Raw genomic sequence first — 111,301 nt, forward strand, 5'->3', positions numbered from 1 at the left:
CCGACGAACGCCGGTTCGAGGGCGGACTCGAGCGAGATCGTGCCATCGGATGTTCGGGAAGCGAGCGCCCTCGAGAGAGGGATGTCGTACGCGTCGGGAACCGTACCGAGTGGCAGTTCGCAACGGTCGTCGTCGGTGACTACAACGACCCGTTCGGCCTCGAGTTGAGCATACCTATCGTCAGCCTGCTCGCGGCCCGCAGCGGTCAGCCGGTAGCTCGTTCCGTCGGCCGCGTCGCCGCCGTCTTCGGTCCCGTCGACAGCAGCGTCGGAGGGGGCGGGTGTGTCGGCAGTATCGCCTGACGGGGCGGTCGCTTCGGCGCCGACGTCAGTACACTCGACGTCGTCCGCCTCGAAGCTCCGACTCGTTACGAGGCCGTCCGACTCGAGTGCCGACAGCGTCGAGGCGAGACGGAGTCGGTCAGCGAGCGTGTTCTCGAGACCCATCGCGGCCGCAATCGTTCGAATCGAGGCCTCGAAGACGGAGCCGCCGTTCGCCTCTCGTTCGCGGAGAGAGAGTAAAATGGGCGTCTCGAGGTCACACTCATCCATTGCGTACTGGTAACTGCTCCATCATATAAGACCTGTTGGCAGAACTGGTCGATCGAGATCGTCGTCCGAAGCTCGCCGTCTTGACGGTGGCGAGCAGCGCCGTTACAGCGGTAGCGAGGGGAAATCCCACCGTTTAGCCGTGGAAGGATGTCTGCATCCGAAACTGGCGACGATTCAACCAGTGCAATCAACTTGCCGAGCCTCGAGGGGAGAGGTATGGACGTCGTCGATCTGACCCGCGACCTCGTCTCGATTCCGAGCCACGAGGACGAGACGGCTGCGGGCGACTACATCGAGGAGTGGCTCCGAGCCGAAACCGACGCCGACGTGCGGCGGGACGAGGTGGGCAACGTGATCGCCAGAGTGGGAACCGACGAAGAAGCACATGCCGATGGGGAAACGTTGGCGCTCGTCGGCCACCACGACGTTGTCGCGCCCGCGGCGTCACAGGTGGACGAGGACGGCGCGTACGTCCTCGAGCGACGAGACGACCGACTGTACGGTCGCGGTACGGCGGACATGAAAGGCGCCGTCGCGGCGGCGATGCTCGCGTTTCGCGACGCCGAACTCGCGCTCTCGAACATCGACGGCGTCGGCGGCGACGATTCGGGCGCGGACGCCCTCGTTTTCGCGAGTTTCGTCGGCGAGGAGGTCGGCGGTGTCGGCGCGCGCCACGCCATCGAGCGGGGGTTCGCACCCGACTACGCCATTGTCGGCGAGGGATCGACGAACTACTCTAAGCCGGGCGTCACCGATGTCGTCGTCGCCCACAAGGGTCGCCGCGGGAGCACGATTACCGCCAGCGGGACGGCCGCCCACGCCAGCGAAGTCGAAGCGGGCGAGAACGCCATCTATCGGGCGACCGACGCCGTCGATATCGTTCGCGACCTCGAGGCACCGTCCGTCGATGTCGCGGGCGAAACCCTCGAGGGAAGCCTCGTCGTCACCGAAATCGACGGCGGGACGGCAATGAACGTGATCCCCGAGCGCTGCGCCCTGACGATCGACGAGCGGACGGTGCCGGGCGAACGGGCGGCTCTCGAGCGCGTCGAGTCGGTCGAGGGCGTCGAGTGGACGGTCGATCAGGACCTGCCGCCGATGCGGTGTGACGACGAAGCGTTCGCCGAGTCGGTGCTCGAGGCCGCCGACGCCGCCCAATCGGGATCCCCGGAACTGGTGACGAAACCCCACGCGACCGACGCGGGGTGGCTCGCCGAGGCCGGGACGGAGTGCGTGATCTACGGCGCGTCCGAGCCCGGTGAGGCCCACACGAAAGCCGAGAGCGTCTCGATCGAAGTGCTCGAGCGGTGTCGAGAGACCTATCGAGCGGTCGCCGAACGCTGGCTGCGATAGGCGACGAACGCAGTCACGCCTGCGGAAACAGCCGTCGGTGTCCGAAAACAGAGCAGACGGGTCCGACTCGCTACGAACGAGTGCGGGTCGAGAGCGCTGCGACGGCGAGCAATACGACGGCAGTGACGAGAGCACCGAATCCGGGAGTCCCGTCAGTCGTGTCGTCGTCGCTCGGCTCCTCGGGCGTCTCGCCGACGGAATCGGCTTCGACGGTCACGGTTCCGACCTCGAGGTCGTCGACGTGGACGGCGAACTCGCCGGACTCCTCGAACGTCTGCGTGAAGGTCACGACGCGTTCGGTTCCCGGGTCGACCGAGACGGATTTCGTCTCGACGACCGCGCCGTCGATCTCCAGGGCGAGATCGGTCTCGCCGGCCGCGCCGCCGTCGTTTCGCACCGTCGTCTCGACCGTTACCGTCTCTCCGACCGATAGGTCCGATGGTGACACGGACATCTCGACCACGTCGAGGTCGGGCTGGTCCCCGGCGAGGGCGAACGCGGAGAAGTGGGGCACCTCGGCGCTGTAGGTGACTTCCCACGTACCACCGGGGAAGAGTGCCTCGGGATCGTCGACACCGGCTTCCTCCCACGTGTCACCAGGGAAGAGGTCCTCGGCTGTTTCGGCTTCCTCCCACGTGTCACCAGGGAAGAGTTCCTCGGCTGTTTCGGCCTCTTCGATCGTCTCCTCTGGGAAGAGTGCGTCCGGATCGTCTACGCCTGCTTTCGCCCAGTGATCGCCTGGGAAGAGGTCCTCGGCTGTTTCCGCTTCTTCCCAGTGATCACCCGGGAAGAGATCCTCGGCCGTCTCGGTTTCCGCCCAGTGATCGCCTGGGAAGAGGTCTTCGGCCGTCTCGGCTTCCTCCCACATGTCACCAGGGAAGAGAACCTCGGGATCGTCGACACCGGCTTCTTCCCAGTGATCACCCGGGAAGAGATCCTCTGGTGAATCGGCTTCCTCCCACATATCACCAGGGAAGAGTTCCTCGGCCGTCTCGGCCGCTTCGATCGTCTCCTCCGGGAAGAGTGCGTCCGGATCGTCGACACCGGCTTCCTCCCACATGTCATCGGGGAAGAGGTCTTCGGCCGTCTCGGCTTCCGTCCAGTGATCGCCAGGGAACTGCGCAGTCGTCTCGCGATCGACCCACTCCCCGTCGACGTAGTGGTACAACGTCACGTCCTCGGGCTCGAGCCCACGCTCTTCCAGTTCGTCGGTCGTGACGACGAATTCGAACGTCGCGTTTTCGATTGCCTCGCGCTCGAGGCTGGCGTTGATTTCGAAGTAGCGCAACTCCGCAGCGGCGTTCGGTAGCTCGTCGACGTCCGCCGGACGGTCGTCGCTGCGTTCGATCGTCACGTCGAAGTCAGCGTCCGAGCGGGGCGTTACGTTCAACTGCCTGAGGACGGTATCGTTGTCCTCGATTTCGTCGGCGACGGGAAGTGACACCGATTCGTTCGCCACCGCGTTCGTAACCGTCGCTGCCACGCTCTCGTTTATCTGTTCGAACAGTACGGTCGTCTCCGGTTCCTCGGGGGCTGGGTCGGGCGACGGTGACGGGGAAGGAGACGGCGACGGTGACGGCGACGAGGTCGACTCCGGCTCCAGTTCGACGTCTACGTTCGTCCACTCGTCGGGGACGATCTCGATGTCCTCGACGCGCTCAGTTTCGTAGCCGTCGGCAGCCACTTCCACGTCGTACATGCCGGGCTGTTTGTCTGTCTCGTAGATGCCGTCCCCGTCCGCGATGGAGGGTTCGCCGTCAATCGAATCGCCAGCGGGTACGACCCAGACCAACGCACCAGGGATGGGTTCATTCCTTACGCCGGTGACGGGCACTCGAAGCGTCCCGTCCTCGACCGTGACTTCCACCGTGCCTGCCGCGACGCCGTCGACGCGCACGTCGAATTCCCCTGCGTCGTCGAAGGTGTGCGTGAACGTGACCTCTCTCGTCGAGTTGGCGTCGACCGAGACCGTTTCGGTGGCCTCGACGTCGCCCTCGATCTCGAGTTCCGCCGTGTACTCACCGGTTGCGTCGCCCGTGTTCTCGATCTGGGCTGTGATCGTTACCTGGTCGCCCTCGTCGACATTTGTTTCGCTCAACGAGAGGTCGACGATCGAAATGTCTGGCTGTGTTTCCGGGTCGTCGGAAATTGCGACATCGTGGTGGCCAAGCGTTCCGAGTAACACGCGCGAATCTACGCTGGATCCCTCTGACCCCGTTTCCAGCGCGTAGACGTGGTCGTCGCGGCTCCCGAAGTACACCGTCCCGTCAACCACCGTCGGTCCGGTCGTTTGAATGCCAAATTCATCGTCGGTCTCGAAGGTCCAGTGTTTGGCACCGGTGTGGGCATCGAGCGCATACAGTCGGGCGTCGCTGCTACCGATGTAGACCGTGTCGTCAGCCACTGTTGGGGAAGAGAGTACGTTATCGAACGTGGCGCGTGACCACACGTACTCGCCAGTGGAAGCATTGAGCGCATAGACGTTGTTGTTGTGGCTCCCGAAGTACAGCGTGTCGTTCGCCACAGTCGGGGAGGGCGAGATATGGTTGTCGCCGACTGAGTGGCTCCACACGTACGCACCCGACTGCGCATCCAGCGCATACATGTGTCCATCCCAGCTCCCGGCGTAGACCGTCTCATTGTACACAGTCGGCGAAGAGCGTACCTCGTCGTCGGTCTCGAAGGCCCACTCCTCGTTGCCCGACGTTGCATCGAGAGCGTACAGGTGACCGTCTTGACTTCCCACGTACACCGTGCCATTGACCACCGTCGGCGAGGACCGCACTGTGTCGCCGGTCTCGAAGACCCACTCTTTCTCACCCGTCTCCGCGTCCACCGCGTAGATGTTTTCGTCCCAGCTGCTGACGTACACCGTTCCGTCGTACAGGAAAGGCGAGTTGACCGTATGGTCAACCTCGAACGACCATTCCTCTGTGCCCGACTCTGCATCGACCGCGTACAGATGGTCGTCGCTGCTTCCGATGTACACCGTGCCGCTGTCTACGAACGGCGACGAGGAGATGCCGCCGCCGGTCTCGAAGGCCCATACCTCGTCGCCCGTCGCCACATCGATTGCGTACAAGTGGCCGTCCCCGCCCCCGCTGCCGACGTACACCGTGCCGTCGACTATCGTCGGCGCGGAGTTCACGGTACCTCCGGCATCGAACGCCCATTTGACCGGTGGTTCATCGGGTTCCGTCGTACTGTACAGCCTGTATGATGCGAATGCGTCGGCACCGACGGTTTCGAGTGCGACGGCGTCATGACCACCGTCGACTGCGGGTGACTCCCCAGTCGCAGTTCCGCCGCTGACGACAGCCAGCGATGCCACTAGGAATACCGCCCCCAGTCCGACGACGGCGACCGCGAGCGTTCGAGTCCACGTCGGTGGGCCCGTGTCACTGGGGTTGGAACGCATCTCACCTCACCTCCGGAAACGTCCCGAGTTGCGCAAACAACCCAAACGCGTCCCAGACGTCGGTCGATTCCACGAGTCGGCCGTTCGTCACTCGAGAGACGACCACGCCGTCGACTTCGATCGAGCGACCGGTCGGCGCGATGCCGAAGATATCGCCCTCGTGGGTCCCGCTCGCGGTGTACACGACGATCGCCGTGTCGTCGTCGACGTACGTCTCGCGAACAGTTTTCGTCATGTCGGGCGTTCCTTCACGGACCGTCTCGACCCACTCCCGAAACGCCGCCGGTCCCTCGAGCGAGTCCGGAAGCAGTACATCGGAGTGGACGTAGTCGTCGGTCACCAGCTCGTCGATCAGTGCCAGATCACCCGCGCTCCAGACCGCCCGAACCAACAGATGGACTGGATCCACGGTCGATTGTAATTCGTCTTCGACAGACATTATGAATAGCAGATGATTCACGCCACGAGCATAACCATAATCTGTATGAGATTACTGTAACCTCGAGTGCTATACTCGAGTACAGTTCAGCCAATGAGAGGTACCCAACGGCGTCGGCAGCGACGCCCGATTTGTCGGTGCCCGAGCGCCGAACGTCCTGTCGACAGCGATTTCACGGTCTGACTCCCCGGACACTGATCACTCGTAGCGTGTCCGCGCCCGAGCCGTTCCAGTGTGATTTCGGACGATCTGTGTCCAGTCTCGATTCCGAATCTCCGTCTCGAGAACCCTCACCGCCTCGCCGTCGTTGCCGCACGGCAAACGCTGAAACGCCGATATTCTGTAGCTATCGTCCCTCTCGAGCAGCAGCCGCTGTTCATGTAAATCCACATACTGTATATTATTACAGACCTATCGGGAAAACACTAATATCATATGTCGTATGATACTGGTGGCATGGTATTACACTTCGGCAAGGCAACGAGCGTATTCCTGAAGACGCTGCCGTGGGTCGCAGTGCGGTTCGCGGTCGGTGTGGCCTTTGCACTGCTCGCGGTGATCTGGTTCGGACTGGTCCTCTGGATCCTGTTCGGATCGATCGGCGTCTCCGGACTGATTGGAGTCGCGTTGCTCCTCCTGGCGACCGTGGTGTTCGGCGGCCTCGTCACGCTACTGCGTCGGTACGTCCTCTACCTGGTCACCGCTGGACACATCGCCGTCATCGCACACGTCGTCGACACGGGGGAGGTGCCGGACGACCAGCTCCAGTTCGGCAAACAGCAGGTCGCCGATCGGTTCGTCGAAGCCAGCGCGTTGTTCGCCGTCGATCAGGTCGTCAAGACGGTGATCAAGCAGTTCAACAAGGCCGTCGCCTCGATTGGACGGATGGCGGATTTCGTCCCAGCGTTGCGACAGCTGATGGGAATTGCAACACAGGCGATCGGACTCGCGGCGTCGTACATCGATCAGGCGATCCTGGCACACATGTTCCTGCACGAAGAGAAAGGAACCTGGACGGCCGCACGCGACGGCGTCGTCCTCTACGGAAAGACCTGGAAACCCGTCCTCGGCTCGACGCTATTGATCGTGATCGGAATGCAGGGTCTGGCGCTCGCCTTTGTCGGCGTCCTGGCCGTCGTTTCGGGAGCACTCGGCGGATTCGGGACGATCGTCGAGGCCGCCGTCTGGCTCGTCGTCGGTGGCGTCGTGGCCGTCGGCTATTTCGGCGTCGTCTCACCGTGGATCAAGACGGTCGTGATCACGACGTACCTCGTCGAGGCCGAAGACAAAGTGCCGGACAGCGAGACGATGGACTACATCGCCGACCGCTCGAGCGAGTTCTCCGACCTGGTCAAAAAAGCCGAGGACGAACCCGAACCACCCCGGTCGGACGCGCCTGCCGAAGAACCGACTGCAGGCACGCCGAGTTGAGGCGGCGTCCGCTGGAAACTCCGGAGAGCGTCCTGAAAGAACGTTCGAGACGTACTAACTCCGCTGGCAGTCCATATCCGGCGGGGCGATCGGATCGGTCTCCCCCCAGGAGTGCAGGTCGGCGACGCCGCTTTCACCCCACTCGTCTCGCACCCGGTACCCCGTTTGGGTGCTGACGTACATCGTATTCATCTCGTCGACCTCGATCACGTACGCTTCTTCGCCGTCGATCGTCGTCACGTCCGTAACCGGGATCTCGTCCAGCGGCGTTCCACGGACTGGCTCCGACGCGACGTACATGCCGTCTACGTCCTCGTGGTCGCCACGGTCCTCGGCGAAACACTGGCCGCCGTGGACGATGTAGATCGTATCGCCCACGGCGTATCGTTCGATGCCGCTTACGTCCTCCTCGAGATAGAAGTCGTCGCCGTACACGACCTGTCTACCGGAAACCGGCGCGTCGGCGTCGACTTCGAACTCCGCGACGAACCCGTTGACATCGTCTTCGGATACGACGTCGGCTGCCATTAGACCCTCTACGGACGTGTCGCCGTTTTCACTCGCTGGTCCGGACGGATCGTCCTGTTCGTCACCGCTGAGACAGCCGGCAACTGTCGTGACCGCACCTGTCCCTATCAGCGCTAATACGCGACGTCGATGGCTACTATCGGACATCGGCATCAGTTCGTCGGCCAGCGCCGTAAGCATAATCTGTATGATGTTACTGTAAGCCCGGTTATACTCGACTACAATAGCTCGTACTCGGCTGTAACGAATGCACGACGAAGACGTCGCTCACGGATGATTCGATTCGATACGGATACTCCGACCGAGAAAGACCGGTTTCGGCCCGCGGTTAGTCCCGGACGTACGACGTTTCTTCGACCGCTTCGACGACCGAAAGCGTCTCGTCGAGCGTCAATCGAAGCCGATCGTTCTCGCAGGGGACGGTAAGACGGATACGAAGTGGGTCTGTCTCGAGGATCTCCTCCTCGACGGATTGTGCGTGCCGGAACGTCTCCCAGGACGCGAACAGGTGTTCGATCCCGTGGTCGTAGTAGAACGCCGCCACGGCGGGGTGGGCGAGGATCGCGATTGATAGCGGGCCGCGAGCCACTGATTTGCACTGATGGCAGACTTCCCCCACTTCGATCAGATGTTGTCGGTGACAGTCTGGACACCCACTCTGATCGCGGGGGTCGTGATTCTCACAGATGTCCAGTGACTGATCGACCGCACTCGAGCAGTCAGGGCAGATGCCGCTGATGAACGACTGGACCCGGTTGAGGTTGAACGCGAGCGTCGCGTGAAACGCTTCGTCAGGCGTTCGACCCGATAGCCCCGTCGGCGGAAGCGGAAACGTGAACAGGACGCCCGCTTCGCCCGTCGCGTTCTGCCAGATGCCCCGACACTCACTACACGAGACGATCAGGTGGTGGTTCTCGTAGTGGGCTACGACGGGAGCGTCACACCGGGGACAGTCGGCGTCGAGTTCCGTGGCGTCGAGATGTGGGCGTTCGCGGACCGTCCCGGCAACGACCGCGCGGGCGATCTCGAAGCCGGCTTCGGTGAGTTCGTAGCCGGCGTCCGTCCGCCGAACGAAGTGGTCGGTGAGCTGCTCGAGATGGTAGTTGAAGTTCCCGGTGTCGCCGTACCCGACCCTGTCATATAGCTCCGAAAACGTGACTGCGGTATCCGAGTCGTACAGATCCGAGAATTTGACCAGATTGGCCGGGTCGTCCGGTTCGTACAGTTCCCACAGTGTCTGGATAATCTCGAAGCGCGTTTCGTTGGCCAGGATGGCGAAGGCCTCGTCCGGCGACAGATCCCCCGATTCGTCACGGCTCTCGGGTGTCATAATACTGAATGCTCACGCTGTATTGAAAGCGTTGCGTTCCCTGCATCGCCGAAGATCGCTGTTCACTGGTCGCCGACTCGAGCGGTTCTCTCTTGGACCGTTACGTCCCAGGGACGCCGACGGCCTCGAAGCCGGTGATTCCGACGGCAGCGAGCGCGTACAGCACGATCAGGACGGTCACCCAGGCGAGCAGGCCGATCATCGCCGCGGCCGTCCAGTCGCCGGGGTACCGGAAGTTGATTACCGCGATGTACGCGAGCAGGGCTAGCAACGGTCCGAGCAGTGGGATCCACCCCACAAAGAAGCCGACGACGGCCCATATCACCGCCCCGATTAGCGCGGTGACGATCGCGTGGTCGTAGTCGCCGGCGCCGACGATGACGCGTGCGCCGACGTAGATACCCAGTGCTCCGATCAACAGGCTGGCGAGGAAGACGATTGCTGATGCGACTACCATATCATTGTGATACACGTCAGATAGCCCGAATAGCTCACTGCTTGCGAGTTCTACACCGCTATCACGGGTTCGAGATTTCCGCCGGAGACGGCTTGCAGGTGCCACGACCCGGGTCATCAGACCGTCTCCGTAGCTGAGAGGTCCTCGAGTGTGGTCTCGTCGCCGGCACATCTCGGCTGCTGACTCGGCCGAACGGCCGGCGGCGATGGAACCACCGGAACCACGACGTTGATACGACACCCGTACGTACGAGGCCCCAATGGCGACCGATCAGGCTCAGAGCGAGGCGGCTACGAGCGACACCTACGAGGAGTTCGAGCAGCGCGTGCGGCGAATTTCGAACGTATCGAACGCGGCCGGCATTCTGCAGTGGGACCAGGAGGTCGTGATGCCCGAAGAGGGGACCCCAGCCCGAGCACAGCAGCTTTCGGCGCTCTCCTCAGTGGGACACGAACTCCTGACCGACGACGAAACGGGCGAGTTGCTCGCGGAACTCGAGTCCGCAGAGCTCACGGACGAGCAGGCAGCCGTCGTCCGCGAGGTCCGCCGGCGCTACGACCGCGAGACCAGCGTCCCCCAGGAACTCGTCGAGGAGATTTCGGAGACGACGGCAAACGCCCACCCGAAGTGGAAGGAGGCCAAAGAGAACGACGACTTCGAGGCGTTCGCGCCCACGCTCGAGAAACTGGTCGAACTCAAACGGGAGTACGCGAACCACATCGATCCCGACGCCGACCCCTACGAAGTGCTCTTCTCGGATTACGAGCCGTACCTCGACCTCGAAACGGCCGAACACGTGCTCGAGCAGCTGCGCGACGAACTCGTCCCGCTGATCGACGCGATCGACGACAGCGACACGGAGATCGAGACCGACGCCTTCGCGGGCACGTTCGAGGACGACGATCAGGAAGCCCTTGCGCGGGACGTCCTCGACTCACTTGGCTACGACTGGGGTCGCGGCCGGCTGGACACGGCACCGCATCCGTTCTCCTCGGGCACGCAGTTCGACGCCCGCGTGACGACTCGGTTCGAGGAGGACGACCTGCTCGGCTCGATCACGTCGACGATCCACGAGTTCGGCCACGCGAACTACACTCTCGGGCTGCCCGACGAGGGCTACGGCACGCCACTGGGCGAGTCGCGGGACCTCTCCGTCCACGAGTCTCAGTCGCGGCTCTGGGAGAACCACGTCGGGCGCTCGCGCCCCTTCTGGGAGCACTTCCTCCCGATCGCTCGCGAGCGCTTCCCGGGCCTCGAGGACGTCTCCCCCGAAGCGGCCTACGAGGCCGCCAATCAGGTCCACGACGACAACCTCATCCGGGTCGAAGCGGACGAGCTCACCTACCACCTCCACATCGTCATCCGGTTCGAAATCGAACGCGACCTGATCTCGGGCGACCTCGCCGTCGAAGACGTGCCCGAGGTCTGGAACGACAAGTACGAGGAGTACCTCGGCGTCCGTCCCGAGACCGACGCGGAGGGCTGTCTGCAGGACATCCACTGGTCCCACGGCTCCTTCGGCTACTTCTCGACGTACTCGCTCGGGTCGGTGCTCGCGGCGCAGCTCTACGACGCCGCCGAGGGCGAATTAGGAGATCTCGACGACGACATCCGCGCCGGCGAGTTCGGCGAACTCAACGGCTGGCTCCGCGAGAACGTCCACCAACACGGCAAGCAGTTCACCACGCCCGAGTTGATCGAGCGCGCGACCGGCGAGGAGTACACGGCCGAGTACTTCCTCGAGTACGTGAAATCGAAATACGGCGAGCTGTACGACCTCGAGGAGTACTGAAAACCGCCGTGGTCGGGCATTGAGGAGTGGAACGAGTGATTTTGATCCATCGTTTCTGACGGCGGCCGAGTGAGCGTGTTTCTCGTCGATGGCTACGGCTATCTGACTGCCTTCGCTCGATTCGGCGTCCGAGAATGGCCTGAAGAGTTCGTACACTACTGCAATATACAACGACCGCATCGGTCACTTGCTGGACAGACGCCAGCGGAGGTGCTAAACTAGACTATGCCGCAGTCCACTACTCATCATGAAAATAATATATAAATCTGAGGGATCTACTCGTTACGCATTTCCTGGATTATCTGTCCGACTGTAGTATCGCGTTTAATCGTCAGCGATCCGGACTCGTTAAGAATTCTCAGTGGTTCCTCACCTAATAGCGCCTCTTGTTGTTCAGTTGTTATTTCGTCTTCAGTAATTCTAAGCAGTCCCTCATCGTGAAGGGACTGAGTATTCAATGAATCCGGATCCTGACAATCCGTCGGAGCATCTACAGTAAAGTTGGCGGTCGCAACCGCTGAGCTGCTCCCAATATCAGTTGCCTGCGCACTAGCATCGATATCAGCACTGTCTCCAACTCGCGTAGTCACGTCCATTCTTGCGAATACGCAACTATCTTCTGCACCTTCTCCAGGATCGCCAACATTGTTGATCCAATTCCACATTAAATTGTAATAATGGTCATTTTCATCAGCTGTCCGTTCTGTGATATATGTGAAGGCCATAGACGCAGCGATAGCACTAACTGGATTTGCAAACGCCAAAGTCGTTCCAACTCCAACCGCACCATCAACAGCAGTCTCAACGAGATCTTCATCAACGTCACTCGACTCTTCTTCGAAGGACTCGTATGCACCTATTGCCTCATTGTGATTCTGTTGAGTAGTCTCAACTATATCACCACTGACATCAAGCACTAATTCGTTTGAGGCAAGCGAGTTTTGCGTAAGATACTCATCACCATCGTCAACAAACGTATTTCCTGTTGCTCCGAAGTGAATTCGGTGAATATAATCACAGTAGCCCCCCTCATCATGCCAAGAGTTGTATAGCGAGGCATGAACGGTTGATTCCAGAGTGTATTCTCCATCAAACACATCCTGAGTGACTGAACTAGAATCAGAGTCCAAGGTGGAGGATCCACCACCACCACCGCAACATGGCATATAGTTGCCCTCTGTCTCCAAATCACCACTCGCTGTTCCGACGACACTGAAGAGGCCAAGACTCGCAGTCCCAATACTTGCTAACACGTTACGTCGATCGGCAGTTCTTTTTCTTCGAGCCACAAATTCAATATAACTTCTATATACTTAAGACCTTATCATTTATAACAAATATAAAAATGGGAGTTTGTAAATCTCACTCAATTATTTTTCTATAAAAATTAACGTGTGAGGATAAATGACAAGTGTTAGAACACGATCAGATTAAACACTCAATTGGAAAGTAGTTCACAGGGTGTTTCAGGATAGTTTTCGCAGTCTCGTTGATCAAAATAGATGTTCTCAGATTCGACCTGAATTGCAATCCATCGACATGAATCGGAATTGTCCTCGACAACATCGACATGATCCCACTCGTCATCACTCGCAACTCTCGCAGCGATGGAATACTGACCGTGAGCATCAGTGTCCCACTCACAGTCAATAATCTCGGTGGAAACGGTACCCGAAGCAGAAGCAACTGAAGCAGTTGTGTTATACACCGTTTCGCTATCATCTTCGATTTTAATTTCGACAGTTATACTCTCCTCGCGAAAATTTTCCACTCGAACACCACCAAGTTGTACATCACCCTCCGAAGAACTACATCCTCCGAGTAAGGCAGTAGTGGATAAGACTAATATTCCTCTTCGTTTCATACTCGTATTCCTTGCTTCTAGTTAATAAGTCATTCCATGATTCATCTATAGAAATAGAACAAATCGATATTTATCAGCAATTAGTGGGGACCGGGTTCCGCAAACCGCGTTTTTTAGGATTCGGTGGCCGTCTCTTCCGCATATGATCGATACGTCACTCGAGGGCAACACCGCCATCGTCACGGGCGCGAGCGCGGGCATCGGCGCGGCGACCTGTCGCGCGTTCGCGGCCGAGGGAGCGAACGTGGTCCTCGCGGCCCGCAGCGAGGACGAATTGACCGAACTCGCCGACGAACTCGAAACCGAACACGACGTCGAGACGCTGGTCGTCCCGACGAACGTCCGCGAGGAGGACGCGGTCGACCACCTGATCGAGGAGACCGTCGACGCATTCGGCGAGATCGACGTGCTGGTGAACAACGCGGGGCTCTCGCGGGGGAGCGACGTCGAATCGATGAGCACCGACGACTACGAGACGATGCAGGAGACAAACGTCGACGGCCTCTTCTACGCGACGCGAGCCGCGATTCCCCACGTTCGCGAGACGGACGGCCACCTCGTCTTCGTCGGGAGTTTCGCGGGGCAGTACCCCCGATCGTTCAACCCCGTCTACGCCGCCACGAAGTGGTGGACCCGCGGCTTCGCCAAGAGCGTCGCCGCGCAGGTCGGCGACGACGAGGTCGGCGTCTCGATCGTCAACCCTGCCGAGGTCCGCTCGGAGTTCGAGGCGGCCGACGGGACGACGTTCGAAGAGCACTTCGACAAGGGCGAGGCCAGCGAACCCGCGGAGGTCGCCGAGGCGATCCTCTTCGCCGCGAGTCGGGAGGGCTCGAGCGTCAGCGAGATCGATGTCAATCGCCGAGACAAGTTCGCCGACGGCTTCTGACGCGGCCGCCGCTTGGAACCGCGAGCGCGCTTAAAACGCGGCCGGCGCGTGCCGGCTGCAGACTGACCCGTAATCGCTGCCATAACTCGCGTATGCGTGTTTCCATCCCGGGCGTTCCCGGCGTCTACTACGACACCGATTCGGGCTCGTCGGCGATCGGCGTGGCCATGTCGGCCGCCGGCCGAAAGGTGCCGAAACCGAAGGGGTACGTCATCCAGCTGTTGCCCTACCTCTGGTCGTTCGACGTCGACCTGTACGAAGTGCCCACCGATCATCCGATTCAGTATCTCCATCCCGAAGGAGCCCAGAGCCTCGGCGAACTCTCGCCCGAGCGCGGCGTGCGAGAGGCGGGAACCGAACTCGAGTCGGTCCTGCGGTTCGCCTGGTCGGTCAACCAGGAGATCGAATCGACGACCAACCAGTTGATCGGCCGCCGCGAGGACCACGACGGTATCGTCATCGAAATTCAAGACGGAAGCGTCGGCGTCGACGGCGAGGAACTCCGCACGGACGAGTTCGATATCGAGGAGAAAGCGATTGGCGAGACCGAGATCGACATCGAGGAGGGATCGATGGACGAGACGGACGCCGATTCGGACGACGAATCGATCGGCCTCGATCATTCGACCAACGACATCGATACCGACGGTACCGACGCTGACGATTTCGAGTCGGACGAGCCGTAATCGACGCCGGTAGCTGCGTCGCTCACTGGAGAGCGCTCCCGCTCACCGCGAGAGAACCGCAAAAACGGGCGTCTCGAGTTCGGGCTTGCTTACGCGCCCGCGGATTCGAGGGCGTCTTCGATGTCGTCGCGCTGTGTGACGCCGACGAAGCGCTCGACGATCTCGTCGTCGTTTTCGATAATGAGCGTCGGCAGGGAGCGTACCTGGTACTCGTTGGCGATATCCTGTTGCTCGTCCACGTTTACTTTTTCGACTTCGAATCGGCCCTCCCAGTCGTCCTCGAGCTCCTCGAGGATTGGATCCTGGGTCTTGCAGGGGCCACACCAGTCTGCGTAGAAGTCCTTCAGTGTGACAGTCATCGGTTCATCGCTAGTTCCAACGCGTCGCGCATAAGGGTTTCCCACCGGTTGTGAATTGCCGCAATCGGAGGCACCGATCGCAGGTGCGTGCTGTAGCCGATCGGTGCAGAATTCGCGGGACAGGGGTACGATGGTTGAACATTTTATCGTCTCACTGACACGACGGGTGATAACGAAACAGCGTTAGCCGAAAAGGCGGGTGCGTTCGAGGGCCCGTGTCGAACTCGGTGTCGCCGCGGTTCATCAAGTCACTCGACGAGCGCGCTCTGTGGCTTCCGCCGAGAGCGCGACGTACCGCGGCGCTGTTTCGGCCGTACCGTCTCGAGGACGTGTTAATAAGATAGTTAGCACTTTCTACGAATGGTCGCTTATAATATGTGTGTGTGAATAATTTCGATTCGATTTCCCCGAAGAATCGGGACGGTCTGGATAAATCGATCCAGACCGATACAGCCACTCAGGAAAAGCGTCCCCGGCTGAATGAGAAAAATGGAACCATCTCGGTATCGATCGGTGAAATGATTGGCTTTGTGGAGGCAAAATCGATATTTAAAAGTCATTCACCACATAAGTCCGAATACTGGAGTATAATATGCGAGAAAATGCAGAGCTATTAGACGTTTGTCTCACCAAATTCGCCAATACTCGGTCGAACGAGGTTCGGTAGTTGATACCGAATGCTCACATTCTATATCATATATGGAAATAGGTATGTTGTCGGTCGAATGCGTCACCACAGGGCTACCGATGCCGTGTACGCGGACCGGCGGAGGCTCTCCGTCCGTCTGTGATCGAGGCCGCGTTCACAACGTGTGCTGCCGTTCGAACGCGTTGGCACTCGAGAGCACCGTCGCGTCGGCGAAGCGCTCGCCGATCAGCATGAGCCCGACCGGGAGATCGTTCGCCCGTCCCGCGGGCACCGAAATCGCCGGATGGCCGGTCACGTCGAACGGCGACGTGTTATGGAGCATGTTAAGCGCCCGGTCGATCGCCTCGAGTCGCGAGATCGACTCGTCGACTTCGTGGGCGGTCTGGGGCGTCGTGGGCATCGCGAGGACGTCGACATCCGAGAGCGCCTCGTCGTAGGCGTCGGTCAACTGTCGGCCCAGGTTCTTCGCCTTCGCGTAGTACTGGCCGCGGTACTCCTCGGAGAGGTACTGCCCGAGCACGAGCGTGAGTTTCAGCGTCGTCAGGTAGTCGTCGGCGTGGGCTCGCCGCGCCCGTCCGAACGCGTTCGCCAGTTGGGTGTCGTAGAACCCCTTCCCGTAGTGACCGATACACTCGGCGTCGACCGTCGCGGCCGTCTCCTCCGTCGCGATGGCGTTCCAGATGGTAAGTCCGTCGACGTGCATCGGGACGGACACCTCCGTCACCGTCGCACCGGCGTCTTCGAACTCGGTGAGGGCGTCGCGTACGGCGTCGTCGGCCGCCGGTTCGCTGACCGCGTGGCCGAATCCCTCCTCGACGACGCCGACGGTCACGTCGGACGGGTCCTCGGAGAGTGCCCCCGTGTAGTCGTCGGTCGGAACGGCACCCTGTCGGGGATCGAGATCGTCCTCGCCGGCGATCACGTCCAGTACGCGTGCACAGTCCTCGACGGTCGAACACATCGGCCCGGCGTGATCGAACGAGCGACCGAGACCCGCGATTCCGGTGTAGGGAACCAGTCCGTGGGTGGACTTGTGGCCGACGATCCCGCTCCAGGCGGCGGGGATGCGAATCGAGCCGCCCTGATCGCCGCCGATGGCGACGTCGACGTCGCCGTTACCCACGGCCGCGGCCGATCCCGACGAGGAACCGCCGGCGATATAATCGGAATCGACGGGGTTCAACACCGGCCCGGTCGCGGAGAGTTCGCCGCTCCCCGAGAACGCCATGTCTTCCATGTTTAGCTTCCCGGTGATGTCCGCGCCGGCCTCGAGCAGTCGGCTGACGATCGTCGCGTCGGTCGACGGCACGTAGCCCTCGAAGAGCTTCGACCCCAGTGTCATCTCGACGCCGGCCACGTTGATATTGTCCTTGAGACCGACGTCGTAGTCCTCGAGCGGGCCATTCTCGGCTCCCTTTACCTCACATTTGGTGACGAACGCGTTGAGGGGGTCCTCATCGCGCCCCGGTTTGTAGCCGGGATCGCGATCGGTGTACTCGACTCGAGGGCGAGGATCCGGAAGCTCGTCCAGTCGTTCGTAGCCGGCCAGCGTCTCGGTGATTGCGGCCTCGAACTCCTCGACTTCCTCGTCGGAGAGGTCGATATGGTGGTAGGCGGCGTACGCTCGAATCTCGTCCGGTGTCGGCGGTTGTACGTTCGGTGGTGACTCGGACATTCTACTGTGATGGTCGATAACAAGGAACAAAAAGATTCACCGGGACGCCATCTCGAGCGAAAGCGAGACGAACCGACCACAACCGCTCAGATCCACCGACTACTCCCGCTCAGATTCGGCCGTGGTGTCTGAGATACCCCTCCGTGAGCAGCTTCGCGAAGAAGGACTCGACCACCGGATCGTACGGCGGCGAGAGGGCGAGCAGTTCCTCGGCGACGGCTCGTTTCGTCTCCTCGAGTGAGTCCGCGGCCTCGTGCAACTCGAGGATCCGCTCGTCGTAGCGATGTAGTTCGGTTCTCGCCGTCTCGAACGCCTCTTCAGGGTCGTTCGGCCAGACGCCGAAGTGCGGGAAGATGATTCGGTCCGGTTCGAGGGTCTCGAGTCGATCGATCGTCTCCGCGATCACGTCGACGTCGAAGTTGGGGAGCGTTGCCGGCGGCAACCACTGGTCGGCCCGCCCGAAGTAGATCCCGAGACACTCGGCGGCGAACAGGAGATCACGTTCGGGGTTCCAGACCGCGAGGTGGTCCGGCGAGTGTCCGGGGGCGTGGATCAACTCGAGGCTGTTCGCGCCGATATTGACCGTCGTCCCCTCGTCCGGAACGCCGACGACGTTCTCCGCGGGAACGGGTCCCTGTTCGCCCATCGAGTCGAAGTGGCTGCCCATCGCTTGCCTGCTGCTCTCGATCAGTCCCGCGGGATTTTCGAGGTGTGTCGCGGTCGATTCGTGGATGTAGACGTCGCAATCGGGCGCGGCGTCGACGAGCGCGCTCGCGGCGCCGGTGTGATCGACGTGGACGTGCGAAAGCACGACGTTCGACAGGTCGGCCGGCGAGACGCCACACGCCTCGAGTCCGTCCAGGAGTTCGTCGGCGGTGGCGGCCACGCCCGCGTCGACCAGCGTCGGCTCGTCGTCGTCGAAGCAGTAGACGGAAGCGACGTCCGAATCGAACAGCTCCACGTCGATTCCGTACACTCCCTCGGTAACGCTGAACACGGTCATACGATAGCTGTTCGGCCGAGTTGCAAATCCGTTTCGGGTGGCCCTCGGAACCTCGTCCGCCCGCGCTCAGAAGTCGATTTCCGCCTGTCCGGTCTTGCACACGAAAAACTTCAGGTCGCCCCGGAAGACGTTGGTCCCCTCCTGCGTCGTCATCACCGTCTCGAAGACGACCAGTCCCACGTCGTTGCGGCTCTCGAGCGCTCTCGCCTCCGTGACCTCGATCTCGACCGAAACGGTATCACCGATGTAGGCGGGGTTCGGCAGTTCCATGGAGTCCATGCCGAGGAACGCGTAGGCGGTTCGCTCGAGAATGCCGATGCTCATGAGCATCCCGAGCGCGTAGTTGAACGTCATCGCGCCGTGGGCAATCCGCTCGCCGAAGTCGCGTTCCTCGGCGAACTCGGCGTTCGTGTGGAGTTCGTTCCAGTCGCCGGTTAGCGCCGCCTGCATCGTCACGTCGGTCTCGGTGATCGTTCGGCCGGGACTCCGGAACGTCTGGCCCTCCTCGAACGCTTCGAAGTGGTGTGGCTCGTAGCTGTAGGCCATACCGGCACCTCTTCGACGACCCACAAATACCTTGTCGCGACCGGTCACGCGCCGAAGACGAAACACACGAGACGTGACGAGACAAATCGCGTGCTTGCGACTGGAATGTACCGAAGCGATGCCCTCGAGAGCGGAGCGAACGGAGCCGGCGTGTTCGCGAAGAGGAACAGCTATAGGCCGATCGAATGAACACGTCTAGCATGGAGTTTCGATTCACCGACGAGCAGCGACAGATCGTCGAGATGGTCGCGGAGTTCGTCGACGACGAGGTCGTCCCGATCGCCGACGAGATCGACCACGAGGACGAGTTCCCCCACGAACTCGTCGACGAACTCGCCGAACTCGGACTGATGGGGATGCCGTTCCCCGAAGAGTACGGCGGTGCCGGACTGGACTATCACGCCTATCCGGCGGCTCTCGAGGAGATTTCGCGGGGATCGGGCGGTCTCGGAACGATCGTCGCCGCCCACATTTCGTTGGCGGGGAACATGCTCTACGAGTTCGGCGACGAATCCCAGAAGGAGGAGTATCTCACGCCGGTCGCCGAGGGGACGGATATCGGCGCGTTCGCGCTCTCTGAAGCCGGGGCCGGTAGCGACGTGCCGGCGATGGACACGGTCGCCGAACGCGACTCTGCCGAGGGAACCTCGGCTGATCCCCGAGAAGCGACGAGCGCTTCTCGGGACGGCGACGGCTACCGAATCAACGGCGGCAAACTCTGGATCTCGAACGGCTCGGTCGCGGATACGGTCACGGTGTTCGCAAAGACCGATCGAGACGCGGGGAGCAAGGGAATCTCCTCGTTCATCGTCCGTCCCGAGGCGGACGACGGCTTCATCGTCGAAGGGACGGAGGAGAAACTCGGCGATAAGGGCTGTCCGACAGCCGAACTCCGATTCGACGACCTCTGGATCCCTGAAGACCGACTGCTCGGCGAGGAAGGCGAAGGGTTCGTCCAGGCCCTGAAGACGCTCAACGGCGGACGCATCACCATCGCCGCCCGCTCGATCGGGATCGCACAGGCGGCCTTAGACGAGGCCACGAAGTACAGCCAGGATCGAGAGCAGTTCGACCAGCCAATCTCGGACTTCCAGGCGATCCAGCACAAACTGGCCGACATGGACACGAAGACACGCGCCGCACGACTGCTCATGCACGACGCCGCCGACAAGAAGATCCGCGGCGAGAACTTCGTCAAGGAGGCCGCACAGGCGAAGCTGTACGCCAGCGAAATCTCGCGCGAGGTCGCAAACGAAGGTATCCAGATCCACGGCGGGTACGGCTACACCAAGGACTTCCCCGCCGAGCGGTTCTACCGCGACGCGAAACTCAACGAAATCTACGAGGGCACGAGCGAAGTGCTGCGGAATACGATCGCTGCGCAGTTGCTAGACTGACGACAGCCGGCAGTCCCCGTTTTTCTTCGATCGGTCGGCAGATCGAGCGATACCGCCGGATGATGATCCGACAGGGCGAGTGCTACGCGTCTTCCGTCTCGAGTTCGTCGAGGCAGTCCTCGACGGGGTCGAGTAACTCGCCGGCGATCGAGTAGGGATCGGTCTCGCCTGCACGAACCGATTCGGCCAGGTCGTCGATCCCGCCGCGCTCGGCGAGTCGGTCTTCGAGCAGAGCGTGGACGTCCTCGCGCAGCAGCGTGCGGATCTCTTCGGCGTACCGCCCGCGGACCTGCTCGGCGTGTTCGCCGGAGTCGACGAGGTAGGTGCGATGGCTTGTGAACTCGTCGATGAGGTCGTCGACGCCTTCGCTCTTCGTGGCGACGGTTTCGACGATGGGTGTCGTCCAGCCTGCGACTTCCGTTTCGTCCTCAACTTCACCGTCCCAGTCGTCGTGGGCGTCGATGACCTCCTGGCTGTGGTGGCCGCCATCGCCGCCACCACCGATCCCACTGCCGCCGTCGCCGAGTTGGATCATGTCCCGGAGTTCCTGGACCGTTCTATCCGAACCGGGCCTATCGGCCTTGTTGACCACGAAAACGTCCGCGATCTCGAGAATGCCGGCTTTCAAGGTCTGGATATCGTCGCCCGATCCCGGCGGGACGAGGACGGCGACGGTGTCGGCAGTCCGAACGATATCGATCTCGTTCTGGCCGGCACCGACGGTCTCGATGATGACCTTGTCCTTGCCGAAGGCGTCCATCGCTTTAACGGCGTCTGCCGTGGCCGTCGAAAGCCCGCCGAGCGTGCCGCGGGCGCTCATCGAGCGGACGAAGACGTCCATATCGCCGACGGTGGAAGCCATCCGGATGCGGTCTCCGAGGACTGCGCCGCCGGTGAAAGGCGAGGAGGGATCGATCGCGATGACGCCGACGGTTTCGCCGCGGTCGCGATAGGTCTCCGCGAGTTTGTCGACTAAGGTCGATTTCCCCGCGCCGGGACTGCCTGTGATGCCGATCACGTCTGCTTCGCCGGTGTGAGCGTACAGCTCCGAAACTAATTCTCGATAGCCCGGCGACCGGTTCTCGATCTTCGAAATCACTCGAGCCAGCGCGCGGTGTTCGCCCGCGAGCAGCGACTCGAGCAGTTCCTCGTCGGAACTCATCGCTGGGGGACGTTCTCACGGACGAACTCGATCGTCTCCTCGATCGACGTTCCGGGGCCGAAGATCGCCGCCACGCCATCGTCTCTGAGCGGCTGGCGGTCCTCCTCGGGAATCACGCCGCCGACGAGGACGAGGGTGTCCTCCTTCGCGCCGTACTCCTCGAGGCCGTCCATGATCTTCGGGACGAGCGTGTCGTGAGCCCCGGAGAGAATGGAGATACCGAGGACGTCGACGTCCTCCTGGACGGCCGCCTGGACGATTTCCTCTGGCCCTTTGTGCAGTCCGGAGTAGATGACTTCGAAGCCGGCGTCGCGGAAGGCCCGCGCGATGACGTGGGCCCCGCGGTCGTGACCGTCGAGTCCGACTTTCGCAACCATACACCGGATACTTTGCTGATCGCTGCCAGCACTCATACCGCTGTGTTTCACGTATTCCCGTATGGTTCTATCGGAACGCTGGATGACACACAGTCTCCTTTCAGCAGTGAAACCCGAGTTGGAGCGTTCCCGGGGAGGGTCTCCCGAACCGGAGAAAAGGATTAATCTGTCTAGCGTGGTTGGTATTGTATGGCAATCCGTGAAGCAACCGTCGACGACATCGAGGCGATTCAGGACGTAGCACAGCAGTCGTGGACGCAGGACTATCCGAAGATCCTGAGCCGAGAGTCGCTCCAGGAGGGGCTCGACGACTGGTACTCCGAGGAGCGAGTCAGGGATTCCATCGTCTGGGCGCGCGCGCTCATGCTGGTCGTCGAGCGAGACGACGAGATCGTCGGCTTCGCCCACGGGGTCTGGGACAACGAGACCGAAGTCGGGAACATCCTCCGCGTCTACGTCGCCCCGGACGCCCGCGGTGAGGGAATCGGCGGCCGGCTACTCGAGGAGACGTGTCGCTCGCTCTTCGAACAGGGCGTCGAGCAGGTCAACGCGATGGTACTCGACGCGAACGAACTCGGCAAGGGCTTCTACGACGCGTTCGGCTTCGAGCAGGACGAAGTCGAGGACGTGTCGATCGGCGAAGACTCCTATCAGGAGTGTACGTACGTTCTCGAGCGCGACTCGTACGCCGAAGAGATCGGCGGTCTGGCGTAGTCAGTTCGAGGTCGAAGGGCGTTCGCGCCGGTATCGATCCCGATCAGACCGGCGAGAGCTCCTCCTGGTAGGCGCCGTGGTGGTCCTCGAACACCTGCATGATCTCTCCCATCGAGACGTACGCTTTCACCGCGTCGACGATGTAGGGCATGACGTTCTCCTCGTTGTCGATGGCGTCCGACAGCGCCGACAGCGTCGCATCGACCTCCTCGTCGTCGCGTTCGTCTTTGACGCGCTCGAGTCGGTTCAACTGGCGCTCCCGAGTCGTTTCGTCAATTTTGAGAATGTCCGGCGAGGTGTCCTCCTCGATGGTGAACTTGTTGACGCCGACGACGACCTCCTCGCCGCGTTCGACGCGCTGTTGGTACTCGTAGCTCGCCTCGCCGATCTCGCGGTGGAAGTAGCCCTGCTGGATGCCGTCGAGCACGCCGTCCCGGACCGAGCCGTCGCCGATCTCCCTGATCTCCTCGATGTAACCCATGATCTCGGCTTCCATCTCGTTCGTGAGCTTCTCGATGGCGTAACTGCCGCCCATCGGATCGACGATGTCGGCCGCGCCCGACTCCTCGGCGATGATCTGCTGGGTGCGCAGGGCGACGCGGACGGCCTTCTCGCTTGGCAGCGCCAGCGCCTCGTCGAAGCTGTTCGTGTGCAGCGACTGCGTACCGCCGAGGACGCCGGCGAGCGCCTGAATGGTGACGCGGGCAATGTTGTTGAGCGGCTGTTGGGCGGTTAGCGACTGTCCCGCGGTCTGCGTGTGGAACTTCAGTCGCTTCGACTCGGGCCGTTCCGCGTCGTACCACTCCTCCATTACGTTCGCGTAGATGCGACGCGACGCGCGGAACTTCGCGATCTCCTCGAAGATCGAGTTGTGGGAGTTGAAGAAAAAGGAGAGCAGCGGCGCGAACTCGTCGACCTCGAGCCCGCGGTCGAGACAGTCCTCGACGTAGGCGAAGCCGTCGGCGAGCGTGAACGCGGCCTCCTGTGCGGCCGTCGACCCGGCCTCGCGGATGTGATAGCCCGAGATGGAGACGGGGTGGAACTTCGGCGTCTCGTCGACGGCGAACTCGATGGTGTCGGTAACGATCTTCAGCGAGGGTCCCGGCGGGATCACCCACTCCTTCTGAGCGATGAACTCCTTGAGCATGTCGTTCTGGAGGGTCCCGCGGACCTTGTCGCGGGGGACACCCTGCTGGTCGGCCAGCGCGATGTACATCGCGTAGATGACCGCCGCGGAGGGGTTGATCGTAAACGATGTCGAGACCTGGTCGATGTCGATCCCGTCGAAGAGGATCTCCATATCGGCGAGCGTGTCGACGGCGACGCCCTCCTTCCCGACTTCGCCCTCGCTCATCGGGTGGTCGGAGTCGATCCCCATCAGCGACGGCATGTCGAACGCCGTCGAGAGCCCGGTCTGGCCCTCGTCGATGAGGTAGTGGAACCGCTCGTTGGTCTCCTCGGCGGTCCCGAAGCCGGCGAACTGGCGCATCGTCCACGCCCGACCGCGGTACATCGTCGGGTACGGCCCGCGCGTGTACGGCGGCTCGCCGGGGAAGCCGAGATCCTCCTCGAAATCCAAATCGGCGATATCCTCCGGCGTGTAGAGGCGATCAACTTCGTGGTTCGAGACCGTCCCGAAGCGATCCTTTCGTTCGCCGTGGGCCTCGAGTGTGGGCTCGAGTGTTTCGTCTTCCCACTGCTCCTGTTGCTCGCGGATGTCCTCGAGCTCGGTGTGGTCGAACATTGGTATGGATAACAGTGCCAGGATTCTAAAGTCTTGTTATCGGGACGCTGGGGAATCGTCGAGACGGCGATATCGACGCCGTCACACCGCTTCCCCGACGAACCCTGCAGTCGCCCAAATCGTTAAGTGCTGCTGAGTCGATTGTCAGATATGCACACGATTTTGCTCCCGATAGACGAGAGTGAGACGCGATCGCAGCGGGCGGCCAGAACCGTTATCGATCTTCCCGGCGGCCCCGAGGAGAAGGCGGTCGTCCTCCTCAACGTCTCCGAGGAGACGAAACAGCCCTGGTTACAGGAGTTCGAGAGCCAGCGAGCGGAGGGACGAGACGATCCCGAGTTGCCGGCCAGTACCGAGGCGGCGCGTACACTCCTCGCGGAGGCCGGCATCGACGTCGACACGCGCCTAGAGCGGGGCGACATCACCGAGAACATTCTGGCAGTCGCCGAGGAGATCGACGCGGACAGCATCGTCATGAGCGGACGGAAGAAGAGCGCGACCGGGAAGGTGCTTTTTGGCAGCGTCACGCAGTCGGTGTTGCTCAGCGCCGATCGGCCCGTCACCGTGTTGATGAGCGACGATTGAGCGCGTCGAAACTGTTTCTGCAGGCGAGTGCGGCTCGAGACCGCGTTGGTGGCACACCTTGACTCGAACAGCGAACGTCGGTGTAGCCGGGGTTGTCGCTGAACTCGAAGTCAACCTCGACCGCGAGAGCCGGCTGCAAAAAGCGACGGCGACCGGCGCGTCAGTCCGCTTTTCGGTACTCGGCCCAGCTGAACACCGCGAGCGTGATCCACCCGATCGCGATGATCGCGGTCAACCGATTGTCGTTGTGGAGCGCGAGCGCCGCGGTACCGATACCGATGAGCAACCACACCACAGTCCCGGATTTGGATCCAAAGAGTTGCATAGTCTAGAGATGTGGATTACCAGGGCTGAATGCCCCACCAGAGGATCGGGAGCATCAACACGGCGAGCACGACGAGCGGCACCGCACTCGTAAAGCGGTCGACGTTGTCGTCCGGATAGCCGTGCATCTCGTTGATCAGGTCGCGGTTCGATTCCGGATCGACGTTCAGCGAGTCGATCCGTTCGGCCACGAGGGAGACGATGACGAACGTCAGGATCGACAGCGGGAACGCGATCATGATCGCGTCGATCCCCAGATCGGCGGTTAGTCCCTCCGCACCCGCTCCGAGCCCGCCGATCGCGTGCGGCGAGAGCGCGACGACGGTAACGAAGCCGACGACGCTCGAGGCGATTGCCCCGTAGCGGTTTACGCGTGCGGACCAGACGCCGAGGACGATCACCGGCGTGATTGCGGCCGCGCTGACGGCGAACGCCCAGAGGATACTGACGACGAGGAACGCGGGCGGGTTCAGCGCGATGAGCGCGATGATCAGTCCGGCCGCGATGACGGACGCGTAGCCGGCCTGGGTCTTGCGATCTTCCGTGATGTCGAGCTCGAAGGCCTCGATGACGTCGTTCGCGACGGCGGCACTGATCGCGAGCATGTGACCGCTGACGGTCGAGAGCCCGCCGGCGATCGCCCCCGCGACGACGTAGCCGGTGATCGAGTTGCCGCTGAACGCGAAGTTGAGGTAGAAGATCATCTTGTCGAAGTCGGCCTCGGCGACCTCGAACCCTTCCTGCCCGAGCCACATGACGCCGGCGAACGCGACGGAGTAGATCGTCGCGAACATCAGACCCGTCACGGCGACGAACCAGAAGACGGTCTTGCGGCCGGCTTCGACGTCACGGCTCGTGAAGATGCGCTGTGCCAGGTGGGGCATCCCGATCGGCCCCAGCGCCATCGCCAGGAACATGGCGAAGTACCAACGGGTGTCGAACGTCATGTCGAAGAAGCCCGGATTGGTCGCCTCCATCTCCGGAACGAGGTCACCGTAGCCAAGCGGCGGGAAGAACCAGCCGCTCGAGCCGAGCTGGTGGAGGACGATCATCATCGGGAAGAACGCCGCCGTGAGCATGATCCAGAACTGCAGGGCGGAGTTGTAGGAGACGCCCCACATCCCGGCGATGACGACGTACCCCGTCACGAGCGCCGCGATGACGAACAGCGAGAGGGTGTAGTCCCAGCCGAACAGGATCTCGGCGATCTGTGCGAGCCCGATGAACTGCCCCAGCGCGTACATCAGCATGACGAACACGATGAGCAGCGCCATCACGACGGACATCGTGTTGCCGTACCGATCCTTACAGAACGTCGCCGGCGTGTACGAGCCGAGTCGGCGAAGCGTCTGTCCGTACAGAATGACGATCAGCGGGATCGACAGCAGGAAGTTGGTCCAGACGGCCAGAAACGGGATCTGGACCTGCACCATCAGGGCGACGACGCCCATGAACGTCGCCAGACTCTCCCACGTCGCGGAGATCGCGGAGCCGTTGACGAACGGCCCGATGGTCCGGCCGGCGACCATGTAGTCGTCCGTCCCCTTGATCTTGTTTTTCATGTAGTAGCTGATCCCGTAGTAGGCGACGAACGTGAGTCCAATAATGATCAGCGGGATCAGCAGGTCGGTGAACGTCTCCTGGAACGGATACTCTCCCATCTCCTGGAGCGGGAGCGGCCTAATCATCGGCATCACCCGGCTCCGCACCGACTTCGTCGGCTCCGCCTACGTCGCCCACTGACGCGTTCAACTGCTCCTTTTCGTCCATGATCGAGGTGGTAACGTACTGGTAGTACCCCCAGTACAGGACGAACATCGCTGCTGGTCCACCGGCCACCATCCAGAAGTAGTGGAACGGAAATCCCAGTATTCTGAAGTCCGGCGTCCCGAACATGGTGAACCAGATCCCCGAGTGTATCACACCAATGAGTGCCAACGCAGCAATCAGTGATGCGAGTGCTTCCTTGGTATGTGTCTGCATACACTACTGCCCGTCATAATGCAGGTATTAAATTGTTACGCATAGGCAGACCTAATATCCATAATATATCAACAACATCGAATCCGTTCTACCAGCGTACACAACTCCGGATACTATTCGAGCGCAAAGACACTCCGGTATCTCGAGATACTATCGCTGAACAGCGTCGGATCGCAACACAACTGGCGGCCACAACGCGTCCGCCACGTTACCGTGTGAGGTCGTCCACGAGGTCGAAGAACGTCTCGACGATCAGATCCGGTTCCGTAGCCGAGGGATCCCACGGTCCGTTGTCGCGATTGATCCACACGCCTTGCATCCCCGCGTGCATCGCTCCCCGAACGTCGAAGGTCGGTCCGGCGACGTGCGCCATCGACTCGATCGGCGTTCCGGTTCGGGCCGCAGCGTGCCGGTAAATATCGGCATCGGGTTTGAACGTCCGAATCTCGTGTGCGCTGATTGTATCGGCGATTACGTCCTCGATATCCGCCGACTCGACCATCGACTCGAGCATCTCGGGGTTGCCGTTCGACAGCACAGACACGTCGTAGCCGGCGTCGGTGAGCGCCTCGAGACCACCGCGAACGTCCTCGAACGGATCGAGATCGTGGTACGTCGAGAGGATCTCGTCGATCGTCTCGGACGGCAGGTCGACACCGTGGCTCTCGAGTGCAAACCGAAGGGCGTCGCGATTCATCTCGTAGAACGGCTGATACTCGTCGACGAAGTTGCCGACCATCGTGTACATGATCGAGCGACTACGCCAGAGATTCGATATCGGTCGAATTTCGTCGACGTGTGCCTCGAGGGTCGCCTCGACGGAGTGAGGATCGACGAGCGTCCCGTACGAATCGACGGTGATCGTGTCGACGGCGGTCGGATCGAACGACATACGCTATCGGTTAGACACCACGGCAGATATACGGTGGGGTATGTTGTCACGCACCGTCCTCGCGATCGAATGCTCCTCGATTGAACGGATCTCTCAGTCGTACGCGCGTCTCCCGATCGCGTCGACCGTCGCCGCGTACACCGGCAGCGCCGGGATCACGGTCTCGATCGGTCCTCGATTGAAGTCGCGGAACAGCGTTTGTAGCTCCGATATCGCCTCCTCGTCGATTCCCCGTCCGGCGAGCGAGTTCGGCCCCAGTTCGGGGACGTACGCCGCCTCGTCGACGAACTCGGAGACCATCGTTCGAGCGTCGTCGACGGCCGTCGAGAACGCGTCGGCCTGCAGAACCGGCTCGACGTCGTTCCACATCGGGGCCAGATAGCCGGGCCACTGCGCGAGCGTCCGGTAGATGCTCGGTAGTCCGTCCTCGAGGCCGTGAAACGACTGGATAGCCGAAACTTCGCCGTCCAGTTCGGCCGGCGTTTCGTCGAAGGCGATCATCGTCGGTGGTCGTCCCCGGTCGGCGTCGAGCCATGGCGGAAGGGGCGACGTCGCCTCGCGAGTGGGGTCTGGGTCCGTCCCGATCGGGTCGTCGTGGAGCGCCCGATCGACGAGTTCGAAGAGGACGGCGAGTCGGGGGGCGACGATATCGTAGGTCGCGAGCTGGCCCCGGAGTTCGCCGTACTCGGCCGGCGCGATATCGAGTTGCCCGCAGCGATAGGTCGGTACCGTGGTTTCCTCCTCGAGCGGGGAGAGCACGGTGTCCCGGTAGGCGACGGAGAAACGGCCGAACCGAGCGGTTTCGAACACCGGCTTCACCTGGCCCCAGACGTACCGGCAGAACTCGGGGTAGTTCGCGACGGTCGTTCGAAAGATCCAGTTGACGATCGGTGCCCTGAACGTTCGTTTGATATCGTCGTAGAGCCCTCGCTTCCAGCCCGTCGCTTCGATCTCGTACAGCTGTTTGCTCGTGTCCATACCGGAGCAGCGATCGCGTGCTGTGTTAAATGTTCCCGTTGACCATGCGAAGAGCGATGAGCGCTGTCGAGGGCCCACTGAACGAGTTCGATGTCCACCTACTGATCGCCGGTGCGTCGGAGAGATCGGCGGCAAGAACGGCAGAAACAGGAAAACATTAAAGCGGACATGGTATGATTGGTCGAGTATGGGTGTGGATTACGATACCATAGTCGAGTCGTTCGAATGGGACATTCCCGAGTCATACACGATTACGTCGACCGTCGCCGACCACGCATCGTCGCTCGGCGATCGGGTCGCTATCAAGTTTTTAGACGAGGACGGCCACCGCGAGGAGCGGACGTACGCCGATCTCCGAGACGAGATGTATCGGTTCGCGAACGGCCTCGAGGAACTCGGCGTCAGCGAGGGCGACCGCGTGATGCACCTGCTGCCGCGGCATCCGGACGTGTTCGCCATCCAACTGGGCGCGCTTGCGACCGGCTCGCTGCTGGTCCCCTGTTCGTCGATGCTGCGAGCGAAGGACATCGAGTTCCGCGCGAACGACTGTACGGCCACGACGATCGTCGTCCACGAGTCGCTTATCGACATGGTCGAGCCGGTGCTCGAGGACACGCCGCTCGAGCGCGTGATCGTCCTCGACGGCGACGACGCCGACCTCGACGACGATCGGTGGTCGACCGTCCAGTCGGTCGCCGACGGCCAGTCGACCGAGTACGACGGCCCGGAGCTCTCTTCGGAGGATCCGATGTCGATCAACTACACCAGCGGGACGACCGGGCAGCCGAAACCGGTGCTGCACAAACACCGCTGGCAGTACTGCTTCAACCAGGTCAACGCCCCCTACTGGTGGGGCGTCGACGAGGATACCGACCTCGAGGACGAACTGCTGTGGGCGACGACCGGCACCGGGTGGGCGAAGTGGTTCTGGAGCCCCGTCGGCGTCGGCTTGACGACCGGCGCGACCCAGCTCATCTACGACGGCGATTTCGAACCCAAGACCTTCCTCGAAATTCTCCAGGATGAGGGCGTCACGAAACTCTGTGCGGTCCCCACCCAGTACCGGATGCTCGCGAACGCCGACCTCGAGTCCTACGATGTCCAGTTGAACGACACGCTCTCGGCCGGCGAACCGCTCAACCGCGAGCCGATCGAGCGCATCCAGGACGCCTGGGGCGTGACCCCGCGGGACGGCTACGGCCAGACTGAAACCGTCGCCCTCGTGACGAACTACCCCGGAATCGACGTCAAGGAGGGGAGTATGGGGAAACCGACTCCTGGCGTCGGCGCGACGATCATCGAGATGGACGAGGAGAAGGAGGTCGAACCCGGCGAGATCGGCGAGATCGCCGTTCCCGTCGACTCGCCGGCCATCTTCGACGGCTACTACGAGAAGCCCGAACTCGACGAACAAAAACTCTCGGGTGAGTACTATCGGACCGGCGACCTCGCCTCCCAGGACGAGAACGGCTTCTTCTTCTTCGAGGGACGGGCCGACGACATCATCATCTCTTCGGGCTACCGTATCGGCCCCTTCGAGGTCGAAGACGCGCTGGTCAGCCACGATGCCGTTGCCGAAGCGGCCGCAGTCGACAGCCCCCACGACGAACGCGGCAGCGTCGTCAAGACCTACGTGATCCTCGCCGAGGAGTACGAGAGCAGCGAGGAGCTCAAGAGTGACCTCCAGGACTTCATGAAGGAGGAGACGGCTCCCTACAAGTACCCGCGCCGCATCGAGTTCGTCGACGAACTGCCCAAGACCTCGAGCGGAAAGATCCGACGGATCGAACTCCGCCAGCAGGAACAGGAGAAGTACAGCTAACCCCCGCCGTCGACTGAACTCAGCCACTCACGCTTTCCAGATCAGTCCCGCTATCTCGCCCTCGAGAACGTTTTTTCCGTCGCCGTTTGTACAGACGACGCTGCTCTCGATCTCGTAGCGATCGTCGCGCTCGTCCACCGACTCGTTTCGCAGGGTGCAGGTGATTCGTTCGCCCGTGTACACCGGGCGAACGAACTCGAGTTCCATTCGGCGCGCGAGATAGGAGAGGTCGCCCCCGATCTTTGTCGGGAGCGTCGCGGTGAGCAGCCCCTGTACGACCAGCTCGCCGTCCTCGTTGGGTTCGGTGTGAATCGCCTGCTGATCGCCCGAGAGTTCGCCGAACTCGCGAACCTCCGCGACCGTGAACGTCCGCTCGTACGTGTACTCCTCGCCTGCTTCCGGAACTGACGTCGACATGGCCGGTCGTTCTCGTCGAACCGGTTTCAAGCTACTGCCGATCGAGTGGGTTACGCGTCGCCGCGGGCGCGGATACACTCGTGAATCTCGTCGGGTAGCGGCGTCGCCTCGAACGCGTCGTCGACGAACACGAACGACACCTCGCCCTCCGCGACGCGTTCGTCGTCCGCCGCGCTGATGATGGTAAACGCGAGCGTCAGCGAGGACGTCCCGCTGTCGACGACGGTCGTCTCGATGACGGCCTCGTCGCCGGCACGAAGCGGCGAGTGGAACGACGCCGAGGCCTCGACCGCAGGGAGGACGTAGCCGGCGCGTCGGTACCGCTCCATCGGGTGTTCGCCGTCTGTGGCGAGCCTGAAGTAGTTGTTTAACCCCACGATCACGAAGTGGAAGAATCGCGGGTAGTAGATGAGTCCGCCGGCGTCGGTGTCGCCCCAGTCGACGGTGATCTCAGTCGTGTGTGCCATCGGTCGGTCGGAACGTGATCGTTCGGTCGTCGGTCGTCTCGCTCGGTTCGACGGTTGCCATGACGGCGTCTCCGATATCGACATCGGCCGGATCGACGCCCCGGACGATTCCGGTCAGTCTGACCGGGCTGAACGCCGCGAGCGCCGTCACGTAGGGCGCGTCGTCGTCGAACGCCGGCGTCGGCACGGTGACGGTCGTGTGCGTGACGATCTCGCCCGTCTCCGGCAGCGGCAGCGTCTCGAGGTCGCGATCCCCGCAGTGGGAACAGACCCGTCGCGGTGGGAGCATTCCATGGCCGTTCGAACACGCGTAGTAGTAGCCGTCGCCGGCCTCGAGGGCCTCGAGGAACTCGTCGTAGCCGGCGTCGCCGTGTCCGCTCATTCGACCACCCCCAGCGCTTCGCGCTGGCGTAATCGCGTTCGCTCGCGAGACTCGCTCACGCGATCACCTCCATCACGTGAACCGTCGCACTGGCGACCGTCCCGCCGGCGTTGTGAGCCAGCCCGACGGTGACGTCGTCATCGACGGCGTCCGATCGGGGATGGGTGCCCTCGAGCAGCGTCCTGACGGCCGCGATCTGCGCGGCACCGGTCGCACCGACGGGGTGGCCTTTCGCCTTCAGCCCGCCCGAGAGGTTCACCGGCAACGCGCCGTCGCGACGCGTCTCGCCGCGGCGGGCCGCGCCGAGCGCCTCGCCGTAGCTGTAGAGGCCGAGCCCCTCGAGTGCGAGCACCTCCGCGATCGTAAAGCAGTCGTGGACTTCGGCGATGCCGATCTCGTCGGGGCCGATCCCGGCGTCGTCGTACGCCGCTTCGGCGGCCTCGCGCGTGCCGGGCGTCTTCGCGAGCGACTGGCGATCCTGCAGCGCCATCGTGTCGCCGCCGTGGCCCGACCCCGTGATCGCGACGCCCGAATCGAGTCCGTGCTCGGCGGCGTAGGACGGAGAGCAGAGGACGACGGCGGCCGCGCCGTCGCTGATCGGGCAGGCGTCGTACAGCCCGAGCGGCGCGGCGATCTCCGGGGCCTCGAGGACGTCGTCGACGGTGATCTCCTGGCGGAGGTGGGCGTGGTCGTTGACGAGCGCGTTGTCGTGGTTCTTGACCGCGATGTGGGCGAGGTCCGTCCGGTCGCCGCCGTAGGCGTCGAAATAGGCTCGAGTCAACAGCGCGTAGGCCGCCGGAAAGGTAACGCCGGCCCGCACTTCGAAGAGGTCGTCCGCCGCGCGAGCCAACCCGTCGGTTGCGCCGGCGGTCCCCATATTGTTCATCCGTTCCATACCGCCGGCGACGACCACGTCTGCGTCGCCGGCCCGAACGGCGCGGACCGCGTCCCGAATCGCGACGCCGCTCGAGGCACAGGCGCTCTCGACGCGTCTCGCCGGCGCGGTCGTGCCGAGAGCCTCCGCGACGAGCGGCCCCTGGTGGCCCTGACGCTCCGAGAGCGTGCCGACGAAGTTACCGTAGAACACTTCGTCGAGGTCTCCCGAGGAGAGTCCGGCGTCGTCGAGCGCGGCGAGTCCGGCCTCCGCGAACATGTCTCGTCCGGTTCGGTCCGGAAACGATCCGAACGCAGTCGTCCCTGATCCGGCAATGAATGCCTTCGTCATTAGCTACCACGACACGATTGCACAGACGACGATTTAGGTGTGTCGACAGCGGCCCGAAGCACAGAACAACGGCCGCTCGAGGCGCTACACTTATCAGCGTGGTCGAGACACCTTCTCTCGATGGTCGACAAGACGATCGACCGCGTCGGCGTCGTCGGCGCGGGAACGATGGGAAGCGGTATCGCACAGGTCGCCGCCACGCACGGCTACGACGTCGTGATGCGGGACATCGAGCAGGAGTTCGTCGAGAGCGGCTTCGATACCATCGACGACAGCCTCGGACGGCTCGAGGGACGCGATTCCCTGCAAGAAGAGCCCGACACCATCCGTGACCGAATCGAGGGCACGACGAGCCTCGACGATCTCGCCGACTGTGATCTCGTGATCGAGGCGGCGCTCGAGAAACTCGACGTGAAGCGGGACATCTTTGCGGACCTCGAGGCCGTCTGCGACGAGGACTGCGTGCTCGCGACGAACACGAGCACGCTCTCGATCACCTCGATTGCAGGCGATCTTGACACGCCGAATCGCGTGGTCGGGCTGCACTTCATGAACCCCGTCCCGATCATGGAGGGCGTCGAGGTTGTCGTGGGCGAGAAGACCGACCCGGATATCGTCGAGTTGGCCCACGACTTCTCAGAGGACCTCGAGAAGACGACCTGGGAGTCGGACGACAAGCCCGGCTTCGTCACGAACCGGATCCTGATGCCGTGGATCAACGAGGGGATCCGCGCGTTCGACGAGGGCGTCGCCACGAAGGAGGACATCGACGCGGGCATGGAACTCGGCACGAACGTCCCGATGGGGCCGCTGACGCTCGCGGATCACATCGGCCTCGACATCTGCCTGCACGCGACCGAGACGCTGTACGAGGAACTCGGCGACCGCTACAAGCCCGCCTACCTCCTCAAGCGGAAGGTCGAAGCGGGCGATCTCGGGAAGAAGACCGGCGTCGGTTTTTACGAGTACGACTAGGCTCGTTCGTTCGAGTCCGAATCGCCGTCCGACCGCCTACCGCTTCAGGTGCCGGGCGATGATCTTCTTCTGAATCTCGGAGGTGCCCTCGTAGATCGTCGTGATCTTGGCGTCGCGGTAGTAGCGCTCGACGTCGAAGTCCTTCGTGTAGCCGTAGCCGCCGTGGATCTGGACGGCCTCGCTCGCCACGTCGACGGCCATCTCGCTCGCGAAGTACTTCGCCATCGCGGCCGCCTTCGGGGCGACGCCGCCCTCGTTCTGACGCGCCGCGTCGCGGGTGAGCAGGCGGGCCGCCTGCACGTTCGTCTGCATGTCGGCGAGTTTGTGCCCGATCGCCTGGTGTTCGACGATCGGTTTACCGAACTGCTCGCGGTCGTGCGCGTAGGTGATCGAATCGTCGAGGGCCGCCTGCGCGACGCCGACCGCCTGACTCGCGATCGCGACCCGGCCGCCGGTCAGGATCGAGAACGCAGCGCTGAGGCCCTTTCCGACCTCGGTCAGTCGGTTTTCGGCCGGAATGCGGACGTCGTCGAAGATGAGCGTCGTCGTGTCGCTCGCGCGCAAGCCGAGTTTGTCCTCCTTCTTGCCGACCTCGAGCCCCTCGACGTCTTTCGGCACGAGGAACTGGGTGACGCTGTCGGGGTCGTCGCGATCGGTTTTCGCGAAGAGGATGACGACGCCCGCGCGCTCGCCGTTCGTGATCCACTGTTTCTCGCCGTTGATGACGTACTCGTCACCTTCGAGGCGGGCTTCGGTCGACAGTTCGGCGGGGTTCGAGCCGGCGTGGGGCTCCGACAGCGCGAACGCGCCGACCGGCCGGCCCGAGACCATCTCCGGGAGCCACTCCTCGCGGTGTGCCTCCGAGCCGAACTGGCGGATGCAGGAGGTGGCGAGACAGTGGACCGAGAGGGCCGTCGCAACGGCGAGATGGCCGTACGCGAGTTCCTCGTTGACGATACTGTACGTGAGCGTGTCGACGTCGAGTCCGCCGTACTCCTCGGGGACGGTAAGCCCCGTGAGGTCGAGCTCTGCAAGGCCGTCCCAGACGTCTTCCGGGAACGCCTGGTTCGCGTCTGCTTCGTCGACATCGGTTCCGACTTCGTTCTCGACGAACTCCTGTACCGTGTTCCGGATGAGCTCCTGTTCGTCTGTCAGCGTCATTACTCCCTTCTTCTCGAGGCGGCTACTAAAGTGTGTGATTCGACAGCCCTCGGATACGTCCGGGGATGGTACACCTCGAATGAGGGGCGAGAAGGTGGCTCGAGCGACGAGCGCCGGATGAACGGAATCGTTAACCGGAATCGTGTCGAACCGGCCGCACACATGGACGATTACAACAACCTGCTCGTCGATCGGACCGACGGCGTGGTGACGGTAACGCTCGACAGCACGGCCGGCCGGAACGCACTGACCCTCGAGATGGCGAACGAACTGGTCTCGGCGGCGACGACGCTGGGCGAGGACGAGGACGTTCGGTGTATCGTGCTGACCCACGAGGGAGACTTCTTCGGTGCGGGCGCCGATCTCTCCCAGTTCTCCGGCGACGAGTCCGACGCACCGCTGCTCCGCGAACTGGCCGGCCGCGCCCACGAGGCGATCGTTCAGTTCCACCGGACCGAGACGCCGGTCGTCGGCGGGATCGACGGCGTCGCCGCCGGAATCGGCTTCAGCCTCGCGCTCATGCCCGACCTGGTCGTTCTCGGCGACGGCGCGACCCTCAAGTTCGCCTACCCCGGCATCGGACTGACCGGCGACGGCGGTTCCACCTTCTTCCTGCCGCGACTCGTCGGGCTTCGAACCGCGAAGGAGATCGTTCTCCGGGACGAGCCGATCGCCCCCGACGAGGCCGTCGAGATGGGACTCGCGACCGAAGCCGTTCCCAGCGACGAGTTCGAGGATCGACTCGAGACCGTTGCGGCCGACATCGCCTCCGGCCCGACTCAGGCTCTCGGAGCGACAACGCGGCTGCTGACCGACAGCTACGAGCGGAGCCTCGAGTCCCAACTGTCCGCGGAGGCGGACACCATTGCGGGTGCGACGCGGACGGAAGACTACGAGCGAGGGCTCGACGCCTTCTTCGGCGACGGCGATCCCGAGTTCGTCGGTCGATAGGTCCGCGCCGCGGAATGATTTATGGCACGGAGTCGCAAACAGGTGGGTATGCATCTCGGACTGGTAATCCCGCGAACTGGCGCACACGACCCGACCGACCTCGCGATCGACGCCGAAGCGCAGGGGTACGACTCCGTCTGGATGGGTGAACTCTGGGGAACGAGTTCCGTTGTCAAACTCTCGGAGATCGCCGCCCGCACCGACAGCGTCGAAATCGGGACGGCGATCGTGAACGTCTTCTCGCGGACGCCGGCCGTGCTCGCCATGACGGCGGGGACGCTCGACGACGTGTCAGACGGACGGGCATCATTCGGCGTCGGAACGAGTACGCCGACGGCCGTCGAGAACGTCCACGGGATGCCGTTCGAACGTCCCATTCGTCGCTCCCACGAGACCATCGAAATCGTCCAGGAGATTCTGACCGGTGACGAACCCGTCGAGTACGAGGGCGAACTGCTCGAGGTGAACGGCGTCCCGCCCATCGACAGGGACGTGCCGATCTATCACGCGGCGCTCGGGCCGGCGAATCGGCGGGTCGTCGGTCGACTCTGTGACGGTTGGATGCCGCACAACATTCCGTTCTCGGCGCTCGACGAGGCGTTCGAGGTCGTCGAGGAAACGGCGCGCGAGAGCGGTCGCGATCCGGACGAGATTACGATCGCGCCGTACGTCCCCGCTGCCGTGAGCGACGACGCCGAGGAGGCATACGACGCCGTTCGCGGACATATCGCCTACTACGCCGGGAGCGCGGACGGCTACCGGAACGCGGTCGGGACCCGGTTCCCGGATCATGCAGACCGTATCGCTGATGCGTGGGGAGCCGGCGACCGCGGCGAGGCCGCCGGGCTCGTGACGGATGAGATGGTCCACGACCTGGGTGTCGCCGGAACGCCGTCGGACGCCCGCGAACAGCTTCGCGACCTCGTCGCCGAAACCGCCATCGATCGGCCACTGGTGACGATTCCGGAGCAGGCTGCGGACGATCTCGCCGAGGGAACGATCGAGGCGCTCGCGCCGGTTTCGGACGCGTAAATCGAACGGCGCTGACTGGTCGACGACACTCGAGCAGCGCTCACACGTAATCTAAGTTCACCTGCGTTACGTTCGCCGCCCGCTGGACGACGTCCGCGATCTCGTCTCGGCGCGTCTCGTCGATCCGGCTCTGGGGTCCGCAGACGCAGATCGCGCCCCGAACCCGATCGTTCTTGTCGAAAATCGGTGCGGCGATGCAGACCATGCCCGCGATCCGCTCGCCCTCGTCGACCGCGTACCCCTGTTCGCGGATCTCCTCGAGTTGCTCGAACAGGACATCGGGATCGGTGATCGTCCGGGAGGTCAGTTCGACGAGTCCCTGTCGATCGATGATCGCTTCGACGCGGTCGGTCGGCATGGAGGCGAGCATCGCTTTCCCCGGTGCCACCGCGTGCATCGGCATCCGCGCACCCGGATACGCGAACAGGTTGACCGCGTCCGGCCCCTCCTGGACGGCGAGGATGACCGCCTGATCCGCCTCCTCGACGAAGAGTGTCGCGTGTTCGTCGGTCTCCTCGGCCACGGTCTCGAGTTCGTCGCGAACGGCTTTGAACACCTCCAGTCGGTGTCGCTGTCGGTGACCGACCTCCAGAAACCGCGTTGTCGTCTGGTACTCCTTCTCCTCCATCCGCACGTAGCCCGTTTCGACGAGCGTCTGCAGATGATCGTGAGCCGTACTCACCGGCATCTCGACGCGCTCAGCGAGTTCGGAGACGCTCCCCCCACCGTTCTCCGCGAGTTCGTCGACGAGTGCGAACGCCCGTTCGACCGACCGATTTGATGTCCGTCCCATACTGATCGACCTCTACCGCCACCCACAGAAGTCTTTCGACTCTGCCGGATAGATTTTCGAGAAAACTCTGCCGATTCGCTGTCGACGACACGGGAAACGAAGACGCTCGCATCTGCTTGTCGGCTAGTCCTCAGTAGCGGGCTAGAAAGCAGAGATTTTCGTGAATGTGGGGAGGTAACAAGGAACTATGATGGAAACGGCTGTTTCGATGGAGTCGGATGCCCTTTCACTGAATATATTATATTAACACCATCTTATTGGGCTGTTGGTCGTTCGGAACGGAAGGCGATATCTCGATCGAGGCTATGAACGTGGCTGTACAGGCATATATCTCGACTGTTTCACCAGTACCTGGTCCAGAGCGCTACGGTAATACTTCTCAATGTAATTCCGAACTGGTCGGAACACATTTCACGTCGAACACGACGCGGAATGGGAAAAATCCATAGAGAGTGTTTATCGAGCGAATATTCGATCTAAGGCTGATTTCGACTCCTTCGGAATAGGTGACGTACCATGTCGGAAGCGGAGAGATGGAGAGCGATTCGACCAGATATATTACACTTGTACGCATGTAATCTACTGGCGGCTCGAGGGGGAAATGGTCGGTCCAAAGCCGACACCCCGGTCAAATACGGTTACACAGCTAGATGTGAGAGACGGGGTCGAATAGTGAGCGCTCCGATGGGAGAGTACGGCGGAGTATTAAATTTTGATCTAGTTTATTTCTCCACCCTTAATTACACCTATGTATAAAATTACTGTTACTATTTTAGCTATGTGTATCTCCAAGATAGCCTAACCTACAGGACTCTAAATAGTATGGATATAGGTTGAGTGATTAACCGAATCTAGCTCATTTCCTGTTTTTCCCATCTAATATGGCATTGTTTCGGGACTTCAGCAAACCTTTCGCAAGTTATCGTGGGAAAACCGTTATTGCGTGCCTGAAGTACAACTCTGGAGTGACTACGATTCGATAGTCGCTCGAGAAATCGTGTACACAAATCATCCGAGAAATAATATTACTGTCATGATATGGTCCCACAAGAAACTGCATAAATGTTTATCCTCAATCATCGTCCCGGCGACTCGGACGACAGCCTGACACCGAAAAGAAGCCTGACGACCGGTTCGACGGCCGAGGTGCGCCGGCGAGAACCGACACACTCGTATCGTCTGGCGGACGAAAGATTTAGTTCCGTCCGCTCGTAGTATCAGGTATGGATAAAGGACAGAACACTGGCGGACTGATGTCCAGTGCCGGACTCGTTCGGTACTTCGACGCAGAGGACTCGAACGCGATCCAGATTGATCCGAAGACGGTCATCGCGACCGGTGTGATGATCGGTGTGCTGATCCAGTTGCTGACGTTCGTCGCGTAACCGACTGGCTCACTTCTTACACCGCACTCGAGGCGCGCCAGTGGCAACTGAGGGACTCGAGGCCGTCGATCGAAATCACGGATCGGTCAAACTGCCTATAAGCTATCGATGCGTATCGGACATATGAGCGACTCTAGCGGCCTTCTTCCGGATTCGAGCCGGATCGGTCGGACGGCACTGACCGTCGGCGACGAGTCGGCGGTGATCGACTTCTATCGGAATACCGTCGGACTCGAGCAACTGACGCGAGAGGCGTCGACGACAACGCTCGGCGTCGACCGCAGGTCGCTGCTCGAGGTTCGTTACGATGCGGCGGCACGTCCTCGCCCCGAGGACGCGACCGGGCTCTTCCACAACGCGTTCAGGGTGCCCAGTCGTGCGGCGCTGGGTGATGCGCTCGCACGGGTCCGCGACGGCTGGGTGCTTACCGGGGCGTCCGACCACGGCGTCAGCGAGGCGCTCTACTGTACCGATCCGGAGGGAAACGGGGTCGAACTCTATCGGGATCGACCGCAGGAAGACTGGCCACGGGACGACGACGGGAGCCTCGAGATCGGATCGTGGCCGCTCGACCTCGTGGATCTCGCGGCCGCGGCGAGCGACGGGCCGGTGTCGACGGTCCCTGCGGAGACCTCGCTCGGCCACGTTCACCTCGAGGTGTCGTCGCTCGAAGACGCCTGCGAGTTTTACGTGGACACCCTGGGGTTCGACGTGATGGATACGTCACCGTCGGCCGTGTTTCTCGCCGTGGGCGGCTACCACCACCATCTGGGACTGAACACCTGGCACCGTCGGTCGGTCCCGCCGACGGCGGACCACTGTGGACTCGCGTGGTTCGAACTCGTCGTGCCCTCGAGCGACGCGCTCGAGACGGTCCGTCGGCGTCTCGAGGACTGCGGCGTTCCCGTCACCGACCGCGACGAGGGCTTCGAGATCGCTGACCCCGATGGGAGCACCATTCGCCTCGTCGCCGAATCGTAGCCGGTGACGCGACCTTTTTGACGGCCCCCTCCTTAGGGCGGGGCATGTCATTAACCGCTGGCGTCGTCGCCGTTCAGGGCGACGTGGAGGAACACGCGGCCGCCATCGAACGCGCGGCACAGGCCCACGACCGTGAGGTCACCGTCCGCGAGATCCGCGACTCGGGACTCGTTCCCGACTGCGACCTGCTCGCGATGCCCGGTGGCGAGTCGACGACCATCTCACGACTGCTCCACAGCGAGGGTATCGCAGCCGAGATTCGGGAGCACGTCGCCGCCGGCAAACCGCTGCTCGCGACCTGTGCCGGACTGATCGTCGCCTCGAGCGACGCGGGGGACGACCGAGTCGACGAACTCGGGCTGATCGACGTGAGCGTTGAACGCAACGCCTTCGGCCGTCAGCGGGACAGCTTCGAGGCCCCGCTCGCGGTCGACGGGCTGGCCGACGACGAGCCGTATCCGGCGGTGTTCATCCGCGCACCGGCTATCGACGACGTTGGCAACGGGAACGCCGAGGTACTCGCCGCGTGGGACGGCCGGCCGGTCGCGGTGACGCAAGGGTCGGTCGTCGGAACCGCATTCCACCCCGAACTCACCCCTGACAGCCGGATCCACGGGCTCGCGTTCTTCGAGAACGCCGACGCGGCGGTTCCGCGCGTCGAGCGCGGGCAGTAGGCGTGGCGCTCGGCGTCGAAAGTCGAGGGCCGCGACGGGTCGAGACTTTATCCCGTGCCATCACGTTGAGTGCACCAGCAATGGCGAGCGAACCCGACGCAGTTGATCACGAGATACGCCCCGACGACGACACCGTGCACAGCATGTGGGACAACAGTCTCGAGCCGGTACGGACGATCGAGTCCGGCGAAATCGTCCAGTTTACGTGTCGAGACTCGACTGACGGACAGCTCGGTCCCGACTCGACGGTCGCTGATATCGCCAACCTCGACGTCAGCCGCGTCCACGCGCTGACCGGACCCGTCGCGGTCGAGGGTGCCCAACCGGGCGACGTCCTCGAGGTCGAACTGCTCGACCTCGAGCACGAAGGCTGGGGCCACTCGCTGATCCTCCCGAGCGAAGCGGAGCTCGGGCTCCTGTCGGACGAGTTCCCCGAACCGGACCTCCACGTCTGGGACCTCGAGGACGGCGTCGCACAGTTCGTCGACGGGATCGAGGTCCCGCTGGATCCGTTCCCCGGCGTCGTCGGCGTCGCCCCCGAGGAAGACGGCAGTCACGAGACGTTCCCGCCGCGGTCGGTCGGTGGGAACATGGACATCAAACAGCTTACGGCGGGATCGACGGTCTACCTCCCCGTTGCGGTCGACGACGCGCTGTTCAGTATCGGCGACTGCCACGCCGCACAGGGCGACGGCGAGGTCTGTGGCACCGGCATCGAAGCGCCGATGACCGTCACGTGTCGACTCGAGGTTCGCTCGGACCGTTCCATCGAGCAACCGCAGTTCGAAACCACGGGCCCGTTCACCCCGACCGGTCGAGACGAGCCGATGTACGGAACGACGGGGATCGGAGACGACCTGATGGAGGCGAGCAGAGCGGCCGTTCGGTCCATGATCGACCATCTTCAGGAGGAACACGGACTCGACCGGAGCGAGGCCTACATCCTGTGTTCTGTGGCCGTCGACCTGAAGATCAACGAAGCGGTCAACGCCCCGAACTGGGTCGTCTCGGCGTATCTTCCGGAGAGTATTTTCCCCGACGAGTAATGATCGACGACGGGGTGCGACGATCCCGTTCGGCGGTCCGTCGAATCCGGTCGAGACGGTCCGGCGGACCCATCCAAGACGGGCTGGCGAACTCCGTCCGGCTATCGTACCAGTGGTACGCATTTACCTGTCGACACCGTAATAGCGGTATGAATCGGTACCGATCCGTCGGGGCGTCGATCGATCGCCACGGTGCACTCGGACGACGATCGGCACCCGGCTACCGACGCGACGGACGGAGCGACGAGCGAGTCGACCGTCTCGAGGGGAGTCGGCGGCGTATCGAACAGGTGGTAGCGCGATGACGGACTCGCCAACGGAAACGGTTCAGGACGACGAACCGTCCGACCAGGAGCAAGCCGAACGCCGAAGCACACCTCCCGCGGAGATCGCACGACAGGTATTCGATGTGAGTCCGGTCAGTACCGTCGTGGTCGACTCGTCGGGAACCATCGCGTTCGCGAACGACCGAGCGTCGGAGTCGCTCGGACTCGCGAGCGAGCAGCTTACCGGACGAGTGTACCATCCGTCAGAATGGCCCATCTACGACGGCGACGGAGCGCCGATCGCCCTGGACGACCATCCCGTCACGCGTACCTTCGAGTCGGGCGAACCGGTGTACGGATTCGAACACTGGATCGAACTCCCGGACGGCTCCGAGCGATGGTTCTCGAGCAGTACGTCACCCGTTCTGGACGACGAGGGGGCGGTCGAGTACGTCGTCGTCGCGTTCGAGGACGTGACGGCGTTGAAACGCCGCGAGAAGCGGTTGACCAGCGACCACGCTCGACTGCTCGAGTACCGGGCTAGCGAGTCGGCGGTCCCGCCCTCTCTTCGCGTCGATGACGGCGAAACGCGAATCGATATCGACTCCATCGTCTCGCTGCCGGACGGGACGACCGTCCAGTACATGGGAACATCGGATCTCTCCGCGAGCGAGTTCGTCACCATGGTAGAGGAGGTCCCCCACTATCTCGACGCGCGGTTGCTCAGTTCGATCGACGGTTACACCCGGATCGAAGCCCACGCGGAAACGACGACGGTCTCCCACGTCTTTCAGTCCCTCGGCGGCCAGGCCCGTACGATCATCGTCAGTCCGGACGCGGTCCGGTTCCGCGGCGAGCTTCCCGGCGACGTCGATCCCCGTCTGGCCGCGGACGGAATCCGAGAGTTTCATCCCGAGGTCGAACTGGTATCCGAAAAGCTCGTCTACTCGCCGCATCTCCTCTACGACGTCGTCGCCGACGCGCTCACCGATCGACAGCTGGCCGTGCTCGACGCCGCTTACTTCGGTGGCTACTTCGATTCGCCGCGAGCCAGCACCGGCGACGAACTCGCGAACCGGTTCGGCGTCACGCGACAGACCTTCAATCAGCACCTTCGCAAGGCACAGCGAACCGTCTTCCGCCACCTCTTCGAGAAGTCCGGCGCGGACGCACGCTGACTAGTCAGCATCCCCTCTTAGGCCGTTGTCCGCTCTAGTGGAGCCAATGAACGAGAACACGGGTCACACCAATTCCACGCCGTTCCGACCGATCGGCGACGACAGTACCGGCTACGATCCCACGACGGGAACGTTCCACAGGGAGTTCGATATCGATTCCGAGACGGTGCTCAGTGCGATCGTCGAAACCGTGGGTGCGGTTACGAACAGCGATCCAACCGCGATGGCTGCGCTGTACGAGACGGTCGACCCCGAAGCGCTCGGCGTCCTCCTGCGCTCGACTCGAGACCGCCCCATCGAAATCACCTTCACCTACGAGCGCTGTCGAGTGACCGTCTCGAACGACGGATGCGTCGTCGTCGAACCGCCGGCGAACTGAACGGATCGTCGCGACGGCGACGGGATGCTTGCATGCATTCGCGACCGGACGTGTTTTCTCGCTCGCTCGCAAGAGTATCGGTATGCAGGCATCCATCGACGCGGTTCGTGTCGCGGGGACCCCGCAGGGACCGGTCCCGGTGGTCGTCCTCGAGGTCGACGGCGAAGACGATGTCGTCCCGATCTTTATCGGCTTCAACGAGGCGACGAGCATCGCCCGCGGTCTCGAGGCCGAAGATATCGGCCGGCCGCTCACCCACGATCTTCTGCTCGACGTCATGGAGGAATTGGGCAGTCGGATCGACCGCGTCGTCGTCAACGAGATCAAAGCGCGCGAGGACGGGCAGGGTGGCACCTACATTGCCGATCTCCACCTCGAGACGGCGCGGGGCGAAACCGTCGTCGACGCTCGGCCGAGCGACTCGCTCGCGCTCGCGGCCCGGACGAACGCCCCCATCGAGATCACCGACGCCGTCTTCGAGGACGGCCGAGACGATAGCCAAAAGTTCGAGCAGTTAGAAGACATCCGCAACATGTCGGGTGAGATGTAGATGGACGAGACGCTCGAGGAACTGTTCGCCGTGATCGAGGATCGCAAGGAGACGCTGCCCGAGGAGTCCTACACCGCCTCGCTGTTCACCCACGAGAAAGGCGAGAACGCGGTACTCGAGAAACTCGGCGAGGAGACGACGGAACTCGTCCTCGCGGCCAAAGACGACGATCACGACGAGATTGCCTACGAGGCCGCCGACATCGTCTACCACCTGCTCGTGCTGCTCTCGATGAAGGAGATGGAGCTGGAGGACCTCGAGGCGGAACTCGAGGCGCGGCGCTGAAGCGGACGGCTCGAGCCGTCGTTCGCTGAAACGGAAGCAGCGAACCGTGCGACGCTAACGCGGAAAATTAGACTCGTACGACGACGACGCGGCACAACGCGGTTTTTGGGAACGGTTATCACGGTCCGACGCCGAGCGATGGCGTCCACGAGCGCCGTCGCCGAGGCAACGGTCGCGGGTGGTGGCCGGCCTAACTCGAGGTTAGGACGTGAAACGGACAGCCAGACCGAGATTGTCCGTGGAACGGTTTGCCCGATTTATGCGACTGTGTGACACACTCTCGATAGGGCGAGTAACACAGCGATGGCGGGCCACCCTTTCTCAGTACCGACGCTGCGTACGGACGGGACCGTCACCTGTGGTGGGGAGCACCGCTCCGCTTCGTCCAATCTACCCACGAGTGAGAGACTATGAGCCAACCGACCGACACGATACCCGACGTACACGACACTCGAATCGGACGCCAATCACGACGAACGATCCTTCGCGCCCTCGCGGCGACGGGATCCGCAGCCGCACTCGGCGGCGTCACGAGCGCACAGGACGAGGAAGACGCCGGCGAGGAGGAGGTCGACGAGGCCGACTTCGACGACGTTCCCGTCGCCGGCGAGTTCCCGGAAGGGGAGACCGTCGGCCTCCAACTGGTCGCGGAGAATTTGCCGGCCCCGACCGACCTCGATTACGTCGAGGTAGACGGCGAGATCCACCACTTCATTATCACGCAGACGGGACAGGTGTTCGCCACCAACTTTGACGACGTGCCGGACGACATCGACGACGAAGACGAACTCACGGAAGAAGAGGAGATCGAGGACGACGAGGATGTCGTCGAGCCCGAGGAGGGGAGCCTGATCCAGGAGGAAGACGAACCTGAGGAGCCGGTCGATGTCGACGACGATCCGGACGATCCGGAACCTGACGAGGAGATAGCGGAAGACGCAGACGAGGAGGTCGAACCGGAGCCGGACGAGGAGGTCGAGGACGACGTCGACCCGGCCGAGCCACAGGAGTTCGTCTTCAACGGCGTCGTGCCGGCCTGGTTCGGCATGGAACCGGAGGAAATCGACGGCGAGGAGAACCCGACGCTCGAGTTGACCGCTGGCGAGACCTACCAGTTCACCTGGGAGAACGGCGACGGCGATCCCCACAACGTCGTCATTCTCGACGCCAACGACGACATCCTCGAGCGAACGGAGATCATGCAGGAGGCAGGCGAGAGCCAGACGCTCGAGTTCGAGGCGACCGAAGAGATGGATCGGTACCTCTGTGAGGTCCATCCCGGGACGATGGTGGGCAGCATTCAGGTTGAACCGCCGGAAGAAGAGGAAGAGGAGGTCGAGGACGCGGACTCGCTGACGCCCGCAGACATGGACCTGTTCCTCGACATCGAAGACCAGCTGGTCAGCCTCGGCATCGGGGAACTCGGCGGCTACGACGAGCGCGGCCTGCTGGGGCTCGCGTTCCACCCCGAGTTCGAAGAGAATCAGCTGTTCTACGTCCACTACAGCGCGCCGGAGCGCCACGGACTCGGCTACAACCACACCGCCGTCGTCGCGGAGTTCCAGGCTGAAGAGGACCTGACGGGCGTCGATCCGGACTCCGAACGGACCGTCATGGAGATTCCGCAGCCACAGGACAACCACAACGGCGGGCGCCTCGCCTTCGGTCCCGAGGGCTATCTTCACGTCTCGCTCGGGGACGGCGGGAACGTCCACGACATCGGCGTCGGTCACGTCGAGGACTGGTACGACGAGAACGAGGGCGGTAACGGCCAGGACACGGAGGAGAACCTGCACGGCGGGATCCACCGCATCGACGTCGACGCGGAGGACGACCAGGAGTACGGCGAGTACGGCATTCCCGAGGACAACCCGCTCGTCGACTCGGATGAAGACATCGACTCCTACTGGGCCTGGGGCTTCCGGAACCCCTGGGGGATGTCGATCGACGACGACGGTCAGGTGTTCGTCTCCGACGCCGGCCAGCACGCCATCGAATCGGTCTACGCCGTCGAAGAGGGCGGCAACTACAGCTGGAACGTCAAGGAGGGCTCGTTCTGCTTCAGCCCGGATTCCCCGCTCGAGGCGCCCGCGGAGTGCCCCGACGAGGTCGAAGGCGACGTCAGCGAGGCTCGAGACGGCGAGCCGCTCCTCGACCCGATCGCGGAGTACCAGCACACGCGGATCTCGGAGGCGTTCATCGACAGCTCGGTCGTCGTCGGCGGCCACCGCTACGCCGGCGAGGCGATCCCCGAACTCGAGGATAACTTCGTCTTCGGCAACTGGAGCAGTCAGGGCGTCGCCGACGCCGACGGCGAGGTGTTAGTGGCGGTCGATCCGAACGGAGATGACGAGATGGACGACGAAGACGACGAGGAAGAACTCGAGGACGACGCCGACCTCGACGAGGAAGACGAAGAGACGGAAGAGGCCGAGGAAGACAGCTGGATTCAGGACGACGATGAAGAGGAGGTGGACGAAGACGACGATGAAGAGGAGGAGGAGGAAGAAGAAGAGCTAGACGATGAAGACGAGGACGACCTCGTCGAGGTCGACGACCGCTGGGAGCTCGAGGAGCTACAGTTCGAAGGCGCCGAGGGCGAGTCGCTCAACCGGTACGTCTACGGCGTCGAACGCGACGAGAACGGTGAGCTGTACGTCCTCGCGAACACCGACTTCCGTCCCGATCCCGAGACTGGCGAGATCTACCGAATCGTTCCGGCGGAGGAGGGCGAGGAGATCCCCGAGCCGGAGGATCCGTTCGTCGTCGACGAAGAGATGGAAGACGAGGACCCCGAAGCGGAAGCGCCGGACGATGTTGCGGAAGAGGACGAGGAGTTCCCCGAAGGCGAGGACGACGAGATGCCGGAGGAAGAAGCGGTGGACGAACCCGGAGCGGACGAAGCGCAACCCGACGACGGAGCGGAGCCGGAGCCACAGGAAGCCGACTGATCCCTCGAGTCGCTCCGGTGACGGACGACCGGCAGCGGCGAGCGCCCCGGTACCGTTCTCGTCGTACTGTCGTTTCCCACCCTTGCAGTCGCCCGTCGTACCTTGATTGCGGTGTTCGACGACGATTCGCTCGATGGCGCTCCAACAGATCGAGCACGCGGACGACCACATGCAGGAGTGTATTGACAACTGCCTCGAGGCTGCCCAAGTCTGTGAGTGGTGTGCTGACGCCTGCGCGGACGAGGGCGAAGGCATGGCCCGCTGCATCCGACTCTGCCGGGACGTGGCGGACATCGCCTCGCTGCACGCGCGATTTATGGCCCGCAACTCGGGCTACCACGAGGAACTGGGTGAACTCTGTGCGGATCTCTGTGAGGAGTGCGCCGAGGAGTGTGAGGGGCACGATCACGATCACTGTCAGGCCTGCGCGGAGATCCTGCCGAAGTGCGCCGAGAGCTGTCGGGAGATGGCGTCGGCCTGAACCGCGGTGGGTTCCCGTCGGTGTCCACGTCGCTGCCGTGTACGCCGAGTGAGTACTGGCGATGAACGCACTCGAGTCGACCCGGCACGCAGTCGCTGTTCCAGCCACCGGTCCCGAAAGGATGCCCGCCGCGTTCGACCGGGGCCGCTCAGTACGTATTCCGCCCGCCGCGTCCGGTTCGGTCGGGACGGTCGGGGTTGAGGACGCCGCCGATGGCTCCCGCGATAGCGCTCTCGATGGCCATCACGAGCGAGACCAAGACGGCGACGGCGAGGATTCCCAGCCCGGCAGCGCCCGAAATCGCGCCGCCGACGGGGCCCAGCGTCCAGCCGGCGAGGCCGACGACGAGGGCGATCAATAGTCCGCCGACGATGCCGCCGAGCGCCCCGGCGAGGAGCCCGTGCCAGAAGCCGCGTCCGAGACCGCCACCGGCCATGTAGCCGGCGACGAAGCCGCCGATCAGTCCCGCGGCGAGCTGGCCCAGCCCGGGCAAGGCGAGCCCGAATAGTCCGAGCACGGTCGCGACGAGGAAGCCGACGATAACCGCACGCCAGTTCGTCATGCCTGACTGTACGCGAGCAGCGGGGATATACTGTCGGCCGGAGTTGGCTGGCGAGTATCGCGAACTCATCGAAGCCCGACGATTTCGAACCTCGCACCGCCCTCGTCGCTTTCCCCGATCGACAGCTCCCAGCCGTGTGCGTCGACGACATCCCGGATGATCTTGAAGCCGAACCGAACGTCGCCGCTGGAACCGGTCCCCTCGAGCAACCGCTCTCGCTGCTCGGGATCGATCCCGGGACCGTCGTCGGCGATGTAGAACCCGCCGTCAGTTGCGCCGACGCGAACGGAGACGTCCGAACCGCCGTGCTCGATCGCGTTTCGAAACATGTTCTCGAACAGCTGCTGGAGCCACCCCAGATCGGCGGTAATCGTCCGCTCGGTCTCGACTTGCAACGTCCCGTCACGCGTTTCGATCGACGACCACGCCTCGCCGGCCAGCCGCTCGAGCGAGGCCGATTCGAACTCGCTGACTCCCTGTCCAGTTCGTGCGAGCGCGAGCAGGCCGTCCATGATAGACATCGCCCGTTCGATGCCATCTTCGACGTCCGTGAGGTGGGCTACGTCGCCGGTTTCGCGCGCGAGCTCGGCGTACCCCTTCGCGACGGCGAGGGGGTTCCGAAGGTCGTGTGCGAGGACGTTCGAGAAGTCCTCCAATCGTTGGTTCTTCGTCTGGAGTTGCCGTTCCCTGTCGGCCCGGTCGATCGTTCCCTGAATCATCGCCCCCAGGATCGTCGCAAATTCGATGTCGTGCTCGTCGAACTCGCGGGGTTCGGTCGAACCCGCGAGCAGGACCCCGTGGTCACCGAGCGGCACGATGATCTCGCTCTCGACCGGTGTCTCCGGATTCAACACCGCCGGATCGGAGCTGACATCGCTCGAGGCGTACAGGTCGCCGGTGTCGAACACTCGCCAGGCGATTCCCGACCCGCGCGGGATCGCCGTTTCGCCGAACAGATCCATTGCTTCGTCGGTCATCGTGAGCGGCCGGAGCACGTCACCAGACTCGTCGGGCGTTAGAATGCCGGTGATCGGCTGGTTCAGCACCGATTTCGCGACGGAGACGGCGACCGAGCCGACCGACTCCATCGTCTCGCACTCGAGCAGCCGCGGCCCGGCTTGGGCGAGCGCCTGCATGCTCTCTTCGCGCTCTTGGCGTTCGGTGATCTCGGTGGCGATCCCGTAGATCGCGTACGGCTCGCCGTCGGCGTCGAACAGCGGCGCTCGGACGTTGAAGAAGACCCGACGCTTGCCGTTGATTCGGAAATCTTCGACGTACTTGTTCGACTCCCCCTCAGAGAGCACTTCGCGATCCATTTCGTTGATCTGCTCGACGTTGACCTCCGGATGGATATCCTCCGATCGTTTCCCGAGTATCTCTTCGCGCGACCGGTCGAACAGCCGTTCGAACGCCGGGTTGACGTAGAGATACCGCTGGTCGATATCCTTCATGTAAACGACCGCCGGCGTGTTGTCGAGGATGACCTGCAGTTGGTCGCGCGTGCTCCGCAGTTCCTCGGTCGTCTCTCGCATCTCCGTGATGTCTCGAGAGATAATGACGAACTCGCGGCCGTCGTCTTCCGATCCGAAGGTGGTGTCGGTCGGAAGCGACTGGCCGACCCCCTCGAGCGAGACCCACGAGCCGTCCGCGTGCCGGAACCGGAACACGACACGGCCGGACCGACTCGTTTCGGATCTGACGATCTCGAAAAACACCTCGGCAGCGTGGTTCGTGTCGGCCGGGTGGATGTAGTCGAACGCGTATTCGCCGACGAGTTCGTCCTGCTCGTAGCCCAGAACGTCGGTGATCGACGGACTCTGATACCGGACGACACCGTTCTCATCGAGGACCGTGACGAGATCCGACGCGTTCTCGATGAGACCGGAGAAGTGGGTGGCTCGTTCCCGCGCGGTCGACAGTTCCGTCGCCCGCTCGACCGCTCGACGGAGACGGGCGACGACGAGCGACGGCGCCGAGACGAATCGGTCCTCGTCCACCCAGTCGTCGACGGGATCTAACTCGGCTATCACTCCACCCTCGAGTTCGTCGCCGCGATTGCCGATCACGTAAACAAGGGGGACAGCCGACCACTCCGAGCGAATCCGCTCGATCGCCGTCGAATCGACGCTGTCGTGACAGAGCACGCAGTCGACCGATTCCGCGTGGGTCCACTCGTCCCCGTCCGCCAGGTCCACGACGGTGATCGTTACCTCACGGCGCTCTCGTTCGAGCGAGCGGATTCGCTCGCCCGCCTCGAGATCGCCGGAAACGAAACAACAAACGTCCATGCACCATCTAGACAGTCGAACGGCATATAATCCCCGCGGCCGATTTCCACCGGCACGTAACGAACGGCCTTTTATGATCGGGGGATCTAGTGCAGGGTATGATTTTCGAAGACCTTCCGACAACGCCCACGTCGGAAGAGCTGATCGACAAGGCGTTTTCGCGGGCATCCCGGTCCGGGAAAGCCAAAGGCGGGCTCGAGGCCCAGCAGTCGATGCTCCAGGTGGCGGCGAACATTATCTCGGACAACTTAGAGAACGTGGTCACGGCGTGGCCGGACTTCGCGTACGAGGACGACGTCCACCCGTTCTACTACGAACTGGCCGACGCGATCGTCGACGTCGACAGGCTTCGCCAGAGCCTCTCGGAGGTGATGTGGGCCAGCCGGAAAGCCCGCGAGATCCACGAGGAGTACCAGCCAAAACTCCGGAAGACGGACGTCGACACGGCCCGCAAACACCGCAAGCAGGCCTTCGCCCGCCTCGCGGACATCGTCGAACAGATCGACGACGAACTGATCTACATCAACAAGTCCCGGAACGACCTGCGGGACTTACCCGAGATCAACCCCGAGGAGCCGACGATCGTCGTCGCCGGCTATCCCAACGTCGGGAAGTCCTCGTTTGTCAACGATATCACCAACGCCCGTGGCGAGACGGCGTCGTACCCGTTCACGACCAGAGGGATCGGCCTCGGTCACTTCGAGCGCGATCACATCCGCTACCAGATCGTCGACACGCCCGGCCTGCTCGATCGGCCGGCGGACGAACGCAACGAGATCGAGTCCCAGGCCGTCAGCGCCATCGAGCACCTCGCCGACTGCATGCTCGTGATGATCGATCCGAGCGCCGAGTGTGGCTACCCGCTCGAGTCCCAGCTCGAACTCCGCGACTCGATCGCGGCGCAGTTCGAGGACGTCCCCGTGCTCACGATCGCGAACAAGGCCGACCGGCGAGAGGTCTGGGACGACAGCCTGATCGACGAGATGGCCGCCGATCACTCCATGAGCGTCGAAACCGGCGCGGACGTTGAGACGGTGGTCGAAGCGGCCATCGAGGCGATCGACTATGAGCCCAAGCTCCCGTTCGATGAGTAACGGTGTCACCGAACTCACGAACCGATAGCGATACCGGCGGACAACCCGAACCGAGACAACGATGAAGGGACCGGGGATTTTCTGGATGCTCCAGACGGCCGCCGGACTCTCGATGGCCGGCCCGATGTTCGTCGTCGGCTTCGAGTTCGTCCGGGGCGGTCGGATCGCCGCCGGAATCGGCTTCTTCGCGCTCGGAGCGGTCGCGCTGTACTTTCCGACGTATCTCATCAACCGCATCGGCGGGCCGAGAACGTGGATTCGGCGGCGGCTCGGGCGCGGCGACTCGAGCGACGATGAGGATGACGAGGACGACGACCGGAGCGATCGATCCGACCACGAGTCCGAGGCCGCGGCCGAGCCGACGGACGCGGGCGACGGAACCGACCGAAACGCGGCGTTGCTCGATCGATTACGGCGATAAACTCGGCTCGAACTGATTCTGGAACCCGCTCGAGTAGCCGCCGTTCGAGAGACTCGCGCCGAACCGAGCGCACGGTCCGGACTCCTCGACGAAGCGTTCAGTATCCGACCGAAGGGGGCGGAAAGCCGCGCTTTTAGCGCTCCGTGAGTCCGACGGATCTGATCTCGACGCCGACCGGGTCGTCGGCGTGCTGGTTGATCCGCTCGTGTAACGTATCAGCTAGCTCAGAAGGGATCTCCCCCTGGGGCCCCCCGATGGTGAGGGTCACGCGCTCCGGGCCGATGAACGGATAGTTGTCGTCCATAATGACCTCGAACTCGAGGAGCTGGTATTCGGCGAACTCGTCCTCGGAGAGGACCGTCTCGACCTCGCCGCGGGCGTTCTCCTCGAAGGTCGCGACGGCGTAGGATGAGTAGGTGATGGCACCGAGGAACACGGCGAAGACGAGAACGATCACGGCCAGGCCGATCACTCGCTTGCGGACCCGCTGTTGTATCTCACCGATCGAGAACAGGTTCTCCGGACGGTAGCCCGCCCACCACAGCGTGAGGAGACCGGCGAGGTTCACCGAGAGAACGTTGACCAGCACGAGCGCGGTCGACCCGATTGCGGCCGAGGGCTGGCCCCAGGCGATGGCGATACCGGCCGCCGCCGCGGGCGGAATCAACGCCGCTGCGATCATGACCCCAACGAGGGCGACGGAGGTTCCCGTCGCGATACTGATGATCCCCGCGACGCCGGCACCGAGGGCGATCGCGAGCGAGAGCAAGTCCGGCGCGAGTCGCTCGGAGATTTCGTCGACCCCGCTGATGTTGAGCCCCGGCGGAACGATGTTCGTCATCCTGACCATCCAGGCGAAGACCGCCGCTGCACCGATCGCGAGGACGATACCGATGATCTGATAGTAGAGACTGTGCTTGAACAGCTCTTCGTCGTCGATCACCGAGCCGACGCTCAATCCGAGTGCCGGACCGATCAGCGGCGCGATTACCATCGAACCGACGACGACGGCCGGAGAGTCGAGAAAGAGCCCCGCCGTCGCGACCACGGCGCTGATGACCGTCATGATCGCATAGACCGCGAACGTGGGCGTCAGTGAGTCCGCTTCGGCCTGCAGCTCCTGTCTCGAGATCCGGTCGCTCTCGACGTCGCCGTTCTCGTACTCCTCGCGCAAGGACTCGAAGCGGCGAGAGATGACCGTTTCCGCGTCGACGACGACCGTGTACGCATCGTCGTCGATGCCGGCGTCCTGTAGCTCGTCGAGAACGGGTTCGACCGCCGGTGACGGGAGCGGGAAGTAGATAACCGCCGTATAGTCCCGATTGCTGTTCTCGTCAGTGAGGACGTAATCGATCTTCCGATCCTCGAGCGTGTCGACGATCGTCTCTCGCTTGCCCGTCGGAACCGTCAGCTGTACGAGCCGCACACCTCTGGCTGAGAACCTCGGGGGACATAACTTGGGGCGCTTTCGGCTCCCAGTCGGTCGCTTTCGCGACGGAGCGCCGCCGGCGTCCGACGTCGGTAACTCCTGAGCGGTCTACACCAATACAGATCTGTGTCAACGGAGCACAATTAGACCATGCACCGACGGCTCGCACCGTGGTTTGGTACCCTCGTACTGGCGCTGGTCGCAGGCTTTCTCGCCGTTTCCGGACATGGCGCCATCGCGGACTCCGTTATCGCCGTCCTGCTATCGGGGCTCGTCGCAGCGGCGATGCTGTCGATCGTCGGCGGGACCGTCGAGTCCATCACGATCGGCCCGCGCACGCTCCGGTGGAACGTCCTCCTTGGCGCTGCAGACATTATCATCGCGGTCGTCGTCCTGTCGGGCCTACGAACCTTTGGCACCGGCAGAACCGAGGGGGGACTCTTTGCGATTTCGGCGATTATCGGCGGTCTGTCGCTCGCCTGGTTCGGTCTCCAGATCGCTCGAGAGAGCCATCACGTCGACCTCGAGCCCGCACCGTCCCGGGAGCGACTCCTCGGAATCGCCGCGCTTGCGCTCGCTTCGATGGCCGGCGGACTCCTCGTCGCAACCGTCGTTTGACCGCGGTTCGGACCGCCCGCTCGAGCCCGCACGGATCGCCAGTTCGAGCCCGCGTTGATCGGCCCCTTTCACGGAGTATAAACCCGCGACCGCCGTACAACTGCTTATGTTCGATACCCGCCCAGACCGCGAGGCCGAGGTCGTCCTCGTCGGTCGCTCCAACGTGGGCAAGTCGACGCTCATGCGCGAGTTGACGGGCCACAGCTTCGACACCGGCGGCAAACCCGGCGTCACCCGTGAACCGAACCACTACGACTGGGCCCCGGAGGATTTCGTCATCACCGATCTGCCCGGCTTCGGCTTCATGAGCGGCGTCCACGAGGACCACCGCGAGGCGATCAAGACCGGTATCGTCCACTATCTCGAGGAGTACGCCGACAACGTCCTCGTCGCGGTGCTGGTCGTCGACGGCAAGAGCGTTATCGACATCATCGACCGTCACTCCGGCCCCGACGAGATTCCCTACGACGTCGAGATGTTCCACTTCCTGCGGGAACTCGACGTGCCGACCGTCGTCGCCGTCAACAAGATGGACAAGGTCGACGACCGCGACGAGCGACTCAACGAACTCTGTGACCGTCTCGGCTTGCTCCCGCCGTGGAAGCAATGGCAGGAGACGATCGCCCCAATCACCGCTAAAAACGGCCAGATCAGTTCGCTCGAGGAGGCCGTTCGCGACCACCTCCACGAGCAGAACCGGGACGATCTGTTCAAGTTTTTCTAGAACTGCAACCCACGTTCGAAGACGCCGCGCCCTCCAAATCGGTCGTCGGCCCGCTCGAGCCGTCCTCCTGTCCACCGGAATCGGTGGGTCTTCGACGCCACTCGAGAACTGCACCGGTATCGGCGCTCGAACAGTCAAGTAGGTCGAAGCCGTACGGTCATCCGTGTTTATCGACCCCGAAAAACTCGAGATTCGCTTGCGCGACGAGTTCGGCGGGACGATGGGCCAGTCCCGCGTGGTCGTCCGGCAGGCCGTCGATCTCGCGGACTCCGGCCAGTACCAGGCCGACGTCGGAGCGACGCTGACGAACGACGTCGTCATCGAGGAGCTTTCGGACGCGCCCGACGGCTCTCCGACCGAGCGGTGGAACTGGTGGATCGGCTCGCTCGAGATCGCCTACGGCGGCTACGGACAGTTCGGAATTCGTCGATATCAGAATCAGGAGTGAGGGTTCGGTTTTGCTGTTTCGAGTGGTATTCCCTTCGAACCGAAACATCTTTTCCCGCCCCTGACTGACTGGTTAGTCAGTGAGTACAGACGACACCCGGGACGCGATCATGCTGGCGACCTACGAGGCACTCTGCGAGGAGGGCTACAGTGATCTCACCGCCCAGTCGATCGCCGACCGAACCGACCGCAGCAAATCCGCGCTCTTCTATCACTACGACTCGCGCGAGGCTCTCGTCGCGGACTTTATCGAGTACCTGATCGAGGGGTTCGACGCGCGGGTCGAGCAGACTCGCGAGCAGCCGCCGCTCGAGCGACTCGCGGCGTTCGTCGACTGGTTCCTTGCCGATCCCGACGACGATGACCTGGCGTTCCACACGGCCTTCCTCGAGCTCCGAGCGCAGGCGCCGTACAACGATGTCTACCGCGAGAAGCTCCGCGAAAGCGACGATATCCTCCGGACCGCCGTCGAGGATATTCTTCGAGACGGTATCGATACGGGCGACTTTCGAGCGCACGATCCGGAGTCCGTCTCGGCGCTCTTGCTGGCCTCGTTCGACGGCGCGCGGATCCGCCAGTTCACGCTCGGCCGCGACGAGTACCTCGAGACGGTCAGAGCGGAGACCGTCGATCGCGTCCTCGCCGATGTTCTCACAGCGGACGTCGAGTTTCCCGACGAGGCGAGTTTCGAGTTTCCGCGCGACGATCGGCTCGTGGACGGCGAGGCGACGGACGCAGCGGACGACGACCGGACCACGGACGCGGAGAGCGATACCGAGACCGAAGCGTCGAACGCGGAGGGTGATCCCACGGAATGAGCGAAGCGACAGACCGGTCGGTCGATGTCACCGACGGTGAACTGTTCAAGCCGCTCATGGTGCTGTCGGCGCCGATCGTCGCCTCGCAGATCCTCAACGTCGGCTACAATCTGGCTGACACCTACTGGGTGGGTCGCCTCGGCGGGGACGCCATCGCGGCACTGTCGTACTCTTGGGCGGTCGTCTTCCTGATGATCAGTGTCGGCGGCGGGCTCACCGTCGCCGGGACGGTCCTCATCGCCCAGAACAAGGGAGCAGGAAAAATCGGCACGGCGAGTCACCTCGCCGGCCAGACGCTCTCGTTCGTGACGGTCGTCGCCCTCGCGTTCGCGGCCGTCGGCTACGTACTGACGCCGTGGCTCATGCAGATGGTCGGCGCCGCACCCGGCGGCGATGCCTACGCCTACGCCGTCAGCTACACTCGGATCATGTTCGTCGGCATCGTGTTCATGTTCTGGTTTTTCATCTTCGACGCGCTCTCCCGCGGCTGGGGAGACACCAGAACGCCGCTCTACCTGATGGCCATCAGCGTCACGCTCAACGTGCTCATCGACCCGTTCCTGATCCTCGGCTTCGACGGGAACCCGTTGTTCGTCTGGGTCGGAGCGACGAGTCTCGAATCCTCCCTCTACGCCGCCACCGGCTTCGATGGCTGGGGTGTCGACGGGGCCGCAGTCGCGACGATCTTCTCCCGCGGCGTCGCGGCCGCCATCGGCCTCACGCTGCTGTTCACCGGTCGAGTCGGGCTCCAGCCCTCGCTCTCGGACCTCTGGCTCGACTGGGGGACGGTCCGACAGATCCTCGACATCGGCGCGCCGATCGCGACCGAGCAGGGCTTTCGCGCGTTCGGTATCACCGTCCTGACGGCGATCATCGCGCTCGCGGGTACCGAAGCCGTCGCGGCCTACGGGATCGTCACGCGCCTCTCCTCGTTGCTGTTCATGCCCGCGCTGGGGCTCGCCCGCGGAACTGAGACGGTCGTCGGACAGAACCTCGGCGCTCAGCAGGTCGACCGCGCCAAGCAGGCGGTCAAACTCAGTTCGATCGTCGTCGCCTCGATATTTGCGGTCGTCATCGCCGTCGCCTATCAGTTCGCCGAGCCGATCGTCGCGATCTTCATCGAGGCGGGAACCGAAGACGCCGATCTGGTGATCGAGTACGCGAAGGCGTACGTCCTCATCGCCGGCCCCTCCTACGTCTTCCTCGGCATCTTCCAGATCCTGCTGGGCGGGCTCCGCGGCAGCGGCTCCACCCGAGCCGCGATGGTGCTCTCGGTACAGGAGCTGTGGCTCTGGCGGATTCCGATTGCAGCCGTTGCGCTTATCGTCCTCGACATGGGCGTTTTTGGCGTCTGGTACGCCGTCGCCATCTCGTACGTCCTGTCGACGATCACCACCGCGGCCTGGTTCCTGCGCGGGACCTGGACCGACGACGTCGTGACCGACGAGTCGCCGACGCCCACACCCGGTGATTGACGTGACCGAACACGATTTCCACCCCAGCCGACGTATCGCCCGCGCGACCCCAGACAGTCCGGGCGGCGAACTGGCGGCGCGGATTCGTACGCTCGCTGCCGAGTCCGTTCCGGCGCGTGACCGGTCGCTTCCCGCCGCGTTGTGTACCGTCGCCGCCGAAGTCGGCTTCGAGGACGCGAACGGGACCGATTCGGCGAACGCGACCGCGTTCGCGGACGTTCTCGAGCCGGTCGTCACGACGGTTACGCTCCTCGAGGGCTACGTCTCGCTGCGACTGACGCTGGTGGACGACGCCGAGGCGCTGGCGGACTGGAGTATGCCGACGGTCGACCGAGACGACGCCATCCTCGCGAGCGACTTCCTCCACGCCAGTGCGTATGCGACGGTCGCAGAGACGCCAGTTTCCGACCGCCGGCGTCTCGAGCTGTATCGCCTGCTGCTCGAGGGATCGACGACGCTCACCCGGCAGTATCTGGCTCGCTCCGACGCGGACGAGCTCGTTGCACCAAACGAACGCGTCGATACGGCCGAGCGCACTGACCCGGCTGTGTGCGCTGATACGGACGAGACCGTAGACGGTCGCTTCGAGGCGCCAGCGACGCTCGCCGAAACGGCGGCTGCGATCGGTTCGACGGCCGTCGATGCCTCGGCCGAAACACGGACGGCGCTGCGCCAATATAGTCACGCGATGATGACCGCACTCGCGACCCAGTCGTCGGCGACGTCCGACGACGATCCCCAGGCGAGCGCCGCTCGCGTGCTCTTCGACCCGACGTGCCAGCACGCGGTCGTGACCGACGCGGAACTCGCGTACGCGACGCCGGCCGTCGAGCGGTCCCTCGAGCGAGCGCGGACGGCACTCGAGGCGCTCGCCGACGACGCCGCCGGTACCGACGTCTCGTCACCGCTCGGTCGACTCGAGCGAGCGACGCGGGTTCCGTTCCACCGGGAGTGAGGATCGACCGATGAGCGAACTCTCGAGACCGATCTGGCCTGCCTACCCACTGTCGGCGTTCGTCGCGGGGCTCGGCCACTGCTATCTCGGCCAGTGGAAACGCGGGGCGATCTGGTTCGCGTGCTATGCGCTTGCGCTCGCCTTCCTCTCCGCCCGGACGCTGTCGGGCGCGTTCGACTTCGGCGAGCCGTTCGTCGTGACGGCGCTGCAGTTCGAGTCGGTCGCCTACATCGATGTCGCGGTCCCGCTCGCCGTGTTGGTGATCTGCCTGCTCGACGTCTACCTCATCGGGCTCACGAGACGGACGGCCGCGAAGACGACCCCGCCGTCGGCATCGAACGGCTCCTGAGGCGGGGCTCGAGGGCGGTCCGATAGCCGGCGATTGCTACACCTTTTTTGCCGTGTGAGACGAACAACAGGTATGGCTCGTTTCGGGACACTCCTGCTCAAGGGGGCCGGAGCCCTCCTCCTCGCGTTCATCGCACTCAGCGTGATCGCCGCCGTCGTCAGTATCGTCCTCTCGATCGTCGCGACCGTCGTCGCAGCCGTCGTGACGCTCGCGATTCTGGCGGTCGTCGTGCTGGCGGTCGTCGGTCTCGCCTCGCTGTTCCGCGACGAGGGGGCGACCGTCGACTCGGCGTACGCGTCCGGCCGTTCGGATCGGTCGGCCGAGACCGAAGCGCCGGCGGACCGACTTCGATCCCAGTACGTCGAGGGGAAACTCAGCGAGGACGAGTTCGAGCGCGAACTGGATCGGCTACTCGAGGACGATCTCGGCCGGGACAATGGACTCGGACACGAACGCTCGAGCGCTCGCCAGTCGACCGATCGAACGCGACTTCGGGATCGCTAAGCAGGCTCCTGCTGACTAGCGGTCGTCTGCAACGGTACCTGCCGTCGAAATCCTCCGTTTCGAGCGGTTACACCCGTGAAACGGTCAGTCACCGCAGTCACGAGCGGCGTGAACGCGTCCGAGTGCTACAGGTCGGGTGGTGAGCGGATAACGCTGAGCCAAAAGAACTCGAACGAGCGTACGAGTGAGATAAAATCGTCCGGAGTGACCGGCTTCGTGAGATAGGCGTTGGCTTCGAACTCGGACGTTTGGATGAGCTCTTCGCCGACGTCGGAGCCCGTTAATACGATGACGGGAATCCGGCTCAACGCCGCATCTTCTTTCATCCCACGGAGGACTTCCTCGCCAGTCGCTCGGGGAAGGTGCCAATCCAGCAGTACGATGTCCGGTCGCGGAGCGTCCGTGAACTCGCCACGCTGAGTAACGAAATCGAGCGCCTCTCGGTGATCTGTAGCGACGTGGAACCTATTCAGGATATGTGCGTCCGAGAACAGCTCCTGTACGAGCCGAGCATCTCCGGGGTTATCTTCGACCAACAGGATCTCCACCTCCTGACCGGAAGCGGAGGGTTGAGAATCCATTGAACAGTGTATGTCGGTGGAGAGTTTAATCATCTCGGTCGCCGTACTGCGCGATCTGCAATGCAAACGGGCTGTACTCACAACAGCGGGTTCCCCTACACCACGTCTCGAGACCTGTTAGCGTACGCGCGCTCGAAAGCAGCTACCGATCCGTCGACGTCGGTTACGGAACTGCCGCGGTCGAACGTCAGAACCGATGGAGGAAAACGGATCGAGCACCGACGTTCCCCCAATGAAACTCCGCTTTCTCGGTGGCGCTCGCGAGGTGGGCCGCAGTGCAATCCTCGTGAACGACGCCCTCCTCCTCGATTTCGGGATGCTGACGGCCAGCCCGCCGCAGTTTCCGGTCGAGACGCCGACCCCCGAGGCGGTCGTCGTCTCCCACGGCCACCTCGATCACGTCGGCACGGTACCGGCGCTGCTTTCGGGCGACGCCCGGCCGCCGATCCACTGGACGCCGCCGACGTACGAACTGACGATGACGCTCGCTCGAGACACGCTCAAACTTCACGGTGGGACGTTTCACTGCCCATTTACCGAGACCGACCTCCGACGCGTCACACAGGTTTCAGAGACCCACGGCTATCGCGAGACGTTCGAGGCGGCCGGCCACGAGGTCACGTTCTACAACGCCGGCCACATTCCGGGCAGTGCACACGTCCTCGTCGATGACGGCGAGACTCGGCTCCTCTATACGGGTGATTTCCACATCGACGACCGGTCAGGTACGGGCGGCAACGTCGCCTCGAACCGAGGGGAGAATCCCGCCGAACCCGTCAGCGGCCAGCGACTGGTCGCGGGCTCGAGCGCACGCCCCGAGGCAGACGTCGTCCTCTGTGAGAGCACGTACTCCGACGTCGAACACGAGGACCGGGCCGTCGTCGAGAAGCGATTCGCCGAGAGCGTCGAGACGACACTCTGGGAGGGTGGCACGGTCGTCGTCCCCGCGTTCGCGATCGGCCGCACGCAGGAGCTGATGCTCGTCTGTGCGGCCCACGACATTCCATGTTACGTCGACGGCATGGGGAAGGAGGTGACCGAGATGCTCCGACAGCACCCCGACTTCGTCCGCGATTCCGAGGCGTTCAGGCGGGCCGTCTCCCACGCCCGGTTCGTCACCGGTCGCGACGGCCAGCGCAAGCGGATCGTCGACCAGACGGCGGCGATCATCACCACCAGCGGGATGCTCTCGGGCGGCCCGGCGATGACCTACATTCCCGAAATTCGCGGGAATCCGACGAACAAGATCACGATGACCGGCTACCAGGTCGAAGGGACGCCGGGTCGCGACCTCCTCGAGACCGGCCGCGCCGAGATCGACGGGCGCGTGATGCCCGTCAGCGCACAGGTCGAGCAGTACGATTTCTCCGCGCACGCGGATCGAGACGGCGTGCTCGAGTTCCTGGAGTCGTACCGCGAGAGTCCGGTGCTCGTCAACCACGGTGATCGGTGCGAGGCGTTCGCTGAGGAACTACGGGGCGAGGGGTTCGACTCGACCGCGCCCGAACTCGGCGAGACCGTGACGGTGTGACGAGTCGGCCGTCGTTTCGCACTCGAGAACGCAATTGCCCCGCCCCATCCAGGACAAAACAGTTGTTTCCTCCGTGGTTAGTACAGATCGTGTCAGTATCGGGACACCCTTCGGTATCTCCGACCACTGTCGAAAACCGCGTGCTGCATACAGAGTATGGGTTCAGCAAACAGCCGAAAATGGTTTTGTATGTGATGGAAGCAACTCGAATAGATTGTCGCATCGCTATCCGATGACGCGAACGACTCAATGCAAGTGAAAAGGCGGTCCGCAGAATGGACTATTCACCAGCCTGCAACTGATGCTCTCATTCATTGTCTGCACGGCGGTCAGTGGTTGCATGGATTGCACAAAATGACTATATCGCCTTCTGCATCGTCTCTCGACATGAGGCGAAATGAATTATGGCCGACATCCAGCAAGGCAGTCCAGAAAAAGAAATAGCGACAGTTACGTCCACAGACGGGACTGAAATTGCGTACGAGCGGTCGGGAAGTGGTCCGCCGCTCGTACTCGTCCACGGGGCTATCTTTGATCGGACGATATGGGAACTCGGGGACGTCCGTTCTACGTTTGCGGAACATACCACGGTCTACGCCATGGACCGACGAAATCACGGCGACAGTGAATCCTCTGACGATGTCAGTGTGGAGGCACAGTTTGACGACGTGGTCGCGGTCGTCGAGTCAATCGACGACCCAGTACACCTACTTGGTCATTCCGCAGGAGCCAACTTCGCACTGGGTGCGGCCCCGCGAATCGACAATCTGCGTAGCTTGATCTTGCACGAGCCCGCCGGTGAACCATCTGATGAGGATAGAGACGTCATCGAAGAGATGATGGCGTTGTTAGACGAGGGGCAGAACGAGCAGGCGCTCGCACTGTTCCTCGGCGACTTCGCTCAATTCTCGTCGGATGAACTTGATGAGCTTCGCTCGGCACCGATATGGGATACGCACACAGATACGTTTCATCAAACGCTGCTGCCCTTGATAGAAGCGCACGGGGAGGTCGAATCAGATCTCACGCCGTTTGAAGACCTTTCTACGCCGACGTTACTTCTCGTCGGGAGTGAGAGCGGGTGGCTCAAAAATATGGCCGAAGAACTCCACGACACGTTGCCGAACAGTCGACTCGCTACCTTCGAGGGACATGGACACGCACCGCATTTGGTCGCACCAGACCGCTGCGCCGATAAGGTGCTGTCCTTTATCGGCGAGGTAGACTAAATAGAAGCTTTCACTCACACTATCTATGTAGTAAATTTAACTTTTCGAGAACGCGATGCGCCATTTTTTGAGAGGAGGTTGATAATCCGGTTGTAGCCCCGGCAACAACGTTCTTTCTCCTAACCGATTACCACTTTCATAGATCGAGCCAAATCTTGTGCTGCATTCGCGCTGTGTCTCTTCTACGGCAGCGAGAACACATGTCTCAACTGGCAGAAAACCCGGCGGTAAGTGCGCCCAGCAAGCGAACGGAGTGCCTTCGAACCCGGCCGTATCGACCGGGACGCCAAACTACTCCATCAACCCGCCACTCGGTTCGTCCGAATGAGTCGCTCGAGTGCCGAGTATCGTCACGAGTACGGCCTCGTCGCCGTCGCGGCACTGAGCTACACCTGCCTGATGTTCGTCTGGTTCTCGCTGCCGGCGTACTTGTCGGTGATCATCGACGATCTGGGGCTCTCGAGTACGCAGGCGGGGATGCTCGCCGGCGCGGTGCCGCTGACGTACATCCCGCTCGCACTCTTTTCGGGGATCGCGGTCGATCGAATCGGTCCCGGACGGAGTCTCGCAGTCGGCGTGGTGATCTACGGGCTCGCCCAGATCGGTCGCAGTATCGCCCCCGGGTTTCCGTCGTTGCTCGCCGCGACGCTCCTGCTCGGCGTCGGCGCGACGGCGATCACCTTCGGGCTCCCGAAACTGGTCGGCGTGCTCTTTCCGCCGACGAAGACCGGTCGCCCGTCCGCGATCTACCTCGTCGGCGCGTCGGCGGGGTCGGCGCTCGTGTTCGCGGTCGGCCGGCCGGTGCTGGGCCCGTGGCTCGGCGGCTGGCGAGCGCTGTTCTTCTGGAGCGGCGTCGTCTCCGTCGTCTACGGACTGGGCTGGCTGCTCGTCGCCCGCCGGGCGCGGATCGACGACCGGATGGCCGACGACGACTCCTTCTCGCTCGAGTCGGTCGTCGCCGACCTTCGACTGGTGCTCTCGCATCGCGAGCTCCAGTTGGTCGTCGTCATCGGGACGATGTACCTGCTGCTCAATCACGGACTACAGGGGTGGCTGCCGACGCTGCTCGAGTCCCGCGGGTTCTCGGCCGGGCTGGCCGGGCAGGCGACGAGCCTGCTGATCGGGGCCTACGTCGTCGGCGTGCTAACGGTGCCCGAACTGGCGGATCGGTTCGAGGCCCGGCATTCCGCCCTGATGGGCTGTGGAACCGTTGCCTTCCTCGGTCTCCTGGGGGTGATCGTCGGCGACACCGGGGCGCTGGTCGTCGTCGGCATCGTCGTGACTGGCCTGGGGGTCGGCGGCGTCTCACCGCTCGTCCGGGCGATTCCGCCGGATCTCGAGGGGATCGGCGCGCGACTCACGGGCACCGCGGTGGGCTTTATTTTCGCCGTCGGCGAGATCGGCGGCTTCTTCGGCCCGATGCTCATCGGCGTCTTCCACGACGCGACGGGGTCGTTCGTCCCCGGGCTGGCGATGCTCGCGGGCGGGGCGCTGGTCGTTGTTCTCGCTGGAGGGGGGCTGCAACGACGGGCTGAATGACGTCCGCAATACTTTGGTATTACGGGACGTATTACGTCCCTGTCGTCGAGCACGGGAATCCACGAGATGCGAATATCCTCGGTGTCTCGCGGCGCGCCGAGTGCAAGCGCGACGACTCGCTCTTCGCCGTCGTTTCGGCCGGACTGGAACTCGCCGGGCGCAAAGCGGATCGCCTCGTTTTCGGCGACAGTGATTTCCACGGGGTCGCTGCCGGAGCCGTCCGAGGGTACCTCGAACGTCGCTTCGCCCTCGAGGACGACGAACACCTCCTCCTGATCGAAGTGGGCGTGGATCGAGCCGCTGAATCGCTCGCCAGGCTCGAGGATGTAGCGCGTGATCGCGACGTGTTCGGTTCCCAGAGGGTCGGACAGGGGGCGTCGATCCGCGTGCAACTCCTCGTCGTACGGTCTCGGCTCGAGGTCGTCGATCGCGACGCGGTTCATGGAAGCCGTTCGACGTGTTGGCACAAAGTAGCTTTCGAGACGACTAGTTCCCCCGCGAAGCATTATGCCGCTCGCTGGTGTCACCCGCCTATGGCGACGTCACCACGCACCAACCTGCTCCGACGGACGCTCGAGGACGATGCCGTCGCGCTCGGCATCCTCGAGAACACCTACAGTCCCATCCTCGTCGAGTTCTACGGCGAACTCGGCCTCGACTTCGTCTGGATCGACCTCGAGCACGCCGGTCCGAGTCCGTTCGACGGCGAGCGACTGGACGACCTGCTCCGCGCGGCGAACGTGACGGGGACGGAACTGCTCGTTCGGCTGCCCGAACCCGATCCGGGTATGGTTCGGAAGACGCTGGACGCCGGCGTCCGGACCCTGTTCGTCTCGCGGATCGAGACGGCCGAGGAGGTCCGGCGGGCCGTGGAAGCGTCTCGGTTCGAGTACGATGGCGACCCCGGTAAGCGAGGGTTTGCGAGCCCCCGCGCGAGTCGGTGGGGGACGACCGACGACTACGCCGGCACCGAGGACGACGAGGTCGTCGTCGGCGTGACGATCGAGAACCCGACCGCAGTGGCGAACATCGAGGATATTCTGGCGGTTCCGGAACTCGGGTTCGTCTTCGCCGGCCCGCTCGATCTCGCGGTGTCGCTGGGTCATCCCGGGGAGCCGACCCACGAGGCGGTCGAGGAACAGATCGAGGAGATTCGGGGCGTGGTGCGTTCGTGGTTCGCCGAGTACGAGGGACTCGAGTAACGTGCGTTCGGCGCTCGTATCACGTGAGCGGCTCATTCGCGTAACGTGAGCGGCTCGCTCGAGGAGCGACGGATGCGCAGATCGGGGCTGTAATCGCTGGCGGACAGGGGATCTAATCGCTGGCGGACAGGGGATCTAATCGCTGGCGAGTCGGCCCGCCGAAGAACGTCAGTGCGATTGGCTCGAACTCAGCGGTCGTCGGCCGTCTGGCGCGCCGGCGGTGTCTTCGACATCACTTGCCCCCACTTGTCGCGGTTGTCCGCCACCTGTCGGTAGCCCCACTCGCGAATCTGCCCGTAGTCCTCGAAGTTTCGGAGGAACTCGATCGTGTTTCCGACGGGACCGTTCTCGTCGTACCGGCGCAACGCCTCCTCGATCGACGCGCCACAGGAGTAGCGGGCGCCTTCGGTCAGGAAGTGCGAACATTCCTCGTAGTGTTCTGGCAGTCGCTCCTGCAGGTCGGGGTGGTCCGGCAGGTCGCTGAAGCCGACGATCCGGATTGCCGTGCGGTCGTCGAAGTAGTCGGCCCACCACGTACAGAAGCCGCAGTCGTCGTCGTAGACGAGGGTCGGCTCGATCATACGTCGACATACGTCCTCGAGACAGTAACGTTTGGCCCGGTTTCGCTCGCACCGAGAGCGAAGCGATCGGGTGGCGCGATTACTGGACGGGTAAATTCTTGGGCCGGGAGGTTGACTCGAGGCCGCTATATCGGTATCGAGCCGTCGCGGTGACTCGACGGGCGTGACCGGCCGCGCGGCGCGTCGGTCGTCGATTACTCCTCTTCGGGTGCATCGACGAGCACGCCGGGGTTCATTACGCCCGCGGGGTCGAGGACGCCCTTTACGGCGCGCAGCGACTCGCCGTAGTTCTCGGGGATCTGTTCTGCGTACCACTCCCTGTGATTTCGTCCGACTGCGTGATGGTGCGTCGGGGTCAGGTCGTACTCCATGACGGTGTCGAGACCGGCGCGTTTGATTCGCCGCCACTGTTCGATCCGGCGATCGGGGTCGGCGTCGCCGGGGGCCTGGAACGTGTAGTAGACGGCCGGCCCGTCCGGATAGACGTGTGAGAATCGGGTCGAGACGTGTCCCATCCCGCACTCGGGCTCGAGTACCTCGTCGAACGCGGCGAGCATCGCCTCGTGGAACGCGGGGAACCGATCCCAGGTCACCGCGGTTTCGACGGTGCCGCGGACGACGCAGAGCGGGATCGCTGCGTTGCCCGCACCACCCATCTGGAAGGCTCGCCCCCACCGGACCACGTCGCTGTCGGGCGAGCGGCTGCAACCGTAGCCCTCCCCGTGGTGATCCGGGCCGTCCGGACAGTCACCGCCCGCTTCCTCGCAGATCTCGAGGGCGCGCTCGATCGCCCCCTCCGTCGGCCCGTCGGTGGACTCGAACCCGAGGACGACCATGTCGCGATCGACGTCCTCGAGGCCGTACATCGTCGTCTCCACGCGATCGTGGAGACGACAGTTCGCGGGGTAGAGCTTCGCCTGGACGATTCTCCGGATCGCTGCCGCGGCCTTGAGGACACCGTCGAAATAGACCGCGGCCTCCGAACGGTATCGCGGTCGCGGTTCGACCTGCATCCACGCTCGCGTGATCACGCCGAGGCTCCCCTCGGAACCACAGACGAGTCGGTTCGCGTCCGGTCCGGCGCCGTGGGCCGGGAGCCGCTGGGTTTCGAACGCGCCCGCCGGACAGATCATCCGAACGCTCTCGACGAGTTCGTCGATATGGGTGTACCTGGTCGCGTAGTGGCCGCCGGATCGCGTCGCGATCCAGCCGCCGAGTCCCGACAGCTCGTAGGATTGGGGATAGTGCCGGAGGTGGAGCCCGTGCGCCTCGAGCTGGTCGTTGATATCCGGCCCCATAGTCCCGCCTTCGATCAGCGCGGTTCTGGATTGCTCGTCGACCTCGAGAACGTCGTTCAGGTTGCGGAGGTCGAGTGCGACCGTCCCCGCGTAGTCGGCGCGGTTCTCACCTGCAGGTGGACTCGTGCCACCGGCAACGCCCGTCCCGCCGGTCACCGGCGTCACCGCGACTCGCCGGTCGGTGGCCCACTCGAGGACGTCCTCGACGTCCGTCTCGGTCCGCGGCTGGGCGACGACGTCCGGCGCGGGCGAGAAGTCGCCGTGAAACGCCCGGATGTTCTCCGGCGGGGCCATGCCGTACGTTCGTCTCGCTCTGACGGCCCGGTTAGACGTACAGAACGAATCGAGGTGGTCAGGGGCCTCGATCTCCGGCTCGGGGATCGTCGCCTCGGCTATCGGCGTCGGCTCGAGAACGGGCCGCTCCGGAAAGTCGAGGACGGACTCGAGGAACGCCTTCCGATCCCGAAGACCGTCCTCGTCGATCAGTTCGTTCTCGAACCCCCATCCCCAGCGGCCTCGCGGCGTCGAACTCACGGGTGGCCCCCGCTTGAGGGATCGGTGGCGCGTCCGTTCGTGTACTGTGACATTGTATCACACGACATGGGCGTACGTCCACGTAAGCTGACATAACTATTGTGCCGCGTTGGCGGGCCGTTCTCGGCGGTGGGAGGTCTCACCGGGCGTCACACCGCCCCCTCGAGACCGCAGCCGTTCGTATCGGGCTCGACGGCACCGTCGAGCCGCCAGAACATTATTGGTGTCCGTGACTAATCGAGACCCATGAGTAGCGCGGCGCGGCCGCTTTCGGAACCACAGGTGCTGGCCCACACCAAGCGGCGGCTCTTTCCGGCCGAGGGGGAGGAGGACGGACCGTCCTACGTGGTTGCCGACACCCAGTTCTCGAAAGACGAGTGGCTCCCCGGCCAACCCGTTACGCCGGCTGTTCGGGAGTGCCTCGCGCCGTTCAACCACGTCCGGATCGGCGGCGGCTATCCGGATCTCGTGGGGGTGCGCAGCCTCGAGTCGGACCTCCTCGCCGTCGAACGGGTGGGCGACGAGCCGCCGCTGATCGCCATCGAGGCGAAGGGGGAGACGAGCGACGGCGTGAATACCCAGCTCGGGATCGTCCAGGCCTACGACCGGCTCCACGAGGCCAACGCGGCGTACCTCGCCGCGCCTGCGGCTGCCATCACGGAGACCGATCGGACGCTCGCGCGGGAGCTGAACGTCGGCGTGCTGGGCGTCGATGCGACGGGGAGCGTGGACGCCCTCGAGGTCCCGCGGGTCGTCGGCAATCGGACCTCGAGCGAGGCGACGGCGCTACGGTTTCAGGCCGGCGCACAGGGCGTCGCGGACAAATCGTTCGGGCTGAATCACCCGAAGAACTACCTCGGCTATCCGCTGGCACAGTACGCGGAGGGCGACACCGACGCGTTGCTCTCGGAGTACAAGGTCGTCAGCGCCGTCGAGAGCGCCAGACAGGGAGCCGCGTTTCTGGGACTGATCGAGGACGGCCCGCGCGGAATCCAACTCACGTCGCTGGGCCAGGAGGTCGTCCGATTCGCGAACGCCCGCTGTGGCTCCGTCGAGGGCGCACTCGAGGAGTTCGAGGACTGGTACCGATCGCGAACACGGTTCGTCGATCTCGCACCCGAGTGGGGCCAGCTGGCCCGTCGAGTGGTGTTCGAGTACCCCGCGACGGAGCTACTCGTCACCGAGTTGCAGGCCATGCACGACGACTGGCAGCCGGAGCCGTCGCTCGTGGATCTCGTCGAGCACCTGCACACGGTTCATCCGACCTTTACCGTGGAGCTGTTCGTTCGCGGTGACGACGACGTTCGACGGCGTGTGTTGACCGAAGATGGGGCGCTGCGACGCGAGGCGCTCACGGACGGACACGTCTACCACTCGCCCACCGTGTTTCAGCTGAAGGCGATGCTCTACCACGCCGGGATTCTGACCGAGCGCGGACGGGAGCCGAATCGACTCGAGCCGCTCGAGGATGTCTGGGCGCTTCGAGAGCCGGTCTGATTGACCCACCCGGCGATACGGTCCCGCACCAACCCTTTTCTACGCTGTTGGAACACGAGCCGCCATGAGCTACGGTCTGGATCCCACGGAGGAGTACGGCGGATCGACCACGGTTCGGCTCCTCGAGAACGGATCCACACGGAAGACCTCAGCTAGATGACTGTGCGATCGAACGTCGAGTTAGCGTCTTCGGTCCATAGACGACTACCACCACGATTGCGACGAGGAGCGCTAGCGCTGCTGGAAGGAGTTCTCCGATGGCCCCGTGGGGAACGAGTTCGCCGCTGAAGTTTCCCGAGAAGTGAAACAGTACCGCCCCGAGGATACTGCGTCCCGTGTTGTTGTAGATCCAGGTGTAGAGGATCGAGATGATCACTGCTCCAACCATGAATTCCAGGAACGGGAGCGATAGCACGCCGAGTCCGGCCTGGTAGGTTCCCTGCATGAAAAACAGGGGCACGTGCCAGACAGCCCAGACGAATCCGAGAATCAGGCTCGCGCCCAACGCGTTCCAGCGTGCTTGCAGCCCATCAAGTGCGTATCCGCGCCAGCCCAGTTCTTCTGGTAGCGGGCCGAAAAACACCATGAAAACCACGTACGGGATGATTGATACCGGATCGACGGCAAACTCGGCCGCTCGCTCGAACGCTGGTACCGTGTCGCCAGCGAGAACGCCCAACAGCAGCGCGAGGCCGTTCAGGACCGGAACTAACAGGAAGATCACGGCGTACCAGCGCAGTCCGATCCGCCGGACGTCGACGAGCCGTCGCCAATAGTCTCTCCGATGCTTCTTCTCGGCAGCCCGAAAGAGCAAGCAGATGGCTGCACCCGGAACGCCGAGCCCGCCGGCGGCGAACAGGAGCACGCCGGGCATCGCGAACGGTTCGTACTCGAGGACGATCAGCGGTATCCAGAAGAGGTACGAGACGCCGAACGCGATGGCGAAGAACTGCCACGGGTTCGAGTACTCGAGGAACTCGGAGTCGATCTCCTCGGGTGCTGCGATGGATGCAGCCGCTGTCTCCGGTGTCGTTTCGTTACTGGCGGTGTCGTCGGTCACGTCGTGTCACCCTCGTCCGTTCGAGGAGCGAGGACCGTCAGCAATAATAACACGGCGACCGCCGACAGCGCCAGTCCAATCCACTCGGCGATCACCGGCAGAAAGAACGCGACGGTCTCCCGTCCGAGGGTCCACCAGAGTCCGAGCGTCGCGACTGCGAGCCCGCCGAGGACTGCACGAGCGGTGCGGTTGCGTTCGGACAGCGGAGCGAACGTTCGCGTCCCCGTGACGGCACCGTACCCGAGTCGGAGGGCAAGCCCGGCCGCGACGCCGACGAGAATCCAGACCGGCAGGCGGATCCATCGCCTCGCGGTCGTCAGTGAGACTGCAGGGAGGTCGCTCCGATCGGCCCACGCCTCGACGACGTCGGCGATGAGCTGTAAACTCCGCTCGCTGTTCGTCAGAACCACAATCCCGTCACCGGTTTGCGGGACAGCGTGAAACCAGTTCCACGAACCGGCTCCCTGGCCGCCGTTCATCACTGCTTGTTCCCCGTTGGAGAGCGTTTCGACGAACAAACCGAGTCCCACGCCGTCGGTGGCCAGATCGTAGAAGCCCGTCGGTTCCACCGTCGAGGTGTACACTTCCCCGACGCGCTCGGGGGCGAGTACGCCCCGCCCAACCGGTGCCCCGCTCGTCTCTGTACCGGCGGCGACGAAGCGGGCGACATCTTCGGCGGTTGCGTACAGTTCGCCGTGGGCGCCAGCCGGCCCGTGTGACGCCGGGACCGGCGTTCCGTCCACGAAGTGTTCCGTCGCCAGCTCCGAACGGAGCTGTTCGGTCGCGGCGAAGGTAGCCCCGTCCATCCCCAGCGGATCCAGAACCGTCTCGTCCACGTACGCCCCGAAGTCACGGCCCGTAACGTCCTCGATCAGGAGTTCCAGCAGCGCGTAGCCGGGATTCGAGTACCGGAACTCACCGGGTTCACCCGTCGGCCGAGCGGCCGGGCCGTCCGCGTTCCCGGAAAGCGCTTCCCGGAGCGGCGGCGGCTCTTCGTCCAGCGGGACGCTTTCGTATCCGCCCGCCGGTAACCCGGCACTGTGGCTGAGCACTCGCCGAACGGTCACCGCATCCCACGAATACTCCGCGCTCGGTAGCTCCCAACTCGTGATGTGATGGCCGACCGGATCGTCGAGTTCGATCTTGTCTTCTTCAACGAGCTTCAACACCCCCCATGCAGTGATCGACTTCGTGATCGATTGTACCTGAAACGGGATATCTACGGTCATCTGGCGTTTCTCCGCGGGATCAGCGCTGCCGTAGGCACCGCTCCAGGTCACCTCGCCGTCCTCGATTAGGGCGATCGACGCTCCCGGAACGTCGTATCGACCGAGCAGGTCCGGAACGCGCCCGTCGAGGTGTTCCGGGAGCGATTCGTCGGATGCGCCAGCGGTTGTGGCGGAGCCAAATTGGCCGAGGAGGCCCCCGCCAACGAGAGATGCTGCGAGTAACCGACGGCGAGTAGCAGTGACCTCCTCCGCGCGATCCGACTCCATACTGCTACTTCTGCGGATCGAGTAAAAAGCACCACTGCGATTTCTATCCCAAGAGAATTGGTAACAAGTAACTAACTGGCCGCACTGAGGTCTACCCTCAGATCGGGGACCGTTGGGGTTGCGTGCGGACCCACTCGGTCACCGCTCGGCTGCCGGCTCGAATCCATGCAGCCCCCGATGCGCGGCGAGGAATGTTGCATGCGGACGCCGTTCGTCCGTCGTTGGAAGCGTGAGTTCCTCGCCCTCGAGTCGCGAAAACTCCTCGTACCCCTCGAGATCCGGTCGGTCCGCTACGAGAATCCGATAGTCGTCCGACACGGCGAGCCAGCCGGCGTCGAACGCCCAGTGGTGCAGTCGACAGAGTGCGAGCCCGTTCTGAACGATATCGCGACCGTCGTCCCGTTTCGGATAGATGTGTGCCGCTTCGATGTCCACGGTTCCGGCGGGGGACTCTCGAGACGTCCCACAGATCGCACAACGGGCGTTGTAGGCTGATTTGACTCGGCTCGCGAACGCACCCGAACGAACCCGTCGTTGGGTCTCGGTGAACTCGGTTTCGTCGTCGGTCAGCGCCGGCTCCGACTCTTCGCCGTCCGCTGTCTCTATACTCGCGGCACCGCCGTCGGTGACCGACGCCGCAATCGTCTCGAACTCCGCCGGATGGTCGAGTTCCAGCCGCTCCATCGTGAACTGATAGACCATTCGATTGTGGTCGTCGTCGAACACGTAACGGGCGTCGACGACAGCGACCAGTCCCTCGTACCGAAGCTCGCTGCTATCCGCCGGCTGGTAGAAGAAATACACCGGGACGGTCGATCCCTCGGCCTGCTCGAGCAGCGCCGTGTTCGCCCCGGTCGGCGACTGATCGCCCTTCGAGGGGACGCCCTCGCCGATGTAGGTGAATCGGTCGCCCTCGAGGTCGTCGCCGTATGGGCCGTCCTCCCGAGCCTTGACGATGACGTACGACAGGGCTCCGTCGTCGTCCGTTCGCGGACTGATCCCCTTGATGTACGAGCCGAAGCTGGTGCCGAACGCCGCTTCGAGCTCCTGTTGCGTGTAGGATTTACCGCGCTCGAGAGCAGGACCGTCGGACGCGAGTCGCCGAGCCAGATCTCGGCCACTGTCCGTCAGCGAGTTCGTCCCGTCCGACCGCTCGACGTAGCCGAGACTCTGCAGCCAGCCCCGGTGCTGGGCGGGCCCCGAGGGGTCGCTCCAGCCGGTTTCGGGATGCTCGTCCGCGATAGCCGCGCCCAGTTCAGCGTCCGTTTTTGGCTCGTCGAGCAACGCCTCAAGCGCCGTTTCGAAGCCGCGGACGTTCTCGGCGAGCGCGTCGAACAGCAGCTTCGGCTCGGTGTCAGCCATCCATTCGATTCCGCGTTCGGTCAACGCCACTCGATCCTCGTCGACTGTGAGTAGCCCGATCGCCTCGAGAAAGCGGAGTCGATCGCGGATTCCGTCGTCGCTCGTCGCTCGCGTATTCGATTTCACCCACTCGAAGAGCGCGGCCTCGTCCGGGTTATCGGTGAGAACGTACGTGAAACACCGCTCGAGGACGTTCGCATAGTTCCCCGCGCCGCCGAAGAATCGAACTGCGATAGTACGTTTGTCCGTTCCCATCTCACACGGCCGTCAGTTGGAGCCGCGACATATAAACTGACTGGACTGTCTCGAGAATGGGCCAGCTAAAAGCAACTATATTCGAGACGAAACCCTCCGCTATACGACCTCTCGAGGAGTTAAGAGGACTGACAAAACCCAGCCTACGCCGACGGCCCGCTATCCGCAACGCCCGATGACCCCGCCGCACCGATCGTCACCGGCTCGAGCGAGATTTTCAACCCGCTCTCGACCTGCGCGACGACGACGGTGTGGCTCGCGTACTGAAATTCGAGGCTCGTGAATCCCGATCCCGACGTACAGAGCGTGTCGAGAACGTCGGGATCGATCGCGTTATAAAGAGGATCGAGTTCGAGGACGTCGGTGCCGGTTACCTCGCTGACGAGGTCGACGACGGCCATACTCGGCTGCTGATCGTCGTCTACTGACACCGTCGTCGAGTTGTACGCGTTCATAACTCAAGCTCTCGAGACCGGGAGTAAAGAAAATGACCCAATATTTCGACCCGGGTCGGACAGGCAAAATCACAGTTCGACCCCCTGCAATGTTGCGTGTGGTGGCGATTCCGTCGGTTTTTGTCGTTTGGCAGTACCTTCCACGTCCGATTTCGGGATCGAGCCGCCGCTACTCTCGTCGCTGCACTTCGTGGCGACCGAAGCCGTACCGGAGTCGGTTCGCCAGCCGTCGCGAGAAGCGGCCGTCGTCGGCCCGCGAGCCGAACCGTTCGGACAGCGCGGTGTAGATGAGCGGCAGCGGCACCTCCTGCTCGAGCCCCTCCTGGACGGTCCACGTCCCCGTCGAGCCGCCCTCGATGCGGTCCGCGACGTCGCCCAGATCGGAGCCCTCCTCGCGGAACGCCTCTTCGCAGAGTTCGAGCAGCCACGAGCGGATCACCGCGCCGTTGTTCCAGACCGACGCCACGTTCTCCAGGTCGAGATCGTATCTGCCCTCGTGGAGCAGTTCGAACCCCTCGCCGTAGGTCTGCATCAGCGCGTACTCGACGCCGTTGTGGATCATCTTCACGTAGTGGCCCGACCCCGCGGGCCCCATGCGCTCGTGGCCGTCGGGTCCCGTCGCGACGGCGTCGAAGACGGGGGCGAACTCGTCGTAGGCCCACTCGGGGCCGCCGACCATCAGCGAGAAGCCGAGGTGTGCGCCCGCGGGACCGCCGGAGGTTCCGCAGTCGAGGTACGCGGCTGCACAGCTTTCGGCCCGTCGAACGGAGTCCTCGAAGTAGGAGTTGCCGCCGTCGACGACGACATCGTCGGAGTCGAGATGCCCCTCGAGTTCCTCGAGCGTCGCGTCGACGGCCCCGCCGGCGGGTACCATCAGCCAGATTCGCTTCTCCTCGCCGAGTCGGTCGACGAGACCTGCCACCGAGTCGGCCGGTTCGGCGCCCGCGTCCGCGGCCGTCGCGACGGCTTCCGGCTCGAGATCGAAAGCGACGACGTCGTGGCCCGCCTCGAGGGTGCGATCGACGACGATCTGTCCCATACGTCCGAGTCCGATTACGCCCAGTTGCATAGAGTCCACTCGGCGGGGGTGTGAGGTAGTGGTTGTGATTCGTGTTACATCCGCCGAGCGCTCGATCGACACGCGCTGGTCGAACAGTGGCCACTGTACAGGATCGGATCGGCCTGAAAATCAGCGGTTCGGCGACGGGGAAGCGAGAAAATCGTTCGGTCGGATACCAGGTGGGTTAGTGAAGCGGTTCCTCGAGTCGCGCCCAGCCGATCGCGTCGAGGACGACGATGCGGTCGTCGTACTGGACGTAGACGCCGTTGTACTCGCAGCCGTTCCCGTCGTGATACGGCAGGGAGCCGCGAACGGCGTCGACGACGGACCAGGCGCCCTCGTGATCGATCGTGAGGTGTTCCCACTCTTCTTGTGCGTCGTTGCGAACCGCGCGGTCGATGGCGCGGCGCGCGCCGGGGATGTCGCCCAGCCGCTGGGAACTGATATCGACGACGGTGGCCCCGTGAGGGACCTCCTCATGGGCGACGACTCGTGCGCCGAGGTCGGCTTTCGATCGCGACGGGCAGTCGGTCCGCTGGCCCGAGTGTAGCACGTATCCGGCGACTGCAGCGGTTCCGACCGCGAGCACCGACAGCGCCAGTTCTTTGCCCCTGATCATCATGGGAGTACGTTACAGTAACCAACTAAGTATCTTTCGCAAGAATATTCCTTTCTAAGGCGTTTCCGGCCGAAAAACGATTCTGTCGCCAGTTTCCCGACGATATCCGACCAGTTCACGGACGGACGTAGACCGGCAGTGCGTATTACACGTTGAACGCCCACGAGAGCCCGCCACCGCCGCGAGCGGGTCCCGAGCCGTCAGATCAGATGGACGACGTTCGTCGAGATCACGCCCCCGACCACGAGCAACGCGATAGAGACGACCGCGGCCACACGGTACACCGGGAGCGCCTTGTTCGCTGGTTCGCGCAGTTTCTTTCCGTTGAGTCCCGCCTCGAGTCGTTTCGAACCGATCTCGACGAGCGCCGCGAGGACGGCCCAGAGGACGACCATGAGGAGGACGAGCTGGCCGTTCGTCGTCTCAAATAATCTTTCGGTGGTGTATTCCGTTCCGGCAAGATGGCCGCCCGAGAGGAGCAAGACGAGCGCGCTCACGCGCGAGATAGTCGTGAGTTTCCCCGAAATGACCTCGATTGGTTTCGTCGTATTGAACGCACCGTCTCGGGCGAGCGGGAGAACGACCAGCGCGACGAAACAGACGCTTCCGGCCCAGAGCGCGGCGAAGATGAGATGGGACGTGTGGGCGAGGAACGTATCAACCATACGGAGTTGCTGGGCAAGCGGCAGTATCAGCGTTCCGACTCGCGGCTCTCGTCGCGGCGGCGACTCCGTACGCTGTCACTCGAGCCAGTCGGGAACCCACGCGACCAGCCGACGCCGGAGCAACGCGTAGGCCAGCGAGACGGCGACGCCGCCGATGACGACCGCCCTGATCCAGCCGTCGAAGACGACCAGCGCAGGGACGGCGAGCGCGACGGCAAGGGCGGCGTCCTCGGGCGCGCCGTCGTAGCGAATCAAGCGCCGCGGCCGGATCCAACGGCTCCGGACGTGGTCGTAGACGGCCCGTTCGCTCCGGTCGTTCCACGGGTCCATCTCCGGCCCGCCGCCGAGCGCATCGCTGGCGGCGTGGAGCCAGGCGGCGACGGCGAACGCCGCGAGCGCGACCGTGGCACTCGAGGGCACGGCGACGGCGGCGACGACCGCCGGACCAGCGAGTGCGACGCCGGAAACGGGAAAGTGCAGCGTTCGCCGGTGGGCAAAGACGAGATCGAAGTCGGGTGCGAGTCCCCCGAGGATCGCTCCGATGGCCAGTGGGAGCGCGAACTCGGGAACCAGTGCGGCGACGGGTGCGACAACGGCGAGCCCGGTGAACACGTGGGTAGTCGCCATCATCGATATCGATCCTTGCGTCGGGAACGGTCAAAAGGATACGCGAACCGGTGGTTCATCCGATCTACTCGAGGTTCTCGCGCTGATAGCTGCCGTCGTAGACGTCCTCGTGGTTCGCTTCGGCGAAGACGAGCTGGGCGATCCGGGCGCCGCGTTCGATCTCGACGTCGTGGTGGACCTGCAGCAGACCCTCGCCGCGGCCTTCGTAGCCGGCGTCCCAGACGGCCGTGTTCAGCATACACGAGTTACGCATCAGCGACGAGCGGGGGTAGACGAAACCGATGTGACCTTCGGGAATCGCGATCCGCTCGCCGTAGCGGGCCACGTAGGCTCCTTTCGGCAAATAGTACGTGTCAGGATCTTTCTCCTCGAGTTCCTCGAGCGGCCGGGCGACCCGGTCGCCGACCTCTTTCCCGTCTCGGCCGATGCGCCCCGGTTCGAGCTGTTCGAAGACGACATCGAGCGTCAGGTCGACGCCGTTCGGCTGGATCTGATCGTCGGACGTCGGCGAGATGTGGTCGGCGACGAACGCACCGGAGCGGAACATGTGCTGACAACGCCACGGAACCGAGAAAAGCGTATCCGTTCGGGAGCGGGGACGGGATACACACGGCGGGCTGTGCAACCGGGCGTGGGACTGCACTCGAGTCGACTGTCGGGACTCGAGCGAATCGATCGAACACGAGTGCGAACGACTCGGGCGCGTGATATCCCAGACCCGGCGAAAATCGTCGATATTGGAACGTTGGTGTCGTCGAAGCGGAATCCCCCGGACGAACGTCCACTCGCGTGGTAACATTTACTCGAAGAGTAGCTGTTTCCTGGCCCGAAAACGGACGACGCCTCGCCAAAACACGCTGGATTTATCACGACGGAAAGCCGAGTTCTGGGTGCTATGGGACAAACTCTCACCGAGAAGATTCTCGACGACCACCTCGTCGAGGGCGAACTCGAGACCGGCGAGGAGATTGGGATCGAGATCGACCAGGTACTCACCCAAGACACGACCGGAACGATGGTCTGGCTCCAGTTCGAAGCGATGGGACTGGACGAGGTACAGACCGAGATCGCAGCCCAGTACTGCGACCACCAGACCTACCAGTTCGACTTTAAGAACACCGACGATCACCGTTTCCTCCGCTCTGCAGCCGGCACATACGGGGCTCATTTCTCTCGCCCCGGCAACGGTATCTGCCACAACGTTCACCGCGAGAACTTCGCAGCCCCCGGCAAGACGCTGCTCGGCTCCGACAGCCACACGCCGACCCCCGGCGGCATCGGCGAACTCGCAATCGGCTCCGGTGGCATCGACGTCACCGTCGCCATGGGCGGCGCACCGTACTACATCGAGATGCCCGAGATCGTCAGCGTCCGTCTCGAGGGCGAACTCCCCGAGTGGGCCACCGCGAAAGACGTCATCTTGGAGATGCTCCGCCGACTGAGCGTCAAGGGCGGCGTCGGCAAGATCCTCGAGTACACCGGTCCCGGCGTCGAGTCGCTCACCGCCCCCGAGCGGATGACGATCACCAACATGGGAACGGAACTCGGCGCGACGACGTCGATCTTCCCGACCGACGAGCAGACGAAAGATTACCTCGAGCGCGTCAACCGCGGCGACGAGTACGTCGAACTCCAGCCCGACGACGACGCCGAGTACGACGACGAGATCGTCGTCGACCTTTCCGACCTCGAGCCGCTGATCGCACAGCCCTCGATGCCCGACAAGGTCGTCCCCGTCAGCGAAGTCGAGGGCGAATCCGTCGAGCAGGTCATCGTCGGCTCCTGTACGAACGGCGGCTACGAGGACATCCTCCCCGTCGCCAAGATGCACGAGGGTCGTGAGACCTCGATGGAGACCGAGACGATCGTCGCGCCCGGCTCCAAGCAGGCCTCCGAGATGCTCGCCCGCGAGGGCTGGGTCGCGGAGATGATGGCCGCCGGCGTCAACTTCTCCGAGGCCACCTGTGGAGCGTGTATCGGCATCGGTCACGTTCCAGCCTCGGACTCCGTTTCGCTGCGAACCTTCAACCGTAACTTCGAGGGTCGCTCCGGGATCGAAGACGACAACGTCTACCTCTGTTCGCCGGAGGTCGCGGCCGCGGCCGCGCTCAAGGGCGAAATCATCGACCCACGGAACCTCGCCGACGAACTCGGCGACCTCGAGGCCCCCGGCGTCGAGCTTCCCGACGAGTACGACGGCTCCAAGACGGACCTCATCGCCCCCGACGAGGCCGTCGACGACGAACTCATCAAGGGTCCGAACATCGGCGACGTGCCACTGAAAGACCAGCTGGACTCCGAAATCGAGGGTGAAGCACTGCTCAAGATGGCGGACAACATCACGACCGACCACATCATCCCCGCCACGCAGGACATCCTGATGTACCGGTCGAACGTCCCCAAACTGAGCGAGTTTACGCTCTCGCGTGTCGACGATACGTTCGCACAGCGCGCGCTGGACGCCGACGGCGGCTTCCTCGTCGCCGGCGAGAACTACGGCCAGGGCTCCTCGCGAGAACACGCCGCCCTCTGTCCGATGTATCTGGGTATCGAGGGCGTCCTCGCACAGAGCTTCGCCCGGATCCACCGCGCGAACCTCTTCAACTTCGGGATCATCCCGCTGACGATCGACGAGGACACCTACGAGAACATCGATCAGGGCGACGAAATCGAGATCGTCGACGATGTCTACGAGGCCGTCACCAGTGGACAAGAAGAGTTCACGGTCCGCGTCGGCGACGACGAGTACACCGCAACGCTCGACGCCTCCGAACGCGAGCGCGCAATCCTCGCTGCCGGTGGCAAACTCGCCTGGACGAAAGAGCAGGCCGAAGGCGGCAGCGGCGCGGCACCCGCTGACGACTGATCGAGACCCGACGCTTCGGTACGCCGGTTTTCGTTTTTTCGCCGTGTTGAAGCCGTCGTTGCAACTGCATCCGAGACGAGCAATTGCACGGTCCGTGCGTTTCTCGGGTACGGGTTTCCTGCGGCAAGTGACACGAGTATATTACCCATGGCATTCCTACAGTTCTGATATGGAAGATACGTCACGTGACTTCCTCGTCGAATTGCTCGAGACGCCCTCGCCGTCGGGCTACGAAACTCGCGGCCAGCGCATCTGGCTGGACTACGTCGAACAGTTTGCTGACGACGTACGAACGGATGCCTACGGGAACGCCATCGCCGTCCACAAGGGCGATCCCGACGCTCCTGAGGTAGTCCTCACCGGCCACGCCGACGAGATCGGATTTATCGTCAAGGCGATCGACGACGACGGCTTCGTCAGACCGGGCCGCATCGGCGGCAGCGACCCGTCGGTCTCGCAGGGCCAGCACGTGACGATCCACGCCGCGGACGGCCCCGTCGAGGGCGTGATCGGACAGAATGCGATCCACCTCCGGGAGGAGAACGGCGACGAGCCCGAGATCTCGGATCTCTGGATCGATATCGGGGCCGAAGACGAGGAGGCGGCAAGCGAGCGCCTCGAGATCGGCGATCCGATCACGTTCTCGTCGACGGTTTCCTGGCTCTCGGAGACGCGCCTCGCCGCCCGCGGGCTCGACAACCGCGTCGGGACGTGGGCGGCCGCCGAAGGATTTCGGACGGCCGTCGAAGCGGGTACCGAGGCGACGGTTTACGCCGTCTCGACCGTCCAGGAGGAAGTCGGCGTCAAGGGAGCACAGATGGTCGGCTTCGACTTGGAGCCCGACGCCGTCGTCGTGGTCGACGTCGGTCACGCGGTCGACTACCCCTCGGCACCGAGCGAGAAGACGAGTCAGATGGAACTCGGCGCGGGGCCGGCGCTGGGCCGCGGGAGTACGAACCACCCAGTGCTCTTCGAGGCGCTGCGGTCGGTCGCCGAAGACCGCGAAATTGACGTGCAGGTCGAAGCGCTCGGGCTCGGAACGGGCACCGACGCCGACGGCTTCTTTACCGCGGCCGGCGGGATTCCCTCGCAAGTCGTCAGCGTTCCCAACCGGTACATGCACACCCCCGTCGAGGTGATCGATACCGACGACCTCGAGGAGATCGCGACATTGCTCGGCGCGTTCGCGAGCGATGCCGAGGAGTTCGCCCCGTTCGCCGTCGATATCTGACCGGCTTCGGTTCGTCCCTCGATAGGAGATGGCGAGCGTCGCGAACGCGCGCTGCGAGATCGGCGCTCTCGAACCGGCCTCGTCGGCGAACCGGTACCGACATCCGATCGGAGCCGATAGCTCGAGCGAATGCCGACCCCTGGACACGAAAACGAGGGCTACCGACGACTGTTCGATCGCGACGGCCTGACCTTCGGCGCGGGCTTTCCGCTCACGGGGGCGAACCGCTCGACGCCGAACGTCGCCGAGGAGATTCGGCTCGCGAAACACGCCGAGGCAGTCGGTTTCGACGGCCTCTGGGCGCGGGATGTCCCGACCTACTGGCCGAAGTTCGGCGATGCGGGCCAGACGTTCGACACCTGGCCGTGGCTTTCCCACGTCGCGGCACACACCGATGATATCGCACTCGGCACCTCGAGTGTCGTCCTCACGCTTCGCCACCCCATCCACGTGGCGAAAGCCGCGGCTACTATCGACCGACTGTCCGATGGCCGACTCGTCCTCGGCGTCGCCTCCGGCGACCGCGATCCCGAATACTCCGCCTTCGACGTCGACCGCGAGGAGCGCGGCCGGGCGTTTCGCGAGCGGTACGAGGCGATCCGAACCGTCTGGCGCGAGGAGTTCCCGACTATCGAGGGCGAGTGGGGGCGACTTGAGGGTGATCTCGATGTTGTCCCGAAGCCTACGACGGAGACGATTCCGCTGTTGCCGACGGGCAACTCCCGGCAGTCTGACGAGTGGATCGCCGAGCACGGCGACGGCTGGCTGTTCTATCATCTCCCAGAACGCACTCTCGAGAGCTATCTCGCGGACTGGCGCGAGTTGGCGGGCGAGAAACCGTTCTCGATCGCCGTCCGGGTCGAACTGGCCGACGACCCGGCGGCCGAGCCCGAACCGTTACACCTGGGCTTTCACGCAGGGATCGAGTGGTTTCGGGACTACTTCCGACGGCTCGAGGACTACGGCCTCGACCACGCGATTATCGGGATCCAGAACGAGGATCGGGAGGCGGCGCTGGCGACGTTCGCCGACGAGATCATCGACGAACTGTAGCGCACTTTTTTACGCCTCGACTTCAGGAACCGTTCCAGACGCCCTCGACGCGGCCGCTGTACCCGCCACCGACCAGCTCGAGTGTCACCCCGCTCCGTGTCCCTGGCTCCCCGTCCGGCGGTTGGTTCGCCGACGTCTCCGATTCGGATTCCGATTCCGGCGGGCCAAACCGGATCTCGACCGACGCGTCGTCGGTCTCGAGTGGCTTCGCGAGCGCGACGTCGATCCGCTCCGCCGTTCGGCGTTCAATCTCGGCCTCGCGTTCGGTTCCGTCGACCGCGACCGTCGACGACGGGGACTTCGCGTCGGCGAACCGGCTCGCGGACCCCGACTCGAAGTCGGTGTAGTCGAACCGAAGCGCCTCGAGGGCGACGCCGCCGGTGTCGAGACCCGAGAGAGTCCAACGGTGTTCGACGCTGTCGGCATCGACTCGACGCAGTGCCAGCGTGGCGTCCTCGACGACGAAGCCGGGGCGCTCGAGGGTGAGTTCCGGCTCGGTTTCGCTCAGTTCGTCGCCGTCGACGGTGACCGCGATCGGTTCCGTGATCGTCCGCTCGGTCGCCCGTCTCGCGGCGTCCGGCATCAGTTCGACGACGACGTTCGCGAGTCTGGCCCCGGACTCGAGCCGGTCGCTCGAGCCGTCTCCGACGACGAGTCGGCCGTCGTCGGTCGTGGTGGCGTCCGCCGCGGTCAGTCGAAACGCGTCGGCTGCGAGCGTGACGGAGACGGGTTCGGAACGCCCGTTGACGATGTCGAACGTGACGGGCGGCCGCTGGGCGTCGCCGTCGAAGGGGTCGCCGTGGACCTCGAGACCGTCGTCGGTCAGTTCGAGGACCGCGCTCTCGCCGTCGACGGTGGACTCGTCGGAGCCGTCGCTGGACCAGTAGGAGGCCGCGAGCGTGCCCGCGGCGAGCACGCCGGCGGAGCCGCCGATGGTCGCCACTATCGTCCGCCGTGTTCGGTTCATTGTCACTCCCACGGGCCGGTATCGGTCGCTGACGGGCCACGCTGGTTCGCTGTCGGGTGAACGACGCCCCCGGTCGTCGCTGCTTCCAATTCCCCCATTCGATCATCTATCGCTATTCATCTCAGATAATTGTACCGAACTCCCTCTCACGCTGCGCTTTTCGACAGAAGATACTGGTGCTCTCGCTTCAGTAGCGTCAGTCGTCAGTTCTCGTCCTCCGCCCGGTCTCGAAGCTGTCGCTTCTGGCGGCGTTCGGTCACGTGGTCGAGTCCGTCGGCCAGTTCGTCCCTGACCTCGCTCTCGAAGTCGTCGACCTCCTCGAGGAACTCGGTCGAGAACTCCTCGACGAGTTCGAACGTCCACTGGTCGCTGATCGCGCCCGCGGGGAGGTGGTTGTCGCGAAGGTCGTCCGCCCACTCCTTGTGGCCGGCCTCGCGGAGGGCGTCTTCGGCGTCGCTCATCCGATCCATCGCGTGGCCGAGGTTGTGGTGGAACTCGAGGAGGGTGCCGTACGCCCGGTGGATATGCTCGATTCCCAGTTGCAGTTCGTGGAGGGCCTGTTCCTCGGCGTCGGTCAACTCGAGGTCGTCGGGATCGGTCGTCATAGGCGTGGGACCACGGACGGCATCAAAGACGTTTCAGGGTCGGCAACGGCTGCCGACTCTCGGCCCAGTTTGTCGGGTTCGATAGTCGACCCGAAACGCTATGGTTCCCTGACTGTCTAGGTTCCGTGAACGCGATGGCGATACTCGACGACCTCTCGGGCTACGAGTTCGAGGACCTGATGGAGGACGTGTTCCGCCACTTAGGCTACGAAAACGTCCGCCAATCGAGGCGGACGGCCGACGAGGGACGGGACATTCTGATGGAAGAGGTCGTCGACGGGAGTCGGCGCGCGGTCGTCGTCGAATGCAAACACACGGAAACCGTCAGCCGTCCAGTCATCCAGAAGCTCCACTCGGCGGTCGCGACCTACGACTACGACGGACCCGTCCGGGGGATGGTGGTGACGAGCGGTCGCTTCACCGACCCCGCTCGAGAGTACGCCCGGGACCTCGGCGCCAGACGGGACGGCGGCGTGGAACTCCTCGACGGCGCGGACCTCCGGGAGATCGGCGAGGAGATCGGCATGGACCTCTATAACGGCCGGATCGAGATCCTCTGCGAGGAGGTGCTCCGGCCGACCAACCCGACCTGTGGGCGGGACGCACCGGTCTTCGAAGCCGCCCGCGAGATCGAGAACCTCGAGCCCGCGACGATCCCGACCCCCGAGACGACCGTCTCGCTCGAGCCGATGGTGACCATCCACACGAGAACGAACGCGACGTTCGAGACGTCCGTCGGCGTCATCCACCAGGTCGAGGAATCGAACGACCTCGTGATCCGCGCCGAGGGCGACACCCCCCGGATCGAGACCGGCGACGTCAAGGAGCTGGTCGCGAACCCGTCGGCCCCTCGTATCGACCTCGAGGATCGAAATCTCGAGGCCACCTTCGACGCCGTCGAACGGCGGCGATTCGGTCGGACCGAGACCACCTACAAGCAGTGGGCGATCGATCGGCTCCAGCAGGTCCACACCACGACGGTGCAGTACACCGGCGGCAACAACGTCGACTACGAGAAGACCTGTACGCCGCGACCGTCCGATATCTCGATCTGGTCGATCGATCCGGTCTACGTTCCCCACGTTCGCTCGTGCGTCTCGCTGGGCGAGTACGAGTACGGGTACGCCTACTACGCCGCGGGGCCCTCGAGGGCGACCACGACGAACGAGTTTCGACAGTGTGTCCACTGCGGTGCCGACGGCGCGAACGAGACCTACACCTACTGTTCCAACTGCGGGAGCATCAACTGCGACGACCACCTCGAGACGGAGCGACTCGTGGGCGAGCCGGTCTGTACCGGCTGCGCCGTGACCGAGCAGTTCGCGTTCGACACCAAGTACTTCTACGATCGGGAGAACCTCGAGGCCTTCCGCGAGGAGTACGCCGAGATGCCCATCCACGAGAAGGCCAAGGAGAACGTGAGACTGGCTGCGGGCACCGTACTCTGTCTGCTGTTCGCGGCGTTCCTGGTCGTGCTGTCGCTCGGTCTCGTGTAGCGTCTTCGGGCTGGTCGAACCGTCTCCTCGGATAGGTACCTCTTCACTGTGAACCGACCGTACCACGTGCGGTGGCGCACGCTGGGCCGTGGTGAGCCGAGGGCGAACCACGGCACAGAACCGTGCGAGGGATGAGCGAGTGAACGAAGTGAACGAGTGAATCGGTTGGGGAGGGCGTGGCACTCATCGCAGCCAGCGGCAGCAGAACGCTCGACTCGTCAGACTTGTCGGGAAGAGAGGCCAGTACAGTAGTCAGCGGAGCTGAGATGAGAACTCGAGTGCGAACGCTTCAACTTCGTCCCAGTCCGTGTACTCGTAGTCCCGCGACGTGTCGGTATCGCCGCTCGCCTTCCGTGCAATCCGGCGCATCACGAACCGTTTCACCAGGCCGTACTCGCTGTACTTGATCGCCCCCGCTACGGTGAGCGTCGCGTCCGGCTCCCAGCCCGTTTCCTCGAGAAACCCCTCGAGCAACTCCCGCGCAGGCTCGCGCTCGGCCGGATCCGCGTGCGCCGCCGTTAGACTCACCGAGAAAAAGGCCGACGGCTGTCGATTCAGGCCCTCGAGATTCTCGCGGACGAACTCGGTGACGTACCCCTGATGAGACCCCGCGTGGATCGACGCGCCGACGATCACGCCGTCGTATGCAGCCACGTCGAGCCCCTCGGGGGGATGTTTCAGGTGGACCAGCACTGGCTCGTGGCCCTCGGACTCGAGGATGTCACCCACTCGTTCGGCGATCGTCGCCGTCTGGCCCTCGCTCGAGCCGAAGGCGACGAGGACGCGGGTCATGGGGGGTCGCCTCGAGCGGCCGTGGAGTCGGCGTCTAAGGGGAACATCTCGGGTGCTCGTACGACGATGGGGGTATTGAGCGTTGTACCTGAACTTGCTCCGCTCGAGTTGCTCACTTCGCGTGCGAACGGAACGTGGTCTTAGAAAATGGATATGTAGCGAATGTAGCTGCCTATTCGACGATGAATCCGCTCGCCAATTCCAGAACCTCCGAGCGAGACCGCGGCTGATCGAACGCCATTGGGAATCCGACCTCACCGTTGAGTTCACGGAGGAACGAGGCATGCCGCGCTTCGACGTTGTGAATGCTAAGCGCTGGCGGAACGAGATCAGCGTTCTCGATGAAGGGAGCAGCACCGGCGTGAGTCGTGATTTGCTCGGTCTGATCAGAGAGCATGCTGATGATGGGGTCGTGTTCCCACCGGAGCGCTGGGCGGCAACCTTCCGGCTGCACGCCCAGCTCATCCTCCGTGAACTGAGGAGATATCTCGCCTACTCGCTACCGCCACTGCTACAGCGACTAATCGAAGACGCTCAGAAGATCCACAAGCAACGACCGATCCTCCAAGCAACACGCGCTGCCACCTCCCAACCGGCTGTCGAGGCCTAGTTAAAGGCAAGCAATTCTACAGAATAAAGCATCCTATTCATAAATACAAACGTGCGCAATACTTGCACCCGTTAAATTTATTATAGAACACAACAATATACAAATGCATGTCAGATACAGAATGGAAGGACGACGTTGATTCCATCGTAGAAGACGGCAGTGGCTGCGTTGAGACGTGGGAAGCGCTCTCTGAGAAGCGATCATCAGACGAATCAGGGCGTCGGTCGTTTATGCAGCGTTTCGGAATCACGGTTGGTGCCCTTTCACTCGGTTCAACGGCAGGGTTCACATCATCCGTGTCGGCTGAAAAAAGCGAGATTGACACAGTTGACCTCCCTAAATCCGAAGCGCGAGCATTGTTCGGCGAAGCGCGGCAGTACGATGGTTTTCGTGTTGCCTATCAGGAACTAGACGTTGACAGCATTGACCGAGCGTTCCAATATGAACAAAATGGAACGGAAGGGAGAGGTCTGGTTCTCGGCAGCGAGTCGAATGACGCACCGGTCCTGTTCTTCTACGATGATGACGAGAAGGGGAAAACAGCGTTTGGGGGATCACAGATTGAGGACGACGGCCTCAGAATCGTCGATGGCGATGAAGCGATCCGCTACGATATTGGAACACACGACGTTTCAGAGGCGTTCACTCAAATTGAATCGACAGCGGAATATACTGACGCGACGAGCGCTGCTAACGGATCCGTGTTCGAAGACGAGATGATATTCGCTCGCTCACTGAAAACTGACGAGTTTGCACTTCTCGCTCCGGTCGGTGAATCTGATGAGATCACAGATCGGATCGTCGTACAAGGATCCACTAATACGTGGGACCTCACCGCGGATGTCGCCAGTAATGGTGTGACGACGTTGGGCGATGGCCACGTGGTCTGTGATCCAACAGGAAACATCTGTACAGACTACTGTAAAATCCTCTGTGCCGCCGTCGGTGGTCTCTCAGGTGCTGCTTGCTTGACAAAATGCTCTGCAACAATCGCTGGCATTCCAATCGCACCAGCATGCGCTTCGGTCTGCGCTGCTGCTGTCGGAGGTACCTGTTATCAGACCTGTGTCAACCAAGTTAATTAGTGATGGTCACGAACAAACAGCCAGATAACTCAATGAAAGAAACACGTGTTATCCGGGGTGGCTAAATGCTCACCTCGGAACAGATTGGTGGATTAGCCGTAATGGCAACCGTCCTCGCTGTCACCGGATTCGTGGCAGTACCCGAACAGGCTTCGCCACTGATCACTGCTGCCCTGGTCTGGCTGGTCGCCTTTGGTGCGGGTACTATCGGAGTATTCGCTCTGACTTGACACGGAGCGGTACCGTTGTGATGGCGGGACAGCCGTGTTCAAAGACGGGTTGAAAAAAGTGTGAGTACAGCGACCTCGTCGAAGCTGTATTCGACTCGTCGCTCAATGGACCGTCTCATCGGTCGGTGGATTGGTTATCCCCAATCACTTCGCTGTGCCACTCGCCGTTTTCGTCGAACCCGCCGTAGACTGCTCCTCGAGCAGTCCTCGCGAGGAGTTCCCGACGATCAACGCTGCACTGAGAGCCAACGCGAGGGTCGTCACCACCGGGCTCAACAGCCCCGCCAGCGCGACGGGGATCACGATCGCGTTGTAGGCGAGCGCCAGCCCGAGATTCTGCACCACGCGCCTGCGAGCGCCGCGGGCCAGCGCGAAGGCTCGTTCGACCGCGGCGAGGTCGTCCTCGACGATCGCGAGGTCGGCCGCGTCGGCGGCCAGCGCCGTCCCGCCGCCGAGCGAGAGCCCCAGATCCGCCGCGGCGAGTGCGGGCGCGTCGTTCGTCCCGTCGCCGACCATCGCGACGCAGCCGTCCTCGCACAGTCGCCGGACGGCGGCCGTCTTTCCTGCGGGCGGGACGCTCGAGAAGACGCGACTCACCCCGGGATGCGCTCGAAAGCGACCCGTCGCCGATTCGTCGTCGCCCGTAAGCACCACGACGTCGACGCCGCGGTCGGCGAGCGCGGTCACGACGTCCGTCCACCCCGCTCGCGGCTCGTCACCCACGACGACGAGTCCTTCCGCGCGTCCGTCCCGGCCGACGATTACAGGGAGGTGGCCGTCCGCTCGCACGTCGTCGATTCGGCTCTCGAGGCGGTCCTCGAACTCGAAGCCCGCACCCCGAACGAAGTCGGGGTGACCGACGACCAGCTGCTGGCCGTCGACGACTCCCTCGACGCCGGTCGCGTGGCGTTGGAACTCCTGGACAGATTTCTCTTCCGGGCCGTCACCCGTCTCACTCGCTTCTTCGTCGGCGATTCCGCCGTCAGATCGCGCTCGCTCGTTCCCACCATCCGTTCGTACCCACTCGCCCCCGCCCTCGTCGACCCCGTCGCTGAAGGCGTCCGCGATGGCTGCCGCAGCCGGATGTGCCGCGCGTCGCTCGAGCGTCCCAGCAGCCCGAAACAGTTCGTCCGGCCCCTCGGCCTCGAGCACGGTCATCTCGCCGGTCGTGAGCGTTCCGGTCTTGTCGAAGACGACACAGTCGACCTCGCGCAGCCGTTCGAAGACGCTCTCGTCGAAGACGACGATGCCGGCCTCGAGGGCGTCGCGGATGCTCGAGGCGATCGAACACGGCGTCGCGAGCGCGAGCGCCCACGGACTCGCGACGACGATAGTGACGAGGACGGCCGACGCGACGGTGGGCGCACTCGAGCCCAGCAGGACGGCCGCGAGGCCCGCGACGACCGCAGCGACGACGACGAGCGGGAGAGCGAGCCCGGCGAGCCCGTCGGCCCGGCGCTGGACGCCGTGATCTGCGCTTTGAAGATTCCAGACGGTCCGAGTCAGCCGCTCGATGCTGCTCGCGGTCCGGTCGCCGACGTCGACGATTGCGGCGTCGCCCGTCACGACCGAGCCGCCGATCACCGCGTCGCCCGCGGTTTTCGAAACCGGGAGAGACTCACCGGTGACGACGGCTTCGTCGACGGTGCACTCGCCCTCCGCGACGCGGCCGTCGACCGGGATCCGCTCGCCAGCCCGGACGAGCAGGCGGTCGTCGGCCGCGATGTCCGCCACCGGAATCTCTCGCGTCGTTCCGTCGGACTCGAGGACGCGACCCGTGTCGACCTGCGAGACCGTGAGGTCGGTGAGCCGGTTCAGCGCCGCGCGCTTGACGGTTTCCTCGTAGAAGACGGCGGCCATCACCGTCGCAGCGACGAGAATCGTCAGGTCGTAGTAGACCTCGGGTCGCCCGACGAGAAAGGACAGCGTGCCGTAGCAGAAGGCCGACACGATCGTCAGCGCTGCGAGCAGCTGCGTACTCGGCCGCCGGAGTTTCAGGCTCACGTACGCCCCGCGAAGCAACGGCATTCCGGTCAGGTAGAGGACGGCGGCAGTCAGCACGAAGAAGAGGGGCAGGAACAGCATTCCGTCGAAACTCGCGAACGTCTCGCCGTACTGTGCGAACAGCCAGTACTCCGTGTACCGGGAGAGATAGACGGGGTAGAACACCGTCACGTACGGCACCAGCAGGAACGAGCCGAAGACGATCCCGACGATGTAGCGGATCTCGAGGACGTCCTCCGAACGTCGCTTGCGCATCCCCCGCATCTCGCGCGATCGGCGGGTGGTGCTCGCGACGTCCTCCCGTCGCCCGGAAGACACGGAATCGCCGCCGTCCTCACCAGTGGCCTCCTCGCGGCGATACGCGGTGTAGCCCGTTCTGCTCAGCGCGTCCTCGAGTTCCGCCGCCGACACCCGTTCGGGATCGTGATCGACCTGCACCGTCTCCGTGACGTAACTCGCCGCCGCGTCCGAGACGCCCCCGTACCCTTCGGCGATCGACTCGAGGTAGGACTCACAGAGCGTCGAGTGCATGCCGTCGACCCGGAAAAACGTACGCGCGTGCTCGGCGGGAGTCGCCTCCGTGGACGCCGCCTCCGCGGTGTCACTCTCGCCCTCGGCTGACTCTCCCTCGGCGATGCGATCGTCGCCGTCGGGGCAGCCAAGTTCCGCGGCGACCTCGCGGCAGCCGCTCGAGCAGAACGACCTCTCGGGCTCCGACTCCGGACCGACAGCCGCCTCCGACGCCGACTCCAAATCCGCACCGACAGCCGCTTCCGACGCCGATTCGCCCACGGATTCGGAACACACCGTGTCACAGAGGCGACAGCGATCGCGCGTCGATCCCCGATCACTCATCACACGAATGCTCCACCGCCGAGTACCATAACGGTGGTCTCGGGGTGGACGGTGACGAAGTCTCGAGGCGTCCCACAACGATGGCCACGGCGCTCGTCACTCTCGCTCGAGCAGCGCCCCGCTCTCGCCGACCGCGATCCCTCTGGTGCCGTCGATCGAGACGCCCAGCAGCGGCCCGGATGCGTCGACGTCGAACCGTTCCCACTCGGCGGTTGCTCCGTCGCGTTCGGACACCGCATCGTCGGTGCAGACCGCGACGCGTTCATCGTGGCCAGCGATTCCCGTCGCTGCCCGGTCGGCGACGCGCTCGGGCGTCCACGTCGGGCCGTCGTAGCGGTGGACGACGCCGTCGTCCGCGGCTACCAGACACTCGCCTTTTCCCGTCGTTGCGATGTCAGTGAGCGTTCCGTCGGCTCCCTCGAGTCCTACCCGCTCGAACGACTCGCCGCCGTCGGTCGTCTCGAAGACGCCGTCATTGGTGTCACAGCAGTAGCCGACGCCGTCTGCGAGCAGGGCGACGCCGCTCAGACTCGAGCCGCTGCCGGGTTTCTCGGGGCCGGTCCACTCGAGGGTGTCGCCGCGATACGCGCCCCGGAGGACGGCCCCGGAGCCGTTGATCAGGAGGACCGTCTCCGAACCCGCTCCGCCGGCGACGGCGACGCCCAGCCAGTTGTCGGTGATGTCCTCGGGTGCCGTGTAATCCACGTGCCGGCCGGTCTCGGCGTCGATTCGGCCGAGTGAGCCGCTGTCGCCCGCGACCCAGACCGCGCCGCCGTCGCTCGTTGCGTCGACGCCGCGGAGGTCGTTGCCGCCGGCGGCGGGGCCGTCCTCGAGGAGAACACGCCATCCGTTCTCGTCGCCCTCTTCGGCGCGTTCCTCGCCGTTTCCCTCACCGCTGGCGAGGACGATTCCGCCGTCACCGACCGCGTAGCCGCCGCTGGTCGAGACGCTCGCGTCGCGTAGCGTCGTCTCCGCGGGTGCGTCGACGGCGTGCCACCCGGACTGTGTCTCCGTCGACACGTCGGCTCCGTCGCTATTGCGATCATCACTCCTCGTCGCTTCGTCGGCTTCGCTTTGCACCGGTTCGGGGGCGTCACCGTCCGCGGTTTCGGCGTGCTCGAGGGTCGTTCCACCGCCCCTCTCATCGTCCATCCCTGCCGTGGAACGCCGCTCGGTTGCTGCGTTCGATTCCGTTTCGGCTGTCTCGCTCCCGGAGGCGTCCCCAGCGGCGTCCTGCGCGTTCGCGGCGGATGCGTCCGTCGTCGAAGTTTCTCGTGCGGGCGCTCGAGCGCCAGCGCGCTCCGATTTGCCCGGCTGTTCGCTCTCGACGGGCGTCCCGTTCCCACGCTCGTCGACGCTCGAGGAACTGCTCCCGTCGCTCGAGTCCGCGACCGTCGCCGAATCCTCCCGCGGGCGCGCCCGTCCGTGCCAAAGGTACAACACGACCGGCGGGACGAGATACGATGCGATCGCGAGCGCGGCGAACCAGTTGTGGACGATAGTTAGCGTCCCGAACGCGGTCAACCCGGCCGTCGCGACGGCGTGGATCCACGTCTTCGTGTAGTTGCGAAAGAATCGGACGAAGCCGTTCGCGTCGGCGGATGCGTCGTGTGTGGTCATCGAGTAGCGTGGCGGGTCCCTCGAGCGAACCGACTCCGAGACAGGAGCCGAAACTCGTGGCTCGAGTGTATCGGATCGCCGGGCAAAAACGCACTGCAGGCAGACCCACTCCGCCGAACGGGCCGCGTTAGCGCTGGGGTCGCCGCGCCGTGCCGACGGAGACGGTGAGCACGCCGTTGTTGTAGACGGCCTCGCGCTCGTCGGTGAACGCGTCCAGTCGATCCGGCGGTGAGACGGCCCGATCGAAGGTGGTGTCTTCGTGTTCGATTCGGAGGCAGATTCGTCTCGAGCTGGCGGTGACCGTGATATCGTCGATGGCGGCGGGGAGCGCGTCGACGACGACGGTCAGCCGACCGGCCGATCGGTCGTGGACCGCTCGCGTCGGAAACGACTGGGTCGTGGTGTGCGTGGAGGGGGACACGGAGCCACGTACCGAAGGCAGACAGAAGTCGATCCGCGTGCACAGCTGTCGGTTTGATAGGTGGCCGTTTCCACCGCCGCTCAGAGATACCCTAGATCCGCCAGTCGCTCTTTGGTCCCCTCGCGCATCTCGACCGCTCCCGTCGCGTCGGCGTCCTCGAGCGGCTCGAACTGCTCTTCGAGCCGTCGCTGGAGCGTCCGGACCTGCTCGGGCTCCTCGGCTGCGATATCGTCGCGCTCGTTCGGATCGACCGTGACGTCGTGCAGGCGCTCGAAGCCGTCGTCGCCGCGAACGTACTTGTACTCCCGCGTCCGAACCGCGCGAAGCCGACGGTCGTACTCGCGGACGCGATCCGGAATGTCGCCGAAGCGGGCCTCGAGCCGTTCGATCGAGGGCTGCGGGGCGACGTACTCGGCGAAGACGGCGTCCCGCGGCGGCGCTGTCGAATCGGGGTGGAGCGAGCGACTCGAGCCCTGCTCGAGCAGTTCGGGATCGTCGATGCCGACGGTCTCGAGCAGCGTGGCGGGGAGGTCGAGCAACTGGACGAGGTCGTCGCGCTCGCCGCCGTCGGTGAACGGGCCGCCGTGGCAGACGAGGGGGACGTTGATCAGGGTGTCGTAGAGGTTGTACTGGTGGCCGAAGAAGCCGTGCTCGCCGATGTGCTCGCCGTGGTCGCCACAGACGACGAAGAGGGTGTCCTCCCACTCGCCGCTCTCCTCGAGCGCGGTCCGCAGTTCGCCGAGTTGGTCGTCGACGTAGGCGAGTTCGGCCCGGTAGAGCCCGCGAAGGAGGGCGAAGTCGCGGTCGGTGAGCTCGTAGTCCTCACAGTCGAACGCGCGGGGGTCCTGTCGGATCGCGGCCGCCTCCTCGTAGCTCGCGCCCTCGGGCAGGAACCGCTCGGCGTACTCCTGCGGCGGGTCGTACTCGACGTGGGGTTCGATGAAGTTACAGAACAGGAAGAACGGATCGTCGGCGTCGCGCTCGGCGAGCCAGTTCGCGACCCAGGTCGTCGATCGGTCGGAGCCGTCGTCGCCGGCCGGCTGGAGCAGTTCGCTGTAGAGGATGTTCGCGGCGTTGACCACCGGGTTGCCGTCGAAGAGCCGATTTCGGGTCGCGTCGAGTTTTTCGCGGAGGTCCTCGCCGCGGACGACGGCCCCCATGTCCGCGTCGGACTGGATGTACTGCCAACCCTTTCGGAGTTCGTCGAAGCCGCGGTCGAAGCCGAACTCCTCGGTGATCCAGGTGTTGTTCGAAACGCCGATCGTCTCGTACCCTGAATCGGCGAAGGACTCGGCGAGGGTGCGCAATTCCTCGTCGAGGTAGGTGTGATCGCCGTGGGTCCCGTGTTCGGAGGAGTAGGTACCGGTAAACATCGACGCGTGGGAGGGGAGCGTCCACGGCGCCGTCGCGAAGGCGTTGGTGAACGAGGTTCCCTCGTTCGCGAGTCGGTTCAACGTCGGGCTCGTCTTCGGCCCGCTGCTCTTCGCTCGAGCGGTGTCGAGAACGACGAGAACGACGTTCCGCACGGTGGAATGTGACTCCGAGTCACGCTCGTTACTCGAGGCTGCGTCGGATTCGGTGGCGTCCGCCATGGTTGGTACACTTGCGCCCCTCGCAGGGAAGGCCACCGCCCCGGAGTATGCAGGTGGTTCACCGTATTGGAATGTGTTCGAAACACCGATACTCGCCGTCGGGAAGCAATTTCGTGGGCATAGCAGTCCGAACGCTTACTCCCGTTCTTCCCGTACCCCACGATCATGACGTCGCCCAACATCGTACTGGTCCACTGCCACGATCTGGGGAAGTACGTGGGCTGTTACGGCGCAGCCGTCGACACGCCGAATATCGACGCGCTCGCCGACGACGGCGTCCGGTTCGATCGACACTTCGTGACGGCTCCACAGTGTTCGCCCAGTCGTTCGAGTCTCATGACCGGTCGTCACCCCCACCAGAACGGGATGCTCGGGCTGGCGCACGGAAACTGGGAGCTCGGTCCCGACGAACGGCTCCTCCCCGACCTCCTCGCTGAGGCTGGGTACGAAACCCATCTCTTCGGCCTCCAACACGTCACCGAGTATCCCGATCGACTCGGCTACGATCGAATCCACAGCGACGAGCCGTTGACGACGGACGCCCCGCCCTCGGTCCACGAGACGGCCCGCGCTCGAGACGTCGCCGATGACGTAGCCGGGCTGCTCGAGTCGGGCGACCACGACGACCCCTTCTTCGCCTCCGTCGGCTTCTTCGAACTCCACCGCGTCGAGGAGAACGGCGGCTTCGGCTTCGAGGGCGACCGCTACGAGACGCCCGATCCCGATGCGGTCGAGCCGCTCGCGTTCCTCCCCGACCGACCCGGAATCCGGTTGGATATCGCCGAGATGCAGGGAATGCTCGGCGCGATCGACGACGGCGTGGGGACGATCCTCGAGAGCATCGACGAGGCGGGCCTCGCGGAGGACACCCTCGTCGTCTTTACGACCGAACACGGACTGGCGATGCCGCGCGCGAAGGGGACCTGTTTCGACGCCGGCATCGAGGGCGTCCTCTTGATGCGCCAGCCCGACGTCCTCGAGTCGGGACGGGTCGTCGACGACCTCGTGAGCAACGTCGACGTCTTCGCGACGCTGCTCGAACTCGCCGACGCCGACGGCGGTGTCGACGCGGACCGACTCGCCGGCCGGAGCTTCGTGCCGCTACTGCGCGACGGCGAAAACGGCTACGAGCCGCGCGATCGGGTCTTCGCCGGCATGACCTGGCACGACCGCTACAACCCGATTCGGGCGATCCGCACGGAGCGCTGGAAGTACATTCGGAACTTCTGGCACCTGCCCGCGATCTACATGACGACGGATATCTACGCCAGCGAGGCCGGACGCGAAGTCCAGGAGGCGTACTACGGCGAACAGCGAGCCTACGAGGAACTGTACGATTTAGAGGCCGACCCGCTCGAGCAGGAGAACCTCGCGGACGACGAACCCGACGACCCGGCTGTCGAGGCCGTTCGCGACCGGCTTCGCGGCGAGTTGCTCGACTGGATGGACGCGACGGTCGATCCACTGCTCGAGGGACCGGTCCTCCCCAACGACTGGGAGACGGTTCACCCGCGGCTGGACGACCACCGTGAGGATACGTGGAACTGATCGTCGACGGCCCGACACTGTGCCGCCGACCGGATTAAGACACCCGCGAACGAAGCCACGACACGAATGACCGACGTCGTGAGCCTGGGCAGCGCCAACGTCGATCGGATCCGGTATCTGCCGACCGACCGAATCCGCGACCTCGAGAGCCGATACGACTGGTTTCCGGCGGCTGGAGAGACCGTTCGGATCGACGAGAGTCCGTCGTTGCTGTCCCTCGAGGCCGAACGCTACGAGAACGTCGTCGGCGGCAAGGGCGCGAACCAGGCGGTCGCGGCGGCTCGCGCCGGGGCAGAGACCGCGTTCCTCGGCTGCGTCGGATCCGACGAGGCCGAATTCGGCGTACTCGAGACGCTCGCCGACCGCGGCGTCGATGTCGATCACGTGCGAGTCGCCGCCGATCTCGAAACCGGGAAAGCGTACGTGTTCGTCGACGACGCCGGTGAGTCGTGGATCGCGATCGTCGGCGGGGCGAACGACGCGGTAGACGGGGCATACGTCGACCGCCACTACGACCGGATCCGGACGGCGGACGCGCTCCTCCTGCAGAACGAGATTCCCGTCGCCACGATGGAGCGGCTGCTCGAGCGTCTGGAAAACGAAACTGCCCGTCCGGCGGTGATCTTCAACCCGGCTCCGTCCGACGGGGCCGGCCCGCTCTGCTCCCGTTCGACGGTCGATATCGTCGTTGTCAACGAAACTGAACACGCGGCGCTCGAGGCTCACCTCGCGAGTTTCGACGGGACAGTCGTCCGAACGCAGGGAGCTGACGACGTCGTCGCGACCGGTGGCGTCGACCACCGCGTCACGCCGCCGTCCGTCGAGTCGGTCGATACGACCGGTGCGGGCGACGCCTTCTGCGGGTACCTCGCTGCGCTGTCGGGCGAGGGTGTGGGACTCGAGCGAGCGCTCGAGACTGCGACCGTGGCCGGCTCGCTGGCGACGGAGACCGAAGGCGTCCAGAACGGGATTCCCGACCTCGAGGCGGTCGAGCGGCTGTTCGAAAGCGAGATCGGGCACGACTGATCTCGAAACCGGGGACGATCGACAGCATCGATTCGTACGAGCGCCGACAACCTACCGGATCCAACTCCGAACGGGTCGTCGAACGAGACGACGGATCTTCGAAGCCGCAGTGAACGGCTGTCCACAGGGAAACGGCTTCGATAGCGTCCCGGCTTCTTACGCGACGGAGTCTTCGTCCGCGTCCGCTCCGGCGCGCTCGAGATGTCGTTCGAGCGACGCACTCACGATTTCCCGAAACCGCTCGTAGTCGGCCTCGAGGGCGACTGAACCGTTCGGCTGCTCACCCCTCACACCGTTCCTATCGCAGACCAGCGCTCCGCGGGCGATGTCGGAATCGATTCCGACCTCCATCGGATATCGCTCGGTCTCCAGTACGCCGTCGTCGACGAGGCCCGCGATCACGAGCGCGTCGTGAATCGCGGCCGATTCGATCCCGTACTGCTCGAGTTGCTCGTCGCCGTAGTAGGTGAGCCACTCGCTGACGGCCCGTCCCAGCAGATCGTCTCGCGGGAGCGATTCGACCGCCGCGGGCGGAACCGCGGCCTTCGCCGTGACGTCGAGGCCAACGAGCGTGGGCGAGCAATCCCGTACGACCCGGTGGGCCGCGTGGGGATCGGTGTGGAAGTTGGCCTCGGCCAGCGGCGTCACGTTGCCCGAACTGAATGCGGCCCCGCCCATAACGACGAGTTCGTCGAGCAGGTCGGGCAGGTCGGGTTCCATCGCGTGTGCGAGCGCAACGTTCGTCAGCGGTCCGATCGCCGCGAGCGTTAATTCGCCCTCGTGGGCTCGAGCCTGCTCGACGATGAACTTCGCGGCGTGTTCGTCGACGGGCCGGCTTGCAGCCGTCGGCGTCGGCACGTCGCCACGGATACCGCCCTCGCCGTGGATGTGCTCGGACGTCCGGAGCGGGACGGCCAGCGGCCGATCCGCTCCTCTCGCGATGGGCACGTCCGTCCGCTCGACGAGTTCGAGGATCGAACGAGCGTTCTCGGTCGTCTCCGAAACCGGCGCGTTGCCGTGGACGGTGGTCAGCCCGACGACCTCGAGGTCGGACCGCTCGAGGGCGGTCAGAATGGCCACGGCGTCGTCGCAGCCGGGATCCGTATCGATCAGCACGGGGCGACTCATACGCGAACCGTCGGGCCCCATCCGTGATAAATCGCCGGGCGTTCGCGGCGGCCGGTCCCGTCGGTCACTCGAGCGCGTCTTCGGCACCCGTGAGCAGGGCAACCGCGTTCGGCGTCCGTTCGACCATCCCCTTCCCGAGCAGGTAGCGAGCGTAGCCGTTGGCTCGGCCCCATTCCCGGTCCTCGTCGTCATCGCGACTGCGCCGTTCTATCCCCGAGTCGCCAGCCGAGACCCACCCTTGAGCCTCCGCGAGGAAGTATTCGGTCGACGGACCTGGGGACGACGCGAGCGCGTCCTCAAGCAGATCGACGGCGTCTCGCTTCGCGGCGTCGATCGACTCCGCGTCGAGTTCGGCCGCCTCGCCGTCCTCGAGGCGGTCGCGTTCCACGCGCGCCGTCTCGAACAGGAGCCACGTCTTCGCGAGTTCGACGGCGCCGTACACCTCGAAGCCGCGGTCGGCGTACCGGACGCCGGTACCGCTGCGGTCTGATCGCGAGTAGAGCGCGCTGTGAACGGAGCGGCGTTCCCCGTCGAACTCGTCGATCCGGTCGAACCATCGCGCTCGATCGTCGCGCAGGTCGTCGACGCGCTCGCCGAGGACCTGCCGACTCTCGGAGATCGTCTCGTGAACCGAGTCGCCGCCGTCGCGCTCGCGAAGCGCCTCGCGGTACGCCGCCGCCTCGGCGAGTCGAAGTTCGCTTCGCCGAACGCTGGCGTAGTTGTCGGCGATCTCTTCGGCGTCGTCCGGTTGCCTCCAGCGTTCGACGTCGTCGTCGTCCGCACGCCACCGCAGCCCCTGACCCGCCTGATTGAGACAGTACTCGATCCGGTGTCCATACGCGAGGAACGTCTCCGGATCGCCGGTCTCGTAGGAAAATCGATCGATCGCTGCGTCCACCTCGTCGAGTAACACGGTCGCCTTTTCGCTCGGATCTCGATCGAAGTCGGCGTTCGTGGCCCGCGCGTACGCGAACCCGGCGGCGGCCTTCGAGAGGTGGTACCCCGCGGCCTCGACGGTGTCGACGACCGGCGGTTCCGTCGGGAGATCGTCGGCAAACTCGGCCGCTCGCTCGAGGTCGGTGCGGTATGTTCGGTGCCGAGACTCAGACTGTCGATCGCTCGGTTCGTCCAGTCGATTCCACGCCTCGAGACCGTCAGTCGCGTAACTGATAATCTCCTCCGCGGTCGTTCGAAGGTGCGCGTCGGTCGTCTCGACCGCGGTCTCGACCTCGGGAATCGATCGTCGCCGCGTTCGCGCGTAGACGACGCGGTCGGGAAGCACGCCGATGACGCTCGAGCACCCGGCGAGAAGAGAGACGCCGATGCCGGTCGTGCCGGCCAAGAACTGCCGTCTGGAGGCACCCGGGCGGTGTTTCATATGGGTCATAGATAACAAATAGGTGAAAACATTTCGGTTCGAACTATTTCTGACAGAGACAATCCCGCGATCACTCGAGCGATCAGTATAACACGCTGGCGCGGTTCGATCGAACCGATGCCGACGCGCGCCTTCCGGGTCGCCTACGACGGCACCGGCTACTACGGCTTTCAGCGCCAGCCCGACGTTCTCACCGTAGAGGACGCGATATTCGATGCCCTGCGCGGCCTCGAGGTCCTCGCCCCCGACGCCGACAAACCCGACGGCTACGCCGCGGCAGGTCGGACCGATGCCGGCGTCTCTGCGCTCGCCCAGACGGTGGCCCTCGAGGTCCCGGAGTGGCTCACGCCGCGGGCGTTCAACGCCGAACTCCCCGCCGATATTCGGGCGTGGGCGGCCGCCGACGCGGCCGACGATTTCCACGCAACCCATCATGCGGCCGGTCGGACGTACACGTATCATCTGTACGCGCCGCCGGAGCCGGCTGCTCCTGTCGGTTCGATCGACACCTCGAACGCGACCGAACGCGCCGTCGACGACGGCCGGTTCCGAGCCGCCTGCGAGGCACTTTCGGGCAGTCACGATTACCACAACCTTACGCCGGACGACCACAACACCGAGCGCGCGCCGATGCTCGAGGCGACCCGCGACGGCGACTATCTCGTCGTGACGGTCGCCGCGAGCGGCTTCGCCCGCGAACTCGTCCGACGACTCGTCTCGCTGGCTCGAGACGTCGGTACCGGGGCGGAACCACTGGCGAAGATCGATCGGACCCTCGATCCCGACCCGCTGCCGGGTCACGAGGGCATCGCACCCGCGCCCCCCGAACCGCTCGTGTTGGCCGCGGTCGACTACCCTGACCTCGAGTTCGCGGTAGACGAGGACGCGGCCGCGAGCGCTCGAGCGATCTTCGAGCGGCGGCGGATCGACCGCCGGACGGGTGCGCGCGTGGCGGGTCAGATCGCCGACGGCGTCCGGTGAGCCGGCGACCGACGGCATCCAGTCCGTTGACGAGCCTTTTTGTGCTGGGACAGACACCTCGGAGCATGGAACTCTCACCGGAGGAGTACGGCGCGTACTGGCGGGCGTCGCTGCACGTTTCCGCGGGCATCATCATCGTCTATCTGGGCTATCAGGTCGCCTCGCCGCTGTTCGCCTACTCCAACGTCGGCGCGGTCGGTATCGGGATCTTTCTGTTCGTCGCGCTCGTCGTCGCCGGCTGCTTCATCGCGATGCTCGGCGTCGCTCGGACCGTTCGGACCGCCGTCGACGCCGAGATGCGGGGGTAACACGGGACGATCGACTCGAGCCGGTGAACAGAGATTTATCCGTCCGGGCCCTCGTCTCAGACATGAGTGAGTCCGCCCAGTCCCCCGAAGACGAGGTTCGAGAAGCGGTGTCGCTGTTCCTCCAGCGAAACTTTCCCCAGATTCAGGCCCACGGCGGCGACTCCTCGATCACCGAGGTCAATCTCGAGGAGGGCCACGTGGAGATCAACCTAAGCGGGGCCTGCAGCGGCTGCGGCGTCAGCCCGATGACGACGCAGGCGATCCAGCGACGGCTCCCGAGCGAGATCGATACGATCGACTACGTCTCGGTGACTACCGGCTTCGACGGGCTGAGTGAGGGAACGTCTCGGGACATTTCGGACGACGTGCCGTTCTGAATTACACGGCCAGTCCGGTCAATCCCAGCCGTCCGGCCAGACCTCCGCGGCCCGCATTCCCGGCTCGTACTCCTGTTCTCGAAGCTGTTCGCGTAACTCGTCGGACTCGATCCGCGGCACGTCCGTCCGCGTCAGCTCGCGAACCAACAGCGCCGTCAGCATGGCGTGTTCGCGGAGGTTCCGCGGATCGACCTTGTCCCGCGTGTCGGCAGTCGTGTGCCCCCAGCCGCGGCCTCGTTCGGAGCCCTCCGGCGGCTCGCTGTGAAGTTGGAGCGTCGGCACTCCGGCCCGAAGGAACGGCCAGTGATCGCTAAAGGGATGCGGATCGGTCTCGTGAACAACTGGCTGTCCCGCCGCGCTCGTCACCTCGTCGGCCAGTTCCGCGAGCGACTCGGAGCCGTGCGAGAGCGCTTTGAGATTCCGAAATCGGCCCGCGCCGTCGACGTTGACCACCGCGCGGATCGACTCGAGATCGACCGCGTCGGCCATCGCTTCGGCACCCAGCAGTCCGATCTCCTCGCAGCCGACGCCGGCCACTCGCACCCGGCACTCGAGGTCATCCTCGGTCGCCGACAGGGTCGACGTCGCGGCGGCGACGGTCGAGATACCGCAGCCGTTGTCCAGCGCGCCCTCGGTGATGTCGTGGGCGTCGTAGTGGGCGACGACGAGCACTTCCTCGTCCGTGTCGGGGCCAAGCGTCCCGTGTACGTTCTGACTCGAGCCGTCCTGCGTCGAGGCATCGACGCGAAGCCGCCCTCGAGCCCCGCGCTTGGCGTACTCCGTGAGCCAGTCGTGGGTCTCGGCGCTGACGCCGACACCCGGCACGGCGGCCTCGGCGTCGAACTTCAGTGCCCCCGTCGGCGGCAGTTGGCCGGGAACGTGGTTGGCGAAGACGAACGCCTTCGCACCCGCGGCGACCGCGTGGCCGAACTTCTCCATCCGGTGGACGAACCGCTGGCCCGACGGCGTCGTCGTACTCGCGACGGCGATCGCTCCCTTGAGGTCGACCTCCTCGAGTTCCGTCGGCGTCCCGTAGCCGACGTCGACCAGCGGTCCCTCGACGTCGCCCGCCGGCGCGTACGGCAGCGCGATCGCCTCGAACATACGGTCGACGCCCGTCGAGCCCGATTCGGGGTCGCCCCGTTCTCTTTCCGCCTCGCGCTCTTCGCTCCCGCTCCCGCGAGTCGTCGTCTCGCTTCCCAGCACGGCGAACTCGGTGGAGCCTCGCTCCCAGTACTGCATCGAAAATTCCTGGAACTCGACATCCTCGAGGCCGGCGTCGGTCAGCTCCTCGCGCACGATTTCGGCGGCGCGGCGTTCGCCCGGCGAGCCGCCCATCCGGTGGGGGAGCTCGGTCAGTCGCGTCAGCAGTTCCCAGCCCCGGTCGTCGCTCCAGGCGCGACCGAGCGCAGTCTCGAGTCGCTCGTCGTCGATGACCTCGTCGTCCATACCCCGTTGTTCGCGCTCGAGTGGCATATTTTGCCGGTCGGATTCGGCCGGGGTGGGTGCCCGACGGTTCGGAGTGTGGGGGTGTTGTTCGCCCTTCGATACCCTTTACCACCTACGTTCCGAAACGCGTGCTATGAGTTCCGTTCCCGAACGCTCCGAGGTCGACGAGGACTATACCTGGAACCTCGAGAGCATCTACGCGTCCGACGACGACTGGGAGAGCGCCTACGAGGCGGTCGCCGAGCGCGTCGACGAACTCGCCGCCTACGAGGGACAGGTTACCGACGACGCCGACACGCTCCTCGAGACGCTCGAGTTACGCGACGAGGTCATGCGCGAGGTGTCGATGGTCGCCTCCTATGCCCGAATGCGCCGCGACGAGGATACGACGAACCAGGAGTATCAGGCGCTGACGGCGCGGGCACAGTCGCTTGCCTCCGACGCCCACTCTGCGGCCTCGTTCATCGATCCCGAACTGCAGGAGCTGACCCGCGAGGAGTTCGACGCGATGGTCGACGCGGAGTCGGATCTCGAGACGTACGATCACTACGTCGACGACGTGCTGCGGATGAAACCGCACACGCGTTCGGCCGAAGTCGAGGAGTTGCTCGCCGAACTGGGCGAGGTCACGGGTGCGACGGGCGAGGTGTACAACATGCTCGCGAACGCGGACATGTCGTTTCCCACCGTGGAGGACGCTGACGGAGAAGCCGTCGAGGTCACCCAGAGCAACTTCGTCAACCTGCTCAAACGCCCGGATCGGGAGTTCCGCCGGACGGTCCACGAGGAGTACTACGACGAGTGGGAAACGCTCCGAAACACGGTCGCTTCGGCCTACAAGAACAGCGTCAAGGCCGACGTCAAGACGGCCCAGGCGCGCAACTACGACACGGCTCGCGAGGCTGCCCTCGACGGTCCCAACGTTCCCGTCGATGTCTACGACACGCTCGTCGACAGCGTCCACGAGAACATCGACAAGCTCCACCACCACGCCGAACTCAAGCGACAGGCCCTCGAGGTCGACGACCTCCAGATGTGGGACGTTTACATGCCTCTGACCGGCGACGAGGGGCCCGACGTCGAGTACGATCAAGCCGCCGAATGGGTCGTCGAATCCCTCGCGCCGCTGGGTGAGGACTACCAGTCCCGCGTCGCGGAAGGTCTCGACTCGCGCTGGGTCGACGTCTACGAGAACGAGGGCAAGCAGTCCGGTGCCTACTCGGGCGGCACGTACGACACCCAGCCGTTCATCCTGATGAACTACCAGGACGACATCTCCTCGATGTACACGCTGGCCCACGAACTCGGCCACTCGATGCACTCCGAACTGACGAAAGACGAACAGCCCTTCGTCTACTCGAACTACGAAATTTTCGTGGCCGAGGTCGCGAGTACGGTCAACGAGGCCCTGCTGACGAACCACTTGCTCGAGACCGTCGACGACCCCGAGTTCCGCAAGCACGTCTTGAACGAATTCCTGGAACGCGTGCGCTCGACGCTCTACCGACAGACGCTCTTTGCGGAGTTCGAACACGAGGCTCACCGACTCGAGGAGGAGAGCGAACCGTTGACGGCGGACCGACTGGACGAGCTCTACCGCGGACTCAAAGAAGAGTACTACGAGCCGGCGGTCGTCGACGACCGCATCGCCCGCGAGTGGATGCGTATCCCGCACTTCTACCGCGCCTTTTATGTCTACCAGTACGCGACCGGGATTTCGGCCGCGCTGGCCATCGTCGACGACGTCCTCCCGAACGGTGCGGGCGGCGACCCGAACCGCGACGCGGCCGAGGACTACCTCGAGTTCCTCCGACGGGGCTCCCGGGAGTACCCGCTCGAACTCCTCCGGATCGCCGGCGTCGACATGAGCACGTCCGAGCCGATCGATCGCGCGCTCGAGAGCTACGGCCAGCGACTCGAGGAGATGGACGCGCTGCTCGACGAGGCGAACTGACGACGTAATAGTTATGTTTTAGTCATTTTGTGGACTACAGCTCTGTGTGCCCATCTCGAACCGTCTCCGCGCTTCGGTACCCTCACTCGAGTGGTCTCCGATCTCTCTCCTGTTTGCCGCTCTCGTGGCCGTTCAGCTGACGGTCCTCTACGGAACCATCGGCGGCGACCCGAGCGACGTTGCCCTCTCGGTAGCCGCGGTGTACGTCGCGGGGATGCTTCTCGTCGGGTTGCTCGCGGGCGTTGCCCGGTCGAACTCGTTTCTGTTCACGTTGTTTGCGGGCTGGTCGGTCTTCGCGTGGCTCGCGTACGCGTTCGATCCGTCCGTTACCGTCGGGGCACTAATCGGAACCGTCACCGTCGGCTGCAGCTTCTACTATGCGATCAAGTACCGGTACGACGGCGATTTTTCGCTTCTCGAGGCCGTTCGTTGATGGCGGTGTGACTTATCCGGTCCACTCTCCTGTTGCAGACTTTTTGGTCCGAGGCGCGATTGCTGCCCGAAATCGCTCGCTTCCATCGTTTCGACTGGTTCGTGGCGATACGTCCTCGGTTGTCGGCTACCAGAAATCCAACCGGGACCCAAAGGCACATTTATGATCGGGGACTTACCAGCGTACGTCAGGATGTCTCGAAGCCCGTCTATCCCAGACCGACCTCACCGCGATATCGATCCCGATCTCCCCGACGATGAGCGGCTCGAGGCGCTCCGCGGGCACTTTGCGGATCTCGCGGAGGTAAACGAACAGCTCACTGAGCAGCTCGAGGAGGCCGAACAGCGTCGCCAAGACCTGCGCGACCGCGTCGAGCGCGTCGAGCGCGAGAACGAGACGCTCAAAAGCTCCTCGCTGTACATCGCCACCGTCGAGGACGTCCTCGAGAACGACGAAGTGATCGTCAAACAGCACGGAAACAACCAGGAGGTGCTCACGGACGTCTCCCCGCGGATCGTCGAGGAAGTCGATCCCGGCGACCGCGTCGCGGTCAACGACTCCTTTGCGATCCAGACGGTGCTCAACGCCGAGACCGACGCGCGCGCCCAGTCGATGGAGATCACCGAAAAGCCGGAAGTTACCTACGCCGACATCGGCGGGATCGACGAACAGGTTCTCGAGGTTCGCGAGGCCGTCGAGCAGCCGTTGGCCGAACCCGAACTGTTCCACGAGGTCGGCATCGAGCCGCCGAGCGGCGTCCTGCTCTACGGCCCGCCCGGGACCGGCAAGACGATGCTCGCCAAGGCCGTCGCCAACGAGACCGACGCCACCTTCATCAAGATGGCTGGCTCGGAACTCGTCCGCAAGTTCATCGGCGAGGGCTCCCGTCTCGTCCGAGACCTCTTCGAGATGGCCCGCGAGCGCGAACCGGCAATAATCTTCATCGACGAGATCGACGCCATCGCGACGACTCGCACCGAATCCAAGACCTCCGGCGACGCCGAGGTCCAGCGAACGATGATGCAACTGCTCTCCGAGATGGACGGCTTCGAGGCCCGCGGCGAGATCCGCATCATCGCCGCGACCAACCGCTTCGACATGCTCGACCGCGCCATCCTCCGGCCCGGCCGATTCGACCGCCTCATCGAAGTGCCCGAGGCCGACCGCGACGGCCGCGAGCAGATCCTCGAGATCCACACCCGGAACATGAACGTCGCCGACGGGGTCGACTTCGGCGACTTGGCCGACGACACCGACGGCTACTCCGGTGCCGAAATCGAGAGTCTCACAACCGAAGCCGGCATGTTCGCGATCCGCAACGACCGCGAGCAGGTCACCCACCAGGACTTCGTCGAGGCCCTCGAGAAAATCGAGAAAGACGACTCGAGCGAGGTTATCTCCTCGGCGGGCTACTTCTACCAGTAACAGTTGTTGGCAATGTGATCTACTTTATACAGTCTGACCGACCGGGACACTGCTGAATCCTTGCCGGTCATTGTTCGTTTGTCAGTACTCCGACTTCCGGTTTTCTATCCGTTTCTTGATGTTAGTTTCATCTGGAGTGACTGGCTTCACTCGAAGCTCTCCGAAACCGTACTTCGAGTGGTTCCCGACCCGAGTGAGTCCTGACATCGCAGTCTCCACCGGACGGGTGCCGTCGTAGCCGACGACCACGCCGTGATCGACGGTCTCCAACTCGTACACGTCGCCGCCCTCGATGACCTTCTCCAGGCGGTGGCGTAACTGCGCATCATCGTCTACGCTCCACCACCACGGGATGTCCACGTTGTTCGCCTTCGGGTACTCCGACCGGAGCACGAACGGCGTCACTAGTTCGAGGATGAACGCCTCGCCGTCTTCGAGACGCGAGTAGTCCAGTGCCTCCAGGTCAACGACCTGCGTGTCTTTCAGCGTGGTCGTCCCGTAGCCATAGTTGCGTTTGCCTCCGAACTGGAGGCCATCGAGCACGTCCTCACCGAGGGGTAGATGTCCAGGTCATCGGCGTGCAAGTAGGCGTTCACGTACCAACGCGTGGTCTGTTGCTGTTTCCGCGCGCCGTCGGGCCGGCCCATGATCGTCTCGTGAGCCAGCGCGGGCATCCCGCTCTGGAACCGGATGCCGTGAGCGTTCAGCCCGTCGCGGGGTCGGGTATCGAGCAGCCACGGGTGGTCGGGGTGCCGGAAGAGGAACAGGTCGTCGTAGCTTTCCACGTCAGGGAGCGACGACCCCATGTACGGGCGAATCCCGCTCTGCGAGTGCTCCTCGGGAAATGTCCCGAACTGGCCGGGGACGAACATCCCGTGGCTGGCGTTGATGTGCTGGTGGACGTCGTGCTCCAGCTGCATCCCGAGCGCGTGATAGATCGCGTTCCCGCTCACGTAGTACGGGTGCCCGAGGTAGTCCATGTCGAGTTCCCAATGAACCTGTTGGATGCGGGTCACGCGTTCTTCCTCCGAGTTTCGAGATCCTCGATGTACTGGAGCGCGGTGCTCCAACTCCAGATCCGCCGGAGGTTCGCATCGAGCACCATGTCGTGCTTGTCGTGGTTGACGTCGAGCGGGTGCGCGGTGAGACGCTTCCACGCCGACGCCCACGACCGCCACGGACGGCTTCCAAGGCGCGCCCACGGGTTCCCGCCCGCGCTCTCGTCGATTCGAAGCGCGAAGCGATCGCCCGCGTAGACCGTGCGGTGGGGCACGATCTCCCCGGCGTCCACGACCAGGAGGAGATCGGCGAACTCGTGACCGGCGTGGTAGTTGTCCAAGAGCGCCGCCACGAGCAGTGTGTGATACTTCAGGCTCGTGTACGGGTAGTAGAGTACCGACAGGTCGGACAGTGGCTCGAGGCCCACCCGTTCGTTCACGGTCTCGTTCTCGCGGTTGTCATTGGCTCGAGTTGGGCCGTCAGCTCGATCCTGATCGCCGGTCAGTCACCCCCGGAAGCGGCTCGGTACGGGCTCGCCGCCGGAATAGCCGCGTTCGTCGTCGCGGGTAGCGCCGCACTCGTTCGCCGGTAGATTTCAGCGAGGAGAGTCGCGAGACGACGCGCCGCTCGGCGGGTTCGGCCTCGGAACCGCAACGCCTTACGCCCTCGGTCCCCGAACGCGAGTATGAGCACGATTCGAGTCGTCTGGGGGACCGCATCCGGTCCCACGGCGATGTCGTCCTACGACGCCGCGCTCGCGGACGCCGGCGTCGAGAACTACAACCTCGTCTCGGTCTCCTCCGTGATCCCGGCGGATACCGACGTCGAAGCCGTCGGCACGGCCCCCGATCTCGGACCCGTCGGCGAGCGGCTGACCGTCGTCGAGGCTCGAGCCACCGTCGCCGGCCCCGGCCGAGCCAGCGCGGCGCTCGCGTGGTCCCAGTCAGTCGACGACGGGCCGGGGCTGTTCTACGAGACGTCCGGTGAGACGGACCGTGAGGATGTCGAACGACGCGTTCGCGAGGGGCTGGACGCGGGACAGGAGCTTCGAGACTGGGAGTTCACCGAACCGAGCGTCGCCGTCGAGAGCACGCGGGCCGAGTCGGGACGGCACACGACGGCGCTCGTCCTCGCCGTCTACGGCAAGAGCGAGCCGATCTGTTGAACGATACCGACGATCGATGCCACCGAACGGGACCGTTGACCGCCCCCGAGTCATCCATCGGGTGTAAACAGCCCGCTTTGATTGTCCGAAGGCGAATCCTTTTCACCTGCCAGCGCATTGTGACCGGCACACACATCTTATGAACGGAAATACGCCGTACGCAGGGCTGCCGGGAGAGACGGGTGCTGGTCAGCGCGCCGCGGCGGACGTTCCGGACCTCTCGAGGGATCAAAAACGACTGCTTCACCGCGATGTCTCGCGGATCGCCGCCCGAACCCGCGAGTTCCTTCCCAGCGAGTACGTCGTCGACTCCGACGTCTCGAGCGGGATGACCGGTCCTCAGGTCACCGTTGCCGTCCGTCCACCGGTGGGTCACGCGGTCAGTGCCGGATTTACGCCGGACCTCGAGGATCTCGCGGCCGGTGAGGATGTCATCACGGCTGACGAGCGGAGCGAGGTGGCCCGGGGGCTGGCCGCCAGCGCGGCACTGCAGGTCAAACAGGCGGTCAGCAACAACGTGACGCCGACCGGGAAGTAGTTGCGGTTCTGTTGGGTTTCGAGTACGTTCGCTCGCTGAGCGAATTTATCACCGGTACCCTGAGGATTCAGCGTCGAATCCATCGAGACTCATCGTAATATATTTACAAATTCGAACTAATAGAAAGGCGTGAAAGTTCCTGCCATCCAATCCAGTATTAGCCGAGTCACCACAGCAAAGAGGTGGAATCGGCCGTGGTTGTATTATATTGGGGGGCTGTTCGCGCTATTCAATGCGTACTTCCACGCCAGAATTCTCGGCGACGCTATCTTCGGAGACGTTTCCGTTCATGGCGTACCGATAGACGTAGCGAGTGGGGGTACGTTCGTACTACTCGTTGGTATCCTGTTCACCGCAGTTGTCCTCGTTGATTACCGCTGGAGTAACCGGTTTCCAGACCTCGATTTGCGTGGTGCATTTGGGGCGATAGCAGTAACAACGTTCTTGCTGGCTGCTTTCGGATGGCTCGTAGCTATCCTTTTGATAGAGGCATCGGTCGGATTTCCTCAGGATGGAATCGTAGGTGTGTTAGCCAACAGTGTTTCGTTTAATCTAGTTCTCCTCGGTGCGAGCACGGTTCTTTTGCGGCATAGCTGACTCGAATCTCACTCTGGTGCGCTTGGATCGAAGCTGGCGACCCCAGAGTAGTTAGTTCATATCCCCCGTATTCACGGGAATTCCCGATAACTTACCATGAGGCCGGAGTTGGTGCGGTATGTACGTACCCTCTACTGAACGAATACTCCGCGACCATCTTCCAGAGACGGATTCGACGACCGTGCGTAGCGATGGAATCAGTACAATAACTGCTCGAGTTGATGCCGTCGCCGTTCGAGATCGATCTTCGGCTCGAGTTCGGGATCGTCGACGAGCCGATCGAGCACCAGCAGCGGGTCCGTTCCCGCGCGTTCGACGGCCTCGAGTAGCTCCTCGATCGCCGCCCGGTTCGTCGCGAGCGACGAGCACAGACCCAGCGCGAGCGCGAGCGGAATCGCCGCCTCGCCGCTCGGGAAGGCGTTGCTCACGCTGGTGAAATCGGGCTCCTCGAGCACCTCGTCCGCCGGTTCGACGGTGAGACAACGCGTACAGCACGTTGCGGCCGACGCCTGCGCCGGCGCGTACTCGCGATACTGCTCGGGAACCGAAAACGAGACCGTCGGCGAATCACAGATAGAACAGGCCATGAGAGAGATCGTCGGAACCGATCAGTCGCCGCCCGGCACACCGCCCGCAGTCGACTGCTCCATGTCGGGTTCGGTCTCGTCTTCGGTGTCGGAGGCCGCTTCGTCCTCCGCTTCGGCCTCTCGCTCTGCTTTCTCCTCGGCTTCTTTCTTCTCTTTGATTTTCTTCAGGCGGAAGGTCTCTT

General features: G+C 63.7%; 107 protein-coding genes and 6 pseudogenes (2 of these 113 cut by a window edge). 56 read left to right on the top strand and 57 right to left on the bottom strand.

Annotated elements, in window-relative coordinates; genetic code table 11:
- Positions 1-551, bottom strand: partial view of an ATP-binding protein gene (locus NATTI_RS0111570; RefSeq protein ID WP_006089600.1) — the beginning only. The gene continues 2,803 nt to the left of window position 1, outside the view; the window shows 551 of its 3,354 coding nt (coding positions 1-551); it begins with the start codon at positions 549-551; its stop codon lies off the left edge, out of view.
- A 216-nt stretch (positions 552-767) separates the two neighbouring features.
- On the opposite strand from NATTI_RS0111570, the gene NATTI_RS0111575 reads away from it, so the two are divergent.
- Positions 768-1,904 (top strand): M20 family metallopeptidase, encoded by a 1,137-nt coding sequence (locus tag NATTI_RS0111575; protein ID WP_006089601.1) that lies wholly within the window; start codon positions 768-770, stop codon positions 1,902-1,904.
- Between the two features lie 70 nt (positions 1,905-1,974).
- Here NATTI_RS0111575 and NATTI_RS0111580 read toward each other — a convergent pair whose 3' ends face one another.
- Entirely contained in the window at positions 1,975-5,322 is a 3,348-nt protein-coding gene (locus NATTI_RS0111580) for a beta-alanine-activating enzyme beta-propeller domain-containing protein (protein WP_006089602.1), read from the bottom strand.
- Between the two features lies 1 nt (position 5,323).
- Positions 5,324-5,761 carry an ester cyclase gene (locus NATTI_RS0111585; RefSeq protein WP_019991828.1) on the bottom strand — a complete coding sequence of 146 codons (438 nt, stop codon included), beginning with the start codon at positions 5,759-5,761 and terminating at the stop codon, positions 5,324-5,326.
- Between the two features lie 456 nt (positions 5,762-6,217).
- Here NATTI_RS0111585 and NATTI_RS0111595 point away from each other — a divergent pair, with 456 nt between their 5' ends.
- On the top strand, positions 6,218-7,192 hold the full coding sequence (locus NATTI_RS0111595) for a hypothetical protein (RefSeq protein WP_006089604.1): 975 nt from the start codon (positions 6,218-6,220) through the stop codon (positions 7,190-7,192).
- A 54-nt stretch (positions 7,193-7,246) separates the two neighbouring features.
- Here NATTI_RS0111595 and NATTI_RS0111600 read toward each other — a convergent pair whose 3' ends face one another.
- The 3 genes from NATTI_RS0111600 to NATTI_RS0111610 form a co-directional block, all read right to left on the bottom strand.
- Complete coding sequence (locus NATTI_RS0111600; RefSeq protein WP_241434300.1) at positions 7,247-7,720, bottom strand: hypothetical protein; 474 nt, start codon at positions 7,718-7,720, stop codon at positions 7,247-7,249.
- Positions 7,721-8,048: 328 nt separating this feature from the next.
- Positions 8,049-9,050, bottom strand: a complete 1,002-nt coding sequence (locus NATTI_RS0111605; RefSeq protein ID WP_006089606.1) for a DUF7351 domain-containing protein — start codon at positions 9,048-9,050, stop codon at positions 8,049-8,051.
- 100 nt (positions 9,051-9,150) lie between these two features.
- Complete coding sequence (locus NATTI_RS0111610) at positions 9,151-9,507, bottom strand: hypothetical protein (protein ID WP_006089607.1); 357 nt, start codon at positions 9,505-9,507, stop codon at positions 9,151-9,153.
- 259 nt (positions 9,508-9,766) lie between these two features.
- On the opposite strand from NATTI_RS0111610, the gene NATTI_RS0111615 reads away from it, so the two are divergent.
- Positions 9,767-11,299 (top strand): carboxypeptidase M32, encoded by a 1,533-nt coding sequence (locus tag NATTI_RS0111615; RefSeq protein WP_006089608.1) that lies wholly within the window; start codon positions 9,767-9,769, stop codon positions 11,297-11,299.
- A gap of 72 nt (positions 11,300-11,371) precedes the next feature.
- Positions 11,372-11,521: pseudogene (locus NATTI_RS25350) on the top strand (IS6 family transposase); the annotation flags it as partial.
- A gap of 53 nt (positions 11,522-11,574) precedes the next feature.
- Here the strand turns inward: NATTI_RS25350 and NATTI_RS25355 are convergent.
- Together NATTI_RS25355 and NATTI_RS0111630 are read right to left on the bottom strand one after the other, a co-directional pair.
- Positions 11,575-12,486, bottom strand: a complete 912-nt coding sequence (locus NATTI_RS25355) for a hypothetical protein (RefSeq protein ID WP_241434302.1) — start codon at positions 12,484-12,486, stop codon at positions 11,575-11,577.
- 251 nt (positions 12,487-12,737) lie between these two features.
- A complete protein-coding gene (locus NATTI_RS0111630) occupies positions 12,738-13,163 on the bottom strand; it encodes a hypothetical protein (RefSeq protein ID WP_193787784.1) in 426 nt (141 codons plus the stop codon).
- A gap of 142 nt (positions 13,164-13,305) precedes the next feature.
- Between NATTI_RS0111630 and NATTI_RS0111635 the strand changes: the two genes are divergently transcribed.
- On the top strand, positions 13,306-14,049 hold the full coding sequence (locus tag NATTI_RS0111635; RefSeq protein ID WP_006089612.1) for an SDR family oxidoreductase: 744 nt from the start codon (positions 13,306-13,308) through the stop codon (positions 14,047-14,049).
- 92 nt (positions 14,050-14,141) lie between these two features.
- Positions 14,142-14,735: a hypothetical protein gene (locus NATTI_RS0111640; protein WP_006089613.1), complete on the top strand. Its 594-nt coding sequence runs from the start codon at positions 14,142-14,144 to the stop codon at positions 14,733-14,735.
- An 89-nt stretch (positions 14,736-14,824) separates the two neighbouring features.
- On the opposite strand, the gene NATTI_RS0111645 is transcribed toward NATTI_RS0111640, so the two are convergent.
- The 4 genes from NATTI_RS0111645 to NATTI_RS0111660 all read right to left on the bottom strand — a co-directional run bounded on the left by NATTI_RS0111645 (position 14,825) and on the right by NATTI_RS0111660 (position 18,967).
- Positions 14,825-15,094, bottom strand: a complete 270-nt coding sequence (locus NATTI_RS0111645) for a thioredoxin family protein (RefSeq protein ID WP_006089614.1) — start codon at positions 15,092-15,094, stop codon at positions 14,825-14,827.
- Between the two features lie 803 nt (positions 15,095-15,897).
- A complete protein-coding gene (locus tag NATTI_RS0111650) occupies positions 15,898-17,418 on the bottom strand; it encodes an amidase (protein ID WP_006089615.1) in 1,521 nt (506 codons plus the stop codon).
- A gap of 109 nt (positions 17,419-17,527) precedes the next feature.
- Positions 17,528-18,421 (bottom strand): MBL fold metallo-hydrolase, encoded by an 894-nt coding sequence (locus NATTI_RS0111655; RefSeq protein ID WP_006089616.1) that lies wholly within the window; start codon positions 18,419-18,421, stop codon positions 17,528-17,530.
- Between the two features lie 66 nt (positions 18,422-18,487).
- Positions 18,488-18,967, bottom strand: coding sequence for a MaoC/PaaZ C-terminal domain-containing protein (locus tag NATTI_RS0111660; RefSeq protein WP_006089617.1), 480 nt, complete (start codon positions 18,965-18,967; stop codon positions 18,488-18,490).
- A gap of 200 nt (positions 18,968-19,167) precedes the next feature.
- Here NATTI_RS0111660 and NATTI_RS0111665 point away from each other — a divergent pair, with 200 nt between their 5' ends.
- Complete coding sequence (locus NATTI_RS0111665) at positions 19,168-20,364, top strand: acyl-CoA dehydrogenase family protein (protein WP_006089618.1); 1,197 nt, start codon at positions 19,168-19,170, stop codon at positions 20,362-20,364.
- 82 nt (positions 20,365-20,446) lie between these two features.
- Here NATTI_RS0111665 and meaB read toward each other — a convergent pair whose 3' ends face one another.
- Entirely contained in the window at positions 20,447-21,526 is a 1,080-nt protein-coding gene (gene meaB / locus NATTI_RS0111670) for a methylmalonyl Co-A mutase-associated GTPase MeaB (RefSeq protein ID WP_006089619.1), read from the bottom strand.
- A complete protein-coding gene (locus NATTI_RS0111675; RefSeq protein ID WP_006089620.1) occupies positions 21,523-21,939 on the bottom strand; it encodes a cobalamin B12-binding domain-containing protein in 417 nt (138 codons plus the stop codon). The genes meaB and NATTI_RS0111675 overlap by 4 nt, the downstream gene beginning before the upstream one ends.
- A 153-nt stretch (positions 21,940-22,092) precedes the next feature.
- Between NATTI_RS0111675 and NATTI_RS0111680 the strand changes: the two genes are divergently transcribed.
- Positions 22,093-22,617 (top strand): GNAT family N-acetyltransferase, encoded by a 525-nt coding sequence (locus tag NATTI_RS0111680; RefSeq protein ID WP_006089621.1) that lies wholly within the window; start codon positions 22,093-22,095, stop codon positions 22,615-22,617.
- A gap of 43 nt (positions 22,618-22,660) precedes the next feature.
- Here the strand turns inward: NATTI_RS0111680 and NATTI_RS0111685 are convergent, their stop codons facing one another.
- Positions 22,661-24,361 (bottom strand): acyl-CoA mutase large subunit family protein, encoded by a 1,701-nt coding sequence (locus tag NATTI_RS0111685; RefSeq protein WP_006089622.1) that lies wholly within the window; start codon positions 24,359-24,361, stop codon positions 22,661-22,663.
- Between the two features lie 150 nt (positions 24,362-24,511).
- On the opposite strand from NATTI_RS0111685, the gene NATTI_RS0111690 reads away from it, so the two are divergent.
- Positions 24,512-24,946, top strand: a complete 435-nt coding sequence (locus tag NATTI_RS0111690; RefSeq protein WP_006089623.1) for a universal stress protein — start codon at positions 24,512-24,514, stop codon at positions 24,944-24,946.
- A 160-nt stretch (positions 24,947-25,106) separates the two neighbouring features.
- Here the strand turns inward: NATTI_RS0111690 and NATTI_RS26535 are convergent, their stop codons facing one another.
- From NATTI_RS26535 to NATTI_RS0111715, 5 genes are all read right to left on the bottom strand, one after another.
- Positions 25,107-25,271 carry a hypothetical protein gene (locus tag NATTI_RS26535; RefSeq protein WP_162832107.1) on the bottom strand — a complete coding sequence of 55 codons (165 nt, stop codon included), beginning with the start codon at positions 25,269-25,271 and terminating at the stop codon, positions 25,107-25,109.
- Between the two features lie 16 nt (positions 25,272-25,287).
- On the bottom strand, positions 25,288-26,964 hold the full coding sequence (locus NATTI_RS0111700) for a sodium:solute symporter family protein (RefSeq protein WP_006089625.1): 1,677 nt from the start codon (positions 26,962-26,964) through the stop codon (positions 25,288-25,290).
- The gene (locus tag NATTI_RS0111705; RefSeq protein ID WP_006089626.1) at positions 26,951-27,253 is read right to left on the bottom strand and encodes a hypothetical protein; all 303 of its coding nucleotides are present in this window, start codon (positions 27,251-27,253) and stop codon (positions 26,951-26,953) included. Before NATTI_RS0111705 ends, NATTI_RS0111700 begins: the two co-directional genes overlap by 14 nt.
- A 208-nt stretch (positions 27,254-27,461) precedes the next feature.
- The gene (locus NATTI_RS0111710) at positions 27,462-28,145 is read right to left on the bottom strand and encodes a haloacid dehalogenase type II (RefSeq protein ID WP_006089627.1); all 684 of its coding nucleotides are present in this window, start codon (positions 28,143-28,145) and stop codon (positions 27,462-27,464) included.
- Positions 28,146-28,238: 93 nt separating this feature from the next.
- Complete coding sequence (locus tag NATTI_RS0111715) at positions 28,239-29,123, bottom strand: halocarboxylic acid dehydrogenase DehI family protein (protein WP_006089628.1); 885 nt, start codon at positions 29,121-29,123, stop codon at positions 28,239-28,241.
- A 187-nt stretch (positions 29,124-29,310) separates the two neighbouring features.
- On the opposite strand from NATTI_RS0111715, the gene NATTI_RS0111720 reads away from it, so the two are divergent.
- Positions 29,311-30,945 (top strand): acyl-CoA synthetase, encoded by a 1,635-nt coding sequence (locus NATTI_RS0111720; RefSeq protein WP_019991832.1) that lies wholly within the window; start codon positions 29,311-29,313, stop codon positions 30,943-30,945.
- 27 nt (positions 30,946-30,972) lie between these two features.
- Here NATTI_RS0111720 and NATTI_RS0111725 read toward each other — a convergent pair whose 3' ends face one another.
- The 4 genes from NATTI_RS0111725 to NATTI_RS0111740 are packed head-to-tail and all read right to left on the bottom strand — an operon-like array spanning position 30,973 to position 33,436.
- On the bottom strand, positions 30,973-31,362 hold the full coding sequence (locus NATTI_RS0111725; RefSeq protein ID WP_006089630.1) for a hotdog family protein: 390 nt from the start codon (positions 31,360-31,362) through the stop codon (positions 30,973-30,975).
- Between the two features lie 50 nt (positions 31,363-31,412).
- The gene (locus NATTI_RS0111730; RefSeq protein WP_006089631.1) at positions 31,413-31,829 is read right to left on the bottom strand and encodes an acyl-CoA thioesterase; all 417 of its coding nucleotides are present in this window, start codon (positions 31,827-31,829) and stop codon (positions 31,413-31,415) included.
- Positions 31,813-32,211, bottom strand: a complete 399-nt coding sequence (locus NATTI_RS0111735) for a Zn-ribbon domain-containing OB-fold protein (protein ID WP_006089632.1) — start codon at positions 32,209-32,211, stop codon at positions 31,813-31,815. Before NATTI_RS0111735 ends, NATTI_RS0111730 begins: the two co-directional genes overlap by 17 nt.
- A 55-nt stretch (positions 32,212-32,266) precedes the next feature.
- Positions 32,267-33,436 carry a thiolase C-terminal domain-containing protein gene (locus NATTI_RS0111740; RefSeq protein ID WP_019991833.1) on the bottom strand — a complete coding sequence of 390 codons (1,170 nt, stop codon included), beginning with the start codon at positions 33,434-33,436 and terminating at the stop codon, positions 32,267-32,269.
- A gap of 120 nt (positions 33,437-33,556) precedes the next feature.
- Between NATTI_RS0111740 and NATTI_RS0111745 the strand changes: the two genes are divergently transcribed.
- The gene (locus NATTI_RS0111745) at positions 33,557-34,411 is read left to right on the top strand and encodes a 3-hydroxyacyl-CoA dehydrogenase family protein (protein WP_006089635.1); all 855 of its coding nucleotides are present in this window, start codon (positions 33,557-33,559) and stop codon (positions 34,409-34,411) included.
- Positions 34,412-34,447: 36 nt separating this feature from the next.
- Here the strand turns inward: NATTI_RS0111745 and NATTI_RS0111750 are convergent, their stop codons facing one another.
- A complete protein-coding gene (locus tag NATTI_RS0111750) occupies positions 34,448-35,572 on the bottom strand; it encodes an acyl-CoA dehydrogenase family protein (RefSeq protein ID WP_006089636.1) in 1,125 nt (374 codons plus the stop codon).
- Between the two features lie 162 nt (positions 35,573-35,734).
- Between NATTI_RS0111750 and NATTI_RS0111755 the strand changes: the two genes are divergently transcribed.
- Together NATTI_RS0111755 and NATTI_RS0111760 are read left to right on the top strand one after the other, a co-directional pair.
- The gene (locus NATTI_RS0111755) at positions 35,735-36,523 is read left to right on the top strand and encodes an enoyl-CoA hydratase/isomerase family protein (protein WP_027119131.1); all 789 of its coding nucleotides are present in this window, start codon (positions 35,735-35,737) and stop codon (positions 36,521-36,523) included.
- A 48-nt stretch (positions 36,524-36,571) separates the two neighbouring features.
- Positions 36,572-37,555, top strand: coding sequence for an LLM class flavin-dependent oxidoreductase (locus NATTI_RS0111760; RefSeq protein WP_006089638.1), 984 nt, complete (start codon positions 36,572-36,574; stop codon positions 37,553-37,555).
- Positions 37,556-37,595: 40 nt separating this feature from the next.
- Here the strand turns inward: NATTI_RS0111760 and NATTI_RS0111765 are convergent, their stop codons facing one another.
- Positions 37,596-38,348 carry an IclR family transcriptional regulator gene (locus tag NATTI_RS0111765; RefSeq protein WP_006089639.1) on the bottom strand — a complete coding sequence of 251 codons (753 nt, stop codon included), beginning with the start codon at positions 38,346-38,348 and terminating at the stop codon, positions 37,596-37,598.
- Positions 38,349-39,571: 1,223 nt separating this feature from the next.
- On the opposite strand from NATTI_RS0111765, the gene NATTI_RS0111770 reads away from it, so the two are divergent.
- The 11 genes from NATTI_RS0111770 (at position 39,572) to NATTI_RS0111820 (ending at position 48,524) form a co-directional block, all read left to right on the top strand.
- The gene (locus NATTI_RS0111770; RefSeq protein ID WP_006089640.1) at positions 39,572-39,733 is read left to right on the top strand and encodes a preprotein translocase subunit Sec61beta; all 162 of its coding nucleotides are present in this window, start codon (positions 39,572-39,574) and stop codon (positions 39,731-39,733) included.
- Positions 39,734-39,856: 123 nt separating this feature from the next.
- A complete protein-coding gene (locus tag NATTI_RS0111775) occupies positions 39,857-40,714 on the top strand; it encodes a VOC family protein (RefSeq protein ID WP_006089641.1) in 858 nt (285 codons plus the stop codon).
- Positions 40,715-40,758: 44 nt separating this feature from the next.
- Positions 40,759-41,388, top strand: a complete 630-nt coding sequence (gene pdxT / locus NATTI_RS0111780; protein WP_006089642.1) for a pyridoxal 5'-phosphate synthase glutaminase subunit PdxT — start codon at positions 40,759-40,761, stop codon at positions 41,386-41,388.
- Positions 41,389-41,468: 80 nt separating this feature from the next.
- The gene (locus NATTI_RS0111785; protein ID WP_006089643.1) at positions 41,469-42,434 is read left to right on the top strand and encodes an acetamidase/formamidase family protein; all 966 of its coding nucleotides are present in this window, start codon (positions 41,469-41,471) and stop codon (positions 42,432-42,434) included.
- Positions 42,435-42,583: 149 nt separating this feature from the next.
- Entirely contained in the window at positions 42,584-42,739 is a 156-nt protein-coding gene (locus NATTI_RS26985) for a hypothetical protein (protein WP_241434305.1), read from the top strand.
- The gene (locus NATTI_RS0111795) at positions 42,736-43,878 is read left to right on the top strand and encodes a helix-turn-helix domain-containing protein (protein WP_006089645.1); all 1,143 of its coding nucleotides are present in this window, start codon (positions 42,736-42,738) and stop codon (positions 43,876-43,878) included. Before NATTI_RS26985 ends, NATTI_RS0111795 begins: the two co-directional genes overlap by 4 nt.
- Before the next feature lie 46 nt (positions 43,879-43,924).
- The gene (locus NATTI_RS0111800) at positions 43,925-44,257 is read left to right on the top strand and encodes a HalOD1 output domain-containing protein (protein WP_006089646.1); all 333 of its coding nucleotides are present in this window, start codon (positions 43,925-43,927) and stop codon (positions 44,255-44,257) included.
- An 82-nt stretch (positions 44,258-44,339) separates the two neighbouring features.
- Entirely contained in the window at positions 44,340-44,807 is a 468-nt protein-coding gene (locus tag NATTI_RS0111805) for a bifunctional nuclease family protein (RefSeq protein ID WP_006089647.1), read from the top strand.
- Entirely contained in the window at positions 44,808-45,092 is a 285-nt protein-coding gene (hisE, locus tag NATTI_RS0111810) for a phosphoribosyl-ATP diphosphatase (RefSeq protein ID WP_006089648.1), read from the top strand.
- Between the two features lie 410 nt (positions 45,093-45,502).
- Positions 45,503-48,043 carry a PQQ-dependent sugar dehydrogenase gene (locus NATTI_RS0111815; RefSeq protein WP_006089649.1) on the top strand — a complete coding sequence of 847 codons (2,541 nt, stop codon included), beginning with the start codon at positions 45,503-45,505 and terminating at the stop codon, positions 48,041-48,043.
- A gap of 133 nt (positions 48,044-48,176) precedes the next feature.
- Entirely contained in the window at positions 48,177-48,524 is a 348-nt protein-coding gene (locus tag NATTI_RS0111820) for a four-helix bundle copper-binding protein (RefSeq protein WP_006089650.1), read from the top strand.
- 148 nt (positions 48,525-48,672) lie between these two features.
- Here NATTI_RS0111820 and NATTI_RS0111825 read toward each other — a convergent pair whose 3' ends face one another.
- Entirely contained in the window at positions 48,673-49,086 is a 414-nt protein-coding gene (locus NATTI_RS0111825) for a DUF5518 domain-containing protein (RefSeq protein WP_006089651.1), read from the bottom strand.
- Positions 49,087-49,151: 65 nt separating this feature from the next.
- Positions 49,152-51,374, bottom strand: coding sequence for a PAS domain-containing sensor histidine kinase (locus NATTI_RS0111830; RefSeq protein WP_006089652.1), 2,223 nt, complete (start codon positions 51,372-51,374; stop codon positions 49,152-49,154).
- A 98-nt stretch (positions 51,375-51,472) separates the two neighbouring features.
- Between NATTI_RS0111830 and NATTI_RS0111835 the strand changes: the two genes are divergently transcribed.
- Positions 51,473-52,468, top strand: a complete 996-nt coding sequence (locus NATTI_RS0111835) for an NOG1 family protein (RefSeq protein ID WP_006089653.1) — start codon at positions 51,473-51,475, stop codon at positions 52,466-52,468.
- A 61-nt stretch (positions 52,469-52,529) separates the two neighbouring features.
- Positions 52,530-52,889, top strand: a complete 360-nt coding sequence (locus tag NATTI_RS0111840; RefSeq protein WP_006089654.1) for a hypothetical protein — start codon at positions 52,530-52,532, stop codon at positions 52,887-52,889.
- 133 nt (positions 52,890-53,022) lie between these two features.
- Here the strand turns inward: NATTI_RS0111840 and NATTI_RS0111845 are convergent, their stop codons facing one another.
- Positions 53,023-54,315, bottom strand: a complete 1,293-nt coding sequence (locus tag NATTI_RS0111845) for a TIGR00341 family protein (RefSeq protein ID WP_006089655.1) — start codon at positions 54,313-54,315, stop codon at positions 53,023-53,025.
- Positions 54,316-54,468: 153 nt separating this feature from the next.
- On the opposite strand from NATTI_RS0111845, the gene NATTI_RS0111850 reads away from it, so the two are divergent.
- The 8 genes from NATTI_RS0111850 (at position 54,469) to NATTI_RS0111885 (ending at position 60,208) form a co-directional block, all read left to right on the top strand.
- Complete coding sequence (locus tag NATTI_RS0111850; RefSeq protein ID WP_006089656.1) at positions 54,469-54,936, top strand: hypothetical protein; 468 nt, start codon at positions 54,469-54,471, stop codon at positions 54,934-54,936.
- 106 nt (positions 54,937-55,042) lie between these two features.
- Positions 55,043-55,660 carry a GTP-binding protein EngB gene (gene engB, locus NATTI_RS0111855; RefSeq protein ID WP_006089657.1) on the top strand — a complete coding sequence of 206 codons (618 nt, stop codon included), beginning with the start codon at positions 55,043-55,045 and terminating at the stop codon, positions 55,658-55,660.
- A 163-nt stretch (positions 55,661-55,823) separates the two neighbouring features.
- Positions 55,824-56,108 carry a hypothetical protein gene (locus NATTI_RS0111860; RefSeq protein ID WP_006089658.1) on the top strand — a complete coding sequence of 95 codons (285 nt, stop codon included), beginning with the start codon at positions 55,824-55,826 and terminating at the stop codon, positions 56,106-56,108.
- Positions 56,109-56,187: 79 nt separating this feature from the next.
- Complete coding sequence (locus NATTI_RS0111865) at positions 56,188-56,925, top strand: TetR/AcrR family transcriptional regulator (RefSeq protein ID WP_241434307.1); 738 nt, start codon at positions 56,188-56,190, stop codon at positions 56,923-56,925.
- Positions 56,922-58,400 carry an MATE family efflux transporter gene (locus tag NATTI_RS0111870; protein ID WP_006089660.1) on the top strand — a complete coding sequence of 493 codons (1,479 nt, stop codon included), beginning with the start codon at positions 56,922-56,924 and terminating at the stop codon, positions 58,398-58,400. Before NATTI_RS0111865 ends, NATTI_RS0111870 begins: the two co-directional genes overlap by 4 nt.
- Before the next feature lies 1 nt (position 58,401).
- Positions 58,402-59,355, top strand: coding sequence for a hypothetical protein (locus tag NATTI_RS0111875; protein WP_241434308.1), 954 nt, complete (start codon positions 58,402-58,404; stop codon positions 59,353-59,355).
- A gap of 10 nt (positions 59,356-59,365) precedes the next feature.
- Positions 59,366-59,704 carry a hypothetical protein gene (locus NATTI_RS0111880; protein ID WP_006089662.1) on the top strand — a complete coding sequence of 113 codons (339 nt, stop codon included), beginning with the start codon at positions 59,366-59,368 and terminating at the stop codon, positions 59,702-59,704.
- A gap of 72 nt (positions 59,705-59,776) precedes the next feature.
- Entirely contained in the window at positions 59,777-60,208 is a 432-nt protein-coding gene (locus tag NATTI_RS0111885) for a hypothetical protein (protein WP_006089663.1), read from the top strand.
- Between the two features lie 125 nt (positions 60,209-60,333).
- Here the strand turns inward: NATTI_RS0111885 and NATTI_RS0111890 are convergent, their stop codons facing one another.
- Positions 60,334-60,789: a response regulator gene (locus tag NATTI_RS0111890; RefSeq protein ID WP_006089664.1), complete on the bottom strand. Its 456-nt coding sequence runs from the start codon at positions 60,787-60,789 to the stop codon at positions 60,334-60,336.
- Positions 60,790-61,021: 232 nt separating this feature from the next.
- Between NATTI_RS0111890 and NATTI_RS0111895 the strand changes: the two genes are divergently transcribed.
- The 3 genes from NATTI_RS0111895 to NATTI_RS0111905 all read left to right on the top strand — a co-directional run bounded on the left by NATTI_RS0111895 (position 61,022) and on the right by NATTI_RS0111905 (position 65,088).
- A complete protein-coding gene (locus NATTI_RS0111895; protein ID WP_006089665.1) occupies positions 61,022-62,320 on the top strand; it encodes an MBL fold metallo-hydrolase in 1,299 nt (432 codons plus the stop codon).
- A gap of 404 nt (positions 62,321-62,724) precedes the next feature.
- Positions 62,725-63,549: an alpha/beta fold hydrolase gene (locus NATTI_RS0111900; RefSeq protein ID WP_006089666.1), complete on the top strand. Its 825-nt coding sequence runs from the start codon at positions 62,725-62,727 to the stop codon at positions 63,547-63,549.
- Between the two features lie 324 nt (positions 63,550-63,873).
- On the top strand, positions 63,874-65,088 hold the full coding sequence (locus NATTI_RS0111905) for an MFS transporter (RefSeq protein WP_006089667.1): 1,215 nt from the start codon (positions 63,874-63,876) through the stop codon (positions 65,086-65,088).
- Between the two features lie 23 nt (positions 65,089-65,111).
- Here NATTI_RS0111905 and NATTI_RS26990 read toward each other — a convergent pair.
- Positions 65,112-65,531, bottom strand: a pseudogene (locus NATTI_RS26990) (cupin domain-containing protein); the annotation flags it as partial.
- A 90-nt stretch (positions 65,532-65,621) separates the two neighbouring features.
- On the opposite strand from NATTI_RS26990, the gene NATTI_RS26995 reads away from it, so the two are divergent.
- Positions 65,622-66,290, top strand: coding sequence for an HpcH/HpaI aldolase family protein (locus NATTI_RS26995; protein ID WP_394296407.1), 669 nt, complete (start codon positions 65,622-65,624; stop codon positions 66,288-66,290).
- Positions 66,291-66,478: 188 nt separating this feature from the next.
- On the opposite strand, the gene NATTI_RS0111915 is transcribed toward NATTI_RS26995, so the two are convergent.
- Together NATTI_RS0111915 and NATTI_RS0111920 are read right to left on the bottom strand one after the other, a co-directional pair.
- On the bottom strand, positions 66,479-66,871 hold the full coding sequence (locus tag NATTI_RS0111915) for a DCC1-like thiol-disulfide oxidoreductase family protein (RefSeq protein WP_006089669.1): 393 nt from the start codon (positions 66,869-66,871) through the stop codon (positions 66,479-66,481).
- A 194-nt stretch (positions 66,872-67,065) separates the two neighbouring features.
- Entirely contained in the window at positions 67,066-68,703 is a 1,638-nt protein-coding gene (locus tag NATTI_RS0111920) for an FAD-binding oxidoreductase (RefSeq protein WP_006089670.1), read from the bottom strand.
- A 246-nt stretch (positions 68,704-68,949) separates the two neighbouring features.
- Here NATTI_RS0111920 and NATTI_RS0111925 point away from each other — a divergent pair, with 246 nt between their 5' ends.
- Positions 68,950-70,200, top strand: a complete 1,251-nt coding sequence (locus tag NATTI_RS0111925) for a hypothetical protein (protein WP_006089671.1) — start codon at positions 68,950-68,952, stop codon at positions 70,198-70,200.
- 148 nt (positions 70,201-70,348) lie between these two features.
- Here the strand turns inward: NATTI_RS0111925 and NATTI_RS0111930 are convergent, their stop codons facing one another.
- The 9 genes from NATTI_RS0111930 to NATTI_RS0111970 all read right to left on the bottom strand — a co-directional run bounded on the left by NATTI_RS0111930 (position 70,349) and on the right by NATTI_RS0111970 (position 78,346).
- Positions 70,349-71,260, bottom strand: coding sequence for a CPBP family intramembrane glutamic endopeptidase (locus NATTI_RS0111930; RefSeq protein ID WP_006089672.1), 912 nt, complete (start codon positions 71,258-71,260; stop codon positions 70,349-70,351).
- Positions 71,257-72,756 carry a serine hydrolase domain-containing protein gene (locus tag NATTI_RS0111935; RefSeq protein WP_006089673.1) on the bottom strand — a complete coding sequence of 500 codons (1,500 nt, stop codon included), beginning with the start codon at positions 72,754-72,756 and terminating at the stop codon, positions 71,257-71,259. The genes NATTI_RS0111930 and NATTI_RS0111935 overlap by 4 nt, the downstream gene beginning before the upstream one ends.
- A gap of 138 nt (positions 72,757-72,894) precedes the next feature.
- Positions 72,895-74,373 carry an HNH endonuclease gene (locus NATTI_RS0111940; protein WP_006089674.1) on the bottom strand — a complete coding sequence of 493 codons (1,479 nt, stop codon included), beginning with the start codon at positions 74,371-74,373 and terminating at the stop codon, positions 72,895-72,897.
- Between the two features lie 143 nt (positions 74,374-74,516).
- A complete protein-coding gene (locus tag NATTI_RS0111945; protein WP_019991836.1) occupies positions 74,517-74,828 on the bottom strand; it encodes a HalOD1 output domain-containing protein in 312 nt (103 codons plus the stop codon).
- 169 nt (positions 74,829-74,997) lie between these two features.
- Positions 74,998-75,897: a phosphogluconate dehydrogenase (NAD(+)-dependent, decarboxylating) gene (gene gnd / locus NATTI_RS0111950; RefSeq protein ID WP_027119133.1), complete on the bottom strand. Its 900-nt coding sequence runs from the start codon at positions 75,895-75,897 to the stop codon at positions 74,998-75,000.
- 175 nt (positions 75,898-76,072) lie between these two features.
- Positions 76,073-76,510 carry a hypothetical protein gene (locus NATTI_RS0111955; RefSeq protein ID WP_006089677.1) on the bottom strand — a complete coding sequence of 146 codons (438 nt, stop codon included), beginning with the start codon at positions 76,508-76,510 and terminating at the stop codon, positions 76,073-76,075.
- Between the two features lie 197 nt (positions 76,511-76,707).
- Positions 76,708-77,172 carry a CopD family protein gene (locus tag NATTI_RS0111960; protein ID WP_006089678.1) on the bottom strand — a complete coding sequence of 155 codons (465 nt, stop codon included), beginning with the start codon at positions 77,170-77,172 and terminating at the stop codon, positions 76,708-76,710.
- Positions 77,173-77,247: 75 nt separating this feature from the next.
- Positions 77,248-77,799: a hypothetical protein gene (locus NATTI_RS0111965; protein ID WP_006089679.1), complete on the bottom strand. Its 552-nt coding sequence runs from the start codon at positions 77,797-77,799 to the stop codon at positions 77,248-77,250.
- Between the two features lie 64 nt (positions 77,800-77,863).
- Positions 77,864-78,346 carry a deoxyuridine 5'-triphosphate nucleotidohydrolase gene (locus tag NATTI_RS0111970; protein WP_006089680.1) on the bottom strand — a complete coding sequence of 161 codons (483 nt, stop codon included), beginning with the start codon at positions 78,344-78,346 and terminating at the stop codon, positions 77,864-77,866.
- Between the two features lie 348 nt (positions 78,347-78,694).
- On the opposite strand from NATTI_RS0111970, the gene NATTI_RS0111980 reads away from it, so the two are divergent.
- The 3 genes from NATTI_RS0111980 to NATTI_RS0111990 all read left to right on the top strand — a co-directional run bounded on the left by NATTI_RS0111980 (position 78,695) and on the right by NATTI_RS0111990 (position 82,949).
- Positions 78,695-80,665: an aconitate hydratase gene (locus tag NATTI_RS0111980; protein ID WP_006089682.1), complete on the top strand. Its 1,971-nt coding sequence runs from the start codon at positions 78,695-78,697 to the stop codon at positions 80,663-80,665.
- A gap of 169 nt (positions 80,666-80,834) precedes the next feature.
- Positions 80,835-81,896 carry a zinc-binding metallopeptidase family protein gene (locus NATTI_RS0111985; RefSeq protein ID WP_006089683.1) on the top strand — a complete coding sequence of 354 codons (1,062 nt, stop codon included), beginning with the start codon at positions 80,835-80,837 and terminating at the stop codon, positions 81,894-81,896.
- 129 nt (positions 81,897-82,025) lie between these two features.
- Positions 82,026-82,949, top strand: coding sequence for an LLM class oxidoreductase (locus NATTI_RS0111990; protein WP_006089684.1), 924 nt, complete (start codon positions 82,026-82,028; stop codon positions 82,947-82,949).
- Between the two features lie 22 nt (positions 82,950-82,971).
- Here NATTI_RS0111990 and NATTI_RS0111995 read toward each other — a convergent pair whose 3' ends face one another.
- Positions 82,972-83,916, bottom strand: a complete 945-nt coding sequence (locus NATTI_RS0111995; RefSeq protein ID WP_019991839.1) for a hypothetical protein — start codon at positions 83,914-83,916, stop codon at positions 82,972-82,974.
- Positions 83,917-84,119: 203 nt separating this feature from the next.
- The gene (locus NATTI_RS0112000) at positions 84,120-84,521 is read right to left on the bottom strand and encodes a hypothetical protein (protein WP_006089687.1); all 402 of its coding nucleotides are present in this window, start codon (positions 84,519-84,521) and stop codon (positions 84,120-84,122) included.
- A gap of 134 nt (positions 84,522-84,655) precedes the next feature.
- Between NATTI_RS0112000 and NATTI_RS0112005 the strand changes: the two genes are divergently transcribed.
- Positions 84,656-86,017 (top strand): restriction endonuclease, encoded by a 1,362-nt coding sequence (locus NATTI_RS0112005; protein WP_006089689.1) that lies wholly within the window; start codon positions 84,656-84,658, stop codon positions 86,015-86,017.
- A gap of 252 nt (positions 86,018-86,269) precedes the next feature.
- Here the strand turns inward: NATTI_RS0112005 and NATTI_RS0112010 are convergent, their stop codons facing one another.
- Positions 86,270-86,809 (bottom strand): flavodoxin domain-containing protein, encoded by a 540-nt coding sequence (locus NATTI_RS0112010; RefSeq protein WP_006089691.1) that lies wholly within the window; start codon positions 86,807-86,809, stop codon positions 86,270-86,272.
- A 172-nt stretch (positions 86,810-86,981) separates the two neighbouring features.
- A pseudogene (locus NATTI_RS27495) lies at positions 86,982-87,182 on the bottom strand (ferritin-like domain-containing protein); the annotation flags it as partial.
- Between NATTI_RS27495 and NATTI_RS25365 the strand changes: the two are divergent.
- A pseudogene (locus NATTI_RS25365) lies at positions 87,171-87,419 on the top strand (IS4 family transposase); the annotation flags it as partial. The pseudogenes NATTI_RS27495 and NATTI_RS25365 overlap by 12 nt on opposite strands.
- Before the next feature lie 107 nt (positions 87,420-87,526).
- Positions 87,527-88,504, top strand: coding sequence for a hypothetical protein (locus NATTI_RS0112020; RefSeq protein ID WP_241434309.1), 978 nt, complete (start codon positions 87,527-87,529; stop codon positions 88,502-88,504).
- 374 nt (positions 88,505-88,878) lie between these two features.
- Here NATTI_RS0112020 and NATTI_RS0112025 read toward each other — a convergent pair whose 3' ends face one another.
- The 4 genes from NATTI_RS0112025 to NATTI_RS0112040 form a co-directional block, all read right to left on the bottom strand.
- Positions 88,879-91,593, bottom strand: a complete 2,715-nt coding sequence (locus tag NATTI_RS0112025) for a heavy metal translocating P-type ATPase (RefSeq protein ID WP_006089696.1) — start codon at positions 91,591-91,593, stop codon at positions 88,879-88,881.
- A gap of 96 nt (positions 91,594-91,689) precedes the next feature.
- Positions 91,690-93,213 (bottom strand): ICP22 family protein, encoded by a 1,524-nt coding sequence (locus tag NATTI_RS0112030; RefSeq protein ID WP_006089697.1) that lies wholly within the window; start codon positions 93,211-93,213, stop codon positions 91,690-91,692.
- 127 nt (positions 93,214-93,340) lie between these two features.
- Positions 93,341-93,634, bottom strand: coding sequence for an Hsp20/alpha crystallin family protein (locus NATTI_RS0112035; RefSeq protein ID WP_019991840.1), 294 nt, complete (start codon positions 93,632-93,634; stop codon positions 93,341-93,343).
- Between the two features lie 80 nt (positions 93,635-93,714).
- Entirely contained in the window at positions 93,715-95,226 is a 1,512-nt protein-coding gene (locus NATTI_RS0112040) for a sulfatase family protein (protein WP_019991841.1), read from the bottom strand.
- A 165-nt stretch (positions 95,227-95,391) separates the two neighbouring features.
- Here NATTI_RS0112040 and NATTI_RS0112045 point away from each other — a divergent pair, with 165 nt between their 5' ends.
- Both NATTI_RS0112045 and NATTI_RS0112050 read left to right on the top strand, forming a co-directional pair.
- Complete coding sequence (locus NATTI_RS0112045; RefSeq protein WP_006089710.1) at positions 95,392-96,774, top strand: sulfatase family protein; 1,383 nt, start codon at positions 95,392-95,394, stop codon at positions 96,772-96,774.
- 66 nt (positions 96,775-96,840) lie between these two features.
- Positions 96,841-97,800 carry a PfkB family carbohydrate kinase gene (locus NATTI_RS0112050; RefSeq protein ID WP_006089711.1) on the top strand — a complete coding sequence of 320 codons (960 nt, stop codon included), beginning with the start codon at positions 96,841-96,843 and terminating at the stop codon, positions 97,798-97,800.
- Between the two features lie 156 nt (positions 97,801-97,956).
- Here the strand turns inward: NATTI_RS0112050 and NATTI_RS0112055 are convergent, their stop codons facing one another.
- Together NATTI_RS0112055 and NATTI_RS0112060 are read right to left on the bottom strand one after the other, a co-directional pair.
- The gene (locus NATTI_RS0112055) at positions 97,957-98,928 is read right to left on the bottom strand and encodes a nucleoside hydrolase (protein ID WP_006089714.1); all 972 of its coding nucleotides are present in this window, start codon (positions 98,926-98,928) and stop codon (positions 97,957-97,959) included.
- A 64-nt stretch (positions 98,929-98,992) separates the two neighbouring features.
- Positions 98,993-100,306, bottom strand: a complete 1,314-nt coding sequence (locus NATTI_RS0112060) for a hypothetical protein (RefSeq protein WP_006089716.1) — start codon at positions 100,304-100,306, stop codon at positions 98,993-98,995.
- Between the two features lie 117 nt (positions 100,307-100,423).
- On the opposite strand from NATTI_RS0112060, the gene truA reads away from it, so the two are divergent.
- The 3 genes from truA (at position 100,424) to NATTI_RS0112075 (ending at position 101,972) form a co-directional block, all read left to right on the top strand.
- The gene (truA, locus tag NATTI_RS0112065; RefSeq protein WP_006089717.1) at positions 100,424-101,287 is read left to right on the top strand and encodes a tRNA pseudouridine(38-40) synthase TruA; all 864 of its coding nucleotides are present in this window, start codon (positions 100,424-100,426) and stop codon (positions 101,285-101,287) included.
- Between the two features lie 65 nt (positions 101,288-101,352).
- A complete protein-coding gene (locus tag NATTI_RS0112070; protein ID WP_006089719.1) occupies positions 101,353-101,595 on the top strand; it encodes a hypothetical protein in 243 nt (80 codons plus the stop codon).
- A gap of 62 nt (positions 101,596-101,657) precedes the next feature.
- A complete protein-coding gene (locus NATTI_RS0112075) occupies positions 101,658-101,972 on the top strand; it encodes a NifU family protein (protein ID WP_006089720.1) in 315 nt (104 codons plus the stop codon).
- Between the two features lie 18 nt (positions 101,973-101,990).
- Here NATTI_RS0112075 and NATTI_RS0112080 read toward each other — a convergent pair whose 3' ends face one another.
- Positions 101,991-103,448 carry a M28 family peptidase gene (locus NATTI_RS0112080; RefSeq protein WP_006089722.1) on the bottom strand — a complete coding sequence of 486 codons (1,458 nt, stop codon included), beginning with the start codon at positions 103,446-103,448 and terminating at the stop codon, positions 101,991-101,993.
- A gap of 106 nt (positions 103,449-103,554) precedes the next feature.
- On the opposite strand from NATTI_RS0112080, the gene pepF reads away from it, so the two are divergent.
- From pepF to pan2, 3 genes are all read left to right on the top strand, one after another.
- Complete coding sequence (gene pepF, locus NATTI_RS0112085; protein WP_006089723.1) at positions 103,555-105,375, top strand: oligoendopeptidase F; 1,821 nt, start codon at positions 103,555-103,557, stop codon at positions 105,373-105,375.
- Positions 105,376-105,421: 46 nt separating this feature from the next.
- Positions 105,422-105,808 (top strand): hypothetical protein, encoded by a 387-nt coding sequence (locus NATTI_RS0112090; protein WP_241434312.1) that lies wholly within the window; start codon positions 105,422-105,424, stop codon positions 105,806-105,808.
- A gap of 192 nt (positions 105,809-106,000) precedes the next feature.
- Positions 106,001-107,233 carry a proteasome-activating nucleotidase Pan2 gene (pan2, locus tag NATTI_RS0112095; protein ID WP_006089726.1) on the top strand — a complete coding sequence of 411 codons (1,233 nt, stop codon included), beginning with the start codon at positions 106,001-106,003 and terminating at the stop codon, positions 107,231-107,233.
- An 81-nt stretch (positions 107,234-107,314) separates the two neighbouring features.
- On the opposite strand, the pseudogene NATTI_RS0112100 reads toward pan2, so the two are convergent.
- Both NATTI_RS0112100 and NATTI_RS0112105 read right to left on the bottom strand, forming a co-directional pair.
- Positions 107,315-108,249 (bottom strand): annotated as a pseudogene (locus NATTI_RS0112100) (hypothetical protein).
- Positions 108,246-108,626 (bottom strand): annotated as a pseudogene (locus NATTI_RS0112105) (hypothetical protein); the annotation flags it as partial. The pseudogenes NATTI_RS0112100 and NATTI_RS0112105, both read right to left, overlap by 4 nt.
- A 291-nt stretch (positions 108,627-108,917) precedes the next feature.
- On the opposite strand from NATTI_RS0112105, the gene NATTI_RS0112110 reads away from it, so the two are divergent.
- The 3 genes from NATTI_RS0112110 to NATTI_RS0112120 all read left to right on the top strand — a co-directional run bounded on the left by NATTI_RS0112110 (position 108,918) and on the right by NATTI_RS0112120 (position 110,532).
- Positions 108,918-109,397, top strand: coding sequence for a pyruvoyl-dependent arginine decarboxylase (locus NATTI_RS0112110; RefSeq protein WP_006089728.1), 480 nt, complete (start codon positions 108,918-108,920; stop codon positions 109,395-109,397).
- Positions 109,398-109,536: 139 nt separating this feature from the next.
- Positions 109,537-109,935 carry a DUF5811 family protein gene (locus NATTI_RS0112115; RefSeq protein WP_006089729.1) on the top strand — a complete coding sequence of 133 codons (399 nt, stop codon included), beginning with the start codon at positions 109,537-109,539 and terminating at the stop codon, positions 109,933-109,935.
- 129 nt (positions 109,936-110,064) lie between these two features.
- Positions 110,065-110,532 carry a hypothetical protein gene (locus tag NATTI_RS0112120; RefSeq protein ID WP_006089730.1) on the top strand — a complete coding sequence of 156 codons (468 nt, stop codon included), beginning with the start codon at positions 110,065-110,067 and terminating at the stop codon, positions 110,530-110,532.
- 197 nt (positions 110,533-110,729) lie between these two features.
- Here NATTI_RS0112120 and NATTI_RS0112125 read toward each other — a convergent pair whose 3' ends face one another.
- Together NATTI_RS0112125 and NATTI_RS0112130 are read right to left on the bottom strand one after the other, a co-directional pair.
- Positions 110,730-111,119 (bottom strand): DUF6276 family protein, encoded by a 390-nt coding sequence (locus NATTI_RS0112125; RefSeq protein WP_006089731.1) that lies wholly within the window; start codon positions 111,117-111,119, stop codon positions 110,730-110,732.
- Positions 111,120-111,140: 21 nt separating this feature from the next.
- Positions 111,141-111,301: the 3' end of a V-type ATP synthase subunit D gene (locus tag NATTI_RS0112130; RefSeq protein WP_006089732.1), read on the bottom strand. Its footprint extends 580 nt past the window's final position; 161 of the gene's 741 nt are visible here — the last part of the coding sequence; its start codon lies beyond the right edge, outside the window; its stop codon occupies positions 111,141-111,143.

It is taken from the genome of Natronorubrum tibetense GA33, assembly GCF_000383975.1.
GTDB lineage: Archaea > Halobacteriota > Halobacteria > Halobacteriales > Natrialbaceae > Natronorubrum > Natronorubrum tibetense.

What these genes read in the sequence shown, in the direction of transcription:
- NATTI_RS0111795 (WP_006089645.1), top strand. Translation starts at nt 42,736, where the DNA reads ATGACGGACTCGCCAACGGAAACGGTTCAGGACGACGAACCGTCCGAC.
- NATTI_RS0111985 (WP_006089683.1), top strand. Translation starts at nt 80,835, where the DNA reads ATGGAAGATACGTCACGTGACTTCCTCGTCGAATTGCTCGAGACGCCC.
- NATTI_RS0111605 (WP_006089606.1), bottom strand. Translation starts at nt 9,050, where the DNA reads ATGACACCCGAGAGCCGTGACGAATCGGGGGATCTGTCGCCGGACGAG.
- NATTI_RS0111885 (WP_006089663.1), top strand. Translation starts at nt 59,777, where the DNA reads ATGGCTCGTTTCGGGACACTCCTGCTCAAGGGGGCCGGAGCCCTCCTC.
- NATTI_RS0111730 (WP_006089631.1), bottom strand. Translation starts at nt 31,829, where the DNA reads ATGGCACACACGACTGAGATCACCGTCGACTGGGGCGACACCGACGCC.
- NATTI_RS0112040 (WP_019991841.1), bottom strand. Translation starts at nt 95,226, where the DNA reads ATGGCGGACGCCACCGAATCCGACGCAGCCTCGAGTAACGAGCGTGAC.
- NATTI_RS0111705 (WP_006089626.1), bottom strand. Translation starts at nt 27,253, where the DNA reads ATGCAGACACATACCAAGGAAGCACTCGCATCACTGATTGCTGCGTTG.
- NATTI_RS0111820 (WP_006089650.1), top strand. Translation starts at nt 48,177, where the DNA reads ATGGCGCTCCAACAGATCGAGCACGCGGACGACCACATGCAGGAGTGT.
- NATTI_RS0111800 (WP_006089646.1), top strand. Translation starts at nt 43,925, where the DNA reads ATGAACGAGAACACGGGTCACACCAATTCCACGCCGTTCCGACCGATC.
- NATTI_RS0111745 (WP_006089635.1), top strand. Translation starts at nt 33,557, where the DNA reads ATGGTCGACAAGACGATCGACCGCGTCGGCGTCGTCGGCGCGGGAACG.
- NATTI_RS0112010 (WP_006089691.1), bottom strand. Translation starts at nt 86,809, where the DNA reads ATGACCCGCGTCCTCGTCGCCTTCGGCTCGAGCGAGGGCCAGACGGCG.
- meaB (WP_006089619.1), bottom strand. Translation starts at nt 21,526, where the DNA reads ATGAGTTCCGACGAGGAACTGCTCGAGTCGCTGCTCGCGGGCGAACAC.
- NATTI_RS0111710 (WP_006089627.1), bottom strand. Translation starts at nt 28,145, where the DNA reads ATGTCGTTCGATCCGACCGCCGTCGACACGATCACCGTCGATTCGTAC.
- NATTI_RS0111575 (WP_006089601.1), top strand. Translation starts at nt 768, where the DNA reads ATGGACGTCGTCGATCTGACCCGCGACCTCGTCTCGATTCCGAGCCAC.
- NATTI_RS0111925 (WP_006089671.1), top strand. Translation starts at nt 68,950, where the DNA reads ATGAGTAGCGCGGCGCGGCCGCTTTCGGAACCACAGGTGCTGGCCCAC.
- NATTI_RS0111650 (WP_006089615.1), bottom strand. Translation starts at nt 17,418, where the DNA reads ATGTCCGAGTCACCACCGAACGTACAACCGCCGACACCGGACGAGATT.
- NATTI_RS0111935 (WP_006089673.1), bottom strand. Translation starts at nt 72,756, where the DNA reads ATGGAGTCGGATCGCGCGGAGGAGGTCACTGCTACTCGCCGTCGGTTA.
- NATTI_RS0111825 (WP_006089651.1), bottom strand. Translation starts at nt 49,086, where the DNA reads ATGACGAACTGGCGTGCGGTTATCGTCGGCTTCCTCGTCGCGACCGTG.
- NATTI_RS0111770 (WP_006089640.1), top strand. Translation starts at nt 39,572, where the DNA reads ATGGATAAAGGACAGAACACTGGCGGACTGATGTCCAGTGCCGGACTC.
- NATTI_RS0111755 (WP_027119131.1), top strand. Translation starts at nt 35,735, where the DNA reads ATGGACGATTACAACAACCTGCTCGTCGATCGGACCGACGGCGTGGTG.
- NATTI_RS0111940 (WP_006089674.1), bottom strand. Translation starts at nt 74,373, where the DNA reads ATGGGAACGGACAAACGTACTATCGCAGTTCGATTCTTCGGCGGCGCG.
- NATTI_RS0111715 (WP_006089628.1), bottom strand. Translation starts at nt 29,123, where the DNA reads ATGGACACGAGCAAACAGCTGTACGAGATCGAAGCGACGGGCTGGAAG.
- NATTI_RS0111580 (WP_006089602.1), bottom strand. Translation starts at nt 5,322, where the DNA reads ATGCGTTCCAACCCCAGTGACACGGGCCCACCGACGTGGACTCGAACG.
- NATTI_RS0111890 (WP_006089664.1), bottom strand. Translation starts at nt 60,789, where the DNA reads ATGGATTCTCAACCCTCCGCTTCCGGTCAGGAGGTGGAGATCCTGTTG.
- NATTI_RS0112000 (WP_006089687.1), bottom strand. Translation starts at nt 84,521, where the DNA reads ATGACGACCGATCCCGACGACCTCGAGTTGACCGACGCCGAGGAACAG.
- NATTI_RS0111775 (WP_006089641.1), top strand. Translation starts at nt 39,857, where the DNA reads ATGAGCGACTCTAGCGGCCTTCTTCCGGATTCGAGCCGGATCGGTCGG.
- NATTI_RS0111900 (WP_006089666.1), top strand. Translation starts at nt 62,725, where the DNA reads ATGGCCGACATCCAGCAAGGCAGTCCAGAAAAAGAAATAGCGACAGTT.
- NATTI_RS0111960 (WP_006089678.1), bottom strand. Translation starts at nt 77,172, where the DNA reads ATGGTTGATACGTTCCTCGCCCACACGTCCCATCTCATCTTCGCCGCG.
- NATTI_RS0111725 (WP_006089630.1), bottom strand. Translation starts at nt 31,362, where the DNA reads ATGTCGACGTCAGTTCCGGAAGCAGGCGAGGAGTACACGTACGAGCGG.
- NATTI_RS0111635 (WP_006089612.1), top strand. Translation starts at nt 13,306, where the DNA reads ATGATCGATACGTCACTCGAGGGCAACACCGCCATCGTCACGGGCGCG.
- gnd (WP_027119133.1), bottom strand. Translation starts at nt 75,897, where the DNA reads ATGCAACTGGGCGTAATCGGACTCGGACGTATGGGACAGATCGTCGTC.
- NATTI_RS26535 (WP_162832107.1), bottom strand. Translation starts at nt 25,271, where the DNA reads ATGCAACTCTTTGGATCCAAATCCGGGACTGTGGTGTGGTTGCTCATC.
- NATTI_RS0111680 (WP_006089621.1), top strand. Translation starts at nt 22,093, where the DNA reads ATGGCAATCCGTGAAGCAACCGTCGACGACATCGAGGCGATTCAGGAC.
- NATTI_RS0111750 (WP_006089636.1), bottom strand. Translation starts at nt 35,572, where the DNA reads ATGACGCTGACAGACGAACAGGAGCTCATCCGGAACACGGTACAGGAG.
- NATTI_RS0111630 (WP_193787784.1), bottom strand. Translation starts at nt 13,163, where the DNA reads ATGAAACGAAGAGGAATATTAGTCTTATCCACTACTGCCTTACTCGGA.
- NATTI_RS0112020 (WP_241434309.1), top strand. Translation starts at nt 87,527, where the DNA reads ATGTCAGATACAGAATGGAAGGACGACGTTGATTCCATCGTAGAAGAC.
- NATTI_RS0111585 (WP_019991828.1), bottom strand. Translation starts at nt 5,761, where the DNA reads ATGTCTGTCGAAGACGAATTACAATCGACCGTGGATCCAGTCCATCTG.
- NATTI_RS0112050 (WP_006089711.1), top strand. Translation starts at nt 96,841, where the DNA reads ATGACCGACGTCGTGAGCCTGGGCAGCGCCAACGTCGATCGGATCCGG.
- NATTI_RS0111600 (WP_241434300.1), bottom strand. Translation starts at nt 7,720, where the DNA reads ATGGCAGCCGACGTCGTATCCGAAGACGATGTCAACGGGTTCGTCGCG.
- NATTI_RS0111735 (WP_006089632.1), bottom strand. Translation starts at nt 32,211, where the DNA reads ATGAGCGGACACGGCGACGCCGGCTACGACGAGTTCCTCGAGGCCCTC.
- NATTI_RS0111815 (WP_006089649.1), top strand. Translation starts at nt 45,503, where the DNA reads ATGAGCCAACCGACCGACACGATACCCGACGTACACGACACTCGAATC.
- NATTI_RS0111785 (WP_006089643.1), top strand. Translation starts at nt 41,469, where the DNA reads ATGGCGAGCGAACCCGACGCAGTTGATCACGAGATACGCCCCGACGAC.
- NATTI_RS0111615 (WP_006089608.1), top strand. Translation starts at nt 9,767, where the DNA reads ATGGCGACCGATCAGGCTCAGAGCGAGGCGGCTACGAGCGACACCTAC.
- pepF (WP_006089723.1), top strand. Translation starts at nt 103,555, where the DNA reads ATGAGTTCCGTTCCCGAACGCTCCGAGGTCGACGAGGACTATACCTGG.
- NATTI_RS0111965 (WP_006089679.1), bottom strand. Translation starts at nt 77,799, where the DNA reads ATGGCGACTACCCACGTGTTCACCGGGCTCGCCGTTGTCGCACCCGTC.
- NATTI_RS0111685 (WP_006089622.1), bottom strand. Translation starts at nt 24,361, where the DNA reads ATGTTCGACCACACCGAGCTCGAGGACATCCGCGAGCAACAGGAGCAG.
- NATTI_RS0111980 (WP_006089682.1), top strand. Translation starts at nt 78,695, where the DNA reads ATGGGACAAACTCTCACCGAGAAGATTCTCGACGACCACCTCGTCGAG.
- NATTI_RS0112125 (WP_006089731.1), bottom strand. Translation starts at nt 111,119, where the DNA reads ATGGCCTGTTCTATCTGTGATTCGCCGACGGTCTCGTTTTCGGTTCCC.
- NATTI_RS0111765 (WP_006089639.1), bottom strand. Translation starts at nt 38,348, where the DNA reads ATGGGACGGACATCAAATCGGTCGGTCGAACGGGCGTTCGCACTCGTC.
- NATTI_RS0111720 (WP_019991832.1), top strand. Translation starts at nt 29,311, where the DNA reads ATGGGTGTGGATTACGATACCATAGTCGAGTCGTTCGAATGGGACATT.
- NATTI_RS0112115 (WP_006089729.1), top strand. Translation starts at nt 109,537, where the DNA reads ATGAACGGAAATACGCCGTACGCAGGGCTGCCGGGAGAGACGGGTGCT.
- NATTI_RS0111690 (WP_006089623.1), top strand. Translation starts at nt 24,512, where the DNA reads ATGCACACGATTTTGCTCCCGATAGACGAGAGTGAGACGCGATCGCAG.
- NATTI_RS0111850 (WP_006089656.1), top strand. Translation starts at nt 54,469, where the DNA reads ATGCACCGACGGCTCGCACCGTGGTTTGGTACCCTCGTACTGGCGCTG.
- NATTI_RS0111665 (WP_006089618.1), top strand. Translation starts at nt 19,168, where the DNA reads ATGGAGTTTCGATTCACCGACGAGCAGCGACAGATCGTCGAGATGGTC.
- NATTI_RS0111955 (WP_006089677.1), bottom strand. Translation starts at nt 76,510, where the DNA reads ATGATGATCAGGGGCAAAGAACTGGCGCTGTCGGTGCTCGCGGTCGGA.
- NATTI_RS0112070 (WP_006089719.1), top strand. Translation starts at nt 101,353, where the DNA reads ATGGAACTCTCACCGGAGGAGTACGGCGCGTACTGGCGGGCGTCGCTG.
- NATTI_RS0111740 (WP_019991833.1), bottom strand. Translation starts at nt 33,436, where the DNA reads ATGACGAAGGCATTCATTGCCGGATCAGGGACGACTGCGTTCGGATCG.
- NATTI_RS0111880 (WP_006089662.1), top strand. Translation starts at nt 59,366, where the DNA reads ATGAGCGAACTCTCGAGACCGATCTGGCCTGCCTACCCACTGTCGGCG.
- NATTI_RS26995 (WP_394296407.1), top strand. Translation starts at nt 65,622, where the DNA reads ATGGCGACGTCACCACGCACCAACCTGCTCCGACGGACGCTCGAGGAC.
- NATTI_RS0112075 (WP_006089720.1), top strand. Translation starts at nt 101,658, where the DNA reads ATGAGTGAGTCCGCCCAGTCCCCCGAAGACGAGGTTCGAGAAGCGGTG.
- pan2 (WP_006089726.1), top strand. Translation starts at nt 106,001, where the DNA reads ATGTCTCGAAGCCCGTCTATCCCAGACCGACCTCACCGCGATATCGAT.
- NATTI_RS0111840 (WP_006089654.1), top strand. Translation starts at nt 52,530, where the DNA reads ATGAAGGGACCGGGGATTTTCTGGATGCTCCAGACGGCCGCCGGACTC.
- NATTI_RS0111970 (WP_006089680.1), bottom strand. Translation starts at nt 78,346, where the DNA reads ATGTTCCGCTCCGGTGCGTTCGTCGCCGACCACATCTCGCCGACGTCC.
- NATTI_RS0111700 (WP_006089625.1), bottom strand. Translation starts at nt 26,964, where the DNA reads ATGCCGATGATTAGGCCGCTCCCGCTCCAGGAGATGGGAGAGTATCCG.
- NATTI_RS0111870 (WP_006089660.1), top strand. Translation starts at nt 56,922, where the DNA reads ATGAGCGAAGCGACAGACCGGTCGGTCGATGTCACCGACGGTGAACTG.
- pdxT (WP_006089642.1), top strand. Translation starts at nt 40,759, where the DNA reads ATGTCATTAACCGCTGGCGTCGTCGCCGTTCAGGGCGACGTGGAGGAA.
- NATTI_RS0111640 (WP_006089613.1), top strand. Translation starts at nt 14,142, where the DNA reads ATGCGTGTTTCCATCCCGGGCGTTCCCGGCGTCTACTACGACACCGAT.
- NATTI_RS0112060 (WP_006089716.1), bottom strand. Translation starts at nt 100,306, where the DNA reads ATGAAACACCGCCCGGGTGCCTCCAGACGGCAGTTCTTGGCCGGCACG.
- NATTI_RS0112025 (WP_006089696.1), bottom strand. Translation starts at nt 91,593, where the DNA reads ATGAGTGATCGGGGATCGACGCGCGATCGCTGTCGCCTCTGTGACACG.
- NATTI_RS0111905 (WP_006089667.1), top strand. Translation starts at nt 63,874, where the DNA reads ATGAGTCGCTCGAGTGCCGAGTATCGTCACGAGTACGGCCTCGTCGCC.
- NATTI_RS0111675 (WP_006089620.1), bottom strand. Translation starts at nt 21,939, where the DNA reads ATGAGTGCTGGCAGCGATCAGCAAAGTATCCGGTGTATGGTTGCGAAA.
- NATTI_RS0111660 (WP_006089617.1), bottom strand. Translation starts at nt 18,967, where the DNA reads ATGGCCTACAGCTACGAGCCACACCACTTCGAAGCGTTCGAGGAGGGC.
- NATTI_RS0111760 (WP_006089638.1), top strand. Translation starts at nt 36,572, where the DNA reads ATGCATCTCGGACTGGTAATCCCGCGAACTGGCGCACACGACCCGACC.
- NATTI_RS0112055 (WP_006089714.1), bottom strand. Translation starts at nt 98,928, where the DNA reads ATGAGTCGCCCCGTGCTGATCGATACGGATCCCGGCTGCGACGACGCC.
- NATTI_RS0111645 (WP_006089614.1), bottom strand. Translation starts at nt 15,094, where the DNA reads ATGACTGTCACACTGAAGGACTTCTACGCAGACTGGTGTGGCCCCTGC.
- NATTI_RS0111610 (WP_006089607.1), bottom strand. Translation starts at nt 9,507, where the DNA reads ATGGTAGTCGCATCAGCAATCGTCTTCCTCGCCAGCCTGTTGATCGGA.
- engB (WP_006089657.1), top strand. Translation starts at nt 55,043, where the DNA reads ATGTTCGATACCCGCCCAGACCGCGAGGCCGAGGTCGTCCTCGTCGGT.
- NATTI_RS0111995 (WP_019991839.1), bottom strand. Translation starts at nt 83,916, where the DNA reads ATGAACCGAACACGGCGGACGATAGTGGCGACCATCGGCGGCTCCGCC.
- NATTI_RS0111945 (WP_019991836.1), bottom strand. Translation starts at nt 74,828, where the DNA reads ATGAACGCGTACAACTCGACGACGGTGTCAGTAGACGACGATCAGCAG.
- NATTI_RS0111835 (WP_006089653.1), top strand. Translation starts at nt 51,473, where the DNA reads ATGATTTTCGAAGACCTTCCGACAACGCCCACGTCGGAAGAGCTGATC.
- NATTI_RS0111830 (WP_006089652.1), bottom strand. Translation starts at nt 51,374, where the DNA reads ATGGACGTTTGTTGTTTCGTTTCCGGCGATCTCGAGGCGGGCGAGCGA.
- truA (WP_006089717.1), top strand. Translation starts at nt 100,424, where the DNA reads ATGCCGACGCGCGCCTTCCGGGTCGCCTACGACGGCACCGGCTACTAC.
- hisE (WP_006089648.1), top strand. Translation starts at nt 44,808, where the DNA reads ATGGACGAGACGCTCGAGGAACTGTTCGCCGTGATCGAGGATCGCAAG.
- NATTI_RS0111805 (WP_006089647.1), top strand. Translation starts at nt 44,340, where the DNA reads ATGCAGGCATCCATCGACGCGGTTCGTGTCGCGGGGACCCCGCAGGGA.
- NATTI_RS0111915 (WP_006089669.1), bottom strand. Translation starts at nt 66,871, where the DNA reads ATGATCGAGCCGACCCTCGTCTACGACGACGACTGCGGCTTCTGTACG.
- NATTI_RS0111990 (WP_006089684.1), top strand. Translation starts at nt 82,026, where the DNA reads ATGCCGACCCCTGGACACGAAAACGAGGGCTACCGACGACTGTTCGAT.
- NATTI_RS0112045 (WP_006089710.1), top strand. Translation starts at nt 95,392, where the DNA reads ATGACGTCGCCCAACATCGTACTGGTCCACTGCCACGATCTGGGGAAG.
- NATTI_RS0112030 (WP_006089697.1), bottom strand. Translation starts at nt 93,213, where the DNA reads ATGACCACACACGACGCATCCGCCGACGCGAACGGCTTCGTCCGATTC.
- NATTI_RS26985 (WP_241434305.1), top strand. Translation starts at nt 42,584, where the DNA reads ATGAATCGGTACCGATCCGTCGGGGCGTCGATCGATCGCCACGGTGCA.
- NATTI_RS0112110 (WP_006089728.1), top strand. Translation starts at nt 108,918, where the DNA reads ATGAGCACGATTCGAGTCGTCTGGGGGACCGCATCCGGTCCCACGGCG.
- NATTI_RS0111895 (WP_006089665.1), top strand. Translation starts at nt 61,022, where the DNA reads ATGAAACTCCGCTTTCTCGGTGGCGCTCGCGAGGTGGGCCGCAGTGCA.
- NATTI_RS0112005 (WP_006089689.1), top strand. Translation starts at nt 84,656, where the DNA reads ATGGCGATACTCGACGACCTCTCGGGCTACGAGTTCGAGGACCTGATG.
- NATTI_RS0111595 (WP_006089604.1), top strand. Translation starts at nt 6,218, where the DNA reads ATGGTATTACACTTCGGCAAGGCAACGAGCGTATTCCTGAAGACGCTG.
- NATTI_RS0112080 (WP_006089722.1), bottom strand. Translation starts at nt 103,448, where the DNA reads ATGCCACTCGAGCGCGAACAACGGGGTATGGACGACGAGGTCATCGAC.
- NATTI_RS0111655 (WP_006089616.1), bottom strand. Translation starts at nt 18,421, where the DNA reads ATGACCGTGTTCAGCGTTACCGAGGGAGTGTACGGAATCGACGTGGAG.